Raw genomic sequence first — 114,429 nt, 5'->3', positions numbered from 1 at the left:
CCACGGTGGGTCCCGCCCCGGCCTCGGGAGCCGGCTCGGTCGCCGCGACCGCAGCACCGGTCGTGGTCTCGTCCAGGACCCGCAGGTTCCACGACCGACGGTGCTGCGGCGTCGGCCCGTGGCGCCGGAGAGCCTCGAGGTGGGCCGGAGCGGAGTAGCCCTTGTTCTGCTCCCAGGCGAACGAGGGGTACTGGGCAGCGAGTCGTCTCAGCAGCCCGTCTCGCTCGACCTTGGCGAGCACGCTGGCCGCGGCGACCGAGGAGCACTGCAGGTCAGCCTTGACGAGCGTCCGCACATCTGGTTCCGGCGCGTCGAGCGTGCGGCTCGGATCGAGATCAGCCGCCTCGAAGAGGTCCGCGTCGGGCCGGCTGAGCCAGTCGTGCGACCCGTCGAGGAGCACCACGTCGACGTCACCGGCCGACCGACGGACCTGCGCGAGCGCACGGCGTCCGGCGAGCCGCAGCGCGGCGACGATGCCGTGCGCGTCGATCTCCGCCGGTCCGGCGTGGCCCACCGCCCAGGCCACGGCCCACCGGCGCAGCGGGTCCACCATGCTCTCGCGCGCCGACGGCGAGAGCAGCTTGGAGTCGGTCAGCCCACGGGGAGCCGTCCGTGTGCTCGCGTCGACGACCACCAGCCCGACGCTGACCGGTCCTGCCAGTGCTCCGCGGCCCACCTCGTCCATGCCGCCCACCAGCAGGGCACCCTCACCGAGCAGTGCACGCTCGGACCGCAGCGTGGGGCTGCGACGGGTGCTGCGCACGCTCACGGCTCCGGGACCTCGGTGAAGACGTCGCCCGGGTTGCGCAGCACCCGAGCGTCCCCGAACGGCCAGACGATCACGAAGGCGGACCCCACGACGTTGTCCATCGGGACGAACCCACCACCGGGCTTGCCGGTGTTGTAGCGCGAGTCCTGCGAGTTCTGCCGGTTGTCGCCCATGACGAACAGCATGCCCTCCGGCACGACGTTCTCGAACTCGGTCTGGCTGGGCACGGACGCCGGAGCGATGTACGTCTCGTCGATCGCCACCCCGTTGACGCTGACGAGGCCCTCCGCGTCGCAGCACACGACCGTGTCTCCCGGTGTGCCGACCACCCGCTTGATGAGATGCTCCCCCGAGTCCTGCGGCAGCAGCCCGACGAACGTGGCGGCGTCCCGCAGGGTGTTGCCGACCGGACCGCGATCGGGCGCCTCGTACGGCGGCAGCCAGCCGCCCGGGTCCTTGAACACCACGATGTCCCCGCGGTGCACGTCGAGCGCGTCCGGCACGAGCCGGGAGACCATCACCCGGTCGCCGACCTGGAGCGTCTCCTCCATCGACGAGCTCGGGATGTAGAACGCCTGGACCAGGAACGTCTTGATCAGCCACGAGAGCACCAGGGCGCTGATCACGATGATCGCCGTCTCGCGCAGCAGACCGCGGCCGCCGCCGGTGCGGGCGGGCCGCTCGGCGGCGTGGGCGGGCACCGTCCCCGACCGTGTCACGTCGACCGACGGTCCCTCGACGGCGTCGGGGTCCGGTATGCCCTCGGGCTGGGGTCGGCGCTCTGCGGATGTCACAGGGTCGGAGTCTGCCACGTCCACACCCTGCCAGACGCACGACCCGGCCGCGAAACGCCGACGGGCGGCCTCTCCAGCCGGAGAGGCCGCCCGTGGCGGTGGTCGGCGGGAAGGACTCCCGCCGCGGCTCACTTGGCCGGGGTCTGGCGCTTCTCGCGGATCTTCGCCTTCTTGCCGCGCAGCGCGCGCAGGTAGTAGAGCTTGGCGCGGCGGACGTCACCACGGGTGACGACCTCGACCGACTCGATGGTCGGGGCGTGCACCGGGAAGGTGCGCTCCACGCCGACGCCGAAGCTGATCTTGCGGACGGTGAAGGTCGAGCCCACGCCGCTGTTCCGGCGGGCGATGACCACGCCCTGGAAGGCCTGGACACGAGAGCGGTTGCCCTCGACGACCTTGACGTTGACCTTGACGGTGTCGCCGGCACGGAAGTCCGGGATGTCGTCGCGCATTCCTGCCGCGTCGACGAAGTCGAGCGTCTTCATGGTTGTCTCCCCGCCCTGCCACAGGTCAGAGCAAGCTCTGGGCCCGCACGAGGCGGGCCGAAGTCTTTGTCGAAGGTGGTGCACCGTCCTCGGCCCGATGGTCTCCCCTGTGGCAGAGTCCGGGCTGCGGCACACCGACGCACTATTCTGCCACACGCTCCAGGCGGGCAGAAGACCGGCGGCCGTCGGGACCGTCCGCAGCGCCGCCCACGACCTGCCAGCCGAGCCCCGCGAGGACCTCACGGTCGTGACGGTCGAGCAGCTCCGGGTCCAGGGCCGCCACCATGTCCGGGCGGCGGGCGGCGGTCCGCTCGAGCGCCTGGTCCCGGCGCCAGCGCTCGATGCGGGCGTGGTGACCCGAGAGGAGGACCTCCGGCACCTCGCGGTCCTCCCACCGGGGTGGCTTGGTGTAGACGGGGTACTCGAGGAGCCCGGCCGCGCCGTGCGACTCCTCGACCAGCGAGTGCGGGTTGCCGACGACTCCGGGCAGCAGCCGCCCGACGGCCTCGACCATGACGAGAGCCGCGACCTCACCGCCGTTGAGCACGTAGTCGCCGATCGAGAGCTCGCTGACCCGGTGCCCGGCGGAACGGTAGTGCTCCGCCACGCGGGCGTCGATGCCCTCGTAGCGCCCGCAGGCGAGCACGAGGTGCTCCTCGGTCGCCAGCTCCTCAGCCCGCCGCTGCGTGAAGACCTCGCCCGCCGGCGTCGGCACGACGAGGTGCGCGCCACGCGCCACGTCATCACCGGCGGCCGGCACGGTGGGCGCTGAGGTCTCGAGCATCAGGTCGTCGAGCGCCCGCCCCCAGACGTCCGGTCGCATGACCATGCCCGCTCCGCCGCCGAACGGCGTGTCGTCGACCGTGCGGTGGCGGTCGGTGGTCCACTCACGCAGGTCGTGGACGCGCAGGTCGAGGAGCCCGGCACGCCGTGCCTTGCCGACGAGCGACAGGTCCAGCGCGGCGAGATAGTCCGGGAAGATCGTGACGACGTCGATCCGCACGTCATTCCTCGTTCCTGCCGAAGGGCTCGTCGCGCTCGGGCTCGGCCCGGTCGACGACGAGGGCCTCGGCGTCGCGGGCCAGCAGCCCACCGGGCGGCGTCAGCTCGACACGGCCGCCGGCCACGTCGACCACCGGCACGATCGCGTGCACGAACGGCACGAGCGTCCGCTCGCCGCCGGACTCGCGCACCACGAGGGCGTCATGGGCGGGCAGGTGCTCGAGGCCGACGACCTCGCCCACGACGGTGCCGTCGGTGAGCTCGACGCGCAGCCCGGCGAGCTCGTGCGGGTACCAGGCGTCCTCGTCCCCGGAGTCGCCGGCCTCGACCACCAGCTCGACGCCCCGCAGGGCCTCAGCCGCCGTGCGGTCCGTGGACTCGGCGAACGCGACGAGCCAGCGACCCTGGTGCACTCGGGTCCCGACGATCGTCAGCGGTCCGGCCTCGGCCGGTACCGTCGCCAGGACCGCCCCGGTCGCGAACCGCTCCTCGGGCGTGTCCGTGCGCACGTCGAGAGCCACCTCGCCCCGCAGGCCGTGGGCCTTGCCGATGCGAGCCACCACCAGCTCCATGTCTACTCCTCGTCATCCGGACCGGCCGATCTCGTCACAGCCCGTCACCACCTGTCCCGGGCCACGTGCCCGGTGAGCACGACGAGGCCCGGTCCCGTGGCGGGACCGGGCCTCGTCGGTGCTGCTCGTCGCTCTCGGTGCTCAGCGTCGGTCGACGTCCACGACGTCGACCCGCACCGGGCCGTCGGTCGCCAGCGCGCCGACGACGGTGCGGAGCGCCTTCGCCGTCCGGCCACCGCGGCCGATCACCCGCCCGAGGTCGTCGGGATGCACCCGGACCTCGAGCAGGTCACCCCGGCGCTGCGTGCGCGGCGTGACCTGGACGTCGTCCGGGTTGTCCACGATGCCGCGCACGAGGTGCTCGAGAGCGTCCGCGAGCATCAGGCCTCGGCCTCGGCCTCGTCGGACTGCTCGGTCTTCGCGGCGGACTTCGCCTCGGCAGCCTTCGCCTTGGCCTTCTCGGCCTCGGCGTGGACGGCCTCGACGGCGGCGGTGCTGTCGCCCGCCGTCTGCTTGGTCCGCAGGGTGCCCTCGGCACCCGGCAGGCCCTTGAACTTCTGCCAGTCGCCCGTGACCCGCAGCAGGGCGGCGACCTGCTCGGTCGGCTGGGCGCCGACACCGAGCCAGTACTGGGCACGCTCCGAGCTGATCTCGATGAGCGACGGCTCCTCGGTCGGGTGGTACTTGCCGATCTCCTCGATCACCCGACCATCACGCTTGGTGCGCGAGTCGGCGACGACGACGCGGTAGTACGGTGCCCGGATCTTGCCGAGGCGCTTCAGACGAATCTTGACGGCCACTGGTGTGGACTCTCCTGGTTCTGTGGGTGCGACCCGGATCACCGCGCGGGTGGGGTCCTGCGGGTGGGACGGGTCAGGACTGGGCCTGCGCAGGTGAGAGGGGCCTGGGCACGCCGAGTACCCCGCTATTGTGCCAGACGCGGGCGACCACCCCAACCTCGGTTCGGTCACACCCCCACCGCACGACGCCGGGCGCCTGCATCACGGGGCCACGACGCGCCCGCGCAGGACGACGGCGGTCGGGTGGCGCAGGACCTCGACGTCCTCACGGGGATCGGCCGGGTACACGACGAAGTCCGCGCTGGAGCCCTCGACCATCGCCCCGTGGCCGAGATACGCCCGGGCCTGCCAGGTGGCCATCGCCACGACCTCGGCGTCGGGGATGCCTGCCGCGACCAGCTCGGAGCACTCCTCGACGATCCGGCCGTGGTCGATCGTGCCGCCCGCGTCCGTCCCGACCAGGAGCGGGATCCCGGCGTCGTACATCGCCCGGACCTGCTCGTACCGGCGTTCGTGCAGGCGCCGCATGCGCGCGGCGTAGACGGGGTACTTGCCGTCGGCCTGCTGCGCGATGGCGGCGAACTGTGCCACCTGCAGCAGCGTCGGTGTGACGTGGATGCCCCGCTGAGCGATCTCCGGCATGACGTCGGGCGTGATGCCCGTGCCGTGCTCGATGCCGTCCACCCCGGCGGTGAGCAGGTCGTCGATCACCTCGGTGGAGAACGCGTGCACGGTGACCCGAGCCGCCTCGGCGTGCGCGGCCTCGACCGCCTCGGTGAGCACGTCGACCGGCCACAGCGGACGCAGGTCGCCGTCGGGGCCCAGGTCCCGGTCGATCCAGTCGCCGACGAGCTTGACCCAGCCGTCTCCGGCACGAGCCTGCTCGCGCACGGCACGGGGCAGGTCGGCGACGTCGTCGAGCTCGAGCCCGTAATGACGCAGGTAGCGCTTGGGGCGGGCCAGGTGGGCCCCCGACCGGACGAGACGCGGCAGGTCGGGACGCTGCGCCACCCAGGAGGTGTCGAGCGGGGAGCCGGCGTCACGGACCAGCAGCACGCCGGTGTCGCGGTCGGCGATCGCCTGCTTGACGGCGGTGCCCTCGTCGACCGCGCCGCCGGCGTCCAGGCCGATGTGGCAGTGGACGTCGACCAGGCCCGGGAGCACCCAGCCCTCGATCTCCGTGGCCGGGCTGCCCTGGGGCGTGGGGCGCAGCAGGCTGAGCCGGCCGTCGCGGACCCACATCTCGCCGACCTCGCGGTTGCCGTCGAGAAGGATGTGACCCGTGACGTGCAGTGGAACGTGCGGCACCGACATGTCGGCAGCCTACCGGGGCGTCAGCGTCCTCCACCGAGCAGCTTGCCGAGATCCCCCGGCAGCTGGAGGTTCTCGAGGTCCGCAGCGGCCTGCTGGTCCTCGCCCGTGCCCGAGACGCCGAAGGCCGAGCCGGCCGGGGCCGGCTTCTTCGCCCCGCCGCCCAGCGCTCGCTGCATGGCCTCGCGTTCCTGCTGCGCCCGCTTGGCGGGGTTGCCCGACTTGCCCTTGACCTTCTTCTTCGGCTGCTGCTTGCCGCGCGACTTCTTGCCGCCGCCAGGCATCCCCGGCATCCCCGGCATGCCACCGGGCATCCCTGGCATCCCGCCGCCCTTCGACATCTGGCGCATCATCTTCTGGGCCTGGGCGAACCGGTCGAGCAGCCCGTTGACCGCGGCGGTGGTCTGCCCCGCACCACGAGCGATCCGAGCCCGCCGTGACCCGTTGATGATCTTCGGGTTGTCCCGCTCGGCCGGCGTCATCGACTGGATGAGCGCCTGGACCCGGTCGACCTCACGCTCGTCGAAGTTCTCGAGCTGCTCACGCATGTCAGCCATGCCGGGCATCATGCCGAGCATCTTCTTCATCGAGCCGAGCTTCTTCATCTGCTGCATCTGCACCAGGAAGTCGCTGAGCGTGAAGTCCTCGCCCTGGGCGACCTTCGCCGCCATCTTCTCGGCCTCGTCGGCGTCGAACGCCTTCTCGGCCTGCTCGATGAGCGTGAGGACGTCGCCCATGTCGAGGATCCGGGACGCCATGCGGTCCGGGTGGAAGACCTCGAACTCGGTGAGCTTCTCGCCGGTCGAGGCGAACATGATCGGCCGCCCGGTGACCTGGGCGACCGACAGCGCGGCACCACCTCGCGCGTCGCCGTCGAGCTTGGACAGCACGACGCCGGTGAAGTCGACGCCCTCGGCGAAGGCCTGGGCGGTGGTGACCGCGTCCTGGCCGATCATCGCGTCGATGACGAACAGGACCTCGTCCGGCGTGATCGCCGACCGGATGTCGGCAGCCTGCTGCATGAGGACCTGGTCGACGCCCAGGCGTCCCGCCGTGTCCACGATGACGACGTCGTGCTGCTTCGAGCGCGCCTCGGCGACGCCGTCGCGCGCCACGCCCACGGGGTCGCCCACGAGGGCACCGTCGGCCATGTCGTGGTCCGAGGTGTTCCCCGGGTGCGGGGCGAACACCGGCACGCCGGCACGCTGCGCCACCACCGACAGCTGGGTCACGGCATTGGGGCGCTGCAGGTCCGCGGCGACCAGGAGCGGGGTGTGCCCCTGGTCCTTCAGGGCGAGGGCGAGCTTGCCCGCCAGGGTCGTCTTGCCGGCACCCTGCAGGCCGGCGAGCATGATGACCGTCGGAGGGGTCTTCGCGAGCTGCAACGCCCGGGTCTGGCCGCCGAGGATCGTGACGAGCTCGTCGTTGACGATCTTGACGACCTGCTGCGCGGGATTGAGCGCCCCCGAGACCTCCGCGGACAGCGCGCGCTCGCGCACCGCGGCGGTGAACTCGCGCACGACGGGCACGGCGACGTCGGCGTCGAGCAGCGCGCGGCGGATCTCCCGCACGGTCGCGTCGATGTCCGCCTCGGAGAGACGTCCCTTGCCGCGCAGGTTCTTGAAGGTCGCGGTGAGCCGGTCCGACAGGGAGTTGAACACCAGGAGGTCCTCTTCGCGGGGTGGATGAAGTGCGGTCCCCTAGCCTACCGGCCCCCTCCGGCCGCCTCGGACGGTGCCGTCAGCTCGGCACGGGCAGCCCGGGTGAGCTGGTCGACCAGGCTCGCGCGCCAGCCGGTCCATCCTGCGGGACCGAGCGAGGACGCGTCGGCCTCGGTCAGGGCCCGGAGCACCTCGAGCAGGTCGAGGCGGTGGTCGAGCGCCTCCAGCAGCCGTCGCACGGTCTCCGGGTCCTCGAGGTCGGCGCTCGTGGCGAGCGACGCCAAGGTCAGGTGCTGGCGCACCAGGGTGGCGACGTCGGCGGCGAACGCCTCGTCGAAGCCCATCCGGCGCACGATCGCGGGGGCGATCCGCGCACCCTCCACGGAGTGGTCCGAGCACTCGGCACGTCGACGCTTGCCGATGTCGTGCAGGACCGCGGCGACCAGCAGCAGGTCCGACGGCAGGTGCTCGGCGGCGACGCCGCGGGAGATCTGCTGCTTGCGCACCGCCGTGGCCAGGGAGGCCGTCTCCACGAGGTGGCGGTCCACGGTGTGGCGGTGGATCGCCGCCCGCTGCGGCTTGTTGCGGACGTCCGCCCACTCCGGGATCCAGGTGGTGACGGCACCGGCCAGGTCGAGCGCCTCCCAGACGTGGACCTGTGCCGGGCCGGACCCGAGCAGGGTGAGCAGGTGTCCTCGAGCCGTCCGGGGCCACGGCTCCGGCAGCGGGGGGCAGTCCGCCAGGGAGTGCACGGTCACCGGTGAGAGCGCGAGGCCGGTGCGCGCCGCCGTCGCCGCGGCACGCAGGGACAGCTGCGGATCCTCGGCAGGTTCCGCCGTCACACCCAACACGAGCTCGCCGTCGTGCTCCACGAGCCCGTCCCCCACCGACCGCAGCCGCGGCGGCTGGCGGCGTCCGCGCACCAGCACGGGCTTGCGGGCCGCAGGGCGTTGCAACGCCTGGCGGGCCCGGCGCACCGTCGAGTCGAGCGCGAAGGAGATCTCCCGACCGGCCTCCGCCAGGCTGGCGAGCAGCTCGTCGGGGTCGTCGTGCCCGGCAAGCCGGGCGACCTCGTCCAGGTCCCCCAGGAGCAGGCGGGTCGAGCGTCGACGTGTGACGACATGGAGCGCGTCGCGCACGTCGAGCAGGTGCGCGTAGGCGGTGTCCACCCGGCCGTGCGGCCGGTCGGTGAGCCACGTCGCGGCGAGAGCGGACAGCACGACGGCGTCGCGGATGCCACCGCGCGCCTCCTTGAGGTCCGGTTCGATGAGGTAGGCGAGCTCGCCCGAGCGGTCGGCCCGCTCGCGCACGCTCGCCAGCAGCTCGGGCAACCGGCGGCGCGACGCCGAGCGCCAGTCGGTGAGGATCCCCGAGGCCGCCCGGTGCACGACGACGGCGTCCCCCGCCACGGGGCGCACGTCGAGCCAGCCGACGGCGGCCGGCAGGTCCCGGCTGGCCAGCTGGCGTGTCTGGTTGAGCGACCGGACGGCATGGTCGATGTCGACCCCCGAGTCCCACAGCGGGTACCAGAGGCGCTCGGCGATGCCGGCCAGCGCGTCCGGCTTGTGCGAGCGCCCGTCGTGGATCAGCACGAGGTCGAGGTCGGACAGGGGGCCCAGCTCGCCCCGCCCGAGGGAGCCGACCGCGGCCAGCGCGATCCCGGTGGGCTCGACGCCGGCCGTCGCCTCCGCGTACAGCGCGGTGAGTCGTTCGGTGACGATCTGCTGGAGGGTGGCGCGGCGCGCGACGCCGGAGCGCCCGGGTCCGCTGAGGTCGGCGGCTGCGGTGAGCAGGTCCTCGCGCAGCCCCGCGACAGGGCCCCGCACCCCGGGACCGGGGTGCGGGGCCCTGACATGGGGCAGTGCGGGACCGGCCGTGGAAGGCTGGTCAGCCATCGGCGTCAGAGTGCGGCGTCGCCGTGCTCGCCGGTACGGACCCGGGCGATGTCGTCGACGGGCACCGTCCAGACCTTGCCGTCACCGATCTTGCCGGTCTGGGCCGCGTTGACGACCACGTCGACGATCGACGCGGCGTCCTCGCTCGGCACCAGGACCTCGATGCGGACCTTGGGCACGAGGTCGACCGTGTACTCGGCACCGCGGTAGACCTCGGTGTGGCCCTTCTGGCGGCCGTAGCCGCTGGCCTCGCTGACGGTCATGCCGCGGACGCCGGCGGCCTCCAGGGCCGACTTCACGTCGTCGAGACGGTGGGGCTGGATGACTCCGGTGACAAGCTTCATGCTCGGACCTCCTTGATGACGGAACCCTGCTGGATCGTCTCGTACGCCGTCTCGCTGTGCACGGCGAGGTCGATGCCGCTGACCTCTTCCTCCTCGGAGATCCGCCAGCCCATCGTCGCCTTGAGCGCCAGGCCGATGACGAGCGTGACGATACCGGCGAAGACGACCGCGACGAGGGCGATGATCACCTGGACGCCGAGCTGCTCGATGCCGCCGCCGTAGAGCAGACCCGTCTCGGTGGCGAGGAAGCCGAGCGCGACGGTGCCCCAGAGGCCGGCGACCAGGTGGATGCCGACCACGTCGAGCGAGTCGTCGAAGCCGAGCTTGAACTTCAGGCCGACCGCGAAGGCGGACAGGACACCGGCGATCGCACCGATGGCGATCGCACCGACCGGCGAGACGTCGCCGGCGGCCGGGGTGATGGCGACCAGACCGGCCACGACACCCGAGGCGGCACCCAGCGAGGTGGCCGAGCCGTCACGCAGCTTCTCGGTGATGAGCCAGCCGAGGATCGCGGCGGCCGTGGCCGTGGTGGTGTTGACCCAGGCGAGGCCCGCAGCGCCGTCGGCGCCGTAGGCGGAACCGGCGTTGAAGCCGAACCAGCCGAACCACAGCAGGGCAGCGCCGAGCATGACCAGCGGCAGGTTGTGCGGGCGGATCGGCTCGGAGCCGAAGCCCTTGCGCCTGCCGACGATGAGCGCCAGCACGAGCGCCGCGACACCCGCGTTGATGTGCACCACGGTGCCACCGGCGAAGTCGATCGGCACGGCGTCGCCGAAGACGAACGGGCCCTCGTCGGACAGCAGGCCACCGCCCCAGACCATGTGCGCCATCGGGAAGTAGGACAGCGTCGCCCAGATACCGGCGAAGACCATCCAGGTGCCGAACTTCACGCGGTCGGCGATGGCGCCGGAGATGAGCGCCACGGTGATGATCGCGAAGGTGGCCTGGAAGCCGACGTCCACGATGATCGGCAGCCCGCCGTCGACGACCCATTCGCCGGCGTCGTCGAGGACCCCGCCCCCGCCGAGCCCGAACTGCTCGATCGGGTTACCGACGATGCCGCCGAAGCTCTGGTCGGCGTAGGACATCGACCAGCCCCACAGGACGTAGATGACGCCGACGACGGCCATGGCGCCGAACGACATCATCATCATGTTCAGGACGGACTTGCCACGAACCATGCCCCCGTAGAACAACGCCAGGCCCGGCGTCATCAGGAGCACGAGGGATGCTGATGTCAGCATCCATGCGGTCACTCCGGTATCCAGCTCCATCGTGTGTTACTCCCCTCGCCAGCCCGTGTGGCCGGTCGGTGACCACCGTGGCGGTGCGGGGTTTCCACTGGACAGAGGTTGTGTTACGACCGTGTGACAGACCGCTCGCCCGCGTAAACATCCGATTTCTGTCCGGAGTGCGAGACGGTTCGGGCCTCACCGTGACCCTGCCGTGATCCGACCGAGACCGTCACGCGATCCACGCGTCCTACCCCAGCAGGCCGTCGACGAAATCCTCCGGGTCGAACGGCGCCAGGTCGTCCGGCCCCTCCCCGAGTCCCACGAGCTTGACCGGCACCCCCAGCTCGCGCTGCACCGCCACGACGATCCCGCCCTTGGCCGTGCCGTCCAGCTTCGTGAGCACGATGCCGGTCACACCCGCGACCTCGCTGAAGACCTTCGCCTGCTGCATCCCGTTCTGCCCCGTGGTGGCGTCCAGCACCAGCAGGACCTCGCCGAGCGGTGCCTCGCGGGTGATGACGCGGCTGATCTTGCCGAGCTCGTCCATCAGCCCCGCCTTGTTCTGCAACCGGCCGGCCGTGTCCACCAGGACGACGTCGACGCCGTCCTGCGCCCCCTTGGCCACCGCGTCGAACGCCACCGCGGCCGGGTCGGCACCGTCGCGGTCCGATCGCACCGTCTCCACGCCCACGCGCGCGCCCCACGTGGTGAGCTGGTCGGCCGCCGCGGCGCGGAACGTGTCGGCGGCACCCAGCACCACCGTCCGACCCTCCGCGACGAGCACCCGCGCGAGCTTGCCGACCGTGGTCGTCTTGCCGGTGCCGTTCACCCCCACGACGAGCACGACGGCGGGCTTCGGCTTCCCGTCGACCAGCGGCCGGGTGGTGGCGATCGTCCGGTCCATGGTGGGGTCGACGACCTTGACCAGCTCCGAGCGCAGCAGCTCGCGCACCGCTGCCGGGTCGCGCACACCTTCGACGCGCACACGGGTGCGCAACGCCTTGAGCAGCTCCTCCGCGGGCCCCGCGCCGATGTCGGCGAGCAGGAGCGTCTCCTCGAGCTCGTCCCAGTCGTCCTCGGTGAGGTGGTCGCGCGACAGGACGCTCAGCAGGCGGGCACCGAGCGGCGATCCGGAACGTGCCAGCCGGTCGCGCAGACGCACCATCCGGCCTGCCACGGGAGCCGGTGTCTCGAGCGCCGGAGCGGCGTCCGGCGCCACGGGCGTCTCCGGCGCCTCGTCGACGGCGGTCCGCTCCGGCGAGGCGACCCCGTCGCGGGCGGGAGCGTCGTCCAGCGTCGGTGCGCCGACGTCGTCGCGCCGACGGCCACGCAGCCGCGGCACGACGAGCGCGGAACCGACGCCCACGACGAGAACCACACCGAGAACGATCCAGAGCCAGAGAAGTTCAGTCACGGTCCCCTAGTCTCCCAGACCGTGGCCACGACGCGTGCTGGTGCGGTGCGGCGCGGCGCGCGAGCGGTCAGGGGCCGGGAACACCCGGGCCGCTGGCACGCGGCGTCCCGTGGAACGGCGTGCTCACGCGCTCCTGGGCCCGCTGCAGCACCCCGGACAGCTCGTCGGCGTCGACGTAGGCGGGCGCGTCCTCGATCGTCGCCGCGAAGAAGGCGTCCATGTCGGTGTCCACCGGCTCGGGGGCCGCGGTACGACGGCGTCGGCTCAGCCCTGCACGGAAGTCGCGCAGGAACGCGCGCACGCCCCGGACGTCGTCGTCGTCCCGCTTCTCCATGACGTTGGCGACCAGGAAGACGGCCGCTGCGACCAGCAGAGAGACGAGGATCCATACGACGAGAGCCATGGCACCCATTGTCACCCGGCCTCCGCCGTCTCGCGCAGCCTCTGCGAGATGACGGTGGTCACACCGTCACCACGCATCGTGACACCGTAGAGCGCGTCCGCGACCTCCATCGTGCGCTTCTGGTGCGTGATGACGACGAGCTGGGAGTCCTCCTGCAGCTCGCGGAAGATCTCCAGCAGGCGGCCGAGGTTGACGTCGTCGAGCGCGGCCTCGACCTCGTCCATCACATAGAACGGGCTCGGGCGGGCCTTGAAGATCGACACGAGGAACGCCACCGCGGTCAGCGACCGTTCGCCACCCGAGAGCAGCGACAACCGCTTGACCTTCTTGCCGGCCGGCCGGGCCTCGACCTCGATCCCGGTGGTGAGCAGGTCGCCGGGCTCGGTGAGCACCAGCCTGCCCTCCCCACCCGGGAACAGCCGGGAGAAGACCCTCTCGAACTGCGCCGCGGTGTCCTGGTACGCCTCGGCGAAGACCTGCTGGACCCGCTCGTCGATCTCCGCGACGATCTGCAGCAGGTCGGCGCGCGAGCCCTTGAGGTCCGCGAGCTGCTCGCTGAGGAACCGGTGACGCTCCTCCAGCGCGGCGAACTCCTCCAGCGCCAGGGGGTTGACGGTACCGATCCGCTTCAGGGCGCGCTCGGCCGTGGCGAGACGCTTCTCCTGCTCCGCGCGCACGTAGGGCACGGGGTCGGGGTCCGGGTCGTCGTCCGCGGCATCCGGCGGCCGGGGCACCGGGACCTCACGGTGCGGGCCGAACTCCTCCACCAGTGCCTCGGGGTCGGTCCCGAGCTCCTCGACCGCCCGGGCGTGCAGCTGCTCGAGCCGGGCGACCTGCTGGGCGCGAGCGACCTCGTCCCGGTGCGCCACGTCAGTCAGGTCGCGCAGCTCTCCGGCCAGCCGGTCGACGTCGGCGCGCACCGCGTCCACCTCGACCCGTTGCGCGTCCCGGTCGGCCTCCGCGGCGGCGCGCTCGGCCGCGGCCCGTTCCGACGAGCGGGCCAGCACCTCGAGCGCCGTGGCGACGGCGGTCCGCACGCCGGCGGCGCGCTCCGCCTGCGCCGCACGCCGCCGGGCCCGCACCGCTGCCTGCTCGCGTGCGCGGCGTTCCTGGGCGGCCGCCCGGGCCAGTCCTTGGGCACGGCCGGAGACCGCACGGGCGCGCTCCTCGGCGGTGCGCAGGGTCAGGCGCGCCTCGGTCTCGGACTGCCGGGCGGACGTGGCGCGCACCTGGGCCGCGTCCCGGGCCCCGGTCGCCGCCTCGACGTCCTCCTCGGACCGGGTCGGTTCGGTCTCGGCCACCTCGAGGCGCCGGACGAGCTCGTCCAGCTCGGCCTCGTCGACCCGCCGGCGCTCGGTCGCCTCGGCCAGCGCCGTGCGGTGGCGCTCCGCCTCGGCCTGCGCGCCGGTCCGGGCGGACCCCAGCGTCCCGAGCTGCTCGGCGACCGCCGCCATCGCGGCGTCCGACTCGTGGAGGCGGTCCAGCGCCTCGTCGTGCCGCGCCTGCGCGGCCTCGAGCCTCGCACGGGCGTCCACCAGCTCGGCTCGTCCTCGCTCGCCGCGCGCGACGGCGTCGTCCAGGCCGGCCCGCGCCTCGTCCAGGGCGCTCGTCAGGTGCAGGACGCTCGGTGCGGCCGCCGAGCCGCCCGAGGCGCGGGTCGCGGCGAGCAGGTCGCCCGCCCGGGTGACCGCCACCGCGCTGCGGTGCGTCGCGACGAGGGCCCGGGCCTGAGCGAGATCTTCCACCACGACGACGTCGGCCAGCAGGTGACGCAACGCAGCCGCGGCCGGGCCCGAGGCGGTCACGATCTCGACGGCGTGGCGGGCGCCTGCCGGGAGCGGGACGTCCAGCGGAGCGGGAGTGCCGCCGTCGGGCCCGCCCACGACCAGACCCGCACGCCCCGCGTCGTCGTCGCGCAGCATCCGCAGCGCGTCGACCGCCGTCTCGAGGCTCTCCACCGCGACGGCGTCGGCCAGCGGCCCGAGCGCGGCGGCGACCGCCTCCTCGTATCCGGGCTCGACACCCAGCAGCGCCGCGACGGAACCCAGGACGCCGTCCTGGTCCGCCGCGAGCAGCGCACCCGCGCCGTCCTTGCGGTCCAGGCTCAGGCTCAGCGTCTCGACGCGCGCCGACCACGTCGCGCGGTCCGTCTCCGCGGCGGAGACCTGGTCCTCGAGCCGGTCGACGGCGGCCCGTGCGTCCGTCAGCGCGGCGACGGCGTTCTCGTGCTCGGCATCGAGGCCCTCCTCCCCGGCCTCGGCCCCCAGCACGTCTCGTTCGAGCTCGGCGAAGCGGTCCGCGGCTTCCTGGGCCCTGCGCTCCGCCTCGGCGAGCCCCTCGCGCACCCGTTCGATCTCGGCGTCGGCCGCCTCGACCCGACTGCGGCGAGCGGCGACCTGCCCGGAGAGCCGCGCCAGGCCCTCGCGGCGGTCGGCAGCACCTCTCAGCAGCGTGGCGAGCTCCTTCTCCGCAGCGCCGGCCACCTCCTCGGTGTCCGCCCGGGTGGCGACGGCGTCCGCGAGCGCTGCCCGGGCGATCTCGACCTCGCGCTCCAGCTCGGCCTCGGAGGTCCGGGCACGCTCGGCCTGCGCCTCGAGCTCGTCGGGGTCCTGGCCGCGTTGCTCGGGCTCGACGGTCCCGAGCAGCCGGACGCGCTCGTCGGCCAGGGAGGCCAGGCCTCGCAAGCGCTCACGGACGGCGCCGAGGCCGTGGAAGGTCTCGGCGGCACGGGAGGCCGCCTGGGTCGAGGCGGCGGCCGCGACCTCCAGCCGGGCCAGCCGTTGCCGGGCCGCGCCCAGCGCCTCCTCCGTCTCCCGGCGGCGCGCCTCGAGCGCCGCCTCGTCGGCGCGCTCCTGCTCGAGCTGGGCGCCGAGCTGGGCGAGATCGTCGGCGAGCAGCCGTGCGCGGGCGTCGCGGAGGTCGGCCTGGACGGTGCGGGCCTTGCGCGCGGCCTCTGCCTGGCGTCCCAGCGGCCCGAGCTGACGGCGCAGCTCCGTGGTGAGGTCGGTGAGGCGGGCCAGGTTGCCGGCCATCGCCTCGAGCTTGCGCAGCGCCTTCTCCTTGCGCTTGCGGTGCTTGAGGACCCCGGCAGCCTCCTCGATGAAACCTCGGCGGTCCTCGGGCGTGGCGCGCAGGACCTGGTCGAGCTGCCCCTGGCCGACGACGACGTGCATCTCGCGACCGATCCCTGAGTCGCTGAGCAGCTCCTGGATGTCCAGCAGCCGGCACGAGCTGCCGTTGATCGCGTACTCCGACCCGCCGCTGCGGAACAGGGTGCGGGAGATCGTCACCTCGGTGTAGTCGATCGGCAGGGCGCCGTCGGTGTTGTCGATGGTCAGCGACACCTCGGCCCGGCCCAGCGGCGGGCGGCCCGCGGTGCCGGCGAAGATGACGTCCTCCATCTTGCCGCCGCGCAACGACTTGGCGCCCTGCTCCCCCATCACCCAGGACAGGGCGTCGACGACGTTCGACTTGCCGGAGCCGTTGGGGCCGACCACGCACGTGATGCCGGGTTCCAGGCGCAGCGTCGTCGCCGAGGCGAACGACTTGAAGCCCCGGAGCGTCAGCGTCTTGAGGTGCACGTGCTCGAGAGTATCCGCCGTCGGACGCGATCCGGGGCACCCGCGACGGCGTTCCCCGACCCACACCCCGCCCGACCACTGCTGTGGGCGGAGAATCTGTGCCGAAGATCCGGGCGAACCGAACGATTCGGGCCAGATTCTCCGCCCACAGCGCAGGGGATCAGAGGTTGGGGAACCAGAGGCCGATCTCGCGCTCCGCGGACTCGGGCGAGTCCGAGCCGTGCACGAGGTTCTGCTGGACCTTCAGACCCCAGTCCCGGCCGAGGTCGCCACGGATGGTCCCCGGGGCTGCGGCCGTCGGGTCGGTGGCCCCGGCCAGCGAGCGGAAGCCGGCGATGACGCCCTGGCCCTCGGCCACGGCGGCCAGGACCGGGCCGGAGAGCATGAACTCCACGAGCGGGGCGTAGAACGGCTTGCCCTCGTGCTCGGCGTAGTGCTGGGCCAGGAGGTCGGTTGTGGCGCTCTTCAGCTCGACGGCCGTGAGCGTGTAGCCCTTGGCCTCGACGCGCCGCAGGATCTCACCGGACAGGCCGCGGCGGACGCCGTCTGGCTTGACGAGGACGAGGGTGCGCTCGAGCGCAGGCGTGGTTGCTTCGGTCATGCCGCAAACCCTATCCGGCCACGTCAGGTGTTCGGCGCCGTCTCCGGGTTGGCCGCGTCGTACTCGGCGCGCTCACGGTCGATCCGACCACCGAGGCGCAGCGACACCACCCACATGGCGACGAAGATCGCGCCGACCACGAACATCATCGGCAACAGCAGGCCCATGGCCAGCACCGGGACCTGGACGACCGACCCGGCCACGTACCCGCCGGGGCGGGCGACCATCCGGGACAGCAGGATCAGCACCACGAACAGCACACCGGCGACGGTCCACAGGGCTGCCGTCGACGGCAGCACCAGCGGCCCACGCTCGTAGGCCGAGTTGCGCAGCCCGTACAGCGCGAGGGCCGCGAACAGCACCGCGAACGCCTCGAGCTGCAGCACCGTGGTGGCGAACTGCGCCTTGGCTGGCTTGCGGGGCTTGATCGTGTCGCCGGGGCGGGGGCGGTCGTCCTTCTTGCTCACCGGTCCACGATATCGGTCAGACCGTCCTGGTCGTGCCCGACGGTCACGGTGCACCGACGCGGCACGGGTGGTCTACGCCTCCCCGAAGCCACCCTGGACCAGACCGACGACGACGGCGACGGCGGCCTCGGCATGCGCTCCCCGCGCCGTGACCCGCACGACGTCTCCCGCGGTGGTGCCGAGCGACATGAGCTGCAGCACGCTCGTCGCGTCGGCCCCGTCGATGGTGACCGGCACACCCAGGCCGGCGACCGCCCGGGCGACGACCGCGGCGGGACGGGCGTGCAGGCCCAGCGGGTTGGGGATCGTCACCGTCTCGCTCACCTCGTCCGGACCGCCCGACGACGGCGGACCGGGCGTCAGGACCACCTCGCCCGACGCGCGGGTCGCGATGACAGCGGGGCCGTCGGCGGCATCGGCGCCCTCCACCTCGACGAGCTGCATGACCGGGCTCGGCCCGATGGACCGCACCGCGGCCTCGGCCGCCTCGGCGACGGAGTCGAGCACCGCACCCTGCTGTGCTGTCACGGCCGCCGCGACAGCGCCCTCGACGAACGGGGCGGACACCAGCCTCGCCCTCGCCGGCAGCTCCGGGTCCAGCTCGAAGGCCGACTCGACCGTGAGCATCGCCGACCCGAGGTCGGCGAGCACGACCACGCCGTCGGTCTCCGCGAGCGCAACCTCGAGCGCGTCCTGCACGCGCGCCAACGAGGTGCCCAGACCGCCGTCGACGTCCCCGGCGGCGCAACCCACCACGACGTCCGGAGCCATCTGCCGGGCCAGCTCGGCCGTACCGTCCGCGAGGCGCACGGAGTGTGCGACGAGCACCAGGCCGACGCTCACCCGCCGCTCCCCTCGGCCGCAGCGACCGCGGCAGCCAGGATGATCGCTGACGAGCGGGCTCCCGGGTCCTCGGTACCCGCACTGCGCTCGGCCAGGTAGGAGGCTCGCCCCTTCGTCGCCACGAGCGGAACGGTCGAGGCCGACCCCGCCGAGGCCGCTGCCGCCGCCGCCCGCAGCACGTCCACCACGTGCTCGGCCCCCTCGGCACGCTCGGCGGCCTCGGCCGCCGGCTGCCAGGCGTCGACCATCGTCTTCTCGCCCACCGTCGCCCGACCTCGGGCGACGATCCCCTCGAGCGCGGCCTCCACCAGCGCGACGACGCCGGTCGGTCCCAGCTCCGCACGATCGGTCACCTTGGACGCGCGCAGGAACGCCGTGCCGTAGAGCGGCCCGGCGGCACCGCCCACCGTGGACATCATGGTCGTGGCGGCGAGGCGCAGCACCTGCCCGACCGTCTCACGCACCGGTTGGGCGGGATCGTCCAGCCGTCCGACGACGGCGCTCAGCCCGCGGTCGAGGTTGACGCCGTGATCACCGTCGCCGATGCGGCGGTCGAGCTCGGTCAGCTCGTCACGGGCGGCACGGACGTCGGTGGCAGCGACGTGCATCCAGCGTTCGGCCCAGGCGACATCCAGCACGCTCACCAGCGTAGCGCCGGCGTGCGCACGGGCGCGTCCCACAGCTCGGTCAGCTCGTCGTCGAGCCGCAGCACGGTGATCGAGGCGCCCTGCATCTCCAGCGAGGTGACATAGCTGCCGACCAGTGATCGCGTCACCTCCACGCCTCGCTCGGCGAGCAGCTCGCGGGCACGGCCGTAGACGACGTAGAGCTCGCTCAACGGCGTACCGCCCATCCCGTTGACGAACAGCAGGACCCGCTCCCCCTCGGCCAGGTCGAGGTCCTCGACGACCGGGTCGACCAGCCGCCGGGTGATGTCGGTGGCCCCGGAGGCGGACACACGGTGCCGCCCCGGCTCGCCGTGGATCCCGATCCCGATCTCCACCTCGTCGTCGGCCAGGTCGAAGCCCGGGCGGCCCACGTGGGGAACCGTGCACGCGGTCAGCGCCACGCCCATCGTGCGCACCCCGGCGACGACCCGCTCGGCCAGCTCCGCGACCGTGGCCAGGTCGTCACCGCGGGCGGCGGCCGCGCCCGCGATCTTCTCCACCGCGACCGTGCCCGCGACGCCCCGCCGTCCCGCCGTGTAGAGCGAGTCCTCCACCGCGACGTCGTCGTTGACGAGGACGCTGACGACCTCGGTGCCGTCCGCCTGCACCAGCTCGACACCGGTCTCGAAGTTGAGCACGTCGCCGGTGTAGTTCTTGACCACCGCGAGCACCCCCGCGCCGCCGTCGGCCGCCTGGAGCGCGGCGGCCGCCTGGTCCGGCGTCGGGGAGGTGAAGACCGCCCCGGGCACCGCGGCGTCGAGCATGCCGGACCCGACGAACCCGGCGTGCAACGGCTCGTGGCCGGAGCCCCCGCCGCTGACCACCGCCACCTGTCCGGGTGGCGTCCCACCGGCCCGCAGCACGAACGTGGGGTCGAACCGCACCTCCACCTCGCCCGCGTGCGCCAGGGCGAACCCTCGCAACGAGTCATCGACGGCTTGCGCCGGGTCGTCCAGCAGCTTCTTCATCACGGACCATCCCCTTCGGTCGTCCCTGGGGCCCATCCAACACCCGCGGGACGACCGGCGCAGCATCCGGACACGGCGGCCGTGGCGGCAGCGAGCTCAGGCCCGGCCGAGCAGGATGCGCGCGTCGGCCACCGTGATCACCGAGCCCGTGACGACCACCCCGGTCCCCGTGCCGACCCCGACGACGTCGTCCGCCTCGGCGAGATCGGTCGCGACCTGCAGGGCGGCGTCGAGCCGTTCGGCCGTGTGCACGCGGTCCTCGCCGAAGATCTCGCGAGCCAGCTCGGCGAGGTCGTGCGGGTCCGCCGAGCGCTCGGAGGAGCTGCGCGTCAGCACCACATGCGACAGCGCGGGCTCCAGCGTGGCGAGCAGACCCTCGGCGTCCTTGTCGGCCATCACCCCGACCACACCGACGACCGAACGCAGGCTGAACGACTCCTCCAGCGCCGCCACCAGCGCCTCCGCCCCGTGCGGGTTGTGCGCGGCATCCACCAGCACGGTCGGGCTGGACCGGACGAGCTCCAGCCGGCCGGGCACGGCCACGTCCGCGAAGGCCGTCTCCACCACTCCCCCGTCCAGCGCCCGGCCGCCGAGCATCTGCTCGACGGCGGTCAGCGCCAGCAGGGCGTTGTGCGCCTGGTGCGCGCCATGCAGCGGCAGGAAGACGTCGGTGTAGGTCGCCAGCGGCGTGCGCAGCGCCAGCATCTGCCCACCGACGGCGATCTGGCGGGCTGCCACGTCGAGGTCCACGCCCTCGCGCAGCAGGCGGGCGCGGACCGTCGCCGCCCGCTCGACGAGCACGGAGTCCACCTCGGGCAGCTGCTCGGCGACGACGGCCGTCGCGCCCGACTTGATGATCCCCGACTTCACCTCGGCGATCTGCGCCGGCGTCGACCCGAGCCACTTCTCGTGGTCGATGCTCACCGGCGTGACGACCGCGACCTCCGCGTCGACGGTGTTGGTGGTGTCCCACGTCCCGCCCATGCCGACCTCGAGGACCGCGACGTCGACCGGGGCGTCCGCGAATGCGGCGAACGCCAGCCCGGTCAGCACCTCGAAGAAGTTCAGCCGGGACTGGCCCGACTCCTCGAGCTCGGTGTCCACGACCTGGACGTACGGGAAGACGTCCTCCCAGACCTCCACGAACCGTGCGGCGCTCAGCGGCTCGCCGTCGACGCAGATGCGCTCGGTGACGCTCGTCAGGTGCGGCGAGGTGAACAGTCCGGTGCGCAGCCCGTGCTCGCGCACGAGGCGTTCGGCCATGCGAGCCGTCGACGACTTGCCGTTGGTCCCCGTCAGGTGGATGGCGCGGAACGAGCGCTGCGGGTCGCCGAGGAGCTCCAGCAGCCGCGCGACGCGGTCGATCGTCGGGGACACGTCGTGCTCCGGCGCGCGCGAGACGATGTGCGCATAGACGCGCTCCAGGTCCTCGCGGGCCGCGGCGTCCTCCGCAGCGGCCCGGGCCGCCTGACGCTCAGCGGCCTTCGCCTTCTTCGGGTCGTTCGTGCGGGCGCCGTCGCTCATGCGTCTCCCTCGTGCTTCGTGACGTGGACGGCGCGCGCGGTGCCCTCGGCACCGGTCACCGTCAGGGTGTGGGCCAGCGTCTCGCGCGCCACCAGCGCGCGGTGCGCCTCGACGTCGGGCACGTGCGCCGTCGGGACCTCGAGCACGAGGTCGATCCGGTCGCTCACCTCGAGCCCGGCAGCCTTGCGGGCGTCCTGGACGTCGCGGACGACGTCGCGGGCGTATCCCTCGGCGCGCAGCGCGTCGTCGAGCGCCAGGTCGAGCACGACGAACCCACCGCCCGGCAGCACGCTCGCCGCCACGTCCTCGCCTGCCTCGTCGCCGACGACGGTGGTCAGCTCGTACTCCGGCTCGAGCAGAGCGACGTCACCGTCGGCGGTCGCGACGACGACCGCGCCGCCGTCGTCCTTGTGCCAGGCACCCGCCTTGGCCGCCTTGATGACCGCCTGGACACCGCGGCCCAACCGGGGCCCGGCCGCGCGGGCGTTGACTGCGAGCCGCTCGGTGATGCCGAACCGCACGGACGCCTCGGCGTCGGCCGTCACCAGGTCCACGGCCTTGACGTTGAGCTCGGAGGTGAGCAGCGCGGCGTAGTCCGCGAGCGCCTCCGGGTCCGGCACGGCCACGGTCAGCCGGGCCAGCGGCTGGCGGACCCGCAGCTGGTGCGCCTTGCGCAGGGCGAGCGTCGTGGAGACGACGGCGCGCACCTCGTCCATCGCGCCGACGAGCGCGGCGTCGGGCACCAGCGCGGGGGTGTTCTGCACGGTGGGCCAGTCGGCGAGGTGCACCGACCGGCCGCCGGTCAGGCCACGCCAGATCTCCTCGGTCAGCAGCGGCGCGAGGGGTGCCATGACGCGGCACAGCACCTCGAGCGCGGTGGACAGGGTGTCGAAGGCGTCAGCGTCCTCGGCCCAGAAGCGGTCCCGCTGGGTGCGCACGTACCAGTTGGTCAGCACGTCCAGGTGCTCGCGCACGGTCTCGCACGCCCCGGAGATGTCGTAGGCGTCGAGCTGCTCGGTGACCGTGGCCACGAGATCGTGCGTCCGCGCCAGCAGGTAGCGGTCGAGCGCCGGCATCCCGGCCACCCGCTCGGGCGCGACAGGCTGCGCGACGTAGCCTGCGCCATCGGACCCCGAGGCGCTGTTCGCGTACAGGGTGAAGAAGTAGTACGTGCTCCACAGGGGCAGCAGCACCTGGCGCACCGCGTCGCGGATGCCCTCCTCGGTGACCACGAGGTTGCCGCCGCGCAGGATCGGCGAGGCCATGAGGAACCAGCGCATCGCGTCCGAGCCGTCCCGGTCGAAGACCTCCGAGACGTCCGGGTAGTTGCGCAGCGACTTGCTCATCTTGCGCCCGTCCGAGCCCAGCACGATGCCGTGCGAGACGGCGGTGCGGAACGCCGGGCGGTCGAACAGCGCGGTGGCCAGGACGTGCAGCGTGTAGAACCAGCCGCGGGTCTGGCCGATGTACTCGACGATGAAGTCGCCCGGGTAGTGGTGCTCGAACCAGTCGCGGTTGTCGAACGGGTAGTGCACCTGGGCGTACGGCATGGAGCCCGAGTCGAACCAGACGTCGAGCACGTCCTCGACGCGTCGCATCGTGGACCGGCCCGTCGGGTCGTCCGGGTTGGGACGCGTGAGGTCGTCGACGAACGGGCGGTGGAGATCCGGCTCACCGGCCGCGTTGCGCGGCAGACGCCCGAAGTCCCGCTCGATCTCGGCGAAGGAGCCGTAGACGTCGGTGCGGGGGTAGGCGGGGTCGTCGCTCTGCCACACCGGCACGGGCGAGCCCCAGAACCGGTTGCGGGTGATCGACCAGTCGCGGGCGTTCTCCAGCCACCGGCCGAACTGGCCGTGCTGGATGTGGTCCGGCGTCCAGGAGATCTGCTCGTTCAGCTCGAGCATCCGGTCCTTGATCTTCGTGACCTCGACGAACCACGAGGACACACCCATGTACATCAACGGCTGGCGGCAGCGCCAGCAGTGCGGGTACGAGTGGTCGTAGGACTCGCGGCGCAGCAGCACCGTGCCCGTCGTCACCGAGCCGGTGTCCGGCTCGCCGCGGGTCGCGGCCTTGAGGTGGTCGATGATCGGCAGGTTGGCGTCGAAGACCTGCAGACCGGCGTACTCGTCGACCGGGTGGGTGAACGTGCCGTCGGCGCCCACCGGCATGACGGAGGCGACGCCCTCGCGGTCGCACACGATCTTGTCGTCCTCGCCGAAGGCTCCGGCCGAGTGCACCAGGCCGGTGCCGTCGGTGGTGGTGACGAAGTCCGCCGCCACCACACGGTGGGCCCGCTCACGGCCCTCGTAGTACGCGAACGGCGGGCGGTAGGCCACCTCGAGGAGGTCGGCGCCGGTCAGCCGCCCGACGACGCGGGGCTCGTCGGCGCCGTCGTCCGTCAGCTCGCGGGCGTAGTGCCCCAGACGCGCCTCGGCGAGGACGTAGCGCTCCGTCGACCCGGAGTACGCCGACTCCACGACCACGTAGTCGATGTCCTCGCCCACCATGATCAGCAGGTTGGACGGCAGGGTCCACGGCGTGGTGGTCCACACGAGCAGCTTGTCGCCGGCGCGCACGGCGTCCGCGCCGCCGTCGGGCACGGACGTGACCTCGAAGCCGACCGTCACCGCCGGGTCCTGACGGTTCTGGTAGACGTCGTCGTCCATGCGCAGCTCGTGGTTGGACAGGGGCGTCTGGTCGTTCCAGCAGTACGGCAGCACACGGAAGTCCGAGTACACCAGGCCCTTGCGGTAGAGCTCGGCGAACGCCCACATGACCGACTCCATGTAGGTCGCGTCGAGCGTCTTGTAGTCGCCGTCGAAGTCGACCCAGCGCGCCTGGCGGGTGACGTAGTCCCGCCACTCGGAGGTGTACTTCAGCACCGAGGTGCGGCAGGCGTCGTTGAACTTCTCGATGCCGAGCTCGAGGATCTCGTCCTTGGTCTTGATCCCGAGCTGGCTCATCGCCTCGAGCTCGGCGGGCAACCCGTGGGTGTCCCAGCCGAACCGGCGCTCGACGCGCCGGCCGCGCATCGTCTGGTACCGCGGCACCACGTCCTTGGCGTACCCCGTCAGCAGGTGGCCGTAGTGCGGCAGGCCGTTGGCGAAGGGCGGGCCGTCGTAGAAGACGAACTCGTTGTCACCGTCCTGCCCGGCGTCGTTCTTCTCCACCGAGGCATGGAACGTGTCGTCCGCGGCCCAGAAGGCCAGGACGTCCTGCTCGATCTCGGGCAGCCTCGGCGAGGCGGGGATACCGGGTGCTTCGCCGGGCGCGTCTGCGGACGAGGAGGACGAGCGGTGCAACGGATAGGCCATGGGTGGGCTCCTGGACAAGCGACGGGTGGTACGACGACGGCACTGCTGCACGAGGACGACGACGGCGCTCGCTGTTGCGTTGGCCGTGCCGCGGTACCACCCCGCTTGCGGACCCTGGGGTCCGCCGCTCCTTGACGGCTGTGACGGGCCTACCCGTCCGGGTCTACTGGGCCCGTGTGTGCGGGCTGTTCTTCCGGAGGCTCACCGGTGATGGCCGGGTCGATGCCTGTGCCTCGATGATAGCGAGCCGCGCAACCTGGTGCGCTCACGTGCGTCCGCTGTCGACGTGCAGCCTAGATGCGGTCCGCCAACGGGGACAGGACGCACATCCTGCACGTGTTCGCGAACGACGAGTGGGAACACTGCCACCAGCGAATGTTCCGCGACAGACTGCTGCAGGACCCACGGGCTCGTCGACAGTACGCCGAGCTGAAACAGTCGCTGGTGGATCAGCACACGGACGGACGCGAGTACACGGCAGCCAAGCGCGGGCTCATCGAGGAGCTTGTGAACGACGAACGTGCCCGCCGGGGATTGCCGTGGATGGCTGTCTGGGACAAGTAGAACCGGTCACGCATCGCCTACAGGCGGGAACAATCGGCTCTCGGCGTAGCCGCGTCCCCGCCGCGCTGTGTCGAGCCCATCGCCGCCGTGGCGATCTCATCCGCCAAACGGGACGATCGTCCCTTCGGCGTACTCCTTCGCCTCACCCTGGCGGACGAGGTTGATCGGATCAGGCCCGATGACTCGACAGGTCCCATCGTCGATCGCCAGTCCGGACGCCTCGGGGATCGCCACCACAGTCTGGGCGAGCTCGGCCGCCCAGTTGCCGACGGCGTCGGGAGCGAACGCGTCACTGTGCGGGAGTACGGAAAGCCCCGGCAGGAGCCCGAGTCCGACCTGACCTGCAGCGTCCGGGTCTGAGTCGGCCAGTGCCGCGATGGCGATCGAGTCACCGGCCAGGACTGCGCCGGCGCTCCCACCGTAGTAGCGCCCGCCGTCGGCGACGTACTTGCGGACGGCTTCGGCGAATCCGTGCTCGCGTACATGAGAGGCCAGTTTCGACGTCCTCCCGCCTCCGACGAACAGCAGGTCTGTCTGGGCGAGGCCTCCTGGAGATCGCCCGTCGAGGTCTGGCCAGATGTCGATCTCGTCGACCTCGATCTCCAGCTGGATGACCGCTGAGGCGAGCCATGCCCCGGCCTCGACGATCACGGGTTCAGGCAGCGCGAACGGCCAGTAGACGACGCGCCGGACTCCGGCGAACGCTTCCCTCCACACGAGCCGTTCCTGATGAGGCGTGCCGCCTCCCGCCAGGTACAAGGTCATACTTCGTCATCCTGCCGATCTGCAGCTGCGGATCGCTCCGACCAAGCCGATCAATCCTCCTGAAGGGTCGCGCAGCCCACTTTGCACGCCCACCGCAACACGCCCGAGAGTGTGAACGGTACAGCGGCGTGCCCGTGCAATCTGCGTTGCAGGTCGACATGTTGTCGACGTGCAACCTAGTTTTCTCAGTCCTCCGCCTACGCAACTTGACGCGATCGTTGCTGTGAAATGATGGCCCCGTCGCCTCTCGAGCGATCGAGTTGCTCGGAGTGCCTCTAGGTGTCGGACCGGAGCTCGTCGTAGCCGCTGGACCGGTGTGCCGAACTGAGTTCCGCGAGGAGGCTCAAGGCCGGCGGGCCAGAGAGCCGTGTGTTGCACGATGATTGCCGTTCCTCCGAACCCTCGACCTGTGAACGCGTCGGTACTAGAGAGTCTCCAGCCAAGGGTGATCGGGTTGCACCTGCGCGACCGCGCGCCGCAGCCACTGTCGCTGCTGTTGGTCGAAGCGCGGGAGGAGGGCCTCGGCGTCCGCGCGGTCCTTCTCGCGCACCTGCTGATGCTTCATGAAGAGCGCGATCTCGGGGCGGAGATACCGCAGCCCGTCGTCGGCGACCCATGTGGCCCCATCCAGCGGAGCGGTGTGGCCCGGGAGCTTCTTGTTCGTCCACTTCCCGCCCTCGTCGGGGGTCAGGGGAACGTCGAGTACCCAGGCGGACTGCGCGTCCTTCCGCACCCAGACCGAGCTGTCGCGACGCACGTCTCGGAATCGATGGTCGAAGGGCCGCAGCCAGCCGTCGTCCATGTTCCACGGCGTCCAGCGACCGGCGAGGAAGAGGCGGAACGCCTCGGCGTCCGAAGCGAATATCGAGACGTCCATGTCCTCGTGCGCCCGCGAGACACCCGTCCACTTCTCGATCGACCAGCCGCCGATGATCCACCACGGTCGGTCGAAGCCCCGCATGAAGTGCGCAACGGAGGCTGGGTCGAGTGGATCCCAGCCCCCGTACCAGCGATGGAACGCCTCGGGCGGCAGGTGGCCAGCGTTCGGCAGCGGAGCGGACTTGTCTGTAGCGGCCTGAGCGGTCATGTTCTGTCTCCTGGGCGTTGACGACGAGCAGGTGCTTGGCCGACCGGAACTCCGCTGTCGCAAGACCACGAATCCAACGCGCGGGTGTTGCGCGGCGTCGGCGCACCATGGCTCCGTGGAATGGAACCTCCTCTGCTGCTCCACGGGACCGACTTCGTGTCGGTACATGGCCGCATGGCGCTCCTCCTAGCCTCGAACTTTCATCGGCCCACTGAGCCGACTCGTGACGGCGTGGAAGCCGTTGTTGAGGCGTGATTCTTGCAGGTGGGTACGACGAAGCGGCCGACGGCGGTCGGTGCGCGGGATCCACGGGTCCGGGGCGTGCTGGGGGTCGTCGGGACAGGATGGTGATGTCGTCAGCCGGGCGCGGTGCACGGGCTTCGGAGCCGGTTGAGCCCGTCGGTGACGAGGTTCGCCCAGGGGGCATGTTCGGCCAGGTGCAGCACGCGCTGGCGTGCGCGACGGGCGATGACCGCGGGGATGTTGAACAGCCGTAGGCGAAGCCTCTTCGGTTCCCACCGGCGCGCGTCGTGCTCGGCGAGGGCGAGGGTCTGCATCCACGCGGTCAGGTCGAGGGCGAGCATCACGATGGCGCTCCAGATCCGGTTGGCGTCGAAGCCGCGCAGCGGGAGGTTGGCCAGCCCGGTGTCCTTGGCGATGCGGATGCGGTCCTCGACCCGGGCGCGGCGGCGGTGGCGCAGCTCGAGGTCGGCGAGCTGGGTGCCCGGCCCGCCGGGGCGGGTGTTGGTGGCGAACGCGGTGATCCGCATGCCGTCGACGTCGTCGAACCGCAGCTGGGCACCGGGGTGCGGGCGTTCCTTCCGGACGATGACGCGCATCCCGGGCGGCCAGCCGGTCAGGTCGAGCAGCCCGGTCAGCTCGGCGACCCAGGCCCCGTCGCGGACCTGGTCGTGGGCGTCGTAGGCCGGCGTCCACACGTCGGCGTCGTCGAGGATGTTGATCAGGTCCGGGGTGTGGGCGGGCAACGTGAACCCGACCGAGTAGCCCAGACGCTGCCGGGCCAGCCAGTCGAGGAGCGTGTGGGTGGACCCGGCCCCGTCGGTGCGCACCAGGATCTTCTTGCTCGCGCGGGTCCGGCCGGGGTGGCCGGGCAGCTGCGCCAACGCGGCCGTGATCACCGCGATGTGGTCGGCCGCGGTGTTCGACCCAGCGTTGCCGGGCCGTAGCCGGATCGTCAGCGGCTCCCCGGTGCCGTCCGGGCCGTGGTCGACGAACGCGCACAACGGGTGGAACCCGAACCCGCGCTTGAACGTCGGGCGCGCGTGCTCCTTCTCGGAGTGCGCGCTCACCAGCGTGGCGTCCACGTCGATCACCACCGGACGGCGCACGTCGGTGCCGTGGTCAACAGCCAGGCCGCCAACTACGAAGCCATGGCCACAGCTCTGTCTGAACACGGTCTTGATTTGGCCCAGGAGTGGTTCGAAGCACGCACCGGCTTGTCGTCGGCGGACCTCGTCCAGGCGCTCCTCACGGAGAGTGGTCGTGAGTTGGGTGTGTCAGTGGCCACCCTTGTGCGACGTCGCGACGAGATCTTTCTCGAGCAGGCAAGCAAGGTCAGACCGCATGCGGAGGTCGCTGCTGTGGTGGAAGCAATGCAGGGGGTGGTTCCCATGGCGATCGCCTCCGGAGGATCCCGGCGGGTAATCGAGACAACTCTGACCCACCAGCCGTTCCGCGACGCCTTCACCGCCCTCGTCACCCGTGACGACGTCGAACGGGGCAAGCCGGAGCCCGACATCTTCGTTGCCGCCGCTCACCAACTCGGCGCGACACCTTCCAAATGTCTCGTCTACGAGGACAGCGACGAGGGGGTCCGAGCAGCAGTGGCAGCAGGCATGAGCGTTGTAGACGTTCGCCCATACCTCAGTCGGCCAGTTTCATCGAACTACAGCATGTAGATGCCCTGATGTAAGGGCGTGTGCCCACGGAAGCTGGGTCAGGTCCCTGGGAGTGGTTACCGTTTCGTGATTCTTCGGGTTGGAACCCGGTAACCTTGCGCACCTGAGAAGTGCTCCTCATCCTGGACCGATACGACCTTCGACAAGCCGTATCACCCCAGGTCAGGATCACTTTTCTCTTGTCGGTCCGCCACCCGGGCGACCGGACGATGAAAGCCCGAGGCTAGACAACGCGGGAACGAACCCATAGCTCCTCTGCTGCACTTCCCGGTCGGAAGCCGAAGTGCTCGAGCATCGCGGTCGCTTCGGGAAAGTTGGCCGCGACGGCGTCGGGTGTGTGAGCGTCGCTACCGAAGCTCACCGCCTTCCCGCCTGCGTCGGCCCACCACTCCGGGATCCACGACCACAGCCGCCGCGTGTTCATCTCGAGAGCGCGACCGCCTTCGGCGATCGACCGCAGAGCCACCCGGAAGCCCTCCTCGAAGGGGCGAGGATCGAACGGCCCTGCGGTTCGAGCCGGCCACGTCCGCACCGCGTAGTCGATGTGCGTGGAGATCTCGAACGCGTCGGAGCCGTTCACCATGACGGGGACTTGTTCGAGGTACGCGTCCATGACCTTGGCCGGGTGGTGGTCACGGAACAGGGTGTGGGGCTCTGCGTGCCCGTCACCGAGGTCGAGCGTGTGCAGCGAGCCGAGAACCCGATCGATGAGATCCAGGTCGACGATTTCTGCGGCCCGACGGCCGACGAGGTGCGGCTGCCCGAACTCGACCCCGGTGTGGATGCGAAGGTCAGGGAACTCGTGGCGCATGCGGTCGATGGCGCCCAGGTAGCCGGCAGCGTCGAACGGTGCGAAGTCGACTCTGCCAGCGCTGTTGAGGAAGCCCTGCTGGTGGGGCATCAGGTCCTCGGGCTCCGCGCGCCAGGTATCGGGGATGTCGAGGTGCTCGGTGAAGTAGACCGCCTCGAGCCCGATCCTCACCGCCTGTGCGCACGTGGATCGCATGCGCCCCACCGCATGGGAGTCGGGGCCACCGGTGTCCCAAGACCACTCGCTGTGCACGTGACTGTCGGCCGGCATCGTCATGGACCCATGCTGCCCGGTCGGCGATCTCCCGAACACACGGCGCCTGCGCCGTTCAGCTCTCCAGGGCTCACCGGCCGTCCGGAAGCCGCAAGGAGCAACGAGATGGCGCTGCCCCGGACCAGGGCTCCTTCGCCGATGCTCCCGTCCGTGTCGGTCGGGTCCAGCCGGGTTCCCTCGACGCGCTCCCTCCCACCCCCGAACCGTGCTCCGGTGCGCGCCATGTACTCCAGCCCGGCCATCACGTGCTCCGGCGGATAGGAGGCTTCGATCCCGAGTGGTCGCCGGATGTCCTCGCCGTGGACATACGCCTCCACGAGCCGCGTCGCCAACGGGCCAGGAGGGGTGTCCGTGCGGTCGATCACCGCGCGGAACGCTTCCAGGGTGTGCTGCGGGTCAGCCGCTCGGTGCTGCGCCACCCCGTGATCGTTGGCGCGGTCGAAGTCGAACCGAGCGGTGACCATCTGCCGGACGAATCCCCACCGCGTCGTCGTCGCGGAGTCGATGAGGTGGGCCAGGACGTCGTGCACGGACCATGCGGGGCAGAGTGACGGCGTGTCCCACTGCTCCGCCGGCAGGCGCTCGAGATCACGGGCGAGGCGGCGACGCTCCGCGTGCACGGCGTCCCAGATGATGGCTCTCTGGTCCACGGACGAACTCCTTCGGTAGGTGCCGACGGTCCGACGGTCCGGCGGCGGCTGCGCCAGGACAGACTGGATGTCGCCGCCGTACTCATCGCCGCCGACGCCACAGTCCGTACTCTCTGCCCGACACCCGACCACACCGAAGGGGCGACGACCGATGACGACGCCAGATCTGATCGTCCGGCGGGACGGCGTGCTCCTCGCCGTCACCGATCGCGGCGGCGACGGCCCCCCGGTGGTCCTGCTGCACGGGTTGGCGGGAAGCTCGCGGGAGCTGCTGGCTACCGCAGACGCGCTCACCGACCGGTTCCGTGTGCTCCTGGTCGACCAGCGGGGTCACGGCCGCAGCACCCGGCGACCCGGCGACGTGTCACGCGAGGCCTTCGTGGCCGACGTCGTCACCGCGATCGAGGACCTGACCGCCGGCCCGGTGCGTCTGGTGGGTCAGTCGATGGGAGCCCACACGGCATGTCTGACGGCCGCGACCCGACCCGACCTGGTCGACCGGCTCGTCATGCTCGAGGGACACGTCGGCGGCGACGACGATCCCGACGCCGCGCGCGGGCTCGGCGAGTTCTTCGCGTCCTGGCCGCTGCCGTTCGCCGACGAAGCCGCCGCACGGAGCTTCCTCGGGGACTCGCCTCTCGCCGGCGCATGGATCGACGACCTCGAGCGCGGGGCCGACGGCCTGCGCCCGCGGTTCGACGCCGACGTCATGCAGGCCGTCATCGAGGCGGTCCATGTGCCTCGGTGGGACGAGTGGGAGGCCCTGACCACCCCGACGCTCGCAGTCTTCGCTGACGGCGGCATGTTCACTACCGAGGCGAAGGACGAGCTGATCCGTCGCCGTCCCGGGACGTGGCGCGCTGACCTTGCCGGCGCCGGCCACGACGCCCACCTCGACGCCTTCGACGACTGGGTCGGCGTGCTGCGCGAGTTCCTCGGCCGGGACCTCGACGATGCTCCCGCCCGGCCGATCAGCTGACGCCATACCGTCGGTCCTCGGCGTCAAGGGTTCACGACCGGGAGCCGTGCCGCCTCCCACTCCAGCACGCCGTCGGCGAGCCGCCGGACGACGCGGCCCCGGTCACGCAGCACCCGCACCGCGTCGTGGGCGAGGACGCAGTACGGCCCCCGGCAGTAGGCGACGACCTCGGTATCGGCAGGGAGCTCGTCGAGCCGATCGGCCAGCTGGTCGTACGGGATGGACACGGCACCAGGCAGGTGCCCGCTGGCGTACTCCTCGGCCGGCCGCACGTCGAGGAGGGTGACGCTGCCGTCGTGGAGGCGGCGGCGCAGCTCGTCACGGCCGATCTCCTCGGTGTCGTCGGGCCCGAGGAACGCCTCGGCCGCCGAGCGCAGCCCGGGCGACGCGGTCTCGGCGACGCGATGCAACTGCAGGTAGAGGTTCGCGACGTGGGGGCCGGCGAGGCGATAGAAGATCCGGGTCCCCTCTCGTCGCGTAGCGACGAGGTTCGCTCGACGGAGCGCCTGCAGGTTGGCCGAGACCGTCGTGAGGTTCATGCCCGACGTCGCCGCGAGCGTCTCGACCGACCGCTCACCCTGGGCGAGCAGGTCGACGAGCTCGAGTCGCTTGGCGTTGCCCAGCGCCCGCGCCACGTGCGCGAAATGGTCGAACAACGACTCCTTCGCCTCGCGTCTGTCCATCTCCGCTCCTGTCTCGCTCCGACTCCTGCCAGAAGCCGTCGACTTCCGGCCGCCGCCCCGGTCACCATGGACAGGTGGCCGTCCGTCACCTACCGTAGGTTCCACTATTCCATAGATCTTTGGAGAAGACATGGGTGCTGACCCTGGTCCCGCCTCGGTCGACGACACCACCGCACCCCACGCGTCGACGCCCGACCCGCAACAACATCGGACGATCCTCGTGCTCGTCCTCGCGCAGGTGCTCTCCGGCGCCGGGCTCGCGGCCGGGATCACGGTCGGCGCGCTCCTCGCTGCCGACATGCTCGGCGCAACCCGCTACGCCGGCCTGCCCGCGGCACTCTTCACGGCCGGTTCGGCGGCCGCCGCGCTCGCCGTCGGGAGGCTCTCCCAGCGGTGGGGCCGGCGCGCGGGTCTGACCGTTGGCTACCTCACCGGGGCGATCGGCGCCGCCGGGGTGGTGCTCGCCGCAGTGCTCGACGACGTCGCGCTCCTCTTCGTGGCCTTCGCCGTCTACGGTGCCGGCACCGCGACGAACCTCCAGGCCCGGTACGCGGGCGCCGACCTGGCCTCCCCCGAGCGACGGGGCCGGGCCGTGTCGACGGTGCTGGTGGCGACCACCGTGGGCGCCGTGGCGGGGCCGAACCTGGTCGGGGTCATGGGCGACCTCGCCGGCGCATGGGGCATCCCGCCCCTCGCCGGCCCGTTCGTCCTCGGCGGTGTCGCTTATGCGGCCGCGGGCATCGTGCTCTGGGTGCTGCTGCGGCCCGACCCGCTGCTGCTCGCCCGCGAGCGCGCCGCGGCCGAGCAGGACGTGATGCGTGCCGTCCCCGTCGGCCTACCGACCGAGCCCGGGGCCGGCACGGCTGAGACGACGACGGCACCAACGACGGACCTCGCCGAACCGACGGACCGCCAGGTGCGGCGCACCGTGCTGCTTGCCGGCACGATCATGGTGCTCACCCAGGGCGTGATGGTCGCGATCATGACCATGACGCCGGTCCACATGGGGCACCACGGGCACGCCGTGGCCACCGCAGGGTTCGTCATCGCCGTGCACGTCGGGATGATGTACCTGCCCTCGCCGCTCTCGGGCTGGCTCACCGACCGGTACGGACCGGTGCGCGTCGCCGTCGCGGCGGCCGCCACCCTGCTGGCGGCCGGCCTGGTCTCGGCGCTCGTCCCGCCGTCGTCCGTGGTCGGTCTCGCCGTCGGGCTGGGACTGCTCGGCCTCGGGTGGAGCCTCGGGCTGGTGTCCGGCACCGCGCTGCTCACGACGTCGGTGCCACTGGCCACCCGTGCGCGGACGCAGGGGTCGGTCGACCTCGCCGTGGCGCTGTCAGGGGCCGCGGGCGGTCTCGGCTCCGGGTTCGTCGTCGCCTCGTCGAGCTTCGCGGTCCTGGCCCTCGGCGGCGGGCTGCTCGCCCTGCTCGTCCTGCCCGTCATCGCGTTCGCCGGACGCACCTCCGCGGAGGACGCTCCCCTGTCGCCAGCAGGCGCCGGAGACACTCCTTCCTAGTGCTCGCCGTCGAACCGCAGGAGCAGGTGCCCGTCGTCCGACACCCACACATGACCCACCCACTGCAGGTCCCGGACCGGAGGTCGACGGCCGACGACGACGTCCTGCGCGATCCGCGACCACGCGGCCTCCGCCGTGTCCTGCCCGTAGAACGTCATGCCTTCGGGGTAGACGTTCGTCACCACGGCAGCACCGGCAGCGATCATCTCTGCCCCGAGCCGCCGTGTGACCCGCCGGGGAGTGCGGCGGTAGACGACAGCGTCGGGCCCACGCAGTGACCCGTCGGGCAGTTCCTCGTGCTGCGCCGACCACCGGCTACTCATAGCGGGAGACTAAGGCGCATCGGCCGACCGGGGAACCTCGCCCGAGGCACCAGGTCAGATGGCGGGCGGATGAGCCCTCGTAGGCGCCGTGCGCAGCCGTCGAGGTCACCACGACGACGTCCGCACCCGCCCCCTCGGCGCCCCAGCTGCGCTCCGCCACAGCCCGCAGCAGCGGCAGCGGCGGCGGCAGCGGCGGCGGCGGCAGCACGCCCTTCGTGACCCGCAAGGTACCGAGGACGTTCAGCTCGTACATCTGACGCCACTGGTCCAGGTCGGCGTCCTCCACCCGGTCGACGCCGAACGCTCCACCGGCGTTGTTCACCACGCCGTCGAGCCCGCCGGTCCCACCCAGGTGGGCGACCAGAGCGTCGACTGAGGCCCGGACATGCGCATCGTGGCGGGCTGCTCAGGTCAGCCCCCGGTTCACGGCGTACGTCGCGGCGGCGACGCGCGAGCTCAGGTCGAGCGCGCGGTAGATGTTGGCGACGTGGCGGTGGACGGTGTGCTCGCTCAGCTGCAGCGCCGCAGCGATCTCGCCATTCGTGAGGCCCCGCGCGAGCAGCCGGAGCACCTCCGTCTGGCGCTCCGTGAGCGGGTCGGCACCGGTCGGGACGAGGATCGCTGTCGCGTGTTCCATGGCACTACCCGCGCCGAGCGGCAACAGGGTCTCCAGCGCCACGGTGGCGTGCTCGCGGGCACCGGGCTCGTTGCCGACCTCGAGCAGCACCTCGGCGAGCTCCAGCCGGGACTCGGCCTCGTCGAAGGGCAGACCTGCCGCGTGGAAGTGCCGGACGGCGGACTCCCAGAACGCCGGTGCGGTCTCGGCAGGGCAGAGCCTGGCCTCGGCCGCCGCCGCGGTCCCCCGCAGGAAGTCCGTGCCGATCGTGTCGGCGATGTCACGCAGCGCGGCGGCAGCATCGCGGGCCTCCTCCGGGCGGCCGGCTCGCGCCCCGGCCGCCACGACGACCGCCAACGCGTCGACGCGTTCGAGCTGCTGGCCCGCGGGCAGGGCCCGCAGGACCTCCGAGACGATCGACCAGGCGCGCTCCGCGTCCCCCTGGGCGAGCCGGACCAGGGCGAGCGCGGTCAGCGCGCGGGGGTCGAACCCTGCCTGCCGCAGCAACGCCTCGGCGTCCGCGAGCCGCCCCTGACGGCGACGCAGCTCCCCCAGCTGCACGACGGCGTCCGTCCGGTTGCCCCGGCGGGACCGTTCGAGCAGCGTCAGCACATCGGTCAGGTTGGCCTCCGCTCGTGCGAAGTCCCCCTGGGCCACCAGCACCGAGGCGTGCTGCGTGCGGCAGACGAGGAACAGCGGTGCGAGGTCCCGCCGGGCACAGATCTCCTCGACCCGGGCGCACCACTCTCCGGCGCGGTCCAGGTCATGCGTGTCCTGGCACGCGGTGATCAGCCAGCAGAGGATCTTCCCCATCCACATCAGGTCCTCGACGTCGCCTGACGTCGCAGCCGCCGATGCCCCGTCGAGCAGCGGCATCCCCGTCGACACCTGGCCGAGCCTGACCCTGGCGAGCCCCACCAGGGCCTGTCCGACGATCGTCAGGTCGACGTCCGCCGTGCTGTGGCCGATCTGCTGAGCGATCGTCGCTGCGCGCAGGGCAGCAGCAGCGTCGTGATCGACGGCGAGCGCCACTTCCGCCTGCCGCACGGCGAGCCATCCGGCCTCGGGCACGTCGCAGCGCCCGTCGAGGAGGTCTGCCGCGCGCGCCAGCCAGCCGCGCCCGACGGCGACGCCTGCGCCGAAGAGGGCGGAGTCGTAGCCGAGGGTGGCCGCGCTGCGGACGGCGCCCGGCACGTCGGCCATCAGGCGGTAGCGGCGATACGCGGCCTCCCGGGCGCTCAGCGTCAGCTCGGCGTCGTCGAGCCACCAGGCCGCCTGGGCGAGGCCTTCGTGGGCTGCCGGGTCGTCGGTGTCGGCCGCGAGCGCCGAGAAGGCAGCCGCGGACTCGCGCCAGCGGCCACCCCTCAGCGCCGCCTGCGCGGCCGCCACGTCCACCTTGTCAGCCTGCCCCCGGTCGGTGGCGGTGGCAACCCTCAGACGCCGGCAGCGGCGAGGGCGTGGACGTCGGCGGTTGTGAGCGGGTTGCCAGCGATCCCCCAGTCGCCGCTGGCCACCTCGTGGATGACGCACCACGTGACGGGGCGCATGGCCTCGCCCTCGACGCCCACCATGGCGTCCGTGAGGCGGCCGATGATCTCCGCCTTCTGCGCGGGGGTGAAGACGTCCTTGATCACGTTGACCTGGATGAGAGGCATGGTTCGAGTCCGTTCTCTGCGGTGCCGGTCCCCGGGCGGGACTGGCTGGACTCAGCATCCGTCGCGGGGTGGCGCGGTCGCTTCCACCGTGCGGGCCAACTTCGGGTGCACACCGCCTGGCCCGATCGGGCCACCCGCTCCCCGACCCGGCGCGCCGGCCCCCGTGCGTAGGCTCGCAGCGTGTCCGTCACCGACTCACTGCTCGCGTTCGCCCTGGTCGCCGGCCTGCTGACCGTCATCCCCGGCCTCGACACGGCGCTGGTGCTGCGCAGCACCGTTTCCCGCTCGCGCGCCCACGGGTTCGCCGCCTTGCTCGGCATCCAGGTCGGCACCCTGGTCTGGGGAGCCGCGGCCGCCGGTGGGGCGGCCGCGCTCCTCGCGGCCAGCCAGACCGCGTACCGCGTGCTCACCGTCGCCGGCGCCGTGTACCTGGTATGGCTCGGAGGGTCCATGATCTGGAGCTCGCTGCGCCGCCGGCACACGGACGCGCGCGAGCTGGCGGGGACCGACGCCCCGCGGAGCGCGACACCGCCCCGGCGGCGTCGGCGCGACTTCACGATCGGGCTCGGCACCAACCTGATGAATCCCAAGGTCGGTGTCTTCTACGTCGCGGCCATCCCGCAGTTCGTGCCCGACGGCGCGAATCCGCTGGTCATGGGCGTGGCGCTCGCACTGGTCCACTGTGCGCTCGGGACGACCTGGTTGTCACTGGTGATCCTCGGCGCGGGCCACTGGGGTCGGCGCCTGCGCGAGTCGGGTGCCGTCCGGTGGATCGACCGGGTCACCGGCGGCGTCCTCGTCGCGTTCGGCCTGCGGCTGGCCGCGGCCGCCCGCACCTGAGGCACGCGCCGGTCACACGCCGGTGCGGGCGATCTTGGAGTTGTGCACCTGGGCGCGCGGGCGGATGACCATCAGGTCCAGGTTCACGTGCGGCGGCCGGGTCAGGGCGTACCCGATCGCGTCGGCGACGTCGTCGGCCACGAGCGGCTGGTAGCCCTCGTAGACTGCCGCGGCCTTCTCCACGTCACCGTCGAACCGCACGAGCGAGAACTCCTCGGTGGCCACCGCGCCCGGGGCGATCTCGACGACCCGGACCGGCTCGCCGGCGAGCTCCCAGCGCAGGGTCGTCGACAGCATCCGCTCGCCGTGCTTGGCCGCCGTGTACCCGGCACCGCCCTCGTAGGCGCCGTGCGCCGCCGTCGAGGTCACCACGACGACGTCCGCACCCGCCCCCTCGGCGCCTCCGCCGCGCTCAGCCGCAGCCCGCAGCAGCGGCAGCACGCCCTTCGTGACCCGCAGGGTACCGAGGACGTTCAGCTCGTACATCTGACGCCACTGGTCCAGGTCGGCGTCCTCCACCCGGTCGACGCCGAATGCTCCACCGGCGTTGTTCACCACGCCGTCGAGCCCGCCGGTCCCACCCAGGTGGGCGACCAGAGCATCGACAGCGGCGGCGTCGGTGACGTCGAGCGGGTAGGCCTCGGCGCCGGTCTCGGCCGCGAGCGCCTCGAGCCGGTCGGCCCGCCGGGCCGCGGCGACGACGGCGAACCCCTCGGCGCGCAGTCGGCGGACGGTGGCAGCACCGATGCCGGACGACGCACCGGTGACCAGGATGCGGCGTGCGGGCGCGGGCGTGGTGCTCATCAGATCTCCTTGGTGGTGCGGTGGTGGCGGGCCAGGACGGCGGCTCAGGTCGTGACGTCACGCAGGACGCCCGCGAGGATGCCGAGTCCTTCCCGGGCCTCATCCTCGCCGATGACGCACGGTGGCACGACGTGCACCCGGTTCTCGACCACGAACGGCAGCAGCCTGCGCTCCAGGCACAACGCCTTGACCTGGGCCATCGTGGCGGGCGGCAGCGGGGCGCGCGAGTGCCGGTCGGCCACGAGCTCGAGGGCCCAGAAGACGCCGGTCCCGCGCACCTCACCCACGAGGGAGTTCTCGGCCGCGATCGCGGCGAGGCCCGGGCCGAGCACGTCTTGGCCGATGCGGGCCGCGTTCTCCACGATGCCCTCGGCCTGCATCGCGCCGAGCGTCGCGACGATCGCGGCCATCGCCAACGGGTGCCCGGAGTAGGTGAGCCCGCCGGGGAACACCCGCTCGTCGAAGGTGGCGGCGATCTCGGCGTTGACGAGCACGCCGCCGGCGGGCACGTAGCCGGAGTTGACCCCCTTGGCGAACGTCACGAGGTCCGGGACCACATCGTGCTGGGAGAACGCGAACCACGACCCGGTCCGACCGAACCCGGCCATCACCTCGTCGAGGATGAGCACGATGCCGTACCGGTCGCAGATCTCGCGGACGCCGGTGAGGTAGCCGGGCGGCGGGACGAGCACGCCGGCGGTGCCGGGCACCGTCTCCAGCAGGATCGCCGCGATCGAGGCGGCGCCCTCCGCGACCACGACGTGCTCGAGGTGCTGCAGGGCACGCTCGCACTCCTGCGCGGGTGAGTCGGCCCAGAACTCCGAGCGGTACAGGTACGGCCCGAAGACGTGGACGTGACCCCGGGCGTACTCGTTCGGCACGCGCCGCCAGTCCCCCGTGGCGACGACGGCGGAGCCGGTGTTGCCGTGGTACGAGCGGTAGGCGGAGACCACCTTGTCGCGCCCGGTGTGCAGGCGGGCCATGCGCACGGCGTTCTCGTTGGCGTCGGCGCCGCCGTTGGTGAAGAAGACCTTGCTGAACCCCGCCGGCGCGAGTGCCAGGATGCGCTCGGCGGCCTCGGCGCGGGTGGCGTTGGCGGTGGCCGGCGAGACGGTCGTCAGCAGGTCCGCCTGCTCCTTGATGGCGGCCACCACCGCGGGGTGCTGGTGGCCGATGTTGGTGTTGACGAGCTGGCTCGAGAAGTCGAGCCAGGTGTTGCCGGCGTGGTCCCACACCCGGCAGCCGGCACCGCCGGCCACGACGAAGGTCGGCAGGTGGGCCTGCGCGGACCAGGAGTGCAGCACGTGGCGGTGGTCGGCCTCGAGGACCGCGGCGTCGAGGTCGGCGCCGGCGAGCTGAGCGATGTCCACTGGTTTCCTTCCGTGGGACCGTTGGTGCGGTCCAGTGTGCCGGGCGTGGCGCCGTCGCCCGGGGGTGGGCGGCGCCACGCCCGGCTGAGGGTGCTACTCGCCGCCCTCGGCGAGGGTGACGTCGATCGGGGCGAAGGCCTCCCCCATGACGTCGACGCCCTCCTCGGTGAGCTCGGCGAGCGCCTGCTCGACGTACTCGTTGGAGTAGGCCGTCTCCGGCGGCTCGGCGGTGATGATGGTGGCGCCGGTCTCGTTCTGCGTGCCCATCGCGATGTCGACGGTCTGCTCCCACTGGTCGGCGTCGATCGTGCCGACGCCCGAGGTCGAGGGCCAGATGAGCTTGTTGACCTCGTTGGTCTGCCAGAGCTGGTGGCTCTGGCCGAGCGTGGAGCCGGCGGCCGTCACGATGCCGGCGGCGGCCTCGGCGTCGTCGCGGGCGTATGCCCATCCCCTGAGCGAGGCCTTGATGAACTTCACGGTGGTCTCGGCGTAGGCGTCGTCCTCAGCCAGCCGTGCCGTGTCGGCCCAGATCGCGTCCTGCAGCATGGCGGTGCCGGCCTCGTTCCAGTCGATGACGGTCAGGTCCTCGGGCCGGTACAGCTCACCGGTGTCCGGGTTCACGGTCTCCAGGACCTGGGCGTACTCGTTGTACGTCATGGCCTGGGCCGCGTCGATGTCCCCGGCGAGGAAGCCGTTCATGTCGAAGGCCTGCTGCACCAGCGAGATGTCGCTCGAGGTGTCGAGGCCCGCCTGCTGCATCCCGGCGAACAGCTCCCACTCGTTGCCGTAGCCCCAGGAGCCCACGTTCTTGCCCGCGAGGTCCTCCGGCCCCGCGATACCGGAGTCCGCGAACGCGATCTGCAGCGTCCCGGAGCGCTCGAACACCTGGGCGACGTTCGTCACCTCGGTGCCCTGCTCGATCGAACCGAGCACCTTGGGCACCCAGGAGATCGCGTAGTCGGCGTCGCCCGCGGCGAGGACGTCGATCGGCACGGTGTCCGTGCCGGCCTCCTGGATCGTGACGTCGAGCCCTTCGGCCTCGTAGTAGCCCTGGTCGAGCGCGGCGTAGTAGCCGGCGAACTGCGCCTGAGCCACCCACTGCAGCTGCAGGGTGACGGGAGTCAACCCCTCGGCCGATCCGACGTCGGCCGACTCGGCCTCGCCGGCACAGGCCGACAGGGCGAGTGCGGCGGTGGTCGCCATGGCACCGATCCCGAGGGTGGTGCGCGCTGTGTGCTTCATGTTCCGTTCCTCTCGTGGTCGTTCAGGGTCGCTGGCGGAGGTTCCCGCGGTGCAGCACGCCGCGCTCGAGGGCGAGCGTGGCGCAGAAGAAGACGAGGCCGATGACGACGGCCCCGGCGACGTAGGCCCAGGCGAGCGGGTAGTTGCTCGACGACACGGCCGAGGTGATGGCCTTGCCGAGCCCGTCCACTGGACCGCCGAAGTACTCGGCGACCAGGGCGGAGATGACGGCCACGGACGCTGCGACCCGTAGCCCGGAGAAGAAGAACGGCAGCGCTCCGGGGAGGGTGACCACCCGCGTCGTCTGGCGGCGGGTCGCCGCGTAGACCCGCATGAGGTCACGGTGGACCGGCGTGACCGTTCGCAGGCCGCGCAGCGTGTTGACGTAGACGGGGACGAACGACACGATCGCGGCCACGACGATCCGCGCGGTCTGCGCGTTCGCGCCGAACATCGTGTACAGCACCGGGGCCAGCGCCACGATCGGCACGACGGCGGTCGCCGCCACGAGCGGGGCGGACATCTCGTCCACCACCCGCACGGCGGCGGACACCGCGGCAGCCAGGAGCGCCACGGCCACACCGATCAGGAGTCCCCAGAAGGCGTTGCGCGCCGTCGACCAGCTCGCCGCCGCGATGACCGCGGCGTGGTCGGCGAGCTGCTCGCCGATCGCGGTGGGGCTCGGCACGACGAACGGCCGGAGCTCCAGGCCGACCACGGTCGCCTGCCACGCCAGCAGCGCCACGACACCGAGCAGGACGGGTGCGACGACCTCGCGCCACCGCCGGGCTGCCCTCACCGCTGGTCCACCCCGCGCCCGACGCCGGTCGCACCGTCCGTGCCGTGGAGCGCCTCGCGCACAGCCCGCACCCGGTCGAAGAACTGGTCGTCCTCCCGCAGCCCGTCGGTCCGGTCACCGGCACTCCCGAGCGCGACCGGCACGATCTCGCGGACCTGACCGGGCCGGGCCGACATCACCACGACCCGGTCCGAGAGGTACACGGCCTCCGGGATGGAGTGGGTGACGAAGACGACGGCGGCACCGGACTCCGCCCGCAGCCTCAGCAGCTCCGTCTGGACGTGCTCACGGGTCATCTCGTCGAGCGCGCCGAACGGCTCGTCCATGAGCAGCAGGCTGGGGCTCTCTGCGAGCGCCCGGGCGATCGCGACCCGCTGCTGCATCCCGCCCGACAGCTGGTCCGGGCGGTGGTCGGCGAAGTCGGCGAGGCCGACGAGACCGAGCAGCTCGGTGGCGCGCGCACGGCGCGCCGCGCGACCGGTGCCGTGCAGCTCGAGCGGCAGCTCGACGTTGGCCCGGACCGACCGCCAGGGCAGCAGGCCGGCCTGCTGGAACGCGATGCCGAAGTCGTGGTTCTGCCGTGCCACGTGCGGGGGCCTGCCGAAGACCGTCAGCTCGCCGCCGGTCGGCCGGTCGAGGTCGGCGATCAGGCGCAGCAGCGTCGACTTGCCGCACCCGGACGGGCCGATGAGCGAGACGAACTCCCCGGCACGCACCGTGAGGTCGACGTCCGACAGTGCCACGACGTCGCCGGACCGCGAGGCGAACCGACGGCTGACGCCGCGCACCTCGACCGCGGCCGCGGCCGTCGTGGTGGCGTCGGGGCTGTCTGGTGGGCCGGCCGGCTCGACGGGACCGGACCGACTGGACGGACTGGTAGGGGCGGTGGCACTCATGAGACCTCCGAGACGCGGTAGCGGTCCAGGGCACGGGAGAGGAGGACGCACGCGCCCGCGGCGACGAGGCCGACGACGACGGCGCCGGCGATGGGCGACCACTGCTTGGCCGGGTCGGCGCTCGCGCTGGCGCCGAACTCGACGATCATGCGGCCGATGCCGCCGCGCAGACCGATGGAGACCTCGGCGACGACGGCGCCGACGACGGCGTTGGCCGCGGCGAGGCGCACGGCGGGCAGCAGGTGGGGCACCGCGGCGGGCAGCCGCAGCGTGGAGTACGTGCGCCACCAGCCCACCCCGTAGGACCGCAGCAGGTCGACGTGGACGGCGTCGGGCGAGGACAGCCCGCGCAGCGCCCCGACGGAGACCGGGAAGAACGCGAGGTAGGAGGCGATGACGGCCACCGACATCCAGTCCTGCCAGGCGAACGCGCCGATCTCGAGCTGGCTCCCCCAGCGGCGTACCAGCGGGGCGAGCGCGATGAGCGGGACGGTCTGGCTGAGCACGACCCACGGCAGCAGGGCGGACTCCGCCGTGCGGAATCTCTGCATGAGGGTCGCCGTGAGCAGGCCGACCGTCACACCGACCACCCAGCCCACCGCGGCGACACCGAGCGTGAACGCCGCGGCCTGCCCCACGGCGAGCCACAGCGGTTCGGCCCCGGGGGCGGACGTCACCGGCGCGGCCGCCCGGGCAGCCATGTCCCACAGGTGCGGCATGGCGACGTCGTTCGAGCGCGGCAGCACCGTCAGCCCGGCGACGACCACGCCGTCGTCGGGCGCGAGGAGCTTGTATCCCTCCCACAGCACGGCCAGGGTGAGCACCCCGGCCGCACCGGTCACGACCTGGCGTCTCATGCGCTCGCCGCCGCCAGCTCGCGCAGGGCCGGGATGACCCGCTCGCCGTAGGTGCGCAGCGTGTCGTCCTTGTTGTCGTGCTGCAGGTAGGCGGCGAACTGGGTGACGCCCAGGTCGCGCAGGGCCTCGAGCTTGGCGACGTGCTCCGCGGGCGGGCCGAGCAGGCAGAACCGCTCGACGATCTCGTCGGGCACGAACCGGGTGTGGGAGTTCCCGGCCCGGCCGTGCTCGTTGTAGTCGTACCCCTCGCGGTCACGGATGTAGTCCGTCAGGGCCTTCGGGATCGCCGAGTCCGTGCCGTACCGCGACACGATGTCGGCCACGTGGTTGCCGACCATGCCCCCGAACCACCGGCACTGCTCGCGCATGTGGGCGCGGACGGCCGGGGAGGCGCCGTCGCCGGTGTAGGCAGGCGCCGCGACGCAGAACGCGATCTCGTCGGGGTCGCGTCCGGCGGCCTCCGCCGAGTCGCGCACCGCACGGATCATCCAGGCGGCGATGTCCGGGTCGGCGAGCTGCAGGATGAACCCGTCGCCCACCTGCCCCGTCAGCGCGAGCGCCCTCGGCCCGTAGGCGGCCACCCAGACGTCCAGCGTCGAGCCCGTGCTCCACGGGAACTGCACCGTGCGGTCGCCCACCTCCACCGGCCGGGAGTTGCCGAGCTCACGGATGACGTGGACGGCGTCGCGCAGCGTGGCCAGGTTCGACGGCCGGCCGTTGAGGGTGCGCACCGCGGAGTCGCCCCGGCCGATCCCGCAGATGGTGCGGTTGCCGTACATGTCGTTGAGGGTGGCGAACAGCGAGGCCAGGACCGTCCAGTCCCGGGTCGCCGGGTTAGTGACCATCGGGCCCACCGTGATCCTGCGGGTGGCGGCGAGCATCGCCGAGTAGATGACGAAAGGCTCCTGCCACAGCAGGTGGGAGTCGAAGGTCCACGCGTAGTCGAAGCCGTGATTCTCTGCCTGCCGGGTGAGCTCGACGACGCGCGAGGCGGGCGGGTCGGTCTGGAGGACGACACCGAAGTCCATGGGGAATCTCCTGAGGTTGGTCGGCAGGTGCCGTCAGACGAGGTACTGGGTCAGGTCACGCTTGACGTACCGGCCGTGGCCGACCTCGCCCACGAAGGTGTCGTCCTGGACGAGCACGCGGCCACGCGAGAGGACCGTGTCGACGTGCCCGTCGATCTCGAAGCCCTCCCAGGCCGAGTAGTCCATGTTCATGTGGTGGGTCCTGCCCACTCCGATGCTGGTGTGCCCGGCCGGGTCGTAGACGACGACGTCGGCGTCGGCACCCGGGGCGATGACGCCCTTGCGCCCGTACATGCCGAACATCCGCGCCGGGGTGACCGAGGTGATCTCGACCCAGCGCTCGAGGCTGATCTTCCCGGTGACGACGCCCTGGTACATGAGGTCCATCCGGTGCTCGACCGAGCCGATGCCGTTGGGGATCTTCGAGAAGTCCCCGACGCCCCTCTCCTTCTGGTCCTTCATGCAGAAGGGGCAGTGGTCGGTCGAGACGAGCTGCAGGTCGTTGGTCCGCAGCGCCTGCCACATGTGGTCCTGGTGGCCCTCGGCCCGCGAGCGCAACGGCGTGGAGCACACCCACTTGGCGCCCTCGAAGTCGCCCCACTGCTCGCTGCGGGCGCCGAGCTGCTCCTCCAGCGAGAGGTACAGGTACTGCGGGCAGGTCTCGCCGAACACGTTCTGCCCGCGGTCGCGGGCGAGCGCGATCTGCTCGACGGCCTGCTTGGCCGAGACGTGCACCACGTACAGCGGGGCTCCCGTGAGGTCGGCGAGCATGATGGCTCGCGACGTCGCCTCGGCCTCCGCCTGCCAGGGCCGGGTCGTGCCGTGGAAGAACGGCGAGGTGTTGCCCGCGGCGAGCGCCTGCTGCACCAGGACGTCGATGACGGCCCCGTTCTCCGCGTGCATCATCATCATCGCGCCGTTGTCGGCCGCCTTCTGCATGGCCCGCAGGATCTGGCCGTCGTCGGAGAGGAAGACCCCCTGGTAGGCCATGAAGAGCTTGAAGCTCGTCACGCCCTCGTCGATGAGCTCGTCCATCGCGTGCAGGGAGGAGTCCTGCACGTCCGAGAGGATCTGGTGGAAGCCGTAGTCGACGGCGCAGCTCCCGGCCGCCTTCTCCTGCCAGAGCGCGTACTGGTCGAGCACGTTCTGCTCCGGGTACTGGACCACGAAGTCGACGATCGTGGTCGTACCGCCCCAGGCGGCCGCCGTCGTCCCGGTGGCGAAGGTGTCCGAGGCGAACGTGCCGCCGAAGGGCATCTCCATGTGGGTGTGGGCGTCGATCCCGCCCGGCACCACGTACTTGCCGGTCGCGTCGATGATCGTGTCCACGGCACGCGCGAGGTCCACGCCGAGGGCCGTGGAGCCGGGGTCGAGCAGGGCGACGACCTTCTCGCCGTCGATCAGGACGTCGGCACGGGAGCGGCCGGACGCGTTGACGACGGTCCCGCCGGTGATGAGGGTCTTCATGGTGGGCCTCCAGGGCTGGCGGGTCGCGGTCGTGCCGGTCAGGGAGCCGAGATCGGCCCGTAGGCGTCGGGCCGGCGGTCGCGGAAGAACTGCCAGCGCTCGCGCACCTCGCGGATCTGGCCCAGGTCGAGGTCACGGATGACGAGCTCGTCCTCGGTGGCGCTGGCGACGTCGCCCACGTAGTTGCCGTCCGGTCCCACGGCGTAGGAGCTGCCGTAGAACGCGACCGCCTCGTCGCCGTACTCGTTGTCCTCCCGGCCGACGCGGTTGTTCGCCACGATGAAGATGCCGTTCGCCGCGGCGGCCGCGGGCTGCTCGATCTCCCACAGCCGGTTGGAGACGCCGGGCGCGGTCGCGTTCGGGTTGAAGACGATCTCGGCACCGTTCAGCGCGAGGACCCGCCAGCCCTCCGGGAAGTGCCGGTCGTAGCAGATGTTGACACCGATCCTGCCGACCGCCGTCTCGAAGACCGGGTAGCCGAGGTTGCCGGGACGGAAGTAGAACTTCTCCCAGAACTTCGGCAGGTGCGGGATGTGGTGCTTGCGGTACTTGCCGAGATAGGTGCCGTCCGCGTCGATCACCGCCGCGGTGTTGTAGAGCACCCCGGGCTGCTCCTCCTCGTAGACCGGGAGAACCAGGACGACGCCGAGCTCGGCGGCCAGCGCGGCGAAGCGGTCCACCGTGGGGCCCGGCACCGACTCGGCGTAGTCGTAGTACTCCGTGTCCTGGGTGATGCCGAAGTAGGGCCCGTAGAACAGTTCCTGGAACGCGACGACCTGTGCGCCCTGCGAGGCCGCCTCCCGCGCCCACTGCTCGTGCAGGGCGATCATCGACTCCTTGTCACCGGTCCACCGGGCCTGGGTGAATGCGACGCGTACCACGCTCATGTCTACGACCTTCCGAAGTTCCGTCGCGGTCGGCCGGGCCTCCCACGAGATGACGACGAACGTGACTCTGTGGCTTGAACATTTCTGCGGCGTAACCCTGGGTTTCGATGCCGGGTCCATCGGGGTCGGCCACGTAAACACTGCGGTTCCGGGCCCCACGGGCAGGCACGATGGCCGCATGGAGCCCTCCTACGACGCCGCCCGGCTCGCCGCCGAGGTCGCCGAGCGCAGCCCTCGCGGCATCGCCGCCTCGCTCTCGCGTCTCGTGCGCTCCGGCGCGCTGCGACCCGGTGACCGGTTGCCGACCGTGCGCGACCTGGCCCGCGAGCTCGGAGTCAGCCCGGCGACGGTCAGCGGCGCGTTCCAGGCGATGTCCGCCGTCGGACTCGTCGCCTCGCGAGGCCGGGCGGGGACCTCCGTGCTCCCCGCCCCACGCAGCTGGATGCCCCCTCGCTACCGGTCGATGGCCGACGGCGGCGCACCGGCGGACATCCTCCCGGGCAGTGCCCGGGGGCCCGACGCGCCCCGCGTCGACCTGTCCGGGGGTACGCCCGACCCTCAGCTCCTGCCCCGGCTCGGGACCGCGCTCGCCCGCGCCGCGCAGCACGCCCCCGCCGCCGACACGAGCAGCTATCTGGACTCGCCGGTGGTCCCCGAGCTCGAGCGCCTGATGCGGGAGTCCTGGCCGTTCACGCCGCAGCGCGTCACCGTGGTCGACGGGGCGCTCGACGCGATCGGACGGTCCCTGGAGCAGGTCGTCGGGTTCGGCGACCGGGTCGCCGTCGAGGATCCGGGCTTCCCGCCGACGTTCGACCTGCTCGACCAGCTCGGGCTGGAGCGGGTGCCCCTCGCCCTCGACGAGCACGGCGTGCGGCCGCGGGCGCTGGCCGCGGCACTGGGCCGGGGCGTGCGCGCCGTCGTCCTGCAGCCGCGCGCCCAGAACCCGACGGGCCGCAGCCTGACCTCGACGCGAGCGCGCGAGCTGGCGGGCCTGCTGCGACGGCTCGGGACCGGCGTCGTCGTCATCGAGGACGACCACTCCGGGCTGATCTCCTCCGCCCGGGACGTCAGCCTCGGCAGCTACCTGCCGGACCGCGTGGTCCACGTGCGGTCGTACTCCAAGTCGCACGGCCCCGACCTGCGCATCGCCGCCGTCGGCGGCCCGGCCACCGTGCTCGACCCGCTCGTGGCACGCCGCATGCTCGGCCCCGGCTGGACCAGCCGGCTGCTGCAGCGCGTCCTGGTCGACCTGCTCACCGACTCCACGGCGGTCGCGTCCGTGGAGCACGCGCGGCGCCTGTACCACGCCCGGCAGCGCGGGTTCGTCGCGGCCCTCGCCCGGCATGGTGTGGAGGCACGCGCGGGCGACGGGGTGAACCTCTGGCTCTCGGTGCCCGACGAGGCCACCGCTCGGGTGCGGCTCGAGGCAGCCGGCGTCCGGGTAGCCCCGGGATCACCGTTCCGGGCCCGGCGGGACGAGGCCGGCGGTGGCGAGGGCGCCGTCCGAGGCGCCGGGCACGTGCGCGTCACGGTCGGGCTGCTGCGCGACGACCCGGAGCCGGTCGCCCGGGCCGTCGCGCTGGCCGTGGCCGAGTGAGGTCGGGCTGGGTCGGGGTGAGCGCGGGTTCAGCCCACGCTGACCTGCACGGAGTGCCAGCCGGTCGCGCCGTCAGGGGCCGGTGGGGCCTCGTCGCTCGTCTGGACCTGGCCGTCCGCGTCGGTCGCGCGCACCGTGATCGTGTGGTCGCCGGCCGGGGCGTCCCACACGTACCGCCACTGGCGCCACGTGTCGGGCCCCACGGTGTCCGCGACCTCGGCGGCCTGCCAGGGCCCGTCGTCGACGCTGACCTCGACGGCGTCGATCCCGGTGTGCTGTGCCCAGGCCACCCCGGCGACGACGATCTCGCCCGCGTCCACGCTCCCACCGCGCGGCACGTCGATCCGGGACTGCAGCTTGACCGGGCCGAGCGCGGACCAGCCGCGCGGGGTCCAGTAGCCCTCGTCGTCGGCGAACCGCGTGACCTTGAGCTCGGTGACCCACTTGGTCGCCGACACGTACCCGTACAGGCCGGGCACCACGAGCCGTGCCGGGAAGCCGTGCTGCTCGGGCAGGGGCTCGCCGTTCATGCCGATCGCCAGCAGGGACTCGCGGTCGGGGTCGGTGAGGATCTCGAGCGGCGTGCCGGCGGTCCAGCCGTCGACACTGCGCGAGAGCACCATGTCGGCGTCCGCCTGCGGCTTCGCCCGGGCCAGCAGCTCACGGATCGGGTACCCGAGCCACAGGGCGTTGTCGATCAGGTCGCCGCCCACGGCGTTCGAGACGCAGGCGAGGGTCACGTGGTGCTCGGTCAGCGGCAGCTCGAGCAGCTCGTCCCAGGTGAGCTCGAACGGTTCGTCGACGAGCCCGGTCACCCGCAACGACCAGTCGGCGGGGTCGACGGCGGGGACCCGCAGGGCGGTGTCGATGCGGTAGAAGTCGTCGTTCGGGCTGATGTACGGGTCCGCACCGGGCACGCCGAGGTCGGCACCGGCCGGCACCGCGGGTGCGGGGTCGGCCGCCCTGGGCAGCCGGATCGCGTCGCGGACCACCTCGACGGCGCGGCTCCCCGCGGACACCGCGCGGGAGGCCACGACGGCCACGACCGCGCCGGCTGCGGCGACCCCCGACCAGGTGAGGAACGTGCGGCGGGAGGCTCCGCCGTCGGGCAGTGCGGGCACGCCGGGCGCTCCGGGCGCGACGGGCCCGGCCGCGGCGGAACTGTCGGCCGGAGCTTGCGCCGGGACCCGGGCGACGAGCAGGCGGAGCAGCACGGCCGCCGACCCCACGCCGATCAGGCTGGGCAGCGTCCACACGACGCTCGCGCCGGGGCGGTTCATCGCCACGAGCGCGAGGACCACACCCACGACGCCCAGCAGGATCCTGCCCGACGGCGGGCGGCGCCGCTCGAGCCATCCCGCCAGGGCGGCGCCGGCCGCGAGGACGGCGCCCATCGAGGCGAGCAGCACCAGCTTGTCCGCCGTGCCGAACCACTCGACGGCGAGGTCCTTCAGCCACGGCGGCACGACGTCGACGAACGCTGCGCCGAGCGCGAGGACCGGGGACGAGGCGGGAGCGACGAACGCGGCGACGAGCTCGGCCAGCGCCAGCCCGGCACCGGCGGCCACGATCCCGGCGAGGGCGGCCCACTGGCCGCCGCGGCTCCTGCTGCTCATGACGACCACTCTTCCACCGCCACGGCCGCTCACCAGGCGGGAGACGCCGCGGGACGCGATCCGTCACGCCCTCGTAAGGACCGCTCAGGAGGTGGCGAGGCGCGGCAGCTCGACCGCCGGGCAGCGGTCCACCACCATGTCGAGACCGGCGTCGCGCACGCGGTCCGCGGCGTCCGAGTCGATGACCCCGAGCTGGAACCACACGGCCCGGGCGCCGATCTCGACGGCCTGGTCGGCGATGGTTCCCGCCAGCTCCGAACGCACGAACACGTCGACGACGTCGACCGGGAACGGGATCTCGGCCAGGCTCGCGTAGCCCTGCTCGCCGTGCACGGTCGGGGCCGAGGGGTGCACGGGCACGATCCGCTTGCCGTGCTGCTGCAGGACCCGCGCCACCGAGTACGCAGCCCGGGCGGTGTTCGTGGACAGCCCGACGACGGCCCAGGTGGTCGTGTCCTGCAGGACGCGCCGGATCGTCTCGTCTGCTCGCAGTGTTCTCGTCATCGTCACGTGGGTGCCAACCGGGCCCTCGTCGCCGCTGTTCCCGGCCGTGCTGCCGACCTGGCGCGACCGCGTACTAGGGTGTGAGGGCGGACCACGGGCACCGAAGAATCGCCCGTCGGTGCGACCCCACCCCTCTGGGTCGCAGGTCCGGCCGGTGCGAGATGACGCACCCCTGCACCGACCCTGCCCGGCAGCTTTCGCCTGCACGGCCTCGCCCGCTCTAGAGGGAGCCCTCCGCGTGCCTCGTCCGCACCTTCTCACCCTGTCCGCCGCAGCCGCCGTGCTCGCGCTCGCCGCCTGCTCGTCCGCCACTGAGGCCGCCGACCCCGCCGCAGAACGTTCCGCCGAGCTCTCCGCCGCCGGCACCCAGTACCCGATCACGCTCGACAACTGCGGCACCGAGGTGACCTTCGACGGCGCCCCCGAGCGCGTCGTCACCATCAAGTCCTCGACAGCCGAGACCATGCTGGCCCTCGGGCTCGGCGACCGGATCGTCGGTGCAGCGTTCCTCGACGGGGCCGTGCCCGACTGGCTCGCCGACGACGCCGAGGGCACCGCGGTCGCGGAGCCGTTCAGCGACGAGGTGCCAGGCACCGAGTCCGTGCTCGAGCTGGAGCCGGACCTCGTCTACGCCGGCTGGGAGTCGAACGTCTCGGCCGACGGCGTCGGCGACCGCGAGACGCTGGCCTCCCTCGGGGTGAGCACCTATGTGGCGCCGGCCGCGTGCAAGGACCCGGAGTACATGCCGAACCCGCTCACGTTCGAGGACGTGTGGGCCGAGATCCGCGAGGTCGGGGCGGTCTTCGACGTCGCAGGGACGGCCGAGGAGGTCGTGCTCGAGCAGAGCGCGGTGCTCGGTGCCATCGCGCCCGACGACCGCGGTCTGGACGCCCTGTGGTACTCCTCCGGCAGCGACATCCCGTACGTCGGCGCCGGCATCGGAGCGCCGCAGATGATCCTGGACGCCGTCGGGCTCGGCAACGTCGCGGCCGACGTCGAGGACACCTGGACCTCGATGGCCTGGGAGGAGATCGTCGACGCCGACCCGGACGTCATCGTGCTCGTGGACGCCGCGTGGAACAGCGCGGAGGACAAGATCGCGCGCCTCGAGGAGAACCCCGCCACCGCCGAGCTGGGTGCGGTCCGGGCCGAGCGGTACCTCGTCGTGCCGTTCCCCGCCTCCGAGGCGGGCGTGCGCAACGCCGACGCCGCGCTCGACCTGTCGGGACAGCTCGCGGAGCTCGACATCGATGAGTAGGACGGCCACGGCCGCCGCCCCCGGGACGCTGTCGCGGGGGCGGCTGGTCGCGTGGCTCGCCGGGACGACGGCGGCGCTGCTGGCGACCGTGGTCGTGGCGGTGGCGATCGGCCCGGCCGGGCTGACGCCGTCGGACGTCGCCCAGGTCGTGGCCACGCGCCTGCGCCTGGGCGACGTGCTCGGGCTCGCCGCACCCGACCCGCTCGCCGACGGCATCGTGTGGCAGCTGCGGATGCCGCGCGTGCTCACCGCCGCGGCCGTGGGGGCCGGGCTGGCGGTGTGCGGTGTGGTCATGCAGTCGCTGACCCGTAACCCGCTGGCCGACCCGTACCTGCTCGGCCTGAGCTCGGGGGCGTCGTTCGGCGCGGCGTGCGTGCTCGTGCTCGGCCTCACCGCCGTGCTGCCAATCGCGGCGTTCGTCGGGTCGACGGTGGCGCTCGTCGCGACCCTGGCCCTCGCCTCGGCGTCGGGGCGCGGCACCGGCGGGATCTCGCCGGCGCGGACCGTGCTCGCCGGGCTCGCGGTGAGCCAGCTGGCTGCGGCCGCCACGAGCTTCGTCATCTTCTGGTCGGCCAAGGGCGACCAGTACCGCGAGATCCTGTCGTGGCTGCTCGGGTCGGTGGCGGGCGCCACGTGGACCTCGGTGGCCGTGGCCGGGGGCGCCGTGCTGGTGATCGGCGCCGTGCTGGCCTCGACCGGGTCGTTGCTCGACGCCTTCACGTTCGGCGACACCTCGGCCGCGGCGCTAGGCGTGCCGGTGACCCGGGTGCGGTGGGGGCTGCTGCTCGCGGTCGCCCTGCTGACCGGCGCGCTGGTGTCCCAGTCGGGGGCGATCGGGTTCGTCGGGCTGATCCTGCCGCACGCCGTGCGGCTGCTGGTCGGGGCGCGCCACCGCGCGCTGCTGCCCCTGTCCATGCTGTGCGGGGCCACGTTCCTCGTGTGGGCGGACACCCTGGCGCGGACCGTCTTCGCCCCGCGCGAGCTGCCCGTGGGGATCGTCACCGCCGCGATCGGCGCCCCGGTCTTCGCCGTGCTGCTTTGGAAGGGACGGGCCCGCTCATGACGCAGGTCTCCGAGACGACCGCCGCCCGGACGACGGTCGGAACGACCGACGCCGCTCCCGGCGCCGGTCTGGCGGCCGAACGGGTGCGCTGGTCGGTCGGTGGCCGGCTCATCCTCGACGACGTCGACGTCACCGCACCGCCCGGCGCCGTCACCGGTCTGCTCGGCCCCAACGGCACGGGCAAGTCGACCCTGCTGCGGCTGGTCGCCGGCGTGCAGGCGCCCGACGGCGGGCAGGTCGCGCTGGTCGAGGCGTCCGGCCGCGAGGACCTGCTAGCGATGCCCCGACGCCGTCGTGCCAGGACGCTGGCGTTCGTGGAGCAGGACGCCGCCACCGAGCTGCCGGTCACCGTGCTGGACGCCGTGCTGCTGGGACGCACCCCGCACCGGTCGCTGCTCGCCGGACCCACCGATGACGACCACACGATCGCGCGGGCGGCGCTCGACCGCGTCGGCGCCGAGCACCTGGCCGCCCGCGACGTCACGACCCTGTCCGGCGGCGAGCGCCAACGCGTCCACATGGCCCGTGCGCTCGCCCAGGCCCCGCGCGTGCTGCTGCTGGACGAGCCGACCAACCACCTCGACGTGGCGGCCCAGCTCGCGACCATGCGGCTGGTGCGCGAGCTCGCCACCGAGGGCGTCACCGTGCTGGCGGCCCTGCACGACCTCTCGCTGGCCGCTGCGACCTGCGACCACGCCGTCGTCCTCGCCCCCGGTGCGGCGGGGCACGTCGCGGCTGCCGGGCCGGTCGACGAGGTGCTCGTGCCCGAGGTGATCGACCCGGTCTACGGGGTGCGCACCACCGTGCTGCGGCACCCGCGCACCGGGCGTCCGGTGCTGACCTTCGACGAGCACTGAGGTCACGCGCCCTCGGTGAGGTCGACGACGTACCAGCGGCCGTCGTGGGCGTCCAGGAGCGTCGCGCGCAGGGCGTACTCCCCGGCGGGGTAGACGTCCTCGCCGTCGGGCGTGCGCAGCGTCGTGTCCGTCGTGTGCACGCGCGTCTGCAGCAGGTAGACGTCCTTGTCCATCTCTGGGTCCAGCTCCTCGGGAGCGAGGACCTCCTCGGCGGGGATGCGCCGCACCAGCTCGACCCGCGCGCGCCCGGCCTCGATCTCGAACCCGGCGGCGACGGCGTCCAGCGCGAGGTCCCGGCGGGTCTGGCAGGGGGCGCACTCCGGCCCGGACATCGCCTCCAGCGCGCCTGCCTCGCCCGTGCGGTACACGTGCTGCTCCAGGGCCAGGTAGTGCTCCAGCGCGGCGACGGCACCGTCGACGTCCCCGTGGGCCATCGCCGGCGGGGGCGTCGGCGGCTGGTCGGCCGCCGGGCCGTGGGAGCCGCCCGTCGCCGCGCTCCCGGGGATCCGCGAGATCTCCGCGACGGTCCACCGCTCGCCGTCGTGCGTCATTGTCAGCCGCGCGGGCTGCGCCCCGGCCGACGCCCCCAGGCTGAGCTGGGAGGCGTCCACCGCGCCGTCCGCGGCGACCATCTGCGGCGACACGGGCGCGAGGTCCGTGAGCAACAGCTCGAGCTGGACGTCGACCTGGACGACCCCTTCGCCGTCCTGCGCCGACTCGATGACGGTGACGTCGAACCCGCCGAGGCCCAGCTCCTCCAGGGTCTCGTCCTGGTCCGTCTCCGCGCCGTCCTGCACGCCCGCGGAGAAGCCGAAGGTGGCGCCGAACTCCGCCATCGTCGTGCAGTAGAAGCACTCCGGCGAGGACCGGTCCGCCCAGTGGCTCACGTCGCCGGTGAGCACGATCTCGTCGAACGCCGCGAAGAACTCGACGGCGGCGTCCGCGGCTGCCTCGGGGGCGTCCGGAGCGGCGGCTGGCGCCGCCGTGCCGTCCGACGTGTCGGCCGCGACGACCGACTCCGGCGGCTCGCCGCCCGGGCCGGCGCAGGCGCTCACCAGCAGGCAGGTCGTCAGGGCCAGTCCCGCCCGGTACGCGGCCCGGGTCGGGCGGGTACGCGGTGCATGGTGTGCTCTCATGCCCGGCGACGCTACGGCGACGGCACGGGCGCATGCCGCTGTCGTCCACAGCCTGTGGACAACTGTCGTCCGCCAGCGCTCGTCGACCGCCTCGGCGTCGAGGGGAGCCGTCCGGCAGGATGGGGCCCATGGCTACCGACCTCTGGATCACCGGCGACGACGCGACGGACCGCTGCTCGGCGACGACCCGTTCGCCCTGCTGATCGGCATGCTGCTCGACCAGAGGATCTCTTAACTATGGAGCCGCAGTCACTGGTGAGCGAAGCGAGGATCGACGCCGCGCAACAGGTGCTGGGGTTCGACCTCCCCCAGGACTACCGGGATTTTCTGCTCACGCAGAACGGGCGCGAGTGGTGGACCGACTCGGGAGAGTTCGTCCAGCTCTACCCGCTCGATATCCTGCTCGAATTGTCGGAGACAATCGCGACCGACGGCGGGCTGCGTACTACCCACCCGGGACTCGTGGTCATCGGTGGCGACGGCAGCCGCGAGGTGCTCGCGTATGACACGCGCCGTGCGCGTCCGCCACTCGTCCTCGTAGATCTCACGTCAAACGGCTGGCACGAAGCACTGTTCCAGGCCAACAGCCTCACGGAGTTTCTCAGGGACGTCGAGATCCGAGGTTGGGACTTTCAAACGGCATACGAGGTCGGATAACTCGACCTGGCAACGGACGTCCATCCGGTGTGACAAGCGCCCAGCCGCGGTTCCACGACAGGGCGCTGCTGAGCCACGACCCGCATCACGTCCGGCAGGATGGGCCCCACGGCTACCGACCTCTGGATCACCGGTGACGACGTGACGGACCGCCTGCTCGGCGACGACCCGTTCGCCCTGCTGATCGGCATGCTGCTCGACCAGCACACTCGTTGACCAACAGGTATCGCCGCAGGTCAGATGTCCTCACGGTGGATCGGAGACATGCGATCCCACTCATGGAGACGTTGGTGGCTCACCTCGATGTACTGCACTTCGAGCAGCCTGACGATCAAGTCGACCGTCGCGGGAGCCATCGGCGGTGGATCCCCAGGTGCTCGGCACGCAACTCCGCCTCGGCGTCAGTTCACGCAACCTCACGTTCCATCGAGTCACGCCAGCAACTTCTTCCACTGGAGCCGCACGCTGCGGTCCGCCTCTACGAAGCGATGAGTGACGCCACAGTCATGACCAGATGAAATCTGTCGTTTGTCGACTCAAACGGGCCTACATCGCACCTACGTCGGATCCGTCGAGCGAGGCGAACGGAACTTCAGCGTCGGTAGCCTCGACACCCTGGCGACCAGCTACAGGTGGACGCCGCAGGCCTGTTCGCGAGCCGGTAGGTTGCCCGGATGCAGCCACTCGCTACGACGACGATCACACGATCGTTCCAGTGGGGCATCGCGATCATCCTCGCCAGCGACGGCGAGATCCCGGACGTCGACCCGGATGCCGCCGTGTCAGTCGGACGCTCCGGACTGGTCGTCACGGTGCGCCAAGAGGCCGACATCCCCTTGTTCGAAGGCGACTTCGACTGGGCGGAGGTTCAGATCACTGTGCGATGGCTCGACGGAGCTCCCGACCTCGGGACCCGCCGATCCCTCTTCGACGGGACGTTGAGCACGCCCAGGGGCCGCTTCTCGATCGGTGATGCGGACGACAACGTCAAGATGTCCACGCACCCGGGCCAAACTCGGGTCGTCGTGTCAGTCGATCAGGACTGGCCGACTGACGATCACCATCACGAGTCCCTGCTGGTCGACCTCGCACCTGTGGGCCACGCGTGAACCCATCTGAGCCAAGTTCGCCCAGCGCGTACTTGCACCATGGAGTCATGAGTTTGTTGGAGCGGCTGCCCGGAGACCCCGCGGCGGACCAACTCCCGACAGATGACACCTTTGGCCTACTTGTCGCCACAACGCTAGACCGCAGGGGGCGCTGAACGATGCAGCCCGAAAGCAACACTCTGGTCCGTCTCCGGGTTCGACTGGATCAGGACGAGCACGGCTGGCCCCCGGCGGAGTCGGAAGGACTATGGGCAACCGAGCTGGCCGGTGGTCGCTACCGACTGGACAACACGCCGTGGTTCGCCTTCGGCCTGTCTGCCGACGATGTCGTCGCGGCTCATCCGGACGGCGTAGGCGTCCTGTGGTTCGTCGAGCGGCTCGAGCGTGGTGGCCGCATGACCCTTCGCGTCATTCCGCACCGGGAAGGGCCGCTCCGCGGGGACCCTCAACTGGTGCTCGATTTCTTCGCGCAGCTCAGTGTTGCGGGCGAGATCATGGGCGAGATGCGACTCGTCGCACTCGACGTGGGGCCCGAGCATGACACCGAGCAGGTCAAGCAGCTCTGCATCAGCGGCGAAGCCGACGGATGGTGGGACTACGAAGAAGCTGACATCACTTCCGATTGGCACGCCGCACCACCCAACTGACAGCACCTGAGAAGAGGATTCATGAGCGAGAGACTATGGCTCACCGGCGACGACGCGACGGACCGGCTGCTCGGCGACGACCCGTTCGCCCTGCTGATCGGCATGCTGCTCGACCAGCAGTACCCGATGGAGCACGCGTTCGCGGGGCCGCGCAAGATCGTCGACCGGTTCGGCACGCTCGACCCGCGGGCGATCGCCGACGCCGACCCGGACGACTTCGTCACGATGGCGACAACTCCCCCGGCGATCCACCGGTACGGACGCTCGATGGCTGGGCGGGTGCAGGCCGTGGCGCGCGCCGTCGTCGACGACTACGACGGCGACGTGACCCGCATCTGGACGGAACCGTCGTCCTCGGGCAAGGCGCCCACCGGGGCGGAGGTCGTCCAGCGGCTCAACGCCCTGCCAGGGTTCGGCAAGCAGAAGGCGCAGATCTTCCTGGCACTGCTCGGCAAGCAGCGCGGCGTCGAACCCGTTGGCTGGCGCGAGGCCGCGGGCCACTACGGCGACGAGGGGTCCCGGCGCTCGATCGCGGACGTGACCAGCGCCGAGTCCCTCAAGGAGGTCCGCGCGTTCAAGAAGGCGGCCAAGGCCGCCGCGAAGGAGGCCAGGTGAACGACGCCACGACGGCGGCACGTCCGGAGCACTCCCAGGGCGGCACGTACACGGTCGAGGGCCAGGAGTTCGTGCGCGACTCGAACTACATCAGTACCCGGATCACGCGGGACGGCGCGGACGGGTACCCGGTCGAGGCCGGCCGCTACCGGCTGGTCGCCGCGCGGGCCTGCCCGTGGGCGAACCGCTCCATCATCGTGCGGCGGCTGCTCGGCCTCGAGGACGTGATCAGCCTGGGTATGCCGGGGCCGACGCACGACGAGCGCAGCTGGACGTTCGACCTCGACCCCGGCGGCAAGGACCCGGTGCTGGGGATCGAGCGACTGCAGGAGGCGTTCTTCGCCCGCGACCCCGACTACCCGCGCGGTATCACCGTCCCGGCGATGGTGGACACCCGCGACGGCGCGGTCGTGACGAACGACTACGCGCAGATCACGCTCGACCTGTCGACCGAGTGGACCGCGTTCCACCGCAAGGGTGCGCCGCGGCTGCTCCCGGAGGAGGCTGCCGAGCGGGACGAGATGGACTCTGTGATGCGCCGCGTCTACACCGAGGTCAACAACGGTGTCTACCGGTGTGGGTTCGCCGGCTCCCAGGAGGCCTACGACGAGGCGTACGCACGCCTCTTCACAGCGCTCGACTGGCTCGAGGAACGGCTGACGACCCGCCGGTTCCTGATGGGCGGGTCCATCACGGAGGCCGACGTGCGGCTGTTCACCACGCTGGTGCGGTTCGACGCCGTCTACCACGGACACTTCAAGTGCAACCGGAACAAGCTCACCGAGATGCCCGCGCTCTGGGCCTACGCGCGCGACCTCTTCCAGCTGCCCGGGTTCGGCGACACCGTCGACTTCGCGCAGATCAAGGAGCACTACTACGTGGTGCACACCGACATCAACCCGACGCGGATCGTGCCCGCCGGCCCGGACCTGCGCGGGTGGCTCGATCCCCACGGCCGCGAGGAACTCGGTGACGACCCATGGGGTGGTGGCACCGCCCCCGGACCGGTGCGCGACGGCGAGCAGGTGACGGCGGGGCACAGCCCGCTCTCCCCGGCCTGACCTGCCGGAGCCGTTAGGCTCGGGCGTCATGGACTCCCTGCTCCCCCTCGGTACAGCCCCGCACCCGACGACGGGCGACGACCTCGCCGCACGACTGCGCGACACCCTGCAGGACGCGGCACGCGGCCAGGTGCACGGGCTCGACCAGGCCCGGATCGAGGCGAACCTTGACGGCGCAGACGTGCACCCCCTCGACATCGACCTCACGGGGGTGGCCGTCGGGGTCCCCACCGAGGGCGACACCGCCGAGGTTCCGTCGTGGAGCCCGGACATCGTCTCCCGCGACGACGCGGTGCTGCGGACGCTGCACCTCGATGCTCACCCGCTGACCGCCGTCGACCTCCCGGTCGACCTGACCGCCGAGCTGCAGGGCGTGCGGTTCGCGTGGGTGGCCGCAGCGGACGGCTCCGTCGGCGTGGAGCTCGTCGAACCCTCCGAGGACTCGCCGGTCACCGGCAGCGCCCGACTCGCCGTCTCCCGCGAGGGCCTCGCCGGCACGGTCCGTGGACTGCTCACCGTGGCGCTGGCCGGCAACGGGGTCCAGCTCACCGGGTTCGACCTGCAGATCGACCAGACCGGTCCGCGGGACGCCGCGATCGCGATCGAGGCGTCGATCAAGAAGGGCATGTTCCTCTCGGCGAAGATCAACGCCACCGCGTCGGCCGCGGTGGACAGCGAGATGGTGCTCACCGTGGGCGACGTGCAGCTCTCCAGCGGTAACCCGATCGTCGCCGCCCTCCTCGGGGCGGTCAAGGGCCGTGCCGAGGCGGTGGCCGGGCAGCGGATCGACCTGGCCGAGGCACTGCCGCCCGGGGTCCGGCTCACGGACGTGCGGCTCGACGTCGGCGACGAGGTCGTGGTGTCCGCCGAGCTGGGCTGACTGCCTGGGCGTCGAAGGTTGTCCACAGCGTGGGATGTGAGGTTCCGCCCGGGGTGTCCGGGTCGCTAGGGTCGGTGGCTGATCCTGGCTCCCCGACGCCCTGGAGACGCGATGACGCGCACGACCCGGCACAGTCGCACCGACCGTGCCCTGCTCAAGCCCGCTGCCGCCGCGCTCGCGGGTGCCCTCCTGCTCGCCGGGTGCACCGGCGAGGATCCCCCGCCGGAGGAGCCTGAACCATCGGCGGCGGTGTCGCCCGCACCGACGCCCGCGGAGGCATCTCCCTCGGCCTCGCCTGAACCGTCCGAGCCCGAGATGCCGGAACGGCCCGCGGCGATGGACAAAAAGGACTCTGAAGGGGCTGCTGCAGCGGCGGTGTACTTCTTGGAGCTGTACGACTACTCACTGAAGACCGGAGACACCACGACTTTCGAGCAGATGTCCCACCGCGCTTGTGGCTTCTGCGACGACACCGTCCAGGAAGCGTCGACCATCGCTCGGGAGCAGAAAACCTACCGGGGCGGCGAACTCGTAGGAAAACTCGTCCAAACACACGAACGCGATCCTGTGACGGGAATCTACCCGCTGGACATGGACGTAACGCAGGCTCCAGCCGAGATTGTTGACAGCAAGGGCTCGATCGAGTGGAGCCAGGATCGAGCCGTCACGGAAGCGCGCGTCGAGATGGGGCTTCGCGACGGCGAGTGGGTCGTGGTCGAAATTGCTGGCAGGCCGCAGTGAGGCTGACATCAACGACCACTGCCCTGCTTCTGCTGGCCGCTGGAAATTTCGTTCCAGCATCCGCTTCGGATGACGCGGATGCACCGGCCGGCTTTGGCGGGAAAGTTGCCAATCAAGAAGTCACTGTCGAAACCCTGGAAGAACAGCAGGCCGCCGTTGGCGGCTCCGGCGGCGGCGGTTCCTCGCCGTCCGACACGATCTACTTCCGCGCCACGGTGCGTCAGTGCTGGCTGCGGGATCTGGACCAGACTCGGTTGGCGACCGTCTGCGAGGAGGGCACCGAGCTCGCCTACGAGGGGCCGGACTGCGACGAGGATTCCTTCGAGCTGGCGGCCCTGTGGGCGGTGTCGAACCGCCCGGACGGTGCTCAGCTGCCGCCGGAGCTCATTGACGAGGGCATGTGCGTCACCCCGGCCGACTTGCTGGACGCCGCCACCCGCGAGTTCCGCACCATGCCGATCACGCCCGCCCGGGTCTCGCTCGAGGTCGAGCGAGACTGGGCGATCGTGAACTTCGGGGTCCACCCCCGCACGGACGAGGACCCCCAGGTCCTCGCGACCGAGCTGCTCGGCGTGCCGGTCGAGATCCGCGCCGTACCGGCCGAGTACACGTGGGACGCCGGCGACGGCACCGACCCCGTGGTCACCGATCACCCCGGCGGCCAGTGGGGCACCGCCCAGGCGATCCATCTGCCCTACCCGGCACCGGGGACCTTCTCGGTCACCCTGACCACCACCTGGCACGGCCAGTTCCGTATCGTCGGCACCCCGACCTGGACCGACGTGCCCGGCGAAGCCACCACCACGGACACGACGTACCCCATCGAGGTCCATGCCGCCGAGGTCCGCCTCGTCCAACCCTGACCCTCCGGCCGAGGCCGGGCAGAGGCCGGCGGCCGCATCAGGGTCGAGTCAGGCCGCCACGACGAACATCGCGCACGCGACCGCCCCGGCGACCGTCCGCACGTGGTTCCACCGCAGCCACGGTGGCACGAAGCGCTGCCACTCGGCCCCAGTATCCTGGGCGGCCTCCAGCCGGTCGTTGAGTGGCACGTTCCCGAGGCCCGTGACCCCGAGGACTCCCACGACCGCGACCACCGCTCCCCCGACCGCCCACCCCGCACCCGGGGCGGACTCCGCCAGCCCGACCACGGCACCCGCCACGGGGAACCCGACCGTGGCGAGCAGCAGCACCATCAACGGCGGACGCACCGCGTCCCGGTTGATCGCGCGCATGGCCGCCGCGCCGTCGTCGGGCGGAAGACGCCGCAGCCCTGCCATGACGAAGGCCGAGAACGCGTAGAGGACTCCCCCGGCGAGGCCGGTCGCGACGGCGGCGGCCGCGACGAGCGCGGCGTACAGACTCATGCTGAGACCCTCGGCGACCAGGCGCCGGCCTCGCGCGCGGCATACTCGCCGAAGTCACGCGCCGGGCGCCCCAGGGCCTGCCGCACGCCGTCGGCGACGAACGAGCCGCGCCCGTCCAGCACCTCGCTGAACAGATACTCCAGCAGGCCGGTCTCGTCGTCGGGCACGCCCAGTGCCGTGAGCCCAGCCGTGAACTCCGCCATCGTGATCGGTTCGTACCGCAGGTCGCGCCCCGAGGCCTCAGCGATCTCGGCAACCGCGTCGGCGAACGTGAGGGACCGTGGGCCGGTGAGCTCGTAGACCGCACCGGCGTGGGCGTCGTCGGTCAGGGCCGCGACGGCTACCTCGGCGACGTCCTCGAGGTCGACGAACGGTTCGCGCACGTGATCGACGGGCAGGGCCAGCGCACCCTGGAGCAGCGGTTCGAGCAGGAAGCTCTCGTCGAAGTTCTGGGCGAAGAAGGCACAGCGCACGACCGTCCGCGCCGGAAAGACCTCGGCGACCAGTCGTTCGGCGCGCTGCGCCTCGGTCTCGCCGCGCCCGGACAGCAGCACGAGCCGCCGCACGCCGGCGTCCCGGGCGACGGAGGCCAGCCGGGTCACGGTCTCGGGCGCACCGGCGACCGCGAGGTCCGGCGCGTAGGCCACGTAGACGGCGGTGGCGCCGTCGAGCACGGCCGGCCAGGTGGACTCGTCCGCCCAGTCGAACCGGGGCTCCGAGCGGCGCGACGCGCGGCGCACGGGGACGCCGAGCGCATCGAGCCGGTCGGCGACGCGGCGACCGGTCTTGCCGGTCGCGCCGAGGACGGCGACGGCGCCGCGGTCCATGGTCGTGGTGGCGGACGAAGGGTCGGGCGTGGGCTGCTGGGACATGCTGACCTCCAGTGACTGGCGAGCTGACCCCCTGAGTCAACCGACGTTCGGCAAGACGATCCATCGCCTCGACGCTCACATGCATGCGTCATCGTCTCGCGTGTCCCGCAGTCAGGCCTAGGCTGCCCCCATGGACGTCGTCACCGGCCTGCTCGACGGGCCTCGCGCTCGCGACGCGTTCCTCTTGCGCAGCCACCTGCGAGCGCCGTGGGGCATGCGGATCGAGGACGAGGCACCGCTGACGATCGTCCCGGTGCTGCGCGGGTCGGCCTGGGTGGGCCCGGTCGGCTCCGCGGACGACGGCGGCACCACGGTCGAGGCGGGCGACGTCGTCCTCCTGCGTGGCCCTGAGCACTATGTGGTCGCCGACTCCTCCGCGACCGCGCCGACGGTGGTCGTCGGCCCGAGCGACGTCTGCCGCGCCATCGACGGCGGTCCGTCACCGATGACGGTGTTCGGCGTGCGGTCGTGGGGCAACGACCTCGACGGCGAGACGGTCATCATCACCGGCACGTACCCCCTGGACGGCGCGGTCGGGCGCCGGCTGCTGCATGTGCTGCCCCACCGCGTGGTGCTGCGGCGCGGCGACGTCGACCCCACGCTGGTCGACCTGCTGGCCCGGGAGGTGGTGCAGGACCTGCCCGGACAGGAGGCCGTGCTGGACCGCCTGCTCGACCTGCTGCTCATCACCTGCCTGCGCGCCTGGCTCGACCACCCGCACGGGCCGGGGTGGTACCGCGCGGACGCCGACCCCGCCGTCGGCGTCGCGTTGCGCCTCATCCACCACGACCCGGCACGCCCGTGGAGCGTCGCATCCCTGGCGCGCGAGGTCGGGTTGTCCCGCGCGGCGTTCGCCCGGCGGTTCACCGACCTGGTCGGCGAGCCACCGATGACCTACCTCACCGGGTGGCGGCTCGACCTCGCTGCGGACATGCTGCTCGCCGACGACGGCGCCACGCTGGCCTCCGTAGCCCGTGCGGTCGGGTATGCCTCACCGTTCGCCCTGAGCGCCGCGTTCAAGCGGGTGCGCGGGGTGAGCCCGGCCGAGCACCGCCGTCGGACGGCGTGAGCCGGCGCCCGGACATCCGGCGGGTGGGCTCAGCCCGCCTCGGCGGCCACCCAGGCGAGATAGTCGGGGTTGCCCCCGAGCACCGGGACCCGCAGCACCTCGGGCACGTCGTAGGGGTGGTGCTCGGTGAGCCACCGCTCCAGCTCCGGCGCCATGGCAGCCGTCGTCTTGAAGGTCACCCGCCACTCGGTGTCCGTCGTCACGGCGCCGTCCCACCAATAGCTGCTCGACACGGGACCGTCGACCTGGCCGCAGGCTGCCAGCCGTGCGGCGACGGCCTCGTGCGCCAAGGTCCTCGCGCCGTCCTCGGCATCGATCATGGTGACCACCTGCACGACGTCGTCCATGGAACCGACGATAGCGAACGGCGAAACTCCGCGACGTCGGCGGGTCCGCCGTCGCGCAACCTCGCACATCAGCTTCTGATGCGTGAGGTTCCGCGACGTCGCTCGGACCGCCGATCGTCCGAACCGGAGAACCGCCAGTTCGCCGCCGCAGAGCCGGCGACGATCCCGGCGGCCACCACCGGCACCGCCATGGCCGCGGGCGTGCCGAACGTGTCGGCGAGCACCCCGGTGACCGCGGACGCCGCCGACTGCCCCAGGATGATCGCCGAACCGAGCATGGTCATGAGCGTGGCGCTGCGACCGACCGGGCTGCGCTCGGAGCCCAGGGAGTAGATCGTCACGAGGCTGGGACCGATGCCGAGCCCGGCGAGCAGCAGTCCGGCGAGGAGCACGCCCGTGGACGGCGCGGTCGCCACGACGACGGCGCCCGCGAGCTGCACGACGGCGAAGCTCGCCCAGCGTGCACGCAGGCTGAACCGGGCGGGGAACGCCGACACCGCGAGCGCCGTCACCGCGGAGCCGATCCCCATGAACCCGTACAGCAGGCCCGCCCGCTCGGAGTGGCCGGCGTCGCCGGTGTACGCGGACAGGGCGGTGAGCACGGAGCCGAAGAACAAGCCGATGCCGACGAACCCGGCCACCAGCACCAGCACCCGCCCGCGCCACAGCTCGTGGGCAGGGGCCTGCGCGACACGAGGCTGCGAGCGCCCGGTGCGTGCCGCCGTCGTGCGCCCGGAGGCGTGCAGCGCGAACGCGCCGACCGCTACCGCCGTCAGCACGGCGGCGGCGAGGGTCGGTGCCGCGGGGCCGAAGAGGGCGGCGAGCAGCCCGACGACGAACGGGCCGAAGACGAAGACGACCTCGTCGACGGCGGCCTCGTACGACATGGTGCGGTCGAGCACGGCGCCGCGACGGGCCGCGGGGAGCCTGCTGGTGATGACGCCGACGAGGCGGCTGCGCGACATCGGCGGCACCTGAGGGGCTGTGGCGCCGATCCCGAACGCGACGGCCAGGACGACGGCGTCGGTCAGCGTGGAGTAGACGGCCCCGGTCAGGGCGAGCAGCAGCACGCTGTTGGCCGCGGCAGTCGCGAGGAGCGCGCGGCGCTGGCCGGCGCGGTCTGCCCACGCCCCGATCAGCGGGCCGCAGATGGCCGCTCCCAGGCCGACCATGCCCGACGTCGCGCCGCCGAGGGTGAGGGAGTCGCGACCGGCCACGACAAGGGTGAGCACGCCGACGACCATCATCGCGAAGGGCAGGCGGGCCACGAACGCCAGCGGGAAGTAGGTGCGGCCCATGGTCTGCGGCAGGGTGGTCTCGGGCTCACGCTCGGCGGCCTGGGGGCCGCCCGGCCGGGGCGTCGAGTGCGTCAGGGTCATGCTCGTCGGTCTCCTCCAGCGCGGCGGGGCCGCACGATCGTCGTGCCGCCGTGGGCGCGAGGAGCACCTGGTAGATACACAAGCCTGTCGGGCCGGTCTGCCGACCCGGCGTCCAGGCTAACCCCTACCAGGTGGTGGTCGCTGTGACGCGGGTCCCGACGAGCCGGCCGCTGTCGGTGGGCCGTGGCAGATTCGGACCGTGCCCGATCGCCCCGACGTCCCGCCCGCCTACGTCCAGCGGCTGCGCGAGCTGCTCGACCTCCCCGAGTGCGTCGAGGAGCCCGCCTGGACCGGCGTCCGCTGGCGGGTCCGCCGCGCCACGGTGGCCCACGTGTTCGGTGGCGAGGACCAGCTCTTCCGCATCGTCTTCCGGGCCGAACCCGACGAGGTGCTGGCCTTCGAGCACCTCGGCTCCCCGTACTTCAAGGCCGGCTGGGGCACGAACGTGGTCGGCATGGTGCTCGACGACGGCACCGACTGGACCGAGCTCGGAGAGCTGCTCACCGACTCATACTGCCTCCAGGCGCCGGAGCGACTGGCGGCGGACGTCGCGCGGCCTGCCTGAGTCGAACTCACAGGTCCCACCAGGCCGATTGCGCGACCTGCAGGCGCGGGACCGCGGCGTCGGACCCGGGCGTCGTCGTAGTGGTCCGCGTACGGCGAAAGCGCCCGAAGTGCGGGTAGGCCGCGTCGCGTGTCACCGTACGGTGACACTGCCGCGATGTCGCCGTACGTTGACTCTGCAGCCATGTCGCCGTACGTTGACCTCATGGAGGCGACCATCCTCAACGCCCGTTCGCTGCCCCGGCTCGGCGCATCGATCCGTCGGCTGCGCCTCGATCGCAGGATGACCCAGGCCGAGCTCGCCCGACGCGCCGACGTGTCACGCCAGTGGCTCATCGGCCTCGAGCGGGGGCAGACACCGGGCCTCGAGGTCGGGCGGCTCATGCGCGTCCTCGATGCGCTCGACGCCAGCCTGACGATCCGCGACGATCACGAGGGAACCTGACATGGCTCGCACGAGCCACCTGGCCGTGCTCCTCGAGGGCCGCCATGTCGCCGAGCTGACGCGCGCCCGGTCCGGCGTCCTCCGCCTCACCTACCACCAGGAGGCTCGGGCGCTCGGCGCCACTCCCCTGTCGCTCTCGCTCCCGTCGAGCGACGGCACGCACGCGGGCGCGCTCGTCGAGCAGTTCCTCGACGGGCTGATACCCGAGAGCCCCGGTGCGCTGCGGTCGATCGCCCGGCGCCACCGCGTGGATCCCGACGATCCGCTCGACGTACTCGGTGCCATCGGGAAGGACTGCGCCGGAGCCGTGCAGTTCTGCCGCGAGGAGGAGATCGACGACACGCTCCATCGCCCCGGCCGCCTCGAGGAGTGCAGCGACAGCGACATCGAGGCACGCCTCGACGAGATGGACACCGACGAGGACGCGGCCTGGACGATGCCGGGCGAACACTGGTCGCTCGGCGGCACGCAGCAGAAGCTCGCACTGCGCCGAGAGGACGGTCGCTGGCACGTGGCGCACGGCGCCGCGGCGACCACCCACATCGTCAAGCCAGGCATCCGCAGAATGCGGGCGCAGGCACTGGTCGAGCACGTCTCGATGCACGCCGCCCGGCTCCTCGGCGTCGATGTCGCCGACACGGAGTTCACGTCCTTCAGGTCCCAGGACGCCGTCGTCGTCACGCGGTTCGACCGGCACCGTTCCGCATCCGGCGAGGTCGACCGCCTGCACCAGGAAGACCTGTGCCAGGCGATGGGCAACGCCGAGAAGTACGAGGAGTACGGCGGCCCGTCGGCCCATGCCATCGTCCAGTTCCTGCGCGACGCCTCAGCCACGGCAGCGGCGGCCCGCCGCAACGTCGACCGCCTCGTCGACGGGCTGATCTACAACACGGTGATCGCCGCCCCGGACGCCCACGCCCGCAACTATGCCGTCCTGCTCCGCGGTGACACGGTCGAGCTCGCGCCGCTCTTCGACGTCGCCACCGGGCTGGCCTACGACCTGCCGCCGGGTGTGGGCCGGGTGCTGTCGATGGGTGTCGGCGGGACGTTCGACGTCGAGAACGTCGACGACGCCCGCTGGGCGCGCTGGGCGGACGCCGCCGGCCTGGATGCGCGGGTGGTCACCAATCGGGTCGCCGAGGTGCGGCAGGCGGCACCCGGGGCGTTCGCCGCCGCGCTCGACGAGATCGACGACGTTGAGGGCCATGCGTCGGATCTGCGTGCGCGGCTGTTGCCCGCGTTGGAAGCGCGGGCGCGGTGAGAGAACCGCTACAACGCCCAACTCGGCGGACAAGAACCTCGCAGGGTCGGCCCTACCCTCGCGGAGGTGCCGGGGAACAGCGGGTCGGAGATCGCGTCGCGGATGGTGCCGACGCCGAGGTCGTCGACCGTCCCCGTCTCACGGAAGAGGTCCACCACTTCCAGCATCTGCTGCCACTGCTCGGCGTCGACGTCGAGCCAGCCGAAGGAGGAGACCATGGTGGCGATGATGACGGACTACCTGACAGTTCACCAGCACACGCGTCCGGCCTAACCCGGTTGGAGTCGCGTCCCGGAGCTGATTGACGCGTTGGGCCTCGCCGACGGCGCCGACGACACAGCAGTGCCGGCCCATCTGCGCGGCACGACACGGCCTGACGCGGATCTGGTCGGCAGTTGGTCGTCTGATCGGCAGTTCGAACTGCCGATCTCAACACGGACTGCCGACCAGATCCTTGGGACGATGCCGCGCTCGCCTCGATCTCCGGGGTCGGACAGGAGACGCTTGACGCATCTCTACAACGATGTACAGTACTCGCACTACATCGATGTACAGGCCCCATTGCCGGGGCCAGCCGTTCGACGACGAACCAAGGAGCCGCCATGACCCGCAGACGGTCACGACGCATCGCCGCCCTCACCGCCGCCGCGCTCGCCCTGCCCCTGGCTGCCGGCGCGACGGGCACCGCCAGCGCCGCCCCACCCACGCCGTCCGACCCCGCACCTCCGGTCTTCGTCGACGCGGAGACCCACGACCCCTCGCTGATCACCGTCGGTGACGAGCACTGGGTCTTCGGCTCCCACCTGGCCGCCGCAAAGACCGAGGACTTCATGCAGTGGGAGCAGGTGGCCAACCACGTCACGCCCCAGAACCCGCTGTTCGACGACGTCACCGTCGAGCTCGCCGAGGCCTTCGAGTGGGCCGAGACCAGCACCCTGTGGGCGGCCGACGTCATCCAGCTCGAGGCCGACGGCAAGTTCTACATGTACTACAACGCCTGCCGCGGGGACTCCCCGCGCAGCGCCCTGGGCATCGCGGTGGCCGACGAGGTCGACGGCCCGTACGAGGACCTCGGCATCGTCCTGAGGTCCGGACACCGCGACGGCGAGGGCCCCGGCGAGGACGGCACCACCTACGACGCCCGCATCCATCCGAACGCCATCGACCCCGACGTCTTCTACGACGCCGACGGTGGGCTGTGGATGGTCTACGGCTCCTTCTCCGGCGGCATCTTCGTGCTCGAGCTCGACCCGGAGACCGGCTTCCCGCTGCCCGACCAGGGCTACGGCACGCACCTGACCGGCGGCAACCACAGCCGCATCGAGGGGCCAGCCATGATGTACCACCCGGACAGCGAGTACTACTACCTGTTCACGTCCTTCGGCGGACTGGACGCCGACGCCGGGTACAACATGCGCGTGATGCGCTCCAAGAACCCTGACGGCCCGTTCGAGGACGCCGCGGGGAACGACATGCGCGAGGTCCGCTCGAACCCGGACCTGCCGATCTTCGACGACGCCACCATCGAGCCCTTCGGCGTGAAGCTGATGGGCAACTACCTGTTCCAGCGTGAGGTCGGCACACCGGGTACCGGCATCGGGGACGGCAAGGTCTCCCCCGGCCACAACACCACCTACCTCGACCCGGACACCGGCGAGATGCTGGTGATCTTCCACAGCCGGTTCCCGCAGCAGGGCGAGCGCCACCTGATCCGCGCGCACGAGATGTTCCTCAACGCCGACGACTGGCTCGTCGCGGCGCCCTACCGCTACGCCGGCGGCCACGACGCCACGAAGTTCCTGCGCAAGCAGGTCGCGGGCGACCACCGGTTCATCGAGCACGACAAGACGATCAGCGCCGACATCCGGCAGGCGAGCACCGTCACGCTGCACCAGAACGGGCGCCTCAGCGGCGCCGTCGACGGCCGCTGGCAGCTCTACGACGAGAACCGGCTGCACCTGACCGTCGACGGCGAGGAGTACGACGGCGTCGTCTCGCGCGAGTGGGACCCCACCGCCACGGCGTGGGTCACCACGTTCAGCGTGGTCGGGTCCGACGGCGTGCCGCTGTGGGGCAGCGCGCAGGCGACGCTGAGCGACCGCCAGATCGTCGACGCCGTCGTGGCCGACCTGTCTGTCCCCGGCACCGTCGTCGCCGACCTCGCCCTGCCCACGACGGGCACGCACGGCTCGACGATCTCGTGGACCTCCAGCGACCCGGACGTCGTCACGAGCACGGGTGAGGTCACCCGGCCCGAGGAGAGCGACGCCTCCGCCACGCTCACCGCCCGCGTCACGAGCGGGACGATCAGCGGGGAGGCGACCTTCGACGTCGTCGTCCCCGCCCGCCCTGCCCCGGGGCTCGTGGCCCACTACCCGTTCGACGGCGACCTCACGGCGGTCGGCGACCAGCTGGCGGGCACCGTCACGGGCAACCGGGTCGACAGCGCCGGCGGTCAGGTCACCTACACCGAGGGTGTGCACGGCGACGCGGTCGTCCTCGACGGCGCCAGCGGCGTCCGCCTGCCCGACGGGCTGATCGCGGGCGACGAGTACACCGTCAGCCTGTGGCTGCGCCCCGAACGGCTGACGTCGTTCACCACGGCGTTCTTCGGGGCGCGCGACGCGAACAAGTGGCTGAGCCTCGTGCCGTCCATCGAGTTCGCCGACGGCCGCGCCATGCTGTGGTCCGGCACGAACCCGTACTACGACGGCGACACGGGCGCCCACCTGCCGGTCGGCGAATGGTCGCACGTCGCCTTCACCGTCGACGGCGGGGACGTGGTGATCTACCTGGACGGCGAGGCGGTGCACAACGGCACCGGGTTCCCGGACGTGTTCACCACCTCCGACGGGACCTTCGCCCTGGGCGTGAACTGGTGGGACGTCCCCTTCCAGGGCGCCATCGACGACCTGCAGGTCTACACCGGCGCGCTCACCGCTGAGGAGATCGCCGACCTCGGCTGATCACGTACCGCCGAACGTCCGGGTCAGGCACGGTTTTCACCCTCGAACCGTGCCGGGCCCGGACGTTCGGCCGTCACCGGGTCAGGCGGAGAGGCGGAGTCGGAGCGTCGTCGGGGCGGGCAGCAGCCGGGCGCCGGGGACGACGCCGGGTCCGCACGTGGCGCTGCCCACGCCGTGCTGCGCGGCGTCGAGATGGAGCCACAGGGCGCCGTCGGGCACCAGCTCGTGCGGGTGCGCGGCATCCTCGAGGGCACGGTCGTCCCACGGCCGCGCCGTGAGCTCGACGCCGTGGACTCCTCGCCTGCCGACGTCGACCGCACCGGCCCGCACGGTGAGCGGGCCGCTCGCGAGCCCAAAGGTCGCGCGGACGACGCCCCGCCGCGCCCCGTTCTCCTGGGGATGGGTGTAGCGCGTCTGCATGTCGTCGACGGTGTGCTGCCAGCGGCCGGCGAGCGCCGCACGCCGGGAGTCGGCGTACGACTCCCCGGGCCCGAGTCCGGTCCAGTCGACGCCCACGCGCCGGGCCTCGTCCTGCTCGAGCGCCAGCAGCCATCCGAGCCGTGCGACAGATCCGGGCCACCGACCCTCGGGCGTCAGGCGCAGCGTGAGGTCGGTCGTGCGGTCGTCGACGGCCCGCCACTCGTAGCGCAGCCGGAACCCGCAGTCGCTCGGCGCCCCGCCGAGCCGTCCGGTGACCACCACGACATCGTCCTCGAGCCGGACGTCGTCGAGTCGCTCGACGAGCCGCGGCAGCCCGGCACGCTCCCACGCCTCTCCGTCACCGACCTCCTCGTACCACGTGCGCACCCGGTCGTTGTCCGTCCGCGCTCGCCAGGCGTCGGCCCGTGCGTGCCGGACCGCCGCGCCCGCGACACGCACGGGGCGGCCGCTGCTGTCGAGGACGACTGCCCCGAGGTCGTACCCCTCGTCGCCGGTCCGACGCGGCGTCCGCCCTGAGACGGGCGGCAGCGACGGCGCCTGCAGGAGCACCTGGCCAGCGCCCAGGTCGATGCCGTCGGGCACTCCCGGGACCGCCCCGTCGGCTCGGGCCCGCAGCACCCACCACGCCGGGGACCACGGCGGAAGGCCCGTGAGCCGGTCTCCGACGACGGCACGCACGTCGACGTCGGTGTGGTCGCCGGCCGCGAGCGGCGGCAGGTCGAGCCGCCCCTCGGCGACCGTGCCGTCGTCGGTCACCAGCTCCCAGCGCCAGCGCACGTGCTCCAGCGAGCGGAAGGCGTACCGGTTCCGCACGCGCAGCACCCCGTCGGTGCCCGGGACGGGCCGCACGCCGACCGGTGCGTAGACCGCGGCGGTCTCGACGAGCCCGGGCGACGGCGTGCGGTCGGGCAGGACGAGCCCGTCGGCGATGAACGTCCCGTCGTGGAGCTCCTCGCCGAAGTCGCCGCCGTAGCCGAAGAAGTCGGTGCCGTCGGCGGTGCGCGTGGCGATGCCGTGGTCGATCCACTCCCAGACGAACGCACCCATCATGCGCTCGGAGCCGTCGACCAGGTCGATCTGCTCGGTGAGCCCACCCGGCCCGTTGCCCATGGCGTGCGCGTACTCGCACAGCACGAACGGCTGGGCCCGACGGCGTGCGTCGGCGGCACCGTCGGGCAGCGGCTCCTCCTCGCGCCGGGCGATCCGCGCGACCTCGTCGATGCTCGGATACATCCGCGAGTAGACGTCCACGTGGGCGCTCGACCAGTCCCCCTCGTAGTGCACGGGCCGGGACGCGTCGAGAGCACGGACCGTCGCGGCCATGACCTCGACGTTGCGCCCGGTCCCCGACTCGTTGCCGAGCGACCACAGCACGACGCTCGGGTGGTGGGCGTCACGGCGCACCATCCGGGTCACCCGGTCGGCGAGCACGGGCGCCCAGGTCTCGTCGTCGGTCGGGTTGCCGCGCCAGCCGAGCGGCTCGAACCCGTGGGTCTCGAGGTCGTTCTCGTCGATCACGTACAGGCCGTGCTCGTCGCACAGGTCGAGGAAGTGCGGGTGCGGCGGGTAGTGGCTCGTGCGCACCGCGTTGACGTGGTGGCGCTTCATCAGCTCCACGTCGGCGAGCATCGTCTCGCGGGTGATCGCGCGGCCGCGCGTGGGCTCGAACTCGTGCCGGTTCACGCCGTACAGCTTCACGGGGGCACCGTTGACGGTGAACACGCCGTCCACCACGGCGACGGTGCGGAACCCGGCGCGCAGCGTCACCGTCTCGGCGGCCGTGGCCACCACGACGTCGTACAGCCGGGGGTGCTCGGCGCTCCAGGGTTCGACGGCGGCGCTCGCCTCGTCACCGGCGCGCAGCTCGAGACCGAGCTCGGGAACGGTGATCGTGACGTCCTCGGCGGAGGTGTCGGTCTCGACGTCGACACGCAGCCAGCCGGTGCGCGTCGTGTGGTCGTAGCCGGCATCGACGACGACGTGCTCGATGCCGCCGTCGGGCCGGTGCTCGAGCGCGACGTCGCGGAAGATGCCGGACAGCCACCACTGGTCCTGGTCCTCGACGTACGTGAACGCCGACCACTGCGTCACGCGCACGGCGAGCAGGTTCTCGCCATCGGTGAGCACGTCGGTGACGTCGACCTCCGTGGGCAGCCGCGATCCGTGCGCCTGCGCAAGCACCTGACCGTTGACCGCCACCTCGAACCACGAGTCGACGCCCTCGAAGCGCAGCACGACCCGACCGCCCGGGCGCCAGTCCGCCGGGACCGTGAACGTGCGGCGATACTCCCCCGTCGGGTTCTCGTTCGGCACGTGCGGCGGATCGACCGGGATCGGGAACTGGACGTTCGTGTACGCGGGCCTGCCGTACGGCCACGCGTCCGGAGCACCCGCGAGCTGCCAGTGACCCGGGACGTCGATGGTGCCCCAGCCCTCGCCGGTGCCGTCATCCGACGATTCGACGCCGGTGGCCGGGCTGCCGAACAGGCGGAAGCGCCACTCGCCGTCCAGGTCCACGCGCCCCGCGCTCGATGCGCCCTGCGGCGGGCGGAACCGGGCGGAGCGGACCCCCGCGGGGACGACGACGGACTCGTGCGTCGGGCGCAGCGCCATAGGTGCTCCTCGGTGTGGGGGTCGGGGCCGTTTCACCGATGGTGACGTCACCATCGGCCCCGCCCAACTCTAGAGGGCGTCCACCGACCATGTCGCCAGACCCCGCGTCCTGCTGCGTCCCCCTCGGACCAGGTCGCCGCCGACGTCGACATCGGCAGCGATTCGGCATACCGGTTCATGTGTGCGGGACGTGCCCTTCAGGGCGTGACGTCGGCCCGGGCGATCCTCAGCGTCACGATCTGGAAGGGACGCAGCCCCATGGTGATCCGGCGTCCCTCGCGGTCCAGCGAGCGCGCGCGGGGCATGCCCTCGGCCAGAGGCTGCTCGGTGAGGCCGACCTCCCAGACGTCCGCGACGTCGAAGCCGGCGGACACCGTCGCCCGTGCGCGCCGTCCGAGGGCCTCGTAGACCCGGACGACGACGTCGCCCGAGCGGTCGTCGGCGAGCTTGACCGCCTCGATGCGCACGCCCGGGTCCGAGCTCGTCACGACGCTCCAGGGGTCGAGCGGCCGCGCGGCCGTGCCCGCGGCGAGGCGCAGCGGCAGGTTCAGCTCGTACCCCGCGGCGACCGCGTCACCGACGGATGCGCCGGGCACGACGGCGTAGGTGAAGATGTGGTGACCCTGGTCCTGGTGCGGGTCCGGCGACCTCGCGGCACGCACGAGGCTCAGCCGGACCTCGGTCTCGACCTGGCCGTCCTCGCCGACGCGCCGGGTGATGTCGTGGCCGTACGTCCCGGCGTTGACGACGCCGATGCCGTAGCCCGGCTCCTCGACGTGCACCCACCGGTGCGCCATGACCTCGAACCGCGCGTCGTCCCAGGACGTGTTCGTGTGCGTCGGCCGGCGCACGTGCCCGAACTGGATCTCCGCCGAGTGGTGCTGCGCGTGGACGACGAAGGGCAGCGCGGCCTTGAGCAGCTTCTCCCCCTCGTGCCAGTCCAGCTCCGCCTCGAGGTGCACGCGGGCATCGTCGGCATGCATGGCGATCCGCTGCGTCACCCGGGACGCCCCGAACGCGCGCACGACCTCGACGCGCGCCCGCAGCGGCCCGCTCTCGACGACGCTGATCGACTCGACGTCGACGAGGTCGCGCAGGGTGTGCCGGTAGTGCGCGTCGATGTCCCAGGCGTCCCACGCGTTCGGCAGGTCCTGGTGGAGCTGGAGCAGGTTGGCCGCGCGCCCGGCGGGCACGAGCTCGCGGTCCGCCCGCCGGTCGAGGATCGAGGTCACCAGTCCCTGTGCGTCGATGCGCACCTGCACCAGGTCGTTGCGCAGGACGATGTCCTCGCCGTCGCGCCCGGCCGTCACGGGATGGGCCGGCTCCCAAGGCTCGAACGGCGCCATCCCGTGGCCGGGCACGCTCACCAGGCCGGCCGGCGCGCCGTGCTCGTCGAGCACGAGCTCGACGCGGCGGTGGTCGGCCGCGTTGACGACCGCGCCGTCGGCCTCGAGGTGCTTGAGCGCGTGCTCGATCAGGGCGTCGAGCCGGGCGAGGCTCTGGCCGTACTCCTCCTCGTTCTCCCGGTGCACCCAGGCGATCGACGAGCCCGGCAGGATGTCGTGGAACTGCTGCACGAGCGTGGTCTGCCACAGCCGCTCGAACGCGTCGTACGGGTACTCGGCGCCCTGCAGGGATGCCGCCGTCCACCAGAGCTCCGCCTCGCGCAGCCGGTGCTCGACGAGACGGTTGCCGCGCTTCTCCCGGGCGTGCGAGGTGAACGTCCCCCGGTGCAGCTCGAGGTAGAGCTCGCCGACCCACACCGGCGCGTCCGGGTACTCGCCGCGGGCGCGGGCGAAGAAGTCGTCCGGACTCTCGATCTGCACCCGCGGCGAACCCTCGAGGTTCGCGACCCGGCGCTGGCGCTCCAGCATCTCGCGGGTCGGCCCGCCGCCGCCGTCGCCGTAGCCGAACGGCACGAGCGACGTCGTCGCCCTTCCCTTCTCGCGGAACTCGCGGACCGCGTGGTGCAGCTCTTCGGCCTCGAGCGTCGAGTTGTACGTGTCGATCGGCGGGAAGTGGGTGAAGATGCGGCTCCCGTCGATACCCTCCCACCAGAAGGTGTGGTGCGGGAACCTGTTCGTCTGGTTCCAGGAGATCTTCTGCGTGAGGAACCACTCGGCGCCGGCGAGCCGGGCGATCTGGGGAAGAGCGGCGGAGTAGCCGAAGGAGTCGGGCATCCAGATGCCCCTGGTGGTGACGCCCAGCTCACGCTCGAAGAAGCGCAGGCCCTGCGTCAGCTGACGGACCATGGCCTCGCCGCCCGGGATGTTGCCGTCCGGCTCGATCCACTGCGAGCCCACCACGAACCACTGGCCCCGCTCGACGGCGTCCTTGATCCCCTGCCAGACGTCCGGGTACCGCTCCTTGACCCACGCGTACTGCTGCGCGGACGACGCCGCGAACCGGAAGTCCGGGTACTGCTCGGCCAGCTTGAGCACGTTGGAGAACGTCCGCCCGACCTTGCGCTTCGTCTCGCGGATCGGCCACAGCCACGCCGTGTCGATGTGGGCGTGCCCGACGCCGCTGAGCACGTGCGCGGAGGCGTTCGCGGGCTGGGTGAGCACGTCCGCGAGCTCTGCCCGGGCCGCGGCCGCCGTGCCCACGACGTCGTCGAGCAGCAGCACGTCGAGCGCCCGCTCGAGGGCGCGCAGCAGCTCGTGCCGTCGCGGGTCGGTCTCGGGCAGCTCCTTGAGGAGCTGGTAGAGGACCTCGACGTCGAAGCGCAGGGCCCACACCTCGGGCTCGAGCACAGCGAGATCGGCAGTCGCGAAGGTGTAGATCGGGTCCACCGGGGCGGTCGACTTCTCCCCGTAGACGGTGGGTACGAAGTCGTTCTTGAGGATGTCCGGGTTGGCGGCGGCCTCGAGGAAGAGGTGCACGCGCTCGCCTCCTGCGGCCTCGTCGGCGACCGGGACGTAGGAGTTCCGCGGGTGGATGCCCTTGACCGCGATGCCGTCGGGCGTGAACACCAGGCCCTCCGCCTGGTTGCCCGGCCAGTCGCCCTGGAATCCCGGGTCGATGACCAGCTCGACCGTCCGTCCGGCCCACTCGGCGGGCACCGTCCCCGTGACCTGGAACCACCACGTCGACCACGCCCTTCCCCACGGGCGCCCGACGGCGAAGTCCGTGTACGTGGCGCGCAGCGCCTCGGTGACCGGGACCGGCTCGTCGGGCACCTCCCAGGCGGAGAGGGTCACGGGCACCCGGGCCGAGTAGATGGCAGGGACGATGCGCTCGGTCAGCACCCGTTGGATGCGCTCCTCGACGAGCTGCTGGTTCTGGTGCACGGCGTGTGCCTCTCGATGTGGCCTCAGGCGGTGGTGGGCGTGTGACTCTGCGGTTCAGGCGAGGTAGGACAGCTCCGGGAACGTGGCGCGGGCGCCGTCGAGCAGCGCCCGTGCCACCTGGACCGAGTCGATGAGCGGGTGGTGGGCCAGGGCCCTCAGTGCCGCCGGCCGGGAGCCGCTGAGCCCCGCGAGGATCGTCTGGCGCTCGACATACTTGACGGTCGTCACGAGTCCGCGGCCGAAGTCGGGCACCCTCGCCCCGGCGATCGGGTGAGCGCCCGCGGCGTCGACGATGCACGGGACCTCGACGACGGCGTCGTCGTCGAGCCAGTCGATCGTGCCGGCGTTCGGCACATTGAGGATGAGACGCGAGCGTTCGTCGTGCGCGATCGCGCGCATCAGCGCGATCGCGACGTCCTCGTAGCCGCCCGAGACCAGGTCCTCCTCGTCGCGCTCCCCCATGCCCGCGGAGTCACGGTTGGTCGCCATGTACGTGGTCTCGCGGTCGAGTCGTGCCGCCTCCCAGACCGCGAGGGGGCTCGGTGCACGCCCTGCGTCCTCCCAGAACCGGTTCTGCTGCTCGAGGAGGTAGCGGGCCCGCGTGCGGGAGGCGAGCTGGTCGGAGTGGAGCACCTCTCGCCTCGAGGAGTAGTAGTGCAGGTACTCGTTCGGCAGCGCACCGAGGATCCGGATCCACTCGGCGCCGAAGAGCCGCCCCTCCTCGAACGACTCGATCTGCCGCGGACGCTCGAGCAGCTCGGGCAGGCGGTCGACGCCGTCGACCCGCAGACCCGTGACCCAGCCGAGATGGTTGAGCCCTGCGTAGTCCACCTCGACGTCCGGACCGACCTCGAGCCCCAGCGCCAGCAGCGCGCGACGGGCGAGCCCGATCGGGGAGTCGCAGATGCCGATGACCCGGTTCCCCAGCACGTGCGACATGGCCTCGGTGACCAGTCCGGCGGGGTTCGTGAAGTTGATGACCCAGGCGTCGGGCGCCATCCGCTTGATCAGGTCGGCCAGGTGCATGACCGTCGGCAGCGTGCGCAGGGCGTATGAGACACCGCCGAAGCCCACCGTCTCCTGCCCGATCACGCCGTGGGCCAGGCCGATGAGCTCGTCGTGAGCGCGGCCTTCGAGGCCGCCGACGCGGATCGCGGAGAACACGAAGTCGGCCCCGCGCAGACCCTCGGCCGCGTCCGTGTGGGTGGTCACGGTCGGTGCGTCGTCGACGCCGTCGGCCTGAGCCGCCAGGATGCGGGCCATGGTCCGCAGCCGGTCGTCGTCCGTGTCGACGAGCGCCACCGATGTCACCCGCCCGGGCTCGCGGTCGCGCAGCAGCGCGGCGTAGACGAGCGGGGTACGGAACCCTCCGCCGCCGACCATCGTGAGCCTCATACGACGACGACCTCCACCTGCTGGGCGGCGAGGGCGCTCGCGGTCTGCTCGGGAATCTCGTCGTCCGTGATGAACCGGGCCACGTTGGGCGGGAGCGTGACGCGGCCGACGCCGGTGCCGGGGAACTTGCTGTGGTCGGCCAGCACGGTGAGCTCGGACGAGACCTCGGAGATCGCCTGCTTGATGGGCACCTGAGCCATGGTGGTGTCACGCAGGTCGCCGTTGGTCGACACGCCGCTCACTCCCAGGAACGCGTGATCCGCGCGGATCAAGCGCAGGCACTCGGTCGTCAACGGGCCCGAGACCGACCGGTAGACGGGGTCGTAGTCCCCGGGCAGCATCACCAGGTGCGCGCTGTGACTGTCCCGCAGCGCGTCGTAGATCGCGAGACTCGCGGTGATGACGGTGACCTGCCGGTCCAGCAGGATTCGTGCGAGATGCAGCGTGGTCGTCCCGATGTCGAGGAGGACCGACTCACCGTCCTGGATCAGCTCGGCGGCGCGCGCCGCGATGCGTCGCTTCGCGTCGCGGTTGACCGGCACGACGCTGGCGAACGGGGCGTCCTGCTCCCCGAGCACGGCGCCGCCGTGAGCTCGCCGAACCGCCCCCGTCCGGTCGAGCTGCTGCAGGTCACGGCGGATCGTGGCGACGCTCGACCCCGTCACGGTGGCGAGCTCGGTCACCGTCGCGACCCCCACCTTGCGAAGGTGCTCGAGGATGACGCGCTCTCGTAGGTCTCTCACGCGAAGCACGCTATCACATTCGCTCAATTTCGCTCAGTTATCGAATCGCAACACTCAGAATCTATAGATTTTCGCGCACAGCTGTGCTACTCCTTACGGACCGGGCTTCCCACGAGGAGGATGGATGCACATCGACGGCGGCGGTCAGGGCGCACGCGTGGCACCACCCGTTCGGACGACGGTTCGAGCTGACGTGGCCACCCCCCGGCGCTCTCAGCCGGACACCCTCGTGGTCGGCCAGCTGTTCCTCGATGTCGTCTTCGCCGGCCTGCGCGGCAGCCCGCGGCCGGGCGAGGAGGAGTGGACCGCCGACTTCGGCTGGGGACCCGGCGGCATCGCCAACATGGCAATGGTCTCCGCGCGGCTCGGAGCGTCGGCGGCGATCAGTGCCGTCGTCGGGGACGACCCGCTCAGCGTGTTGTGCACCGAGCGTCTCGAGCACGAGGGCGTCGACATCTCGGGGCTGCGCACCATGGCCGGGTGGTCGCTGCCGGTCACGGCCTCGCTGGGCTTCGACGGCGACCGCGCCCTCGTGACCGGCGGGACCCCCGCACCGCGTGAGCTTGCCGAGATACTCGATCCTGATATCCGGCCCCGCGTCGCCATCGTCCACGTCGACGACACGACGCACGACGTCGTCCGCCCGCTCGCCGACCGCGGCGCGAAGGTGTTCGCGGACCTCGGCTGGGACGGCACCGGAGCCTGGGACACCACCGTCCTCGACGGCCTCGACGGCTGCTACGCCTTCGTCCCCAACGATGCCGAGGCCATGGCGTTCACCCGGACCGAGACCCCCGAGCAGGCGCTGGAGGCACTGTCCTCGCGCGTCCCCCTCAGCGTCGTCACCCTCGGCGCACGGGGCGTCCTGGCGCTCGACGCCGCCACGGGCGAACGGGTCCGGGTCGAGCCCGTCCCGGTCGACGCCGTCGACGTGACCGGTGCCGGCGACGTGTTCGTCGCCGCGCTCGCGGTGGCGACGCTGCGCGACTGGACGCTGCGCGAGCGCGTCGACTTCGCCGCGCTGGCCGCGGCGGTCACGGTGTCTCGTCCAGGCGGTGCCTCCACCGCACCTACGCGCGCGGACCTCGTCCGCTGGCTCGACCAGCACCCAGACACCGCCCGCGCCTCGCGGTTCGCCTTCCTCCGCGACCCGTACCGGTGACCCGCGGGCACCGTCCCATCTCACCGAACGACTCGACCGAAGAGACACAGGAGAAGAACCCCATGAGACACACGACCTCACGCGCCCCGGCCGCGGCGCTCGCGGCGGCCGCCGCACTCTCCCTGGGCCTGACGGCCTGCTCGAGCGCCCAGCCCGCCGACGGGGGCTCGGGCGACGGCGACGGGTCGCTAAGCCTGTGGATCTGGCCCGGCGGCCTGAGCGAGACCGTCGTCGAGACGGTCACGGACGAGTACGCCGGCGGGGACCTCAAGGTGTCGGTCATCGGCGACGACTTCAAGAACAAGCTGCTCACGAGCTTCACGGCCCGCTCCAACATTCCCGACATCACCGGCGTCAAGGGCGAGGACATGCCCTACTTCCTGCAGGAGCCGGATCTGTTCACCGACCTGAACGAGCTCGGCATCGACGACATCGTCGGGGAGTTCCCGGAGTGGAAGCTCGCCGAGGCCACCACGGCGGACGGGAAGCTGCTCGGTCTGCCGATCGACATCGGCCCGACGGGGCTGTTCTACCGCGAGGACATCCTGGCGGACGCAGGCCTGCCCACCGACCCTGCCGAGCTCGCGGCCGCGACCTCGACCTGGGAGGACTACTTCACCTTCGGCGAGCAGCTCAAGGAGGCGACGGGTGCCCACCTCCAGGTCTCGATGGGGGGCCTCTTCGGCATGGTCATGGGCCAGAGCGAGACCAAGTTCGTGAGCCCCGACGGCGAGTTCCTCGGTGAGAGCGACGCCGTGCGCCACGCCTGGGACCTCGCGATCGAGGCCCGGGACCGCGGCCTGGTGGCCGGGCTCGAGGACGGCAGCCCCGACTGGGCCTCCGCGGTCAACGCAGGCGCCCTGCCGACGCTGGTGGGTGCGGCGTGGTACGCCGGCGACATCAAGGGCAGCGCGGCCGACACCGCCGGCCTGTGGCACGTCACGCAGACGCCCGGCGGGCCTGCGAACATCGGCGGCTCGTTCCTGACGATCCCCGCCGCCACCGAGGACAAGGCGGCGGCGCTCGAGGTCATCAAGGCTCTGCTGAGCCCCGAGAACGAGGCCGTCATGTACACCGAGACCGGCAACTTCCCGGCCCGCACCACGGCCTTCGACGAGCCCGGCCTGCACGACGGCGACGACTTCTTCGGCGGTCAGGACACGGTTGCGGTGTTCGCCGAGGCCTCGGAGAACATGCCGATCGTCTACAACAGCCCGCTCGACAACGAGGTCTCCGCCCCCTACTACACGGAGCTGGGCAACGTGCAGAACGGCAAGGACCCTGACCAGGCGTGGGCCGCCGCCGTGGCCGCGGCCAAGGCGGCGCTGGAGTCCTCGTGACGCTCACCGCTCGCACGGTGACGGCTGGGGCGCGCGCCTCGACGCGCCCCAGCCGGCGTCGGACCACTCCGGTCTGGCCGATGTACGTCGCGATCGCGCCGTTCTTCATCCTCTTCCTGTGCTTCGGCCTCTACCCGACGGCGTCCTCCCTCGTCCTGTCCTTCCAGAAGTGGAACGGCCTCGGTTCCGCGGAATGGGTCGGCGTCGACAACTACGTGCGGCTCTTCTCCGACGCGACGTTCTGGCTCTCGGTGCGCAACACGTTCATCATCTTCGCCCTCTCGACGATCCCGATGATGATCATCGCGCTGGCCGTGGCCGCGATGCTCAACAACGCCGTGCGCTACAGCACGACCCTGCGGATCGCCTACTTCGTGCCGAACATCACGTCGGTGGTCGCGATGGCGATCCTCTTCGGCGCGATCTTCGGCGAGACGTTCGGGCTTGCCAACGCACTCCTCAACGGGCTCGGCCTGCCGGACTTCCGATGGTTCTCCACTCCGTTCGGCCTCCAGCTCACCGTGTCCATCCTCATCACGTACCAGTGGACCGGATACAACGCGATCATCTTCCTCGCGGGCATGCAGTCCATCAGCAGCGAGGTCTACGAGGCGGCGACAATGGACGGCGCCGGCCCGGTCCGGAGCTTCTTCTCCATCACGATCCCGCTGCTGCGCCCGACGATCATCTTCGTCCTCATCGTGTCGATCATCACGGGGCTGCAGAGCTTCACCGAGGCACAGGTGCTCACGAGCAGCGCCAGCACCACGAACCCCAACAGCGGAGGGGCCGGCCAAGGCGCTCTCACGATGGTCCTGTACTTCTACCAGCAGGCCTTCAGCTACAACAAGCTCGGCTACGGCGCCGCGATCGCGTGGGGGATCTTCCTCATCATCCTCGTCTTCGTGATCATCAGCTGGCGCTACAGCGTCAAGAGAGAGGACCCGACGCGATGAGCGCCACCGTCACGTCAGAACCCTCAACAGCGAGCTCGAGCGCGCTCCCCGAGCGTCCCGCGCCGCCCGGCAGACGCCGTCGTCGTCAGGTGGGGCTCTACCTGATGCTGACGTCCGGCGCCCTGGTCTCCGTCTTCCCGCTCTACTGGCTCGCAGTGATCGCGAGCAACACCACGAGCGACATCTACCGGTCGCCGCCCAAGCTCCTCCCCGGCGGCCACCTCGTGGAGAACATCGGCAAGGTCTTCGACAGGGTCGACTTCTTCGCACCGCTGGCGAACACCGTCGTGGTGGCGGTCTCCGTCACGTTCCTGGTGCTCTTCTTCGACTCGCTGGCGGCCTTCGCGTTCGCGAAGTTCGACTTCCCGGGCCGCAACGCGCTGTTCACGCTCGTGCTCGTGATGTTCATGCTGCCGATGCAGCTGGCCATCATCCCGCAGTTCATCACGATGGTGAACCTGGGCTGGGTCGGGCACCTGCACGCGCTCATCATCCCCGCGGCCGCCAACGCCTTCGGCATCTTCTGGCTGCGCCAGTACATCAGCTCCGCTGTTCCCGACGAGCTGATGGACGCCTCCGTGATCGACGGCGCCGGCTTCATGCGCCAGTACGTGACCGTGTGCCTGCCGCTGATCCGACCGGGCCTGGGATTCCTCGGGCTGTTCACCTTCATCTCGACGTGGAACGACTACATGTGGCCGCTGACAGTCTTGACCGATCCGGACCGGGTCACGCTGCAGGTGGCGCTGGCGCAGCTCAAGTCGGCGTTCGGCCAGGACTACGGGATGATCATGGCCGGTGCCCTGCTGGCCGTCGTGCCGCTGCTGGTCGTCTTCCTCATCGGGGCTCGGCAGTTCATCGGAGACATCGCGAAGGGGGCGATCCGGTGACCCCCTCGGGGATCGTCGCGGTCGACGACGCCGCGCGCGCCGAGGCCGTCGACCGGATGCGCGAGCGCCGCTTCGGGATGTTCATCCACTGGGGGCTGTACTCCCTCGCTGCCCGCAACGAGTGGATGCGGCACCGCGAACGGACGCCCGACGTCGACTACCGGCGCTACCTCGACCACTTCGAGCCGGACCTGTTCGACCCCGCCGCCTGGGCCGACCTCGCCGCGGACGCCGGGATGCGCTACGTCGTCGTGACGACGAAACACCACGAGGGCTTCTGCCTGTGGGACAGCGCGTACGGCGACTTCTCCGTCGCCTCGACGCCGTGGGGACGTGACCTGATCGGCCCGCTCACCACGGCCTTCCGGCAGCGCGGCCTCGGCGTCGGTCTCTACCACTCGCTCATCGACTGGCACCACCCGCAGTTCCCGATCGACGGCCTGCACCCGCTGCGCGACGACGCCGCCGCGCGGGCGGAGTCCCGCGACGTCGCCGTCTACCGCGAGTACCTGCACGCCCAGGTCGCCGAGGTGCTCACCCGGTACGGCGTCATCGACCAGCTGTTCTTCGACTTCTCGTATGAGGACCACGTCCACGAGGGCACGCCGGTCTGGGGAGGCAAGGGCGCGCGGGACTGGGGCAGCGAGGAGCTGCTCGCGACGGTCCGGCGCCTGCAGCCGGGCATCCTGGTCAACGACCGGCTCGGCATCGGTGGCGACTACCTCACGCCGGAGCAGTACCAGCCGGCGGAGCCGCCCACGATCGACGGTCGGCCCGCGCTGTGGGAGGCGTGCCAGACGATCAACGGCAGCTGGGGCTACGACCGGGACAACACCGCGGCGAAGTCGCCCGACCTGCTCCTGCGGATGCTCGTCGACACCGTCGCCAAGGACGGGAACCTGCTGCTCAACGTCGGACCGACCGCTCGAGGCGAGCTCGACCCCGTGGCCGTGGAGACTCTGCGTGCCATCGGCCGCTGGATGGAGCGCCACGGCCGGGCGATCCACGGCGCGGGCCCGTCCGCATACACGGCGCCACCGGACTGCAGGTACACCCAGCGCGGGAACCGCCTGTACCTGCACCTGTTCTCGTGGCCGTTCGAGGCGGTGCACCTGCCCGGGCTCGCCGGACGGGTGGAGTACGCCCAGCTGCTGCACGACGCCTCCGAGATCGCTACGGAGGTGCTGCCGACGGACCAGGAGTCGCACATGACCAACGCCGCCGGCACCGGTGCCGACACCCTCACGCTGTGGCTGCCCGTGCGGCAACCCGACGTCGCGATCCCCGTCGTCGAGCTGTTCCTGCGGGAGGGCGCCTGAGCACGGTCCTGGCCCACTGATAGCGGGGAGCGGCAGTGTGCGTCAGCGGCCGAGCGGTGCGTTGTTGCGGTCACGACGGGCGGCTTGGTCCTCACCGAGCGGGTTCGAGAGGCGTATAGTCCGGAGTAAGCGAGTGGCCATCAATATTGGGCCAGCATTGCCCGGTCCGAGTTCGTACTTACATTTCGAGCACTTGAGCCCCTCATGCAGCGAACCATTCGGATACTCAATAGCACGCCAAACCAAATCCATATATGGAAAGCCTCGACAGACGGAACCCCCTGCATTGCCAGATCGATAAACTCCCTCCGATCGTACACTTCCTCAGACCCTGGAGGCTCGATGGCGGCCGGGAGCCAATGTTTCAATACATTCCCGTGGACCTCCTGGATCGTCACGATACGGTTGAGCGTGGCGGCAAGTGCCGCAGGGACGGCCCCCGCAGCTGCCCACCTGAAGATGGGGGGAACATCCAGCAAAATGGATTCGACGACTCGAACACACTCGTAGGACACGGCAACGAACGCTAGGGCAACGACAGTTCCCAGCTGCAGTGCGCCAAAGTCGTCGACCAAAGAAGCGCTAGGTCCTGCGATGGTCGGCGTAGAGTCAAATGCTACGACAACAAACGATGCCAGTAACGTGGCCAACGCTGCGGCACCGGTTCGCTCTGCAATTCGGCGAAACGATGCAAAGCACTCGCCAAAAGCCTTCCCGAACGGTTTCGGAATCTTCACAATCCATGCGAAGAGCGCAGAAACGATCAGGGCCACCATCCACACGATGACTGCTAAAGCGCAGAGGCTAACGGCAAGCGCACCCATGAAGGCGAGGGTAAGGAACGAATCCTGCTGACCCCGGGCACTTCGCAACATCACCCAGGGAATAGAAAGTACGACAGCGGCCAACATTGTGCCATAGATGACCACTGCCGCCATCATCCCTATCTGGATGTCCGATCTCCGTCGACCGATCATTGACATCAACTGGGCCCACTGGGCTCCAAACTCGCCAACGGCGCTCCGCATTGCGGTTCGGGTCCCCTTGACGAACAGCGGCATTCCTGGATCGACCCCCACTTTTCACACACATGCAGAGCGGACGGAACGGCGACAGCCTCGCTTCCGAACATAACTCTGGCAGGGGGGTATGACACAGCAAGCGCGGCCAGGCGCACTGCTCGAACAGCCGGTCGCAGATGACCAGCGCCGCGGGCACCGGCGGCGCTACATCGAGCAGGACTTCTACGCTACAAGTAGCCGAGGTTCTACGCTCCATCGAGCAGCATCGCCCGGGCCAGCATTGGTGACCCCGGGGGCAGGCTCGGGGTGACTTGGTGGGGATCACGGCACTCGAGGTGTTGCCTCGCCGTTGGCAGCACACTGGCGTCTCTGTACGGCTGGATGGATAAAAACCACGCACGCCTAGCCGCTCTGTGCTAGGTTTTTATCCATGAGGCAGGTGCCCGTGAACCTTCCGGCGACCTTCACGACCAAGGTGGCGCGCGAGGCCGGCGTGCATCCCCGCGACCTCTACGCCTGGCGTGACAGCGGCGAGATCGTCGAGCTCTCACGCGGCGTGTTCCGCCGCGGCGACGCACCGCCAGCCACCTACCCTGATCTGCTCGCGGTCTCGCTCCGCGCGCCCCACGGGGTCGTGTGCTGCGTGTCAGCCGCGTCGATCCACGAGCTCACCGACGAGCTCGTGGCGGCGGTCCAGCTGGCGGTGCCGCGAGGTGCGTACGTCCCGAGGATCGACTTCCCGCCGACCGAGGTCTTCCGGTTCGAAGCCGCCAAGTTCGGTCTAGGCAGGACGACGGTCGTCGCCGCTCCGGGTGAGACGGTGCCGGTGTACGACGCCGCCCGCACTGTGGTCGACCTCATGCGGCTCCGCCACCGGTTCGGCGAGCCGATCGCCCACATTGCTCTGCAGCGATATCTGTCCACCCCGCAGGCACAGCCTGCGCTGCTGATGGAGTACGCACACCTCCTGGATGTCTCCGGTCCCGTGCGCGCAGCCGTCGACGTCGCGAGTGCGCGATGAGCCGGCCGACCAGAACGACTGCAGCGGGTCGCGCCTACCTCGACCTGCAGAACCGTGCTCGCCGTGAACGCCGGGGAACGCAGGAGCTCCTCACGATGTACGTCGTCGAGCGCTGGCTCGCGCGACTGGCGATCTCCACGCACGTCGACGACTTCATCCTCAAGGGCGCTCCTGGCCGCGTTCGGAGCCAGGCGGCCAACGGTGGACGTCGATGCTCTCGCCCGGAATCTGCGCGCGGATCAGGAGTCCGTCATCTCTCGGGTCGCCGAGATCGCCGCCATCGAGATTCCCGGAGACGGTGTGGAGTATCTCGTCGACAGCGTGCGCGCTTCAACGATCCGCGACGACGGCCTGTACGCGGGCGTCCGCGTCGTGATGGAGGCGCGCATCGCGACCGCACAGGTCAAGATCCAGCTCGATGTCAACTTCGGAGACCCTGTGACGCCAGCGCCCCGATTGGTGGAACTCCCCTCCTTGCGTGACGGCGAGGAGCACATCCGTGTGCGCGGGTACCCGATTGAGACGGTGCTCGCGGAAAAGCTCGCGACGGCGATCGCGCTCGGCGCGGCAAGTACGCGCGTCCGCGACTGGGCCGACGTCTACGACCTGACGGGCACACAGTCGGTCACCTACGCCGGCGCTCGCGAAGCGCTCGAGGCGACCGCCGGGTTCCGCGGCACGGCGCTCAGGCCGCTCTCGGTGGCGATCGGTACCCTCGCCTCTATCCGGAGCGGGACATACAGCACGTACCGGCGACGCCTCGGACCCGACGGTGAGCGGCTTCCCGAGTCTTTCGCCGAGGTTGTCGACGCAGTCATCGCTTTCGCAGACCCGTTGGTCGACGGAACGGCATCCTACCGGTGGAATCACGAGGGTCGACACTGGGACGCATAGGGCCTGGGCCCGTCGTCGTAGGTAGCGAGCAGCGTGGCAAGACGTCATCGGGTCGGCGAAAGCAACCTTGCGAGCCTCAGCCAGCTTTGCGCCCCTCCTTCCCCGGGTACGGGTATCTTGTCGGCCATGGGTGCAGAACAGCTGAACTTCGAGGCAAGGATCGGCGTCGAGGTCAAAGGTGACACGTGGAGTTGCGTCGAGATCCCAGACTCGGCGGAGTTCTTCGGTACCGGCAAGACCGTCAGAGTCGATGCAACGATCGACGACGTGAGGCTTGAGAACGTCGGTGCGATGGTCACCGGAACGGGTGGGCACATGGTGTCGCTGAACGCGAAGGTTCGCAAGAGCCTCGGCAAGGACATCGGCGACAGTGTCAAGGTCACCATCACCAAGCGATAACTCGATGGCCGCACGACTGTCGCGGTCTCCGCAATAGGTGCCTACACCGCGCGAAGCTGAGCATGGTACGCACCACCGATGACGGCACCTGCACTGTTCATCGGACAATCCTGACGGTGGCCGCTTACCGACCAGGCACGAGAACTCCGTCGACGCGCCGCGGCACGGTGCTGTCGTCGCGCAGTTCCGCGGGCAGGACGTCGGGCGGAGCGTCCTGGTACGCCAGCGGGCGCAGGAACCGGCGCACGGCGGTCGCGCCGACGGATGTGTGCTGCGTGTTCGTCGCGGGCCACGGTCCGCCGTGGTGCTGCGACCAGGTGACGGCCACGCCCGTGGGCCAGCCGGAGAACAGCACGCGCCCGGCCTTGGCTGACAGCACGCCGACGAGCGCACCCCGGTCGTCGTCGTCCTCGCTGTGGATCGTCGCCGTGAGCGACCCGGGCAGCACCGCGAGCGCCACGTGCAGCGCGCGCTCGTCGTCGTAGGTCACCAGCAGCGTGGCGGGGCCGAACACCTCCTCGGTGAGGACCTCGTGGGAAGCGACGAAGCCCTCGGCCGAGACCCTAAAGACGCCGGGCCCGCCCGGTCCCGCCGGTTCGACAAGCGCCGACACACCCTCGACCGCGCCGAGCCGCGCGGTGCCCGCGGTGTAGCCCGAAGCTATGCCCTCGGTGAGCATGGGCATCGCCTCGCGCCCGACGGCGTCGGGCAGCGCCTCGGCGAGCCGCGAGCCCGTGGGCACGAAGACGATGCCCGGCTTGGTGCAGAACTGTCCCACGCCCAGCGTGAAGGACCCCGCGAACCCGGCGGCGAGCTCGCTCCCCCGGCGCGCGTCGGCGGCGTGCGTGACGACGACGGGGTTCAGGCTGCCGAGCTCGCCGTAGAACGGGATGGGTCGCGGCCGCGCAGCGGCCCGGTCCGCGAGCGCCCGCCCGCCGCGCAGCGACCCGGTGAACGCCCCGGCGTCGACGGCCGGGTGCTCGACGAGCGCGACCCCGGCGTCGAACCCCTCGACCAGGCCGAAGACGCCGTCCGGAGCGCTGGCCGCCCTCAAAGCACCGGAAACAACCTCGGCCGTGCGCCGCGAGGTGACCTCGTGCCCCGGGTGCGCCTTGACGACGACGGAGCATCCGGCCGCGAGTGCCGACGCGGTGTCGCCGCCGGCGACGGAGAACGCGAACGGGAAGTTCGACGCCGCGTACACCGCGACGGTCCCCACCGGGACGAGCCACCGGCGCAGGTCGGGACGCGGCGGGGCGGCCGTCGGGTCAGCGTGGTCGATGATCGCCTCGAGGAAGGACCCCTCGAGGATCACGTCGGCGAACAGGCGCAGCTGGCCCGTGGTGCGCGCCACCTCGCCCTCGAGCCTGGGCTGCGGCAGGTGCGTCTCGCGCATCGCGACAGCGACCAGCTCGTCGCGGGCCGCGTCGAGCCCGTCGGCGACGGCGCGCAGCCAGCGGGCGCGCTCGTCGCGGCTCGCGCGGGCGGCGGCGGGCTGCGCGGCCGCCGCGTCGTGGACGACGACGTCGACGCCGTCGAGAGTGGTCATCGTCATGCGGAGAGCTCCTCTCCTCGGGCCAGGATCCTGGCGAGGGCTTCGGTCTGCGTCGGGCTGGGGTCGGTCAGCGGCGCTCGCACGGGCCCGACGGGCAGACCGTGCAACCGCAGTCCCGCCTTGATCAGGGACACGGCGAACCCGGGTGTCTCGTCGCGGAGCCGGACGAGCGGTGTGTAGAACCCGTCGAGCAGCTCGTGCACCCGTTCCCTGTCGTCAGCCGCGTAGGCGTCGTAGAAGGCGTTGGCGATGCCGGGCGCCATCGCGAACGTCGCCGAGGAGTACAGCGGCACCCCGATCGCCCGGTAGGCGAGCTGGCTCGACTCGGCGGTGAGCAGCCCGTTGAAGAACTGCACGTCGTCGCGGCCCGCGCGGCGGGCGGCCAGCACGAACCGTTGCATCAGGGCGACGTCCCCGGCGCCGTCTTTGATCCCGGCCACCTGCGGGTTCTCGAGCAACTGCACGACCGATCCCTCGGTCAGGCAGGCGTTGGCGCGGTGGTAGGCCACAAGCGGCAGGTCGGTCGCCTCCGCGACGGCCTCGACGTAGCGCACGAGGCCGTCCTGAGGCGCCGACACGAGGTAGGGCGGCATCACCAGCAGCGCCTCCGCACCGGCCTCCTGGGCGATCCGAGCGCACTGGCGGGCATGGCCGACAGGACCGCCCACACCGGCCACGGCCGCCGCGGGGCGTCCTGCGCGCCGCGCGTCGCGGACGGCGCCGAGTCCGACGTCGACGACCGTCCGGTACTCGTCGACGGCGAGCGCGTGGAACTCGCCGGTGCCGCACGCCACGAAAGCGGCGCCCGCCCCCGCCGTGACGCCGTCGGCGACGTGCTGGGCCAGGACCGCCTCGTCGATCCGGTCCTGGTGGTCGAACGGCGTCACAGGGAAGAACAGCACCCGCTCCAGCGGAGGGAGGGCGTCTCGGGCGGGCGGCGCGGCGGGACGGGGGGAAGCCACGTCGTGCGTGAAGCTCATCAGGATCAGTACCTCGGGAGAGTGGGCGAGTAGGTGGGCTCGAAGCTCCGCATGTACCCGGTGTCGTCACGGGCGGTCCGTCCGGAGTCGAGGTAGACGCGGTGCTGGCGCTCGAGCGCGGCCTCGTCGAGCACCACGCCGAGGCCCGGCGCGGTGGGCACCGCGACGGCGCCGCCGACGATCTCGACGGCGCCGGGCATCACGACGTCCTCGGCGCGGTTCCACGGGTAGTGGGTGTCGCAGGCGTACGCGAGCTCGGGCGTCGCGGCGGCGACGTGCGTCATTGCCGCGAGCGAGATGCCCAGGTGGGAGTTCGAGTGCATCGACACCCCGACGCCCCAGTGGCCGCAGATCGCGGCGAGCTCGCGGGTGTGCCGCAGCCCGCCCCAGTAGTGGTGGTCGGACAGCACGATCTGCACAGCGTCCTGGGCGAACGCCTCGGCGAGCTGCTCGAACGTCACCACGCACATGTTCGTCGCGAGCGGCTGGGAGACCTCCCGCGCGACGGCGGCCATGCCGTCGATCCCGAGCACCGGGTCCTCGAGGTACTCGAGCACCCCGTCGAGCTCGCGGGCGACCCGCACCGCGGTGTCGTGGGTCCAGGCCCCGTTGGGGTCGATCCGCAGCGGGAGCCCAGGGAACGCCTCGGCGAGCGCGCGGATCGCGGCGATCTCTTCGTCGGGCGGGAACACGCCGCCCTTGAGCTTGATCGAGCCGAAGCCGTACCGGTCGATCAGGGCGCGCGCCTGGGCGACGATCCCCACCGGGTCGAGGGCTTCGCCCCACACGTCGGGCTCGACGTCGTCGATCGCCGCCGAGCGCGGGTGGCCGGCCCACTTGTAGAACAGGTACGCCGAGTACGGCACGCGGTCGCGCACCCGGCCGCCGAGCAGCTCGGCGACGGGCAGGCCGGTGAGCTTGCCCTGCGCGTCGTGGGCGGCGACGTCGAGCATCGAGTAGACGACGCGCCGGTCGCGCCGGCTCAGCGGGCCGGCGTCGCCGCCGAGCGCGGCGTTGACGGCCGCCTCGATGCCGTTGAGGTCGAACACCGACAGGCCGACGACGGCGGAGCGCACCTGCTCGACGCGGCCGGCCACCTCGGTGCCGCCGCTGCCCTCACCGAGCCCGACCACGCCTCCTTCCACGATGAGCTGGACGATGGTGCGCAGCGCGAGCGGCTCGTGCACGCCGTCGGCGTTGAGCAGTGGCGGGTCGCTGAAGGCGATCGGTGTGACGATCAGGTCGCGGATTCTCAAGGTCAGCCCTTCGTGGCGCCGGAGGCGATGCCGCGGATGAGTGACCGCTGCATCGTCAGGTAGATGATCAGGCTCGGCAGCAGGGCCAGGAGCGCGCCCACGAGGAGCACCCCGGTGCCCACCCGCGCGTCGGTGCGCAGGAGACTGAGGGCGACGGTGAGCGTGTAGTCGTCCGGAGTGTCCGCGGCGATGAGTGGGAGCAGGTACTGGTCCCAGATCATCATGAAGCCGAAGATCGTCGCGACGCCGAGCACGGGCTTGCACAGCGGCAGGATGATGCTCCACAGCATGCGCAGCTCGCCGACGCCGTCGAGGCGTGCGGCCTCCTCGATCTCGAGCGGGATCTCCTTCATGAACTCGGTCATGACCAGGATGGAGAAGCCCCACACCGCGACGGGCAGGATGACGCCCCAGGGTGTGCCGCGCAGGCTGATCCCCGTGCCCGCGACGTTGCCGATGACCTGCGAGAGCGGGATCGCGATGATCTCCTCGGGGAGCATCATCGTCATGAGGAAGAGCAGCATGACGAACGCCTGGCCCCGGAACCGGTGCCGGGCGAGCGCGTAGGACACGAGGACGGCGACGGCGATCTGGATGACCAGGCCGCCGCCGACGATCACGAGCGAGTTGGCGAAGTAGCCGAGCACGCCCTGGGAGATCGCCGTCTCGAGCGGGAGCAGGGACGGTACGGCAGGGGTCAGCCGCAGCGACGTCGAGTCGGTCTGGGCGTCGAACGCGCCCGAGAGCACGAGCACGAAGGGGAGCGCGAAGATCGTCAGGACGATCGCGCAGAGCCCGAACCGCAGGGCGTTGGAGGCGCGGAACCCGGGCTGCCAGCCCAGCGCGCTGTCGAAACGGCTGTCGGTCTGCCGGCGGCCGGCGCGTGCGAGGAGCTTGTCGTCGACGGTGCTCATGCTCAGGCCTCCTTGCGACGTGTGAGGGTCCGTGCGACCACGGTGAGCAGCAGCGTGGCGATGAGCAGCAGGACGGATGCGGCCGAGGCGACGCCGAGGTTGTTGGCGTCGAACCCGAGCGAGAACGTCCGGGTCATCCACACCTCGGTGGACCCGGCCGGCCCGCCGCCGGTGAGCACGTACACCTCGGTGAAGATGCGCAGCGCGCGGATCGCCGCGAGCGTGAGCACCACGCTGATCGCGGGCCGCAGCGCGGGCAGCACGATGTACCGCAGGCGCTGGCGGGTCGTGATGCCGTCGACGGCGGCCGCCTCGTACAGCACGCGGTCGATCCCGACCAGCCCGGCCAGGATGATGACCATGTTGTAGGGCGCGGCGGTCCAGATGCCCACGACCATGACCCAGAGCAGCGCCGAGCTCGGGTCGCTGAGGAATTGCTGGGCCGGCAGCCCGAGGACGCCGAGCGCCTGGTTGGCGAACCCGGTCTCGGTCGGGAACAAGATGATCCGCCAGACCTCGGCGACGACGGCGACCGCCGTCACCACGGGCAGGAACACCGCGGTGCGGACGACCCACAGACGCCGCGAGGTGCCCTCCATGAGCAGGGCCAGCAGGCCGCCCAGGACGAGCGCCCCGAGCGTGGTCCCCGCCGCGAGGATGAGCGTGTGCCGCAGCGCGTCGATGAACCGCGGGTCGCCCACGACGGTGGCGTAGTTCCCGAGGCCGAGCCATTCGTCGCCCAAGAAGGGCTGGACCTTGTAGAAGCTCATCCGGACGCCCTCGAGCATCGGGCCGAACTTGAACAGCATCGCCAGGCCCAGGCCGGGGATCAGGAACAGCCACGGGACGAGCTGCCGCCGCACCGCGTACCACCGCCCCCCGGAGGGCACCTCGACCGCGCGCGGCGGTTCGAGGGTCGAGGTGCCCCGGGGAGCCGACAGGGTGGTCATCCGGCCAGCCCGTCGGACTCGAGCTGCGCGGCGAGCTGCTCGTTGACGGAGGCCACGCCGGCGGCGACGTCGGCGTGGCAGTCGGCCACGATGGCGTTCATGCCGTCGGCGACGATCTGTCGGTACGGGAGGAAGTCGATCGACCACGGGAAGTGCTTCGAGTCCGCGTAGGCGTCAGCCACGAGGTCCCACCGCTCGTCGTCCTTCACCTCGCCGACGTTCACGTTCTCGTTGACGGGCAGGCGCACCACGGGCTGGGCCAGGACGCCGTCGTCGTTGGTCTCGGCCTTCATCATGAGCTCCTGCGCCTCGGGTGTGACGAGGAACGCGGCGAGCTGCTTCTGCAGGTCGGCCTTCTCGGAGCTCGCGCCGAGGTAGATGTTCTCGCCCTCGGACCACGACGTGACGCCTGCGGGCCCTTGCGGCATCGGGATGATCTCGACGTTCTCCGCGCCCACCTGGTCGTCGAACGTGGAGATGTTGTACGGCCCGGTGAGGTAGATGCCCGCCGTCCCCTGCCCGAAGAACGGCGTGTCCGCCGTCGTCAGGTTGACCGAACCGGGCACGACGACGCCAGGCGTGCAGAACTGCTCCTGGATCCACTCGACCGCGGTGGCGGTCTCGGGAGAGTCGAAGACGGCCGTGAACGTCCCGTCCCCGTTGTCGGCGAGGATGTCGCCGCCCGCCTGGTAGATGTACGGCACGCCCCAGCGGAAGATGTAGCCGCTCTGGGCGCTGCCCGGCACGACCATGCCGTAGGTGTCGTCCTTGCCGTTGCCGTCCGGGTCCTGGGTGGCGAACGCCTCGGCGAGCTCGGTGAGCTCGTCCCAGGTCGTCGGCTGCTCGAGGCCGAGCGCCTCGCGCCAGTCCTTGCGCACCATCGTGGCGACCGCCTGGCGCGAGAACGGCACGGCGTAGATCGTGCCGTCGGTGCCGACGTTCTCCTCCCACGTGGACTGCGGGATGGCGTCGCTTCCCTCGATCTCGGCCGGGTCGACCGGCAGGACAAGCCCTTGGGAGGCGTAGTTGCCGAGCGAGCCGGCGTCGTTGACGAACACGTCCGGCAGGTCGCCCTGCTGCGCGCGGGCCTGCAGCTGCGTGTCGAACTCTTCCACCGGCTGGTAGTCGATGGTGATGCCGGTCTGCTCGGTGAACGCGTCGAAGGCGAACTGGTAGCTCGCCGCGGACTCGGGGTTGCTGCGCGTCCAGACCTCGAGCGTCTGGTCAGTGCCGTCGGCACCGTCGCCGCCGACGTTGGCGGAAGAGGAGCAGGCGGCCAGACCGCTGGCCGCCAGGGCCGCGACGCCACCGATGGCGCCGAAGCGGATCAGTCGTGGATTCACCATTGACTCCATTCACGTATGTGAACACGTTCGTGAATTCGAACGCGTCTGCACTGTAGGATGGCCGCCGAGATACTGTCAATGAGTTGCCGTCGATTCGACAGGGAGGTTCACGTGGCGTCACGACGCCGGTACCTGATCACCGGGGCCGCCGGGGAGGCCGCCCGGGGGATCCGGCCGATACTGCGGGCCCAGGGCATCGAGCTCACGCTGCTCGACCGCGTGCCCGTGACCGCCGAGGCCGGGGAGACGGCGGTCCGCGCAGACCTCACCGACGCCGACGCCGTGCGCGACGCCGTCCGCGGCGTCGACCTGGTGGTGCACCTGGGTGGCCTGCCCCGCGAGCGCCCCTGGCCGGACATCGCGAGCGCGAACATCGACGGCACGCGCGTGGTGCTCGAGGCGGCGGCCCACGAGAAGGTGCGCCACGTCCTGATCGCGAGCTCGACGCACGTCGTCGGATTCTGGCCGATCCCGCAGGCACCGGTGGAGGACCTCCCGGCGCGACCCGACTCGTACTACGGCGTCAGCAAGGTGGCGATGGAGAGCCTCGCCTCCGTCTTCGCCGACCGGCACGACATGGTCGTGACGCTGGCCCGTATCGGGACGGTCGAGGAGGCGCCGTCGTCGCACCGGTCGCTGGCGACCTGGCTGTCCCACGCGGACTTCGTCCGCCTCATCGAGGCGGCGGCCTCGCACGACGTCCCGGGAGCACACCTGGTCTGGGCGATCTCACGCAACACGCGTCGCTGGTTCTCCCTGGAGCCCGGCCGCAAGGTCGGGTACGAGCCGCAGGACGACGCCGAGGCGTACGCGGCCCTGGTCGGTCCGGCCGACGACAATCCCGACAACGGGCTCATCGGCGCCGGGTTCGCCGACGCCTCTCATCCGCTGGGGGTGGCGTGGTGACCGCTCAACCGAACCTCGAGACCGAGGCCGAGCGCTCGGCCCGGCCGGTCAAGTCGGCTGACCGCACGCTGCAGCTCCTCGAGACCCTCGCGGCCGCCGACGGCCCGATCTCCGTCGCCGAGCTGCACCGCAGGGTCGGGTTCCCGCGATCGAGCCTGCACCAGCTCGTGCACACCATGGCCGCCTCGGGCTGGGTCGAGTTCACGGGCGAGGGAAGCGTCGCGATCGGGTCGCGCGCGCTCGTCGTGGGGACGTCGTACCTCGACCGCGACCCGGCGCTCCCCCACGCCGTCGCCACCCTGGAGTCGCTGCGCGAGGCGAGCGGGTACACGACCCACTACGCGCGGCGCGAGCAGGCGCACGTGCTCTACCTCGCCACGCGAGAGACGACCGACTCGCACCGGGCGACGTCGCGGGTCGGACGCCGGTTGCCCGCGCACGCGACCTCGCTCGGCAAGGCGCTGCTCGCCGAGCTCAGTGCTGCCGAGCTGGACGAGGTGCTCGGCTCCGATCCGCTCCCGGCCCTCACCGACGCGACGATCACGGATCGCTCGGTGCTGGCTGCCGGGCTCGACCAGGTGCGGGCCTCGCGCGTCGCTTCCGAGCGGGAGGAGAACACGCCGGGGGTGTGCTGCGTCGCGGCGACCGTCGGCTACCGCATCCCGGCGACCGACGCCATCAGCTGCTCGATCCCCGCGGGCCGCGCGACCGAGGCAGAAATTGCACGCGTGGGCGGGCTCGTCCTCACGGCCGCGGACGCGCTGGGGGCGCGGCTGCGCGCTGCCGGGGTCCGCTGATGGTCACGACCTTCTGCGCCTACCCGTGGGACCTCATCGACGATCCAGCTGCTCCCGGCCGGGTGACGGCGGCGGGCGCGGACGGCGTCGTGATCGCGGCCGCGTACCACTCGGTGCGGGCCGCGACGCCGCTGCACCCTTCGCGTGCAGTGGTCGACGCCGCGAGCGCCGCGTACTACCTGCCGCTCGACGAGCGCGTCTGGGCGGGCTCGGCCCTCCGCCCGGTGACTGACACCCCATGGGTGGGCGAGAACGCGTTCGGTCGGTCTGCGCGAGTGGCGCGCGACGCCGGCCTGCGGGTCGAGGCGTGGGTCGTGCTGACGCACAGCACCACGGTGGGGAGACGGCATCCGCGGTTCACGGTGGTCAACGCGTTGGGCGAGCGGTACCCGTACGCGCTGTGCCCGTCGGCTCCTGAGGTGCGGGACTATGCGCGGCGGCTCGTCGAGGGTGTGGTGCGGGCGTTCGACGTGGACGGGCTCATGATCGAGGCGTGCGGACCACTCGGTGTGGCGCATCTGGGGCATCACGAGAAGACGCAGGGTGCGGACTGGTCGCCCGTGGCGGAGAACCTGCTCTCGGTGTGCTTCTGCGAGGCGTGCCAGGAGCTGCTGGCGCAGGGTGGCGTCGACGTCGTGCGACTTCGCCGGGAGGTGCGCGAGGGGCTTGTGGCGGAGGCTTCGGGGCACGCCGGAGCGACGGAGGACCACCTCACCGACGCCGTGGGTGTGCTGGCTGCGCGGGCCGAGGTTCGGCGTGCAATGGTCGCTGACGTGCGCGAGGCGAGCGCTTCGGTCGATCGCGTCGTCGTGCACGGACAGCCCGACCCGTGGGCCACCGGACCGTTCGCGGCGGTGCTCGACGACGCCGCGTCGTTCGACGGCGTGGTCGTCCCGACAGCGAACGCGCCCAGGGACCCGAGCACAGCCGCAGCGCTTCGGACGGCGACCAGTGGCACGCGTCTGGGCGCCTACCTGATGGCCCTGCCACCGGCCACGCCCGCCTCCGTGGCCGAGGAATGGCCACAGATCCTCGCGAACGTGGACGACGCCTACCTCTACCACCTCGGGCTGCTGTCGGCCGACCGGCTCGAGGCCGTCGGCACGGCGGTGCGGCGGGCGCGGGAGCTGCGCGCCGGCACGTCCTGATCCGGGCGCCGACCACCGGGTCACCACCTGCTGTCCGTCACGGACCACCCTCCCCGTACGATCAGCCGCGTGACGAAGGACCGGCCGCTGCAGTCCTGGGAATTCCGCGGCACGCTGCGGCAGTACCAGCACGACATTCTCGAGACCCTCCGCCCCACGCCCGGCGACCCTCTGCACGTGGTGGCGCCGCCCGGCGCCGGCAAGACGCTCGTCGGACTGCTGCTGGCGGTCCGGGACGGACGACGAGCGATCGCCCTGGCGCCGACGACGACCATCCGCCACCAGTGGGCGACGACGGCCGCCCAGCTGGCCGACGACGGCGCCGTGTCCGAGGACCCCGGGCGAATCGCCGACGTCACCGCCCTGACCTACCAGGCACTGTCCGTCGTGCAGGCCGGTGACGTCGTCGGCGACCTCGCGCGGGTGCAGTGGATCGACGAGCTCGTCACCGCCGGCCGCAGCGAGGCCGAGGCCGAGGCCTTCCTGACCGCGCTCGAGCGGGACAACGGCCGCGAGTACCGCGCGGGCGTCCGACGACGGAACAACAGGCTGCGCCGGGAGCTCGTGCGCGCGGACCCCGCCCAGGTGGTGCGTGTGCTGCACCCGAGCGCACGGGAGCTGGTCGACCGCATCGTCGCCGCGGGTGTGCAGACCATCGTGCTCGACGAGTGCCACCACCTCCTCGACCACTGGGCCATGGTGATCGGCTACCTGATCAGCCGGATCCGTGAGGACGGCGGCGAACCGTTGGTCATCGGGCTGACGGCGACGCTCCCTTCCCCCGACGACGGCCGCGAGTACGAGAACTACACCGGCCTGCTCGGGAGCGTCGACTACGAGATCCCCACCCCCGCCGTCGTGCGGGAGGGCAACCTCGCTCCCTACCGAGACCTCGTCTGGTTCACCGCACCCACCGACGACGAGCTGACCTTCCTCGACCGGCACGAGTCACGCCTGCAGGCCCTGGTGACAGACCTGCTGAGCACCCGGGAAGGTACGGCGTTCCTCGTCGACCTGCTGCAGCCCGACACTGGCGTGGACGATTCCACGCCCGACGACCGGCTCGGGCAGGCCTTCGAGGAGGACCTCTTCCTCGCGGAGCCCGCAGCGCGGATGCTGTGGCAGACCGCACCCGGGCACCCGGTGGTCGACCTGCTGCCGCCCCCGACACGGCGAGGGCCGGGCACGGCCGACTCGCTCGTGCTGCTCGGCCGGTTCGCGCTGCGACGCCTGCTCACCGCCCCCGACCGGGCCGACGAGTGGGAGCGGGTCCGCGCGACCCTCGCCGACTTCGGGTACCAGCTCACCGACCGAGGCATCCGACGGGGGCGCGACCCGGTCGACCAGGTGCTCGCCCACTCGGCGGCCAAGGACTCCGCTGCGGCGCAGATCCTGCGCCAGGAGCTCGCGGGGGCAGACGGCGGCCGCGTGCGCGCCGTCGTCGTCTGCGACTTCGCGGTGCACGGCAACAAGCACGGCCGCGAAGGTGCCCCGCCGGCGGGTGCCCTGCGTACGTTCTCCACGCTGGTCGCGGACCCGGTGGCCGCGGGGTTGTGCCCCGTGCTCCTGACCGCGCAGCACCTGCGCGTGGCGACCGAGCATGCCGACGAGGTGCTGTCCGCGCTGCGCAAGCGCGCGGCCGAGCGTACGGGTGATGACACGGCGCGGCTCGAACCCACCCCGCACCCGGACGAACCTGCCGTGACCGTCGTGGAGACGTCTCTCCGCCCCAGTGTGCTCGTCGCCGCCGTGTCCGACCTCGTCACCGACGGCGTCGTGCGGCTGCTCGTCGGCACGCGCGGCCTGCTCGGTGAAGGCTGGGACTGCCCCGCCGTCAACACGCTCATCGATCTCACTGCCGTGGCGACGGCGTCTGCCACTCAGCAGCTGCGCGGCCGCACGCTGCGGCTCGACCCGTCGTGGCCCGGCAAGGTCGCGCACAACTGGGGCGTGGCATGTCTCGCGCCCCAGATCGACGCCACCCGGGAGCTGAACCGCGTCCGACGGCGCCACGACGGGCTGTGGGGGCTGAGCACCGACGACGACACCAGCATCGTGCGCGGAGTGACGCACTCGTTGACGCAGCGCCAGGTCTGGTGGCTCGACCGGATCGTGCGGCAGGTGCCGTCGTTCCACACGACGGGCCCCGACCAGCTCAACGACGCGACGCTGGCTCGGCTCCCGGCCCGGGTGCGCACCTATGAGCAGTGGCGGGTGGGCGCTCCCTACGTCGGGACCGAGCAGGAGGTCGTGCGGGTCAGCGAGGAGGAGCGCGCGCCGGCGTTCACCTCACCGGGCACCCTCGCCCTCGCCCTGGCCCTCATCGGTGCGCTCGCCTCAGCGATCGTGTCGCACGCAGCTCTCGCCGCGCACCCCGGCCGCGGTGCGGAGGTCGGGTCCTGGCTCGTGCCCGCGGCACTCGGGTGCGCGGCGATCGGCGTGCTGTGGCTCGGTGGCGGCTGGCGGCTGGCCCGCGACGCCTGGCGCACGATCCGGCGTCGCGCCCTGCCAGGACGCACGTACGCGGCCGCGGCCCACGCCGTCGTCGACACCCTGCACGCCGTGGGACGGATCCCGCGGGCGTTCGCGCACGGCCAGGTCGTGGTGGCACCGATCCCGCTGTATACCGGGACCGCGCCACGTGACGGCGCCCAGCCCTCGACGAACGCCGCCGCCTACACGGTGACCCTGACCGGCGGGACGATCGAGGAGCAGCGGACCGTCATGGACGCGGTCGCCGAGCTGTTCGGGCCGGTGACGTCTCCCCGATTCCTGCTGCGCACCGGGAACCGGCCCCGCGGGGGAACATTCCTCGAGCAGGTGGCCGACCGCCTGGTGCCGCCGTCCGAGTACGTCCCCGTCCCGAAGCTGATCGGTCGGCGACGCGACGACGCCCGGCGGTTCGCGAAGGAGTGGGACCGGCAGGTCGGGCGGTGCACGCTCATCGAGGTCTCCGGCAGGGAGTCGCTGGCCGTGGTCTCCGAGGCGCGGCGGCAGACCGCGGTGCACGGTGACCCACCCGTCCGTGGCACCGTCTGGTACTGAGCCGCGGGCGTGCCATCATCGCGGGCATGGCTACCGCACGGACGCACTCCGAGTCGATCGAGATCGCCGCCACGCCCGCCGAGGTGTATGCCCTCGTCTCGGACGTCACCCGCACCGGCGAGTGGTCGCCCGTCTGCAAGGAGTGCTGGTGGGACGAGGCGGACGCCCCGGCACCGGGCGATTCCCCGCGCCTCGGGGCTCATTTCACCGGGCGGAACGAGACGCCGGACCGCACCTGGGAGACGCGCTCGCAGGTGGTCGTCGCGGATCCGGGGCGCGAGTTCGCGTGGGTCGTCGGCCAGGGGTTCGTGCGCTGGGGCTACGTGCTGCGCGCCCTCGACGGCGGTGCGGCGACCGAGCTCACCGAGACGTGGGAGTTCACCCCCGAGGGCCTGGCCGCCTTCGAGCAGCGATACGGCGAGGACGCCGGTCGGGAGATCGAGGCCCGGACCACGATGGCGCACGAGGGAATCCCCGCCACCCTGGCGAAGATCAAGGACATCGCCGAGTCGTGATGTGATCGGCACATGCGCGCCCTCACCTTCGACCGCTTCGGTGGCCCCGTCACCGTGCGCGACCTGCCAGACCCTGCCGCGCCCGACGGCGGCGTCGTCGTCCGGGTGCACGCCACCGGCCTGTGCCTGTCCGACTGGCACGCCTGGGCCGGTCACGACCCGGACATCACGTCGTTCCCGCACGTGCCGGGTCACGAGCTCGCCGGTGTCGTGGAGAAGGTCGGTGCCGGCGTCGAGCGCTGGCGGGTCGGCGACCGCGTCACGGCGCCGTTCGTCTGCGGCTGCGGCCGGTGCTCCTGGTGCCGCGGCGGGGACGCGCAGGTCTGCCCGGACCAGACGCAGCCGGGTTTCACCCACCACGGCTCGTACGCCGAGCTCGTCGTCCTGTACGCGGCGGACGCGAACCTCGTGGCGGTGCCTGACGGCGTCACGTCGGTCGCCGCGGCGAGCCTCGGCTGCCGCTTCGCGACGGCGTACCGGGCGGTCGCGCACCGCGCCCGGGTGCGACCCGGCGAGTGGGTCGCCGTCGTCGGCGCGGGCGGAGTCGGCCTGAGCGCCGTTATGGTGGCCGTCGCCCGCGGTGCGCGCGTGATCGCCGTCGACCGCCACCCCGGCGCGCTGGAGGCCGCACGCCGCGCGGGCGCCGAGCACACCGTCCTGGCCGAGGACGCCGTCGACGTGGTGGGTGCCGTGCACGACCTGTCCGACGGCGGCACGCACGTCGCGCTCGACGCCGTCGGCTCCGAGTCCACCTGCGCGACGGCGGTGCATGGGCTGCGGCGCCGTGGCCGGCACGTGCAGGTCGGGCTGCTGCCCGCCGTCGACGGACATCCCCGGGTGCCGATGGACCGGGTGATCGCCTGGGAGCTGGACGTGCTCGGATCGCACGGAATGGCTGCCGCCGACTACCCGGAGATGCTCGCACTCGTCGCGGACGGGACGCTACAACCGCAGGACCTGGTCGCGCAGGTCGTGGACCTGGAGAGCGCCGCGGGGCTGTTGCCCGGGATGCGCGAGGCGCCGCGCGCGGGCATGACGGTGCTGGACCCCCGCACCTCGTGAGGCACACCGCTCCTGATCGGCAGTCCGTCGTCTGATCGGCAGTCCGAACTGCCGATCAGACGACGAAGTGCCGACGAGCAGGAACCAACGCCACGTTCAGCTCACGGCCTGCACGGCCTCGACCATGAACCGGGCAGCCCACCCCCGTGACCGGTATCGCTCGCGGACCAGCAAGCGCGATAGGTCGCCGCTGCGGAGGCCGCGGCGAGGAGGATTCGGGTCGGCAAGCGCATCTACCCATCGTGCGGCGTGCACGTCGCCCACGCTCCGCCACGGATAGGGTCGAGGGCGTGCCCCAGATCCTCGTCCGTCCGCCCTCGCCCCGCCTCGCCGACGGAGAGCTCACCCACTTCGACCGTGTGCCGGTCGACGCCGAGCTCGCGCGCGAGCAGTGGGAGCGGTACGTCGCCGTCTTTCGTGAGCGCGGCTGGTCCGTGACGGAGCTGGCCGCTGCCGACGAGCACCCGGACGGGGTCTTCGTGGAGGACGTGGTGGTGGTCTTCGACGACCTGGCCGTCGTCACCCGGCCCGGCGCCGTGTCGCGGCTCGGCGAGCTCGCCACCCTGCGCCCGGTCGTCGAAGGTCTCGGGCTCGACGTCGCCACGATCGAGGCGCCCGCGGCGCTGGAGGGCGGGGACGTGCTGAAGATCGGCCGCACCGCCTACGTGGGCCGGAGCTCGCGGACGAACGACGCCGGGATCGACGCCCTCCGCGATCTTCTCGCGCCTCGCGGCTGGCAGGTCGTCGCGGTGCCGGTCACTCGCGTGCTGCACCTGAAGAGCGCGGTGACCGCCCTGCCGGACGGCACCGTCGTCGGGCACCTGCCGCTGGTCGACGACGCGTCGGGCTTCGAGCGCTTCCTGCCCGTCCCCGAGCCGGAGGGCAACGCCGTCGTCGTGCTCGACGAACGCTCCGTGCTGATGTCCGCCAGCGCCCCACGCAGCGCCGAGATGTTCCGCGGGCTCGGCCTCGATGTCGTCACCACGCCCGTGACCGAGCTCGAGAAGCTCGAGGGGTGCGTGACCTGCCTGTCGGTGCGTCTGCGCTGACGGACCCGGACGGTCCCGGGTTCCCGTGAGGCAGGTCACGACGGCCGCTCCGGGCGCTCTGGCCTGCGCCGGAGTAGACTGACCCCGGCCAAGAGCATGCGGCGGTGTCGCCGCCCGAACGCGAAGGAGGTACTGCGCATGACCCGCAGCGAACCTCCTAGTAGTCCGAGCCGCGACTGACCTCGGCTCGATACCGTCCGCCGCCCTGCGCCGGACGATGCCGCCGTCCCTGGACGCGTCACCGGCGCCACGCCGCCTCAGTCGCGGGATCCACAGCACGCAGACCACCGTTCCTGCACGTCTGGGAGTCCCTATGGCCTTCAGCTCTCCACGCTCGGCACGCCCTCGCCACGTCCTCGGCGCTCTGCGCCCGCGCCGCGGGGGCGGCCCCGCCGCCACCCCTGAGGCGGCCTCGCCGACCCCGATCCGCCCCCGCTCGGCGATCGTGGCGGCCGCGGTGTACGACGACGAGGGTCACCGCACGGCGTCGTTCACCCGCCTCGCGGACACGTTCCGCGCGCTGCGATCGACGCCGGGCGGAATGGCCTGGATCGGGCTCGAGCGTCCCGACGAGCGCGAGCTGGCCGCGCTCGCCCGGGAGTTCGACCTGCACCCGCTGGCGGTCGAGGACGCCATCCAGGCCCACCAGCGTCCCAAGATCGAGCGGTACGGCGACACCCTCTTCGTGGTGCTGCACGCGGCCCGCTACCTGGACTCGGTCGAGGAGGTGGAGTTCTCCGAGCTGCACCTGTTCGTCGGACCCGACTTCGTGGTGTCCGTCCGCCACGGCGACTCGCCCGACCTCGCGACGGTGCGCGCCCGCCTCGAGTCGACCCCCCAGATGCTCTCGCGCGGCCCGGAGGCCGTGCTGTACGCGATCATGGACCGCGTCGTCGACGACTACGCGCCGGTCGTCTCCGGCCTCGACTACGACATCGACCAGATCGAGTCCGAGGTGTTCTCCGGCGACAAGTCGGTCTCGCGGCGCATCTACGAGCTGTCCCGCGAGGTCGTGGACTTCCAGCGCGCCGTGCGCCCGCTGCAGTCCGTGTGCCAGTCGCTGGCCAAGGGCGCCGAGAAGTACCAGGTGGACGAGGAGATGCAGGCCTACCTGCGTGACGTCGCCGACCACCTCATCGAGGTCGCCGAGTCGGTCGAGACCTTCCGCGTCGCGCTGCGCGACATCCTCACCGTGAACGCCACCCTCGTCGCGCAACGGCAGAACGAGGAGATGACCCACCTGACCGAGGTCTCGATCAAGCAGGGCGACGAGGTCAAGAAGATCTCCGGCTGGGCGGCGATCATCTTCGCGCCGTCGCTCGTCGGGTCGGTCTACGGCATGAACTTCGACGTCATGCCTGAGCTGCACAACCCGTGGGGCTACCCGCTGGCGCTGCTGGCCATGCTGTCGGTCAGCGTGGGGCTGTTCGCCATCTTCCGCTGGAAGAAGTGGATGTAGCGGCTCAGGAGTCCAGCCAGCCGTGGTGGCGAGCGATCTGCTCGACGGCCGCGCGCACGGCCAGCACCTGACGTCCGGTGAGGTCGGGCACCGAACCCAGGAGCTTCTCGGTGACCTCGGCGCGCAGCTCGGCCGGCGACAGGACGTCCGCGAAGCCGTCGTGCGGACGGTCACGTCCTGCAGGCGCAGCCAGGGCGCCCGGATCGGCGGCCTGCGGACGCGGCTCACCGAGGGCTGCCTGGACGGCGTCCGCCACCGGCGACCGCACGAGCGAGGCGCTCACCGCTCGCGGTCCGCGCTCCCCCATCTCGTGGGTGAGCTCCACGACCGCTCCGACGGCCATGAGCGACTTGTCGAAGTCGATGTCGTTGACGTGCAGGAACACGTCCTCGTCGAGATCGTCCGCCGCGACGAACGCGTACCCCTTGATCGCGTCATACCGCACCACCTCGCCGCGCACCGGCCATCACCACCTCGAGTCGACTCGTACCGGCAGCATAGTCCCGCCGGCGGACGGTCGTCGGCGCGGCCGGACCGGCCGGAAACGGCGCGACCGCTAGGGTCGACGCGTGACCTCGACGCCCCTCGCCTCGCCTGCCCCACCCGACTCGAGTCCCGGGCTCGGCCCGGCAGCGCGGATGCTGCTGGTGCTCGCCGCCGGGGCTGTCGTGCTGGCGGCCGTCCATGCCGCGGCGGGGGTGCTGGCGCCGCTCTTCCTCGCCGTCGTGATCGTCATCATCTGTCACCCGGTGAGGTTCCCTCTCGAGGCACGCGGGTGGCCACGCTGGGCCGCGACCACCGTCGTGATCGCCGTCGCCTACCTCATCCTCGCCGCCCTGCTCGCCATGCTGGTGTGGGCCGGCTTCCGGTTCGCAGCACTGGTGCAGAGCTACATCCCGCAGCTGGCTGAGTCGGTCTCCGAGATCGAGGGGCAGCTCGTGGCGACCGGCATCGACACGCAGATCACGGAGACCGTCACGTCATGGCTCCAGCCGGCGAACGTCCTGTCGGTGGCCGGCACCGTCAGCGGGACGGTGGTCACCATCGGCACCGCGTTCTTCTTCGTGCTCGCGTACGCCGTGTTCATGGCCGTGGACGCCGCACGCTACTCGACCGCGTCGAAGCACTTCGGGACGACGCGCGCGGACGCGATCGGCCGTGCCACCCGGTTCAGCACCGGCGTGCGCCGCTACTACGTGGTCAACGCGACCTTCGGAGCGATCGTCGCGGCGGTCGACGGCGTCGCGCTGTGGCTCCTGAACGTCCCCGGCGCGGCGATCTGGGCGATCCTGGCGTTCGTCACCAACTTCGTGCCGAACATCGGCTTCGTCCTCGGGCTCGTCCCGCCCATGGTCATGGGCTTCGTCGTCGGCGGTTGGCAGCTCGCCCTCGCCGTCGTCGCCGTGTACTGCGTGGTCAACGTCGTGCTGCAGGTCTTCGTGCAACCAAAGTTCGTCGCGGACGCCGTCTCGCTCTCCCTCACCCTGAGCTTCGTCTCGGTCGTCTTCTGGACGTTCGTGATCGGTCCCCTCGGCGCGATCCTGGCGATCCCGCTGACCCTCCTCGTGCGAGCGCTCATCCTGGAGGGCGACCCCCGCAACGACTGGTTGCGCTGGCTCTCGGGCGACGACGTGACCGACGACGGCGCCCCGGTTTCGCGGCCGGCCACCTCGGAGCCGACGATCGACGAACCGGTGGCCGAGGAGCAGGTCGAGCCTGACGAGGTCGTGGGGGACCTCACCCGGTAGCGCCGGCGTCAGGCCTCCTCGCGGACGAACCGCGCGATCCGCTCCGCCATCGCCTCCGGCTCCCAGGAGTGCTCCGCACCGGCCACCTCGTCCACCGCGCCGCGGGTGACCGACTCGGCGATCCGCTCCGCCGCCACAGGCATCTCGGGAAAGGTCTTGGTGCCGTGCACGGCGAGCACCGGGATGGCGAGCTCCCGGAGTACCTCGGACTCCACGAGATCAGCGGCACGCACCAGCGCCTGACCGTCCGCCCGCTGGGTCGCCGACGCACGGGCGAGCAGCTCGAAGTCGGGCGAGCTTCGCAGGCCCTCCAGCCACTGCGGCGGCATGTCCTTCATGTACTGCTCGGTGGCTCCCACATAGTCCTCGGCGTCGAGCCGACGCTCGAACTCGGTGATCCACTCGGCGACGGCGTCCGCCGGCGCGGCGAGCGGAGCCTCCCACAGGATCAGCCCGGCGACAGGGAGCTCGGCGTCCGCGGCGCACAGCGCGATCGCCCCGCCCGAGGAATGGCCGACGAGCACCGCCGGTGGCCCGGCGGCGTCGATCACCGAGGACAACGCGTGCAGCTCGCGGTCCAGGTCGAGCACGCCATCGGCAGGGCTGTCCCCCCGGCCGAGGCGGTCGAACACCAGGGCGGTGAGGCCATGGTCCGCACACAGCTTCGCCGTCCGCGTGGTGACGGGATCGGTGGCCCGGAACGGCCCGGCGCCCGCCACGAAGACGACGGCTGGTCCGCCCTCGCCGTACCGGTCGAAGCCGACGTGGTCACCGGTCACGCTCGTCACGTGCTGGGTCATGCGTGCATTCCTCCCCGGCCGGGCGCTGGTGCCCGGCTCTCACCCCGTGACGGTAGCCCGTGCCGCCCACACCGGCGACGGCAGCAGAAATTGGGCCGCACCCGGCACCGCCGCACGCTACGCTGCGGCCGCATGAGCACCTCGACGTCCCACCTCGCTGTCGACCAGCTCACCGCGTGGACACGACGTTCCTCGGCGAGCGCGTCGGGGGCCGCGTCGGGCGGGCGTCGCAGGAGCTCGTCAAAGAAGCGACGGGTCAGGTCATCGGCGGCGTCGCGCCGCTCGGTCATCCGGCCCCGGTGCGCACCGTCGTCGACACCGCCCTGGCGGGCTTCGACGTCGTGTGGGCAGCGGCCGGCCACGCCCGCACCGTCTTCCCGACGTCGTTCGACGAGCTGGTGCGCCTCACGGGCGGCGAGCCGTCACCCGTGAGGCCCTGAGGCGGAGACGACCCGGCCGTCCGGGTCACCGGCGCGGCGCGGCCGCAGCTCCGCTGGTGCGGGCCACGGCAGCACGATCCGTTCGACCGGCACGTCGATCGCACCGAAGTCGTCCGTCTGCACCACCACCTGGTCCGGCGTGACCTCGACCAGCCGGACGCGGAGGGGTTCGCGCCCGGGCTGCTCGAGCATCCACACCTCGGCGAGCCAGGACAGGGTCGTCGCGTCGAGCGCCTCCTCGGCAGCGAGCCAGTCGACAGGGCCGGTCAGCTCGTGACCCAGGAGCGAGACGGCGACCCAGTCCTCGCCGTCGGGCCGGATCCAACCGATGATCTCGCGGTCCCCGGGACGCCGGTGCTCGATCCACTCCGCAGGCAGCATGGGCGCCACGCTAGCCAGCCGGGCACCGCCGGTCGAGCGGATTTCCTGCGCTACCTCGCCACCGCGTGCGCTACCTCGCCAGGACGCGCGCTACTCGGGCAGCGCCCGGCCGTCAGCCAGGCCGCGCGCGTAGGCCTCGGCCGAACCTTCCCGGAAGAGGTCGTCCGGGCCGCCCCGGACCAGGCTGCGCGCGCCCGCACCGTCACCGGCCGGGCCGTCGCCGGACAGGACGTAGCGCTCCACCCCACGCACGACGGCGACGGCACGTCCGGTCGCCTTGCCCCGCACCAGCTCCGAGGCCGCCGCGATCTCGTCGGCCACGGCAGCGACCGTCACCGACAGCGGGCGCCCGTGGGCGTCCGTGCCTCCGCGCAGGTCGTCCACGACGGCGACACCGGCCGCACCGATCGCGATGTCGGTCAGACCGTCCCGCCACGGCCGGCCCGCGGTGTCGGTCACGACCACGCCCAGCCGGTCCAGCCGGAACTGTGCCCGCAGCGCGGCACGCAGCGCCCGGGCCGAGGAGTCGGGGTCCTCGGGCAGCAGCAGCACCGTGCCCTCGGGCGTGTTCGACGCGTCGACCCCGGCCGCCGCCATGACGAGGCCGAGCCGGTTCTCCACGATCCGCAGCGGCGGCAGCCCGCCGGGTCGCTCGCGCACCGCGACCACGCGCACCGTCTCCTCGGTGATCGCCTGCTCGCGGTCGGCGGCGCGCACCACCCGGCCCTCGGCCTTGGACACGATCTTGGAGGTGACGACGACGACGTCACCCTCGGCCAGGTGGCCACCGGTCCGCCTCGCGTCGGTCGCCAGCAGGTCCCCGACGAGCGCCGCCAGGTCGTCGCCGGGGCGCACCTCCCCCAGCCCGGGCGGCGCCCACAGCGTCAGGCGGGCGCCGTCGAGTGCTCCCGTCCCGCCGTCGGGCACGCTCACTGGACGAGCTTGGGCAGCACCTCGCGGCCGAAGACCTCGATCCACTCGCGCTGGTTGCGGCCCACGTTGTGCAGGTAGATGCGGTCGAAGCCGAGGTCGACGTACTTCTGGATCGCGGCCCGGTGCTCGTCCGGGTCGGCGGAGACCACCATGCGGCCCTCGAAGTCCTCCGGCCGCACCAGCTTGGCCATCTGGGCGAAGTCGTGCGGGGAACGGATGTCGGCCTTGGGGAATTTCATGCCCCCGTTGGGCCACTCCGTCATCGCGTTCGTCATGGCCTCCTCGTCGGTCTCGGCCCAGGACATGTGCACCTGCAGGACCTTGGGCATCGGCTCCGGGTCACGCCCGACCTCGCGGGCACCGGCGTCGAACCGGCCGAAGAGCATCTCGATCTTCTCCAGCGGCGCCCCGACGGTGATGAGGCCGTCGGCATGCTTGCCGGCCCGCTTGGCCGTGATCGGACCCGCCGTCGCGACCAGGATCTCCGGTGCGACGTCCGGCATGGTCCACAGCCGGGTCGACTCCATCTTGTAGAACTGGCCGGAGTGCTTGACGTCCTTGCCCTCCAGACCGGAGGTGAAGAGCTTCTTGATGATGTCGATCGCCTCGAACATCCGGTTGATGCGCTCGGGCGCCTCGGGCCAGTACCCGGCGGTGATGTGCTCGTTGAGCGCCTCGCCCGAACCCAGCCCGAGCCAGTGCCGCCCGGGGTACATCGCGGCGAGCGTCGCGGACGCCTGCGCCACCATCGCCGGGTGCCAGCGGAACGTCGGGGCCGTGACCCCCGGGCCGAGATCGCCGCGCGTGCGCTCGCCGAGGGCCGACAGCACGTTCCACACGAACGCGGCCTGCCCCTGCTGCGGCACCCAGGGCTGGAAGTGGTCGGCCGCCATCACCCCGGAGAAGCCGTGCTCCTCCGCGTACGCCGAGAGGTCGACGACCTCGGTGGGGTGGAACTGCTCGAGCATCGCGGCGTAGCCGACGGTGAGATCAGAAGCCATGCCGCCGAGCCTAACGCTCGGCACCGACCCGTCGGCAGGTCAGTGCAGGTTCTTGGTGAAGAAGTGCTCCGCGTGCGGGTTGTCGTTGTAGCGCTCGATCTCCCGGTAGCCCGCACGCCGATACATCGCGACCGCCTCGGTGAGCGAGCCGTGGGTGTCCAGCCGCACGGCATCGTGACCCAGTTCCCGCGCGACGCCCTCGAGGTGACGGAGCAGCCGCGAGCCGAGGCCGGCGAGCCGCCAGCCCGGCCGCACCCACATGCGCTTGATCTCGCCGACGCCGCCACCGAGTGCCTGCACTCCCCCGCAGGCCACCGGGCTGCCGTCGCTGGTGGCGACCATGAACGCGCCGTCCGGCGGGCGCAGCCGCTCGGGCTCCTCGGCGAGGTCCCCGATCTCGAACCCGCCGGGGAACCGCTCGCCCAGCTCTGCGGTGTAGGCCTCGACGGCAGCGAGCGCCTCGGGGGCCGTGGGGTCGGTCAGCTCGAGCCGGACGGTGGCAGCCCGCACGAGCAGGTCGGCCTCGGCGAGCGCGGCGGCCAGTCGGGCGCGCTGGCGCCCGGTCAGCGGCGTGACCAGGTCGCGCGCGCGATCCGCGGAACGACGCTCGAGCTCGTCCCAGGCTTGACGGCCGGCCGCGGTCAGGCCGACACGTCGCCGACGGCGGTCGGCGGGATCAGGCTCCACCGTCACCAGGGCGTCGGACTGCAGCCGGCGCAGCAGCCGGCTGAGATAGCCGGAGTCGAGGTCGAGCCGGACGCGCAGGTCGCGCGTGGTACCCGGCTCGACGCCGATCTCGTAGAGCAGCCGGGCCGTACCGAGCGGCATGCCGAGGCCCAGGAACGACTCCTCCAGCACCCCGATGCGCTGGGTGTAGCTCCGGTTGAAGCGGCGCACCACCTCGGTGTGATCCGGCAGCTCGCCGGCGGCAGCATCGGACCCCGAGGATCCTGACGGCGTCGGCGAGAGAGGGCTGCGTGACATATCTCTGATCTTAGTCAGAGAGTTTCGCGGTCCGGGACTCCGTGCCGAGGACGAGGTCCTGTCTGGGACAATGGGTGACCATGAGCGACTTCCCGAGCACCGGGGCCCGCACGCAGTCCGACGCGGCGCCCGCACAGACCTCCGCACCCACCACCGGCACCGGCACCAGCGCCGGCGACGTCGTGCGCGCGGTGGTCCGGGGGGTACCCGACAGGGTGAGCACCGACGGCCTGGAGCAGAAGTTCGACGAGCGCTGGTCCGCCGAGGGCACGTTCGCGTTCGACCGCACCGCCACGCGCGAGCAGATCTACTCGATCGACACCCCGCCACCCACGGTCTCCGGCTCGCTGCACGTGGGCCACGTGTTCAGCTACACCCACACCGACGTCGTCGCGCGCTTCCAGCGCATGCGCGGCAAGGAAGTCTTCTACCCGATGGGCTGGGACGACAACGGCCTGCCCACCGAGCGCCGGGTGCAGAACTACTTCGGCGTCCGCTGCGACCCGTCGCTGCCCTACGTGGAGGGCTTCGAACCGCCGCACACCGGCACTGACGGCAAGAACGTCAAGCCCGCCGACCAGGTGCCGGTCAGCCGTCGCAACTTCATCGAGCTGTGCGAGCGCCTCACCGCCGACGACGAGCGCCAGTTCGAGGAGCTGTGGCGCCGGCTCGGGCTGAGCGTCGACTGGTCGCAGACCTACCAGACCATCGACGCCACCTCACGCGCGGCCTCCCAGCGAGCGTTCCTGCGCAACCTCGAGCGCGGCGAGGCCTACCAGGCCGAGGCACCCGGGCTGTGGGACGTCACGTTCCAGACGGCCGTCGCGCAGGCCGAGCTCGAGGCACGCGAGTACCCGGGGCACTACCACCGCGTGGCGTTCCACCCGACGGGCGGGGCGGCGGAGCCCGTGCACATCGAGACCACCCGCCCCGAGCTGCTGCCCGCCGTCGTCGCGCTCATCGCCCACCCCGACGACGAGCGCTACCAGGACCTGTTCGGCACCACGGTCGTCTCACCTCTGTTCGGCGTCGAGATCCCTGTCCTGGCGCACCCCGCGGCAGCCATGGACAAGGGCGCCGGCATCGCCATGTGCTGCACCTTCGGTGACCTCACCGACGTGCAGTGGTGGCGCGAGCTGCAGCTGCCGACCCGCTCGGTCATCGGCCGGGACGGACGGCTGCACCGCGAGACACCGGAGTGGATCGCCTCCGGACCCGGTGCCGAGCTCTACGCCGACGGACTCGCCGGCAAGACGACGTTCAGCGCCCGCAAGGCCGTCGTGGAGGCCCTCATCGAGTCCGGCGACCTGGCGGGCGAGCCGACGCCCACCCAGCGCATGACGAACTTCTACGAGAAGGGTGACAAGCCCCTCGAGATCGTCACCTCACGCCAGTGGTACATCCGCAACGGTGGCCGGGAGTGGGAGCAGCGCGACCTGAAGACGGAGCTGCTGGCCCGTGGCAAGGAGCTCGACTTCCACCCCGACTTCATGCGGGTGCGGTACGAGAACTGGGTCGGTGGCCTCAACGGTGACTGGCTCGTCTCGCGCCAGCGGTTCTTCGGTGTCGCGGTGCCGGTCTGGTACCCGGTGCTCGACTCGGGCGAGGTCGACCACGAGAACCCGATCACGCCGTCGGAGTCCGAGCTCCCGGTCGACCCGACGTCCCAGGCGCCCGCCGGCTACGACGAGTCCCAGCGCGGCGCGCCGGGCGGGTTCGTCGGTGACGCCGACGTCATGGACACCTGGGCGACGTCGTCGCTGACGCCGCTCATCGTCGCAGGCTGGGAGCGGGACGCGGACCTGTTCGACCGGGTCTACCCGATGGACCTGCGACCGCAGGGCCAGGACATCATCCGCACGTGGCTGTTCTCCACCGTGGTGCGCTCGCACCTCGAGTGCGGCGTGCTGCCCTGGAAGAACGCCGCCATCAGCGGCTGGATCCTGGACCCCGACCGCAAGAAGATGTCCAAGTCCAAGGGCAACGTCGTCACCCCGATGGACCTGCTCGTCGAGCACGGGTCCGACGCGGTGCGCTACTGGGCGGCCGCGGCACGCCTCGGCACGGACGCGGCGTTCGAGGTCGGGCAGATGAAGATCGGCCGCCGTCTGGCCATCAAGGTCCTCAACGCGTCCAAGTTCGCGCTGACCTTCGGTGTCGACCCGGAGTCCGGCGCGGGCGAGATCGTCCTGGACCCGGCCGCGGTGACCGTCGCGCTGGACCGGGCGATGCTCGCCGGCCTCGCCGACGTCGTCGACCAGGCCACCGCCGCGCTCGAGGCGTACGACCACACCCGCGCGCTCGAGATCACCGAGTCGTACTTCTGGGCGTTCTGCGACGACTACCTCGAGCTCGTCAAGGACCGGGCGTACGGCGCCGGGGCGTCAACGGGCGAGCTGACCGCCGAGACGGTCTCCGCGCGCACCGCGCTGGCCGTCGCTCTCGACGTGATGCTGCGGCTGCTCGCACCGTTCATCCCCTTCGCCACCGAGGAGGTCTGGTCCTGGTGGCGCACCGGCTCGGTGCACCGTGCTCCGTGGCCGACGGCGGAGCCGCTGCGGTCGGCGGCCGCTGGCGCCGACGCGCTCGACCTCACCGCCGCCGGGCACGCGCTCGCCGCGCTGCGCAAGATCAAGTCTGCCGCGAAGGTCTCGATGAAGACTCCGATCCTGTCCGGGACCGTTGCCGTGCCCGGCGCGCTCCTGCCCGGCGTGCGGTCGGCGATCGACGACGTCCGCGGAGCCGGTCGGGTCGAGGGCACCCTCGAGCTCGTCGAGGCGACCGAGGGCCAGGGCAACCCCGACGTGCAGGGTGGCATCCTCGTCGTGGCCTCCGAGCTGGGCGAGCCGCCCGCCAAGAAGCCCCGCGGCTGAGGCCGTCCCGGCCGAGAGGCCGGGCATGAGGACGCCGGGGTGGTGCGCAAGCCAGGCGCACCGCCCGGTCCCCGCGGCTCGCGTCGGCCGGCGAGTGCCGGGG

At 71.7% G+C, this 114,429-nt stretch carries 104 protein-coding genes and 3 pseudogenes (1 of these 107 only partly in view); 41 read left to right on the top strand and 66 right to left on the bottom strand.

Going from position 1 to position 114,429, the window contains the following annotated elements; all coding sequences use genetic code 11:
• The 22 genes from rnhB to ileS all read right to left on the bottom strand — a co-directional run.
• On the bottom strand, positions 1-769 hold the 5' portion of the coding sequence (gene rnhB / locus PZC42_RS19210) for a ribonuclease HII (RefSeq protein WP_308199848.1). It extends 59 nt beyond the left edge of the window; 769 of the gene's 828 nt are visible here — the first part of the coding sequence; the start codon lies at positions 767-769; its stop codon lies beyond the left edge, outside the window.
• Positions 766-1,563, bottom strand: a complete 798-nt coding sequence (lepB, locus tag PZC42_RS19205; RefSeq protein ID WP_277213443.1) for a signal peptidase I — start codon at positions 1,561-1,563, stop codon at positions 766-768. Before lepB ends, rnhB begins: the two co-directional genes overlap by 4 nt.
• 128 nt (positions 1,564-1,691) lie before the next feature.
• On the bottom strand, positions 1,692-2,048 hold the full coding sequence (gene rplS, locus PZC42_RS19200; RefSeq protein WP_277213441.1) for a 50S ribosomal protein L19: 357 nt from the start codon (positions 2,046-2,048) through the stop codon (positions 1,692-1,694).
• Between the two features lie 142 nt (positions 2,049-2,190).
• On the bottom strand, positions 2,191-3,051 hold the full coding sequence (trmD, locus tag PZC42_RS19195; RefSeq protein ID WP_277213439.1) for a tRNA (guanosine(37)-N1)-methyltransferase TrmD: 861 nt from the start codon (positions 3,049-3,051) through the stop codon (positions 2,191-2,193).
• Between the two features lies 1 nt (position 3,052).
• Positions 3,053-3,622, bottom strand: coding sequence for a ribosome maturation factor RimM (rimM, locus tag PZC42_RS19190; protein ID WP_277213438.1), 570 nt, complete (start codon positions 3,620-3,622; stop codon positions 3,053-3,055).
• Positions 3,623-3,763: 141 nt separating this feature from the next.
• Positions 3,764-4,003: an RNA-binding protein gene (locus PZC42_RS19185; RefSeq protein ID WP_277213437.1), complete on the bottom strand. Its 240-nt coding sequence runs from the start codon at positions 4,001-4,003 to the stop codon at positions 3,764-3,766.
• A complete protein-coding gene (rpsP, locus tag PZC42_RS19180) occupies positions 4,003-4,422 on the bottom strand; it encodes a 30S ribosomal protein S16 (RefSeq protein WP_277213436.1) in 420 nt (139 codons plus the stop codon). Before rpsP ends, PZC42_RS19185 begins: the two co-directional genes overlap by 1 nt.
• A gap of 201 nt (positions 4,423-4,623) precedes the next feature.
• Positions 4,624-5,736, bottom strand: coding sequence for an amidohydrolase family protein (locus PZC42_RS19175; protein ID WP_277213433.1), 1,113 nt, complete (start codon positions 5,734-5,736; stop codon positions 4,624-4,626).
• A 20-nt stretch (positions 5,737-5,756) separates the two neighbouring features.
• A complete protein-coding gene (gene ffh, locus PZC42_RS19170; RefSeq protein WP_277213432.1) occupies positions 5,757-7,394 on the bottom strand; it encodes a signal recognition particle protein in 1,638 nt (545 codons plus the stop codon).
• A 44-nt stretch (positions 7,395-7,438) separates the two neighbouring features.
• Complete coding sequence (locus PZC42_RS19165; RefSeq protein ID WP_277213430.1) at positions 7,439-9,289, bottom strand: [protein-PII] uridylyltransferase family protein; 1,851 nt, start codon at positions 9,287-9,289, stop codon at positions 7,439-7,441.
• A gap of 5 nt (positions 9,290-9,294) precedes the next feature.
• Positions 9,295-9,633, bottom strand: coding sequence for a P-II family nitrogen regulator (locus tag PZC42_RS19160; RefSeq protein ID WP_277213428.1), 339 nt, complete (start codon positions 9,631-9,633; stop codon positions 9,295-9,297).
• Positions 9,630-10,910, bottom strand: a complete 1,281-nt coding sequence (locus PZC42_RS19155) for an ammonium transporter (protein WP_277213426.1) — start codon at positions 10,908-10,910, stop codon at positions 9,630-9,632. The genes PZC42_RS19160 and PZC42_RS19155 overlap by 4 nt, the downstream gene beginning before the upstream one ends.
• A 208-nt stretch (positions 10,911-11,118) precedes the next feature.
• The gene (ftsY, locus tag PZC42_RS19150) at positions 11,119-12,285 is read right to left on the bottom strand and encodes a signal recognition particle-docking protein FtsY (RefSeq protein ID WP_277213424.1); all 1,167 of its coding nucleotides are present in this window, start codon (positions 12,283-12,285) and stop codon (positions 11,119-11,121) included.
• Positions 12,286-12,352: 67 nt separating this feature from the next.
• On the bottom strand, positions 12,353-12,688 hold the full coding sequence (locus tag PZC42_RS19145) for a hypothetical protein (RefSeq protein ID WP_277213423.1): 336 nt from the start codon (positions 12,686-12,688) through the stop codon (positions 12,353-12,355).
• An 11-nt stretch (positions 12,689-12,699) separates the two neighbouring features.
• Positions 12,700-16,269: a chromosome segregation protein SMC gene (gene smc, locus PZC42_RS19140; protein WP_277213421.1), complete on the bottom strand. Its 3,570-nt coding sequence runs from the start codon at positions 16,267-16,269 to the stop codon at positions 12,700-12,702.
• 160 nt (positions 16,270-16,429) lie between these two features.
• On the bottom strand, positions 16,430-16,870 hold the full coding sequence (gene ndk / locus PZC42_RS19135) for a nucleoside-diphosphate kinase (protein WP_277213419.1): 441 nt from the start codon (positions 16,868-16,870) through the stop codon (positions 16,430-16,432).
• Between the two features lie 23 nt (positions 16,871-16,893).
• Complete coding sequence (locus PZC42_RS19130) at positions 16,894-17,337, bottom strand: DUF4233 domain-containing protein (RefSeq protein WP_277213417.1); 444 nt, start codon at positions 17,335-17,337, stop codon at positions 16,894-16,896.
• Between the two features lie 72 nt (positions 17,338-17,409).
• Positions 17,410-18,180 carry a dihydroxyacetone kinase phosphoryl donor subunit DhaM gene (gene dhaM / locus PZC42_RS19125; RefSeq protein ID WP_277213416.1) on the bottom strand — a complete coding sequence of 257 codons (771 nt, stop codon included), beginning with the start codon at positions 18,178-18,180 and terminating at the stop codon, positions 17,410-17,412.
• Positions 18,177-18,788: a dihydroxyacetone kinase subunit DhaL gene (dhaL, locus tag PZC42_RS19120; protein ID WP_277213462.1), complete on the bottom strand. Its 612-nt coding sequence runs from the start codon at positions 18,786-18,788 to the stop codon at positions 18,177-18,179. The genes dhaM and dhaL overlap by 4 nt, the downstream gene beginning before the upstream one ends.
• Before the next feature lie 32 nt (positions 18,789-18,820).
• Positions 18,821-19,816 (bottom strand): dihydroxyacetone kinase subunit DhaK, encoded by a 996-nt coding sequence (dhaK, locus tag PZC42_RS19115; protein WP_277213460.1) that lies wholly within the window; start codon positions 19,814-19,816, stop codon positions 18,821-18,823.
• A gap of 96 nt (positions 19,817-19,912) precedes the next feature.
• Entirely contained in the window at positions 19,913-21,340 is a 1,428-nt protein-coding gene (locus PZC42_RS19110) for a bifunctional folylpolyglutamate synthase/dihydrofolate synthase (RefSeq protein WP_277213414.1), read from the bottom strand.
• On the bottom strand, positions 21,337-24,657 hold the full coding sequence (gene ileS, locus PZC42_RS19105) for an isoleucine--tRNA ligase (RefSeq protein ID WP_277213412.1): 3,321 nt from the start codon (positions 24,655-24,657) through the stop codon (positions 21,337-21,339). The genes PZC42_RS19110 and ileS overlap by 4 nt, the downstream gene beginning before the upstream one ends.
• A 297-nt stretch (positions 24,658-24,954) precedes the next feature.
• Here ileS and PZC42_RS19100 point away from each other — a divergent pair, with 297 nt between their 5' ends.
• A complete protein-coding gene (locus tag PZC42_RS19100; protein ID WP_277213410.1) occupies positions 24,955-25,221 on the top strand; it encodes a GrpB family protein in 267 nt (88 codons plus the stop codon).
• Positions 25,222-25,317: 96 nt separating this feature from the next.
• On the opposite strand, the gene PZC42_RS19095 is transcribed toward PZC42_RS19100, so the two are convergent.
• The 3 genes and pseudogenes from PZC42_RS19095 to PZC42_RS19085 all read right to left on the bottom strand — a co-directional run.
• Positions 25,318-25,986: a Type 1 glutamine amidotransferase-like domain-containing protein gene (locus PZC42_RS19095; RefSeq protein ID WP_277213408.1), complete on the bottom strand. Its 669-nt coding sequence runs from the start codon at positions 25,984-25,986 to the stop codon at positions 25,318-25,320.
• A 424-nt stretch (positions 25,987-26,410) separates the two neighbouring features.
• Positions 26,411-27,073, bottom strand: a complete 663-nt coding sequence (locus PZC42_RS19090; protein WP_277213406.1) for a nucleotidyltransferase domain-containing protein — start codon at positions 27,071-27,073, stop codon at positions 26,411-26,413.
• A gap of 356 nt (positions 27,074-27,429) precedes the next feature.
• Positions 27,430-28,452 (bottom strand): annotated as a pseudogene (locus PZC42_RS19085) (IS1380 family transposase); the annotation flags it as partial.
• Positions 28,453-28,464: 12 nt separating this feature from the next.
• Here PZC42_RS19085 and PZC42_RS19080 point away from each other — a divergent pair.
• A complete protein-coding gene (locus tag PZC42_RS19080) occupies positions 28,465-28,992 on the top strand; it encodes an HAD family hydrolase (protein ID WP_306575757.1) in 528 nt (175 codons plus the stop codon).
• 223 nt (positions 28,993-29,215) lie between these two features.
• On the opposite strand, the gene PZC42_RS19075 is transcribed toward PZC42_RS19080, so the two are convergent.
• Both PZC42_RS19075 and PZC42_RS19070 read right to left on the bottom strand, forming a co-directional pair.
• On the bottom strand, positions 29,216-30,079 hold the full coding sequence (locus tag PZC42_RS19075) for a PHP domain-containing protein (RefSeq protein ID WP_277213403.1): 864 nt from the start codon (positions 30,077-30,079) through the stop codon (positions 29,216-29,218).
• A complete protein-coding gene (locus PZC42_RS19070) occupies positions 30,076-30,726 on the bottom strand; it encodes a maleylpyruvate isomerase family mycothiol-dependent enzyme (protein ID WP_277213402.1) in 651 nt (216 codons plus the stop codon). Before PZC42_RS19070 ends, PZC42_RS19075 begins: the two co-directional genes overlap by 4 nt.
• 151 nt (positions 30,727-30,877) lie before the next feature.
• On the opposite strand from PZC42_RS19070, the gene PZC42_RS19065 reads away from it, so the two are divergent.
• Complete coding sequence (locus PZC42_RS19065) at positions 30,878-31,705, top strand: alpha/beta fold hydrolase (protein WP_277213400.1); 828 nt, start codon at positions 30,878-30,880, stop codon at positions 31,703-31,705.
• 23 nt (positions 31,706-31,728) lie between these two features.
• Here the strand turns inward: PZC42_RS19065 and PZC42_RS19060 are convergent, their stop codons facing one another.
• Positions 31,729-32,388, bottom strand: a complete 660-nt coding sequence (locus tag PZC42_RS19060) for an ArsR/SmtB family transcription factor (protein WP_277213398.1) — start codon at positions 32,386-32,388, stop codon at positions 31,729-31,731.
• A 130-nt stretch (positions 32,389-32,518) separates the two neighbouring features.
• Between PZC42_RS19060 and PZC42_RS19055 the strand changes: the two genes are divergently transcribed.
• Positions 32,519-33,904, top strand: coding sequence for an MFS transporter (locus tag PZC42_RS19055; RefSeq protein WP_277213396.1), 1,386 nt, complete (start codon positions 32,519-32,521; stop codon positions 33,902-33,904).
• Here the strand turns inward: PZC42_RS19055 and PZC42_RS19050 are convergent.
• From PZC42_RS19050 to PZC42_RS19035, 4 genes and pseudogenes are all read right to left on the bottom strand, one after another.
• Positions 33,901-34,227: a hypothetical protein gene (locus tag PZC42_RS19050; protein ID WP_277213395.1), complete on the bottom strand. Its 327-nt coding sequence runs from the start codon at positions 34,225-34,227 to the stop codon at positions 33,901-33,903. The genes PZC42_RS19055 and PZC42_RS19050 overlap by 4 nt on opposite strands.
• A gap of 67 nt (positions 34,228-34,294) precedes the next feature.
• A pseudogene (locus PZC42_RS19045) lies at positions 34,295-34,612 on the bottom strand (SDR family NAD(P)-dependent oxidoreductase); the annotation flags it as partial.
• Between the two features lie 21 nt (positions 34,613-34,633).
• Positions 34,634-36,238 (bottom strand): LuxR C-terminal-related transcriptional regulator, encoded by a 1,605-nt coding sequence (locus PZC42_RS19040; protein ID WP_277213393.1) that lies wholly within the window; start codon positions 36,236-36,238, stop codon positions 34,634-34,636.
• 38 nt (positions 36,239-36,276) lie between these two features.
• Positions 36,277-36,498: a tautomerase family protein gene (locus PZC42_RS19035; RefSeq protein WP_277213391.1), complete on the bottom strand. Its 222-nt coding sequence runs from the start codon at positions 36,496-36,498 to the stop codon at positions 36,277-36,279.
• Positions 36,499-36,678: 180 nt separating this feature from the next.
• Between PZC42_RS19035 and PZC42_RS19030 the strand changes: the two genes are divergently transcribed.
• A complete protein-coding gene (locus tag PZC42_RS19030) occupies positions 36,679-37,338 on the top strand; it encodes a LysE family translocator (RefSeq protein WP_277213390.1) in 660 nt (219 codons plus the stop codon).
• Positions 37,339-37,350: 12 nt separating this feature from the next.
• Here the strand turns inward: PZC42_RS19030 and PZC42_RS19025 are convergent, their stop codons facing one another.
• The 9 genes from PZC42_RS19025 to PZC42_RS18985 form a co-directional block, all read right to left on the bottom strand.
• Entirely contained in the window at positions 37,351-38,142 is a 792-nt protein-coding gene (locus PZC42_RS19025; RefSeq protein WP_277213388.1) for an SDR family oxidoreductase, read from the bottom strand.
• Between the two features lie 44 nt (positions 38,143-38,186).
• Positions 38,187-39,512: an aspartate aminotransferase family protein gene (locus PZC42_RS19020; RefSeq protein WP_438802975.1), complete on the bottom strand. Its 1,326-nt coding sequence runs from the start codon at positions 39,510-39,512 to the stop codon at positions 38,187-38,189.
• 93 nt (positions 39,513-39,605) lie between these two features.
• Complete coding sequence (locus tag PZC42_RS19015) at positions 39,606-40,754, bottom strand: ABC transporter substrate-binding protein (RefSeq protein ID WP_277213386.1); 1,149 nt, start codon at positions 40,752-40,754, stop codon at positions 39,606-39,608.
• Between the two features lie 22 nt (positions 40,755-40,776).
• Positions 40,777-41,553, bottom strand: a complete 777-nt coding sequence (locus PZC42_RS19010; RefSeq protein WP_277213384.1) for an ABC transporter permease — start codon at positions 41,551-41,553, stop codon at positions 40,777-40,779.
• Positions 41,550-42,449, bottom strand: a complete 900-nt coding sequence (locus PZC42_RS19005) for an ABC transporter ATP-binding protein (RefSeq protein ID WP_277213383.1) — start codon at positions 42,447-42,449, stop codon at positions 41,550-41,552. Before PZC42_RS19005 ends, PZC42_RS19010 begins: the two co-directional genes overlap by 4 nt.
• A complete protein-coding gene (locus PZC42_RS19000; protein WP_277213382.1) occupies positions 42,446-43,306 on the bottom strand; it encodes an ABC transporter permease in 861 nt (286 codons plus the stop codon). Before PZC42_RS19000 ends, PZC42_RS19005 begins: the two co-directional genes overlap by 4 nt.
• Positions 43,303-44,334, bottom strand: a complete 1,032-nt coding sequence (locus PZC42_RS18995) for a TIGR03842 family LLM class F420-dependent oxidoreductase (RefSeq protein ID WP_277213381.1) — start codon at positions 44,332-44,334, stop codon at positions 43,303-43,305. The genes PZC42_RS19000 and PZC42_RS18995 overlap by 4 nt, the downstream gene beginning before the upstream one ends.
• 33 nt (positions 44,335-44,367) lie before the next feature.
• A complete protein-coding gene (hydA, locus tag PZC42_RS18990; RefSeq protein ID WP_277213380.1) occupies positions 44,368-45,801 on the bottom strand; it encodes a dihydropyrimidinase in 1,434 nt (477 codons plus the stop codon).
• A 38-nt stretch (positions 45,802-45,839) separates the two neighbouring features.
• Positions 45,840-46,688, bottom strand: coding sequence for a nitrilase-related carbon-nitrogen hydrolase (locus PZC42_RS18985; protein ID WP_277213378.1), 849 nt, complete (start codon positions 46,686-46,688; stop codon positions 45,840-45,842).
• 178 nt (positions 46,689-46,866) lie between these two features.
• On the opposite strand from PZC42_RS18985, the gene PZC42_RS18980 reads away from it, so the two are divergent.
• Positions 46,867-48,285, top strand: coding sequence for an aminotransferase-like domain-containing protein (locus tag PZC42_RS18980; RefSeq protein WP_277213376.1), 1,419 nt, complete (start codon positions 46,867-46,869; stop codon positions 48,283-48,285).
• A 29-nt stretch (positions 48,286-48,314) separates the two neighbouring features.
• Here PZC42_RS18980 and PZC42_RS18975 read toward each other — a convergent pair whose 3' ends face one another.
• Complete coding sequence (locus tag PZC42_RS18975) at positions 48,315-49,901, bottom strand: molybdopterin-dependent oxidoreductase (RefSeq protein WP_277213374.1); 1,587 nt, start codon at positions 49,899-49,901, stop codon at positions 48,315-48,317.
• Between the two features lie 84 nt (positions 49,902-49,985).
• Complete coding sequence (locus PZC42_RS18970; protein ID WP_277213373.1) at positions 49,986-50,405, bottom strand: CoA-binding protein; 420 nt, start codon at positions 50,403-50,405, stop codon at positions 49,986-49,988.
• A 238-nt stretch (positions 50,406-50,643) separates the two neighbouring features.
• On the opposite strand from PZC42_RS18970, the gene PZC42_RS18965 reads away from it, so the two are divergent.
• Genes PZC42_RS18965 through PZC42_RS18955 form a run of 3 tightly spaced genes read left to right on the top strand, consistent with a single transcriptional unit; the run spans position 50,644 to position 53,583 of the window.
• Positions 50,644-51,663 (top strand): putative F420-0 ABC transporter substrate-binding protein, encoded by a 1,020-nt coding sequence (locus PZC42_RS18965; protein WP_277213371.1) that lies wholly within the window; start codon positions 50,644-50,646, stop codon positions 51,661-51,663.
• Positions 51,656-52,726, top strand: coding sequence for a putative F420-0 ABC transporter permease subunit (locus PZC42_RS18960; protein ID WP_277213369.1), 1,071 nt, complete (start codon positions 51,656-51,658; stop codon positions 52,724-52,726). The genes PZC42_RS18965 and PZC42_RS18960 overlap by 8 nt, the downstream gene beginning before the upstream one ends.
• The gene (locus PZC42_RS18955) at positions 52,723-53,583 is read left to right on the top strand and encodes an ATP-binding cassette domain-containing protein (protein WP_277213367.1); all 861 of its coding nucleotides are present in this window, start codon (positions 52,723-52,725) and stop codon (positions 53,581-53,583) included. The genes PZC42_RS18960 and PZC42_RS18955 overlap by 4 nt, the downstream gene beginning before the upstream one ends.
• 2 nt (positions 53,584-53,585) lie before the next feature.
• Here the strand turns inward: PZC42_RS18955 and PZC42_RS18950 are convergent, their stop codons facing one another.
• Positions 53,586-54,719, bottom strand: coding sequence for a DUF6318 family protein (locus tag PZC42_RS18950; protein ID WP_277213365.1), 1,134 nt, complete (start codon positions 54,717-54,719; stop codon positions 53,586-53,588).
• Between the two features lie 237 nt (positions 54,720-54,956).
• On the opposite strand from PZC42_RS18950, the gene PZC42_RS18945 reads away from it, so the two are divergent.
• The 8 genes from PZC42_RS18945 (at position 54,957) to PZC42_RS18905 (ending at position 61,292) form a co-directional block, all read left to right on the top strand.
• Positions 54,957-55,376: an SMI1/KNR4 family protein gene (locus PZC42_RS18945; protein ID WP_277213363.1), complete on the top strand. Its 420-nt coding sequence runs from the start codon at positions 54,957-54,959 to the stop codon at positions 55,374-55,376.
• Positions 55,377-56,050: 674 nt separating this feature from the next.
• On the top strand, positions 56,051-56,485 hold the full coding sequence (locus PZC42_RS18935) for a hypothetical protein (protein WP_277213361.1): 435 nt from the start codon (positions 56,051-56,053) through the stop codon (positions 56,483-56,485).
• Between the two features lie 158 nt (positions 56,486-56,643).
• Positions 56,644-57,132, top strand: a complete 489-nt coding sequence (locus PZC42_RS18930; protein ID WP_277213359.1) for a DUF4265 domain-containing protein — start codon at positions 56,644-56,646, stop codon at positions 57,130-57,132.
• Between the two features lie 21 nt (positions 57,133-57,153).
• Positions 57,154-57,747 carry an HhH-GPD-type base excision DNA repair protein gene (locus PZC42_RS18925; protein WP_277213357.1) on the top strand — a complete coding sequence of 198 codons (594 nt, stop codon included), beginning with the start codon at positions 57,154-57,156 and terminating at the stop codon, positions 57,745-57,747.
• On the top strand, positions 57,744-58,808 hold the full coding sequence (locus PZC42_RS18920; protein WP_277213356.1) for a glutathione S-transferase family protein: 1,065 nt from the start codon (positions 57,744-57,746) through the stop codon (positions 58,806-58,808). The genes PZC42_RS18925 and PZC42_RS18920 overlap by 4 nt, the downstream gene beginning before the upstream one ends.
• A gap of 28 nt (positions 58,809-58,836) precedes the next feature.
• On the top strand, positions 58,837-59,688 hold the full coding sequence (locus PZC42_RS18915) for a hypothetical protein (protein ID WP_277213355.1): 852 nt from the start codon (positions 58,837-58,839) through the stop codon (positions 59,686-59,688).
• Positions 59,689-59,799: 111 nt separating this feature from the next.
• Positions 59,800-60,429 (top strand): DUF6318 family protein, encoded by a 630-nt coding sequence (locus tag PZC42_RS18910; RefSeq protein ID WP_277213354.1) that lies wholly within the window; start codon positions 59,800-59,802, stop codon positions 60,427-60,429.
• Between the two features lie 254 nt (positions 60,430-60,683).
• Entirely contained in the window at positions 60,684-61,292 is a 609-nt protein-coding gene (locus PZC42_RS18905) for a PKD domain-containing protein (protein WP_277213353.1), read from the top strand.
• Positions 61,293-61,340: 48 nt separating this feature from the next.
• Here PZC42_RS18905 and PZC42_RS18900 read toward each other — a convergent pair whose 3' ends face one another.
• Together PZC42_RS18900 and PZC42_RS18895 are read right to left on the bottom strand one after the other, a co-directional pair.
• Entirely contained in the window at positions 61,341-61,796 is a 456-nt protein-coding gene (locus PZC42_RS18900; RefSeq protein ID WP_277213351.1) for an anthrone oxygenase family protein, read from the bottom strand.
• Positions 61,793-62,668, bottom strand: coding sequence for a Rossmann-fold NAD(P)-binding domain-containing protein (locus PZC42_RS18895; protein WP_277213349.1), 876 nt, complete (start codon positions 62,666-62,668; stop codon positions 61,793-61,795). The genes PZC42_RS18900 and PZC42_RS18895 overlap by 4 nt, the downstream gene beginning before the upstream one ends.
• Positions 62,669-62,798: 130 nt before the next feature.
• On the opposite strand from PZC42_RS18895, the gene PZC42_RS18890 reads away from it, so the two are divergent.
• The gene (locus PZC42_RS18890; protein WP_277213347.1) at positions 62,799-63,737 is read left to right on the top strand and encodes an AraC family transcriptional regulator; all 939 of its coding nucleotides are present in this window, start codon (positions 62,799-62,801) and stop codon (positions 63,735-63,737) included.
• Between the two features lie 29 nt (positions 63,738-63,766).
• On the opposite strand, the gene cutA is transcribed toward PZC42_RS18890, so the two are convergent.
• Positions 63,767-64,084 carry a divalent-cation tolerance protein CutA gene (gene cutA / locus PZC42_RS18885; RefSeq protein ID WP_277213346.1) on the bottom strand — a complete coding sequence of 106 codons (318 nt, stop codon included), beginning with the start codon at positions 64,082-64,084 and terminating at the stop codon, positions 63,767-63,769.
• A 68-nt stretch (positions 64,085-64,152) separates the two neighbouring features.
• On the bottom strand, positions 64,153-65,463 hold the full coding sequence (locus tag PZC42_RS18880) for an MFS transporter (RefSeq protein WP_277213344.1): 1,311 nt from the start codon (positions 65,461-65,463) through the stop codon (positions 64,153-64,155).
• Positions 65,464-65,662: 199 nt separating this feature from the next.
• On the opposite strand from PZC42_RS18880, the gene PZC42_RS18875 reads away from it, so the two are divergent.
• The 3 genes from PZC42_RS18875 to PZC42_RS18865 all read left to right on the top strand — a co-directional run bounded on the left by PZC42_RS18875 (position 65,663) and on the right by PZC42_RS18865 (position 67,733).
• Positions 65,663-66,028: an MmcQ/YjbR family DNA-binding protein gene (locus PZC42_RS18875; protein ID WP_277213342.1), complete on the top strand. Its 366-nt coding sequence runs from the start codon at positions 65,663-65,665 to the stop codon at positions 66,026-66,028.
• Positions 66,029-66,211: 183 nt separating this feature from the next.
• Positions 66,212-66,472, top strand: a complete 261-nt coding sequence (locus tag PZC42_RS18870) for a helix-turn-helix transcriptional regulator (RefSeq protein WP_277213341.1) — start codon at positions 66,212-66,214, stop codon at positions 66,470-66,472.
• Between the two features lies 1 nt (position 66,473).
• Positions 66,474-67,733: a HipA domain-containing protein gene (locus PZC42_RS18865; protein WP_277213339.1), complete on the top strand. Its 1,260-nt coding sequence runs from the start codon at positions 66,474-66,476 to the stop codon at positions 67,731-67,733.
• Positions 67,734-67,741: 8 nt separating this feature from the next.
• Here the strand turns inward: PZC42_RS18865 and PZC42_RS18860 are convergent, their stop codons facing one another.
• Positions 67,742-67,951: a DUF6361 family protein gene (locus PZC42_RS18860; protein WP_277213337.1), complete on the bottom strand. Its 210-nt coding sequence runs from the start codon at positions 67,949-67,951 to the stop codon at positions 67,742-67,744.
• Between the two features lie 384 nt (positions 67,952-68,335).
• Here PZC42_RS18860 and PZC42_RS18855 point away from each other — a divergent pair, with 384 nt between their 5' ends.
• Positions 68,336-70,699 (top strand): LamG-like jellyroll fold domain-containing protein, encoded by a 2,364-nt coding sequence (locus PZC42_RS18855; RefSeq protein WP_277213335.1) that lies wholly within the window; start codon positions 68,336-68,338, stop codon positions 70,697-70,699.
• 81 nt (positions 70,700-70,780) lie between these two features.
• Here the strand turns inward: PZC42_RS18855 and PZC42_RS18850 are convergent, their stop codons facing one another.
• The 4 genes from PZC42_RS18850 to PZC42_RS18835 all read right to left on the bottom strand — a co-directional run bounded on the left by PZC42_RS18850 (position 70,781) and on the right by PZC42_RS18835 (position 79,181).
• The gene (locus PZC42_RS18850) at positions 70,781-73,753 is read right to left on the bottom strand and encodes a glycoside hydrolase family 2 TIM barrel-domain containing protein (protein ID WP_277213334.1); all 2,973 of its coding nucleotides are present in this window, start codon (positions 73,751-73,753) and stop codon (positions 70,781-70,783) included.
• Positions 73,754-73,950: 197 nt separating this feature from the next.
• A complete protein-coding gene (locus PZC42_RS18845) occupies positions 73,951-77,043 on the bottom strand; it encodes an alpha-mannosidase (protein ID WP_277213331.1) in 3,093 nt (1,030 codons plus the stop codon).
• A 54-nt stretch (positions 77,044-77,097) separates the two neighbouring features.
• Positions 77,098-78,438, bottom strand: a complete 1,341-nt coding sequence (locus tag PZC42_RS18840) for a 6-phospho-beta-glucosidase (protein ID WP_277213329.1) — start codon at positions 78,436-78,438, stop codon at positions 77,098-77,100.
• Positions 78,435-79,181 (bottom strand): DeoR/GlpR family DNA-binding transcription regulator, encoded by a 747-nt coding sequence (locus tag PZC42_RS18835; protein WP_277213327.1) that lies wholly within the window; start codon positions 79,179-79,181, stop codon positions 78,435-78,437. Before PZC42_RS18835 ends, PZC42_RS18840 begins: the two co-directional genes overlap by 4 nt.
• Positions 79,182-79,374: 193 nt before the next feature.
• Here PZC42_RS18835 and PZC42_RS18830 point away from each other — a divergent pair, with 193 nt between their 5' ends.
• From PZC42_RS18830 to PZC42_RS18810, 5 genes are all read left to right on the top strand, one after another.
• On the top strand, positions 79,375-80,343 hold the full coding sequence (locus PZC42_RS18830) for a carbohydrate kinase family protein (protein WP_277213326.1): 969 nt from the start codon (positions 79,375-79,377) through the stop codon (positions 80,341-80,343).
• Between the two features lie 62 nt (positions 80,344-80,405).
• Entirely contained in the window at positions 80,406-81,683 is a 1,278-nt protein-coding gene (locus tag PZC42_RS18825; RefSeq protein ID WP_277213325.1) for an ABC transporter substrate-binding protein, read from the top strand.
• Entirely contained in the window at positions 81,680-82,639 is a 960-nt protein-coding gene (locus PZC42_RS18820) for a carbohydrate ABC transporter permease (RefSeq protein ID WP_277213323.1), read from the top strand. Before PZC42_RS18825 ends, PZC42_RS18820 begins: the two co-directional genes overlap by 4 nt.
• Positions 82,636-83,529: a carbohydrate ABC transporter permease gene (locus tag PZC42_RS18815; protein ID WP_277213320.1), complete on the top strand. Its 894-nt coding sequence runs from the start codon at positions 82,636-82,638 to the stop codon at positions 83,527-83,529. The genes PZC42_RS18820 and PZC42_RS18815 overlap by 4 nt, the downstream gene beginning before the upstream one ends.
• Complete coding sequence (locus PZC42_RS18810) at positions 83,526-84,848, top strand: alpha-L-fucosidase (protein WP_277213318.1); 1,323 nt, start codon at positions 83,526-83,528, stop codon at positions 84,846-84,848. Before PZC42_RS18815 ends, PZC42_RS18810 begins: the two co-directional genes overlap by 4 nt.
• Before the next feature lie 140 nt (positions 84,849-84,988).
• Here PZC42_RS18810 and PZC42_RS18805 read toward each other — a convergent pair whose 3' ends face one another.
• Positions 84,989-85,909 (bottom strand): hypothetical protein, encoded by a 921-nt coding sequence (locus PZC42_RS18805; RefSeq protein WP_277213316.1) that lies wholly within the window; start codon positions 85,907-85,909, stop codon positions 84,989-84,991.
• Positions 85,910-86,300: 391 nt separating this feature from the next.
• Between PZC42_RS18805 and PZC42_RS18800 the strand changes: the two genes are divergently transcribed.
• The 3 genes from PZC42_RS18800 to PZC42_RS18790 all read left to right on the top strand — a co-directional run bounded on the left by PZC42_RS18800 (position 86,301) and on the right by PZC42_RS18790 (position 88,184).
• Complete coding sequence (locus PZC42_RS18800; RefSeq protein WP_277213314.1) at positions 86,301-86,891, top strand: type IV toxin-antitoxin system AbiEi family antitoxin domain-containing protein; 591 nt, start codon at positions 86,301-86,303, stop codon at positions 86,889-86,891.
• 201 nt (positions 86,892-87,092) lie between these two features.
• Entirely contained in the window at positions 87,093-87,785 is a 693-nt protein-coding gene (locus PZC42_RS18795; protein WP_277213312.1) for a nucleotidyl transferase AbiEii/AbiGii toxin family protein, read from the top strand.
• Between the two features lie 126 nt (positions 87,786-87,911).
• Positions 87,912-88,184 (top strand): DUF1905 domain-containing protein, encoded by a 273-nt coding sequence (locus tag PZC42_RS18790; RefSeq protein ID WP_277213311.1) that lies wholly within the window; start codon positions 87,912-87,914, stop codon positions 88,182-88,184.
• Positions 88,185-88,308: 124 nt separating this feature from the next.
• Here the strand turns inward: PZC42_RS18790 and PZC42_RS18785 are convergent, their stop codons facing one another.
• Genes PZC42_RS18785 through PZC42_RS18760 form a run of 6 tightly spaced genes read right to left on the bottom strand, consistent with a single transcriptional unit; the run spans position 88,309 to position 95,185 of the window.
• Entirely contained in the window at positions 88,309-89,739 is a 1,431-nt protein-coding gene (locus PZC42_RS18785) for an aldehyde dehydrogenase (NADP(+)) (RefSeq protein WP_277213309.1), read from the bottom strand.
• Positions 89,736-90,719, bottom strand: a complete 984-nt coding sequence (locus tag PZC42_RS18780) for a 5-dehydro-4-deoxyglucarate dehydratase (protein WP_277213308.1) — start codon at positions 90,717-90,719, stop codon at positions 89,736-89,738. Before PZC42_RS18780 ends, PZC42_RS18785 begins: the two co-directional genes overlap by 4 nt.
• 5 nt (positions 90,720-90,724) lie before the next feature.
• Positions 90,725-91,975, bottom strand: a complete 1,251-nt coding sequence (locus tag PZC42_RS18775) for an enolase C-terminal domain-like protein (RefSeq protein WP_277213306.1) — start codon at positions 91,973-91,975, stop codon at positions 90,725-90,727.
• A 2-nt stretch (positions 91,976-91,977) separates the two neighbouring features.
• On the bottom strand, positions 91,978-92,889 hold the full coding sequence (locus tag PZC42_RS18770; RefSeq protein WP_277213304.1) for a carbohydrate ABC transporter permease: 912 nt from the start codon (positions 92,887-92,889) through the stop codon (positions 91,978-91,980).
• Between the two features lie 2 nt (positions 92,890-92,891).
• Positions 92,892-93,839 carry a carbohydrate ABC transporter permease gene (locus PZC42_RS18765; RefSeq protein ID WP_277213302.1) on the bottom strand — a complete coding sequence of 316 codons (948 nt, stop codon included), beginning with the start codon at positions 93,837-93,839 and terminating at the stop codon, positions 92,892-92,894.
• Positions 93,836-95,185 carry an ABC transporter substrate-binding protein gene (locus tag PZC42_RS18760; protein WP_277213301.1) on the bottom strand — a complete coding sequence of 450 codons (1,350 nt, stop codon included), beginning with the start codon at positions 95,183-95,185 and terminating at the stop codon, positions 93,836-93,838. The genes PZC42_RS18765 and PZC42_RS18760 overlap by 4 nt, the downstream gene beginning before the upstream one ends.
• Before the next feature lie 111 nt (positions 95,186-95,296).
• Between PZC42_RS18760 and PZC42_RS18755 the strand changes: the two genes are divergently transcribed.
• The 8 genes from PZC42_RS18755 to corA all read left to right on the top strand — a co-directional run bounded on the left by PZC42_RS18755 (position 95,297) and on the right by corA (position 105,166).
• Complete coding sequence (locus tag PZC42_RS18755) at positions 95,297-96,091, top strand: NAD-dependent epimerase/dehydratase family protein (RefSeq protein WP_277213299.1); 795 nt, start codon at positions 95,297-95,299, stop codon at positions 96,089-96,091.
• Positions 96,088-96,888, top strand: coding sequence for an IclR family transcriptional regulator (locus PZC42_RS18750; protein WP_277213297.1), 801 nt, complete (start codon positions 96,088-96,090; stop codon positions 96,886-96,888). The genes PZC42_RS18755 and PZC42_RS18750 overlap by 4 nt, the downstream gene beginning before the upstream one ends.
• On the top strand, positions 96,888-98,036 hold the full coding sequence (locus tag PZC42_RS18745; RefSeq protein WP_277213295.1) for a hypothetical protein: 1,149 nt from the start codon (positions 96,888-96,890) through the stop codon (positions 98,034-98,036). The genes PZC42_RS18750 and PZC42_RS18745 overlap by 1 nt, the downstream gene beginning before the upstream one ends.
• Positions 98,037-98,105: 69 nt before the next feature.
• A complete protein-coding gene (locus PZC42_RS18740; protein WP_277213294.1) occupies positions 98,106-101,081 on the top strand; it encodes a DEAD/DEAH box helicase family protein in 2,976 nt (991 codons plus the stop codon).
• A 26-nt stretch (positions 101,082-101,107) separates the two neighbouring features.
• A complete protein-coding gene (locus PZC42_RS18735; RefSeq protein WP_277213292.1) occupies positions 101,108-101,596 on the top strand; it encodes an SRPBCC family protein in 489 nt (162 codons plus the stop codon).
• 12 nt (positions 101,597-101,608) lie between these two features.
• Positions 101,609-102,658 (top strand): zinc-binding dehydrogenase, encoded by a 1,050-nt coding sequence (locus tag PZC42_RS18730; protein ID WP_277213290.1) that lies wholly within the window; start codon positions 101,609-101,611, stop codon positions 102,656-102,658.
• Positions 102,659-102,948: 290 nt separating this feature from the next.
• Positions 102,949-103,707, top strand: a complete 759-nt coding sequence (gene ddaH, locus PZC42_RS18725; protein ID WP_277213288.1) for a dimethylargininase — start codon at positions 102,949-102,951, stop codon at positions 103,705-103,707.
• A 313-nt stretch (positions 103,708-104,020) separates the two neighbouring features.
• Positions 104,021-105,166: a magnesium/cobalt transporter CorA gene (gene corA / locus PZC42_RS18720; RefSeq protein ID WP_277213285.1), complete on the top strand. Its 1,146-nt coding sequence runs from the start codon at positions 104,021-104,023 to the stop codon at positions 105,164-105,166.
• Positions 105,167-105,170: 4 nt separating this feature from the next.
• Here the strand turns inward: corA and PZC42_RS18715 are convergent, their stop codons facing one another.
• Positions 105,171-105,626: a cold-shock protein gene (locus PZC42_RS18715; RefSeq protein WP_277213283.1), complete on the bottom strand. Its 456-nt coding sequence runs from the start codon at positions 105,624-105,626 to the stop codon at positions 105,171-105,173.
• 109 nt (positions 105,627-105,735) lie between these two features.
• Here PZC42_RS18715 and PZC42_RS18710 point away from each other — a divergent pair, with 109 nt between their 5' ends.
• A complete protein-coding gene (locus PZC42_RS18710) occupies positions 105,736-106,914 on the top strand; it encodes an AI-2E family transporter (RefSeq protein WP_277213281.1) in 1,179 nt (392 codons plus the stop codon).
• Between the two features lie 8 nt (positions 106,915-106,922).
• Here PZC42_RS18710 and PZC42_RS18705 read toward each other — a convergent pair whose 3' ends face one another.
• On the bottom strand, positions 106,923-107,714 hold the full coding sequence (locus tag PZC42_RS18705) for an alpha/beta fold hydrolase (RefSeq protein ID WP_277213280.1): 792 nt from the start codon (positions 107,712-107,714) through the stop codon (positions 106,923-106,925).
• A gap of 167 nt (positions 107,715-107,881) precedes the next feature.
• Here PZC42_RS18705 and PZC42_RS18700 point away from each other — a divergent pair.
• A pseudogene (locus PZC42_RS18700) lies at positions 107,882-108,154 on the top strand (YbaK/EbsC family protein); the annotation flags it as partial.
• On the opposite strand, the gene PZC42_RS18695 reads toward PZC42_RS18700, so the two are convergent.
• From PZC42_RS18695 to PZC42_RS18680, 4 genes are all read right to left on the bottom strand, one after another.
• A complete protein-coding gene (locus PZC42_RS18695; protein WP_277213278.1) occupies positions 108,137-108,535 on the bottom strand; it encodes a hypothetical protein in 399 nt (132 codons plus the stop codon). The pseudogene PZC42_RS18700 and the gene PZC42_RS18695 sit on opposite strands and share 18 nt — an antisense overlap.
• 90 nt (positions 108,536-108,625) lie before the next feature.
• Positions 108,626-109,468: a coenzyme F420-0:L-glutamate ligase gene (cofE, locus tag PZC42_RS18690; RefSeq protein WP_277213277.1), complete on the bottom strand. Its 843-nt coding sequence runs from the start codon at positions 109,466-109,468 to the stop codon at positions 108,626-108,628.
• Positions 109,465-110,469 (bottom strand): TIGR03557 family F420-dependent LLM class oxidoreductase, encoded by a 1,005-nt coding sequence (locus tag PZC42_RS18685; protein WP_277213275.1) that lies wholly within the window; start codon positions 110,467-110,469, stop codon positions 109,465-109,467. Before PZC42_RS18685 ends, cofE begins: the two co-directional genes overlap by 4 nt.
• A 39-nt stretch (positions 110,470-110,508) precedes the next feature.
• The gene (locus PZC42_RS18680; protein ID WP_277213273.1) at positions 110,509-111,453 is read right to left on the bottom strand and encodes a bifunctional helix-turn-helix transcriptional regulator/GNAT family N-acetyltransferase; all 945 of its coding nucleotides are present in this window, start codon (positions 111,451-111,453) and stop codon (positions 110,509-110,511) included.
• Positions 111,454-111,533: 80 nt separating this feature from the next.
• On the opposite strand from PZC42_RS18680, the gene valS reads away from it, so the two are divergent.
• Positions 111,534-114,326, top strand: coding sequence for a valine--tRNA ligase (gene valS / locus PZC42_RS18675; RefSeq protein WP_277213272.1), 2,793 nt, complete (start codon positions 111,534-111,536; stop codon positions 114,324-114,326).
• Positions 114,327-114,429: the final 103 nt, after the last annotated feature.

Source organism: Isoptericola croceus, assembly GCF_029382255.1.
GTDB classification, from domain to species: domain Bacteria; phylum Actinomycetota; class Actinomycetes; order Actinomycetales; family Cellulomonadaceae; genus Isoptericola; species Isoptericola croceus.
Note: the sequence above shows the minus strand (reverse complement) of the source record. Positions and strands in the feature narration are given on the sequence as shown.

Bases quoted from the DNA above. Each gene is read 5' to 3' on its own strand.
- rplS (WP_277213441.1), bottom strand. From the start codon at position 2,048: ATGAAGACGCTCGACTTCGTCGACGCGGCAGGAATGCGCGACGACATC.
- rimM (WP_277213438.1), bottom strand. From the start codon at position 3,622: ATGGAGCTGGTGGTGGCTCGCATCGGCAAGGCCCACGGCCTGCGGGGC.
- PZC42_RS19185 (WP_277213437.1), bottom strand. From the start codon at position 4,003: ATGCTCGCGGACGCTCTCGAGCACCTCGTGCGCGGCATCGTGGACAAC.
- PZC42_RS19175 (WP_277213433.1), bottom strand. From the start codon at position 5,736: ATGTCGGTGCCGCACGTTCCACTGCACGTCACGGGTCACATCCTTCTC.
- PZC42_RS19165 (WP_277213430.1), bottom strand. From the start codon at position 9,289: ATGGCTGACCAGCCTTCCACGGCCGGTCCCGCACTGCCCCATGTCAGG.
- PZC42_RS19160 (WP_277213428.1), bottom strand. From the start codon at position 9,633: ATGAAGCTTGTCACCGGAGTCATCCAGCCCCACCGTCTCGACGACGTG.
- PZC42_RS19155 (WP_277213426.1), bottom strand. From the start codon at position 10,910: ATGGAGCTGGATACCGGAGTGACCGCATGGATGCTGACATCAGCATCC.
- PZC42_RS19145 (WP_277213423.1), bottom strand. From the start codon at position 12,688: ATGGCTCTCGTCGTATGGATCCTCGTCTCTCTGCTGGTCGCAGCGGCC.
- ndk (WP_277213419.1), bottom strand. From the start codon at position 16,870: ATGACCGAAGCAACCACGCCTGCGCTCGAGCGCACCCTCGTCCTCGTC.
- dhaL (WP_277213462.1), bottom strand. From the start codon at position 18,788: ATGCACGTCGCTGCCACCGACGTCCGTGCCGCCCGTGACGAGCTGACC.
- dhaK (WP_277213460.1), bottom strand. From the start codon at position 19,816: ATGAAGAAGCTGCTGGACGACCCGGCGCAAGCCGTCGATGACTCGTTG.
- PZC42_RS19110 (WP_277213414.1), bottom strand. From the start codon at position 21,340: ATGAGCGACGGCGCCCGCACGAACGACCCGAAGAAGGCGAAGGCCGCT.
- ileS (WP_277213412.1), bottom strand. From the start codon at position 24,657: ATGGCCTATCCGTTGCACCGCTCGTCCTCCTCGTCCGCAGACGCGCCC.
- PZC42_RS19100 (WP_277213410.1), top strand. From the start codon at position 24,955: ATGCGGTCCGCCAACGGGGACAGGACGCACATCCTGCACGTGTTCGCG.
- PZC42_RS19095 (WP_277213408.1), bottom strand. From the start codon at position 25,986: ATGACCTTGTACCTGGCGGGAGGCGGCACGCCTCATCAGGAACGGCTC.
- PZC42_RS19090 (WP_277213406.1), bottom strand. From the start codon at position 27,073: ATGACCGCTCAGGCCGCTACAGACAAGTCCGCTCCGCTGCCGAACGCT.
- PZC42_RS19080 (WP_306575757.1), top strand. From the start codon at position 28,465: ATGGCCACAGCTCTGTCTGAACACGGTCTTGATTTGGCCCAGGAGTGG.
- PZC42_RS19075 (WP_277213403.1), bottom strand. From the start codon at position 30,079: ATGACGATGCCGGCCGACAGTCACGTGCACAGCGAGTGGTCTTGGGAC.
- PZC42_RS19065 (WP_277213400.1), top strand. From the start codon at position 30,878: ATGACGACGCCAGATCTGATCGTCCGGCGGGACGGCGTGCTCCTCGCC.
- PZC42_RS19060 (WP_277213398.1), bottom strand. From the start codon at position 32,388: ATGGACAGACGCGAGGCGAAGGAGTCGTTGTTCGACCATTTCGCGCAC.
- PZC42_RS19055 (WP_277213396.1), top strand. From the start codon at position 32,519: ATGGGTGCTGACCCTGGTCCCGCCTCGGTCGACGACACCACCGCACCC.
- PZC42_RS19050 (WP_277213395.1), bottom strand. From the start codon at position 34,227: ATGAGTAGCCGGTGGTCGGCGCAGCACGAGGAACTGCCCGACGGGTCA.
- PZC42_RS19035 (WP_277213391.1), bottom strand. From the start codon at position 36,498: ATGCCTCTCATCCAGGTCAACGTGATCAAGGACGTCTTCACCCCCGCG.
- PZC42_RS19025 (WP_277213388.1), bottom strand. From the start codon at position 38,142: ATGAGCACCACGCCCGCGCCCGCACGCCGCATCCTGGTCACCGGTGCG.
- PZC42_RS19015 (WP_277213386.1), bottom strand. From the start codon at position 40,754: ATGAAGCACACAGCGCGCACCACCCTCGGGATCGGTGCCATGGCGACC.
- PZC42_RS19005 (WP_277213383.1), bottom strand. From the start codon at position 42,449: ATGAGTGCCACCGCCCCTACCAGTCCGTCCAGTCGGTCCGGTCCCGTC.
- PZC42_RS19000 (WP_277213382.1), bottom strand. From the start codon at position 43,306: ATGAGACGCCAGGTCGTGACCGGTGCGGCCGGGGTGCTCACCCTGGCC.
- PZC42_RS18995 (WP_277213381.1), bottom strand. From the start codon at position 44,334: ATGGACTTCGGTGTCGTCCTCCAGACCGACCCGCCCGCCTCGCGCGTC.
- hydA (WP_277213380.1), bottom strand. From the start codon at position 45,801: ATGAAGACCCTCATCACCGGCGGGACCGTCGTCAACGCGTCCGGCCGC.
- PZC42_RS18985 (WP_277213378.1), bottom strand. From the start codon at position 46,688: ATGAGCGTGGTACGCGTCGCATTCACCCAGGCCCGGTGGACCGGTGAC.
- PZC42_RS18980 (WP_277213376.1), top strand. From the start codon at position 46,867: ATGGAGCCCTCCTACGACGCCGCCCGGCTCGCCGCCGAGGTCGCCGAG.
- PZC42_RS18975 (WP_277213374.1), bottom strand. From the start codon at position 49,901: ATGAGCAGCAGGAGCCGCGGCGGCCAGTGGGCCGCCCTCGCCGGGATC.
- PZC42_RS18970 (WP_277213373.1), bottom strand. From the start codon at position 50,405: ATGACGAGAACACTGCGAGCAGACGAGACGATCCGGCGCGTCCTGCAG.
- PZC42_RS18960 (WP_277213369.1), top strand. From the start codon at position 51,656: ATGAGTAGGACGGCCACGGCCGCCGCCCCCGGGACGCTGTCGCGGGGG.
- PZC42_RS18955 (WP_277213367.1), top strand. From the start codon at position 52,723: ATGACGCAGGTCTCCGAGACGACCGCCGCCCGGACGACGGTCGGAACG.
- PZC42_RS18950 (WP_277213365.1), bottom strand. From the start codon at position 54,719: ATGAGAGCACACCATGCACCGCGTACCCGCCCGACCCGGGCCGCGTAC.
- PZC42_RS18945 (WP_277213363.1), top strand. From the start codon at position 54,957: ATGGAGCCGCAGTCACTGGTGAGCGAAGCGAGGATCGACGCCGCGCAA.
- PZC42_RS18935 (WP_277213361.1), top strand. From the start codon at position 56,051: ATGCAGCCACTCGCTACGACGACGATCACACGATCGTTCCAGTGGGGC.
- PZC42_RS18930 (WP_277213359.1), top strand. From the start codon at position 56,644: ATGCAGCCCGAAAGCAACACTCTGGTCCGTCTCCGGGTTCGACTGGAT.
- PZC42_RS18925 (WP_277213357.1), top strand. From the start codon at position 57,154: ATGAGCGAGAGACTATGGCTCACCGGCGACGACGCGACGGACCGGCTG.
- PZC42_RS18915 (WP_277213355.1), top strand. From the start codon at position 58,837: ATGGACTCCCTGCTCCCCCTCGGTACAGCCCCGCACCCGACGACGGGC.
- PZC42_RS18910 (WP_277213354.1), top strand. From the start codon at position 59,800: ATGACGCGCACGACCCGGCACAGTCGCACCGACCGTGCCCTGCTCAAG.
- PZC42_RS18900 (WP_277213351.1), bottom strand. From the start codon at position 61,796: ATGAGTCTGTACGCCGCGCTCGTCGCGGCCGCCGCCGTCGCGACCGGC.
- PZC42_RS18895 (WP_277213349.1), bottom strand. From the start codon at position 62,668: ATGTCCCAGCAGCCCACGCCCGACCCTTCGTCCGCCACCACGACCATG.
- PZC42_RS18890 (WP_277213347.1), top strand. From the start codon at position 62,799: ATGGACGTCGTCACCGGCCTGCTCGACGGGCCTCGCGCTCGCGACGCG.
- cutA (WP_277213346.1), bottom strand. From the start codon at position 64,084: ATGGACGACGTCGTGCAGGTGGTCACCATGATCGATGCCGAGGACGGC.
- PZC42_RS18880 (WP_277213344.1), bottom strand. From the start codon at position 65,463: ATGACCCTGACGCACTCGACGCCCCGGCCGGGCGGCCCCCAGGCCGCC.
- PZC42_RS18870 (WP_277213341.1), top strand. From the start codon at position 66,212: ATGTCGCCGTACGTTGACCTCATGGAGGCGACCATCCTCAACGCCCGT.
- PZC42_RS18865 (WP_277213339.1), top strand. From the start codon at position 66,474: ATGGCTCGCACGAGCCACCTGGCCGTGCTCCTCGAGGGCCGCCATGTC.
- PZC42_RS18860 (WP_277213337.1), bottom strand. From the start codon at position 67,951: ATGGTCTCCTCCTTCGGCTGGCTCGACGTCGACGCCGAGCAGTGGCAG.
- PZC42_RS18855 (WP_277213335.1), top strand. From the start codon at position 68,336: ATGACCCGCAGACGGTCACGACGCATCGCCGCCCTCACCGCCGCCGCG.
- PZC42_RS18850 (WP_277213334.1), bottom strand. From the start codon at position 73,753: ATGGCGCTGCGCCCGACGCACGAGTCCGTCGTCGTCCCCGCGGGGGTC.
- PZC42_RS18840 (WP_277213329.1), bottom strand. From the start codon at position 78,438: ATGAGGCTCACGATGGTCGGCGGCGGAGGGTTCCGTACCCCGCTCGTC.
- PZC42_RS18825 (WP_277213325.1), top strand. From the start codon at position 80,406: ATGAGACACACGACCTCACGCGCCCCGGCCGCGGCGCTCGCGGCGGCC.
- PZC42_RS18815 (WP_277213320.1), top strand. From the start codon at position 82,636: ATGAGCGCCACCGTCACGTCAGAACCCTCAACAGCGAGCTCGAGCGCG.
- PZC42_RS18805 (WP_277213316.1), bottom strand. From the start codon at position 85,909: ATGCCGCTGTTCGTCAAGGGGACCCGAACCGCAATGCGGAGCGCCGTT.
- PZC42_RS18800 (WP_277213314.1), top strand. From the start codon at position 86,301: ATGAGGCAGGTGCCCGTGAACCTTCCGGCGACCTTCACGACCAAGGTG.
- PZC42_RS18790 (WP_277213311.1), top strand. From the start codon at position 87,912: ATGGGTGCAGAACAGCTGAACTTCGAGGCAAGGATCGGCGTCGAGGTC.
- PZC42_RS18785 (WP_277213309.1), bottom strand. From the start codon at position 89,739: ATGACGATGACCACTCTCGACGGCGTCGACGTCGTCGTCCACGACGCG.
- PZC42_RS18780 (WP_277213308.1), bottom strand. From the start codon at position 90,719: ATGAGCTTCACGCACGACGTGGCTTCCCCCCGTCCCGCCGCGCCGCCC.
- PZC42_RS18770 (WP_277213304.1), bottom strand. From the start codon at position 92,889: ATGAGCACCGTCGACGACAAGCTCCTCGCACGCGCCGGCCGCCGGCAG.
- PZC42_RS18765 (WP_277213302.1), bottom strand. From the start codon at position 93,839: ATGACCACCCTGTCGGCTCCCCGGGGCACCTCGACCCTCGAACCGCCG.
- PZC42_RS18760 (WP_277213301.1), bottom strand. From the start codon at position 95,185: ATGGTGAATCCACGACTGATCCGCTTCGGCGCCATCGGTGGCGTCGCG.
- PZC42_RS18745 (WP_277213295.1), top strand. From the start codon at position 96,888: ATGGTCACGACCTTCTGCGCCTACCCGTGGGACCTCATCGACGATCCA.
- PZC42_RS18735 (WP_277213292.1), top strand. From the start codon at position 101,108: ATGGCTACCGCACGGACGCACTCCGAGTCGATCGAGATCGCCGCCACG.
- PZC42_RS18730 (WP_277213290.1), top strand. From the start codon at position 101,609: ATGCGCGCCCTCACCTTCGACCGCTTCGGTGGCCCCGTCACCGTGCGC.
- corA (WP_277213285.1), top strand. From the start codon at position 104,021: ATGGCCTTCAGCTCTCCACGCTCGGCACGCCCTCGCCACGTCCTCGGC.
- PZC42_RS18705 (WP_277213280.1), bottom strand. From the start codon at position 107,714: ATGACCCAGCACGTGACGAGCGTGACCGGTGACCACGTCGGCTTCGAC.
- PZC42_RS18695 (WP_277213278.1), bottom strand. From the start codon at position 108,535: ATGCTGCCTGCGGAGTGGATCGAGCACCGGCGTCCCGGGGACCGCGAG.
- PZC42_RS18685 (WP_277213275.1), bottom strand. From the start codon at position 110,469: ATGGCTTCTGATCTCACCGTCGGCTACGCCGCGATGCTCGAGCAGTTC.
- PZC42_RS18680 (WP_277213273.1), bottom strand. From the start codon at position 111,453: ATGTCACGCAGCCCTCTCTCGCCGACGCCGTCAGGATCCTCGGGGTCC.
- valS (WP_277213272.1), top strand. From the start codon at position 111,534: ATGAGCGACTTCCCGAGCACCGGGGCCCGCACGCAGTCCGACGCGGCG.